This window comes from Pedobacter sp. (assembly GCF_965227205.1).
Classification (GTDB): domain Bacteria; phylum Bacteroidota; class Bacteroidia; order Sphingobacteriales; family Sphingobacteriaceae; genus Pedobacter.
This window is the reverse complement of the sequence record NZ_OZ245727.1, coordinates 2,537,551-2,652,893: the sequence shown is the minus strand read 5'-3', so window position 1 is coordinate 2,652,893 and position 115,343 is coordinate 2,537,551. Positions and strand designations below refer to the sequence as shown.

The window sequence follows — 115,343 nt, the reverse complement described above, 5'->3', positions numbered from 1 at the left end:
ACTGCAAAATAAAATTAAGCCATTTATTTTAAGGCGAACCAAAGAGCAGGTTGCGAAAGAACTTCCCGATAAAACGGAGATAATTTTGTACTGCGAAATGGGTACCGAGCAAAAAGAGGTTTACGAAGCAAATAAAAAAGAAATTCAGGATTATATTTTAGGCAAAAGTGAAGATGAATTGCCAAAAAGTTCAATGCATGTGCTTAGAAGTATTACGCGGTTAAGGCAAATTTGTAATTCGGCGGCTTTACTTGCCGATGGAAAATCTTATTTGCAGGCTTCATCAAAAATCGATGTATTAATTGAGCAAATAGAAAGCAAAGCGCAAAACCATAAAATCCTTATTTTTTCACAATTTGTGGGTATGCTCGATTTGATTAAACGCAGATTGGCAGAGAAGGAAATTAAATATCAATACCTAACCGGACAAACCAAAAACAGGGGAGAAGTGGTAAAAGAATTTCAGTCTAACAATTCCATACCGGTTTTTTTAATAAGTTTAAAAGCAGGCGGAACTGGTTTAAATTTAACAGAAGCTGATTATGTTTACCTTGTAGATCCATGGTGGAATCCTGCGGTAGAAAACCAGGCTATTGATAGGGCTTACAGAATCGGGCAGCACAAAAATGTAATGGCCATTCGCTTAATTTGTCCCGATACAATTGAAGAAAAAATTATGAAACTGCAAGCTGTTAAAAAGGATTTGGTTAAAGATTTAATTCAAACCGATGGTAGTTTCTTTAAAGGCTTAACCAAAAAAGAGTTATTGGGTTTGCTCAGTTAAGCTGTTTCGTTTATTATTCTGTTTGTTTATCATTTGAAAGTGAACGGATAGATGTAATATTGGCTTTCAGTCCCGCTAAACACTGCAATCTTTTACCCCTAAATCCCCTGAAGGGGACTTTGCTTTAAGCCCCTTTAGGGGTTGGGGTAAAAGTATTTCCGTTTATATCGGGTTTAAGAACAAAGGCTTGTGCAGGGAAAACCCCTCAAAATGGTTCCGTATAAAGTTAAATAGCCCCGACATAACGAATTCCGATTTTTCATCGGAAGAAAAGTATTGGCGGGACTGCTGTAAGCGATGTATCACTGGCTTTCCGCTTCAAATAATTAATAAATAATTGATTATGAGAACCACTAAATTTTAGTTTCGAAAGTATAATCCAAAGACTTTGGAACATTTATACTTTCTATAATTTTCCAGGTATTTTTTTCTTCAAGAAATTGAGGTGGTGTAAGTCCTGTTTCTTGTGCAGCTTTAGTATAAAAAGTTTTTCTATCCGGGTGCTGCGGCGCACAAGCATTATAAATTCTGCCAAATGCTTGCTGCTGAATAATTGCCAAAGCAATACCAATAGCATCAGTTTGATGAATTAAATTAACCGGAGCTAAACCATTCGGTACAGCTGTTTTTCCAGCAAAAAACCGTCCCGGGTTTCTATGAGGGCCAATTAATCCTGCAAAGCGAAGTATAGTAAAGTTTGTAGGGTATTTGTCTTTAATTAGTTGCTCAGCTTGCAAAACCACATTGCCCGATTCGGTATCAGGATTGGTTTCGCTAAACTCATTTACGTTTTTGTTTTCGTCTCCATAAACGCTTGTCGAACTAATTAAAACAACATTTTTAGCTTCATTTTCTGCAGCGTTTAATATGGCTTCTATTTTAATCGGGTAGTCGTTTAACTCCAGAGAACTACGCTTCGGAGGAATGCAAATAAACAAAGCATCAGCATCAAAGAAATCTGGTTCAGCATTAATTTGATTGGCTGTAAAATTTACCAAATAAGGGTTAATATTTTCCTTTGATAATAATACTAATTTTTCTTGAGTGGTGGTTGAGCCCTTAACATTGTAGCCAAGTTCCACTAATTTTTTTGCGAATTCCAAACCAAACCAGCCGCAACCTAAAATTGAAATGTTTTGTAATGGATTGGAATTTACCATATTGTTTTAATAGAAGTGATGTTAGGCTTTGTCAATATTATAGCAAGCCCGGCAACGCGGCTCATAACTTTCTTTTTCTCCAAGTAACACAGTCGATTCATCTTCAACGGTTCTGTAGCTATAAAGCGCCGGATTGCCGCAACATACGCAAACCGCATTTACTTTGGTTACATGTTCGGCAATTGCCATTAATGCAGGCATTGGTCCAAAAGGTTTTCCGGTAAAATCCATATCCAAACCCGCAACAATAACTCTAATGCCTCTCATAGCAAGTTTATTGCATACATCAGGAAGTTCATTATCAAAAAACTGTGCTTCATCTATACCAACTACTTGTGTATTGGTGCCTAAAAGTAAAATTGCTGAAGAATTATCAACAGGCGTTGAGTTTATAGAGTTTAAATCGTGAGAAACCACTGCCGAATCGTGATAGCGTGTATCAGTACGGGGTTTAAAAATTTCTACGTTTAATTTTGCAATTTGAGCTCTTTTTAACCTTCTTATCAATTCTTCTGTTTTGCCCGAAAACATTGAACCACAAACAACTTCAATACTGCCCGAAAATTCGCCCCTTCTTCTAAAATTTTGTTCGCTGAATAACATGGTTGAGTTTATGCTCTAGAAATTAATTTTAATGAGGTTCAAAGTTATTAAAATATCTGATTCGATAAGCGGGTAGAATTAATTTTAATAGGGAGGTATCGTCTGAACTTGGATTGTTTTGAAGTTAATTCCAGAAAATAAATATTCCTAAAAAATCTAAATCTTGTTATTATTCGTAAGTGGTACCATAAATGCGAAGGAAATGATTTTAATAACCCTCGTGATTTTTAAACCAGATTTAATTAATACAGATTTATAATAACCCTTTGTGCCCTTTTATGGAGAACCAAGATAAATTAAAAACATTAGATAAATTTCTTTTTAGAGTGAAGCAACTACGCGGTTTTGGCGATATGAATTCTTTTCAGCTCGTAAGTGAATTAAAAGAAATTGATAATGTCCTTCCCGAATCACAAGAAATTATCTCAGAAATAATAGAAGACTTAGCCGCTCCACAAACCTGGGACAATGGTAAAAAAACTTTAGAAGATAACATTGAACATGCTATAAGTATTGCTCATCAGGAATAATTGCAAGTGAATTAAAACAAATTCTTACTTACGATTGTGTTTCATCATGTATGTTGATTTTTACCACATATCGCTTCATTATCATTAATTAAGTGTTATTTTTGAATGTTTAGTTACAAACATAAATCAGCAAAAAAATCGTTTATAGTTTATGATGAATCAACAAGGTATTTTCAGAAAAATAGGTAGCATTTTAGCAGAATTAAATGAGCAGTATGAATTTTTAGCTCAGAATCCGGAGAAACTTAACGACCTGGAAGTTGAACTTTTTTTGGCTAATGCCGATTTCTTAGCAGACCATGTTCGTATTGTTAAAAAACTAAATGCTGACGGAGCTGCTGAAAAACCAGTTGAAACAGATTCAGCACATCTTTTAAATCAGCAAAATACCATAATTTTACCCGACGTAAAGAGCTATAAAGAAGCAGAAGAATGTTTCGATCCGGCAGAACTGCCAGAAGTTATTACTGCTGAAGAAGAGGAAGAACGCGTTGATGTTAAGCCCGAACAGGAAATCATTGATGAGGAAAAAATTCAGGAAGATATTGCTGAAGAGATTTTGAGTAAAGATTTTTTTAAGCCTGATAATGAAGAAAATACTTTTGAATTTGTTTTAGGCAATCATAGTGCTGATGATAAATTTGATTATGAGCAAAAATCAGTTGATGAAATTTTCGATAGGCCATTGAGCAAAGCTGAAGAAGAAATTCTGGCTCAGAAAAAAAGAATTCATGAAAAGGATGAGCAACAGGAAAACGAACCTGTAGCTGCCGATGATGAAGAAGATGGACCAGAACCATTTTTACTGCCTCATGAAGAACCTGTTGAAACAAAGCCATTAGCTGAAACATTATTTTCTCAAATTGAAGAAAAACCCGTAGGAGCTGTAAAACCTGTTGAGTACGATGAACCAATTATTTCTCCTCCGGTAGTTGAAGAAAAACCTGCTTTCATTCCTCAAGCTGTACCTGTTAAACCTACACCACCTGTTGAAGATGTTAAAGCACCAACATTAAATGACTTGCTAGCGAAAACAAATCAGCAACCACAAGAACCCGTTAAAGCACCTGTTGGTGATTTGAAACAGGCAATTAACTTAAATGAGAAACTTTTATTTATAAAAGATTTGTTTGGCGGTTACAATCTAGCTTACTCAGAAGCAATTGATATTGTAAACAAAATGCCAAATTTCGAATCGGCTGATAGCTTTTTACAGAACAATTATGCAGGCAAAAATAATTGGGCTGCAAAACAAGCAACCGTAGATCAGTTTTACGAATTGCTAAATAGAAGGTTCAGCTAGGAACTGGAACAAGGATTAAGGAATAAAGAATAATGTTGAAGGAATATCTCATTTTCTTTGGCAACTAAATCTTTATTCCTTGTTCTTTTATCTTTCATCTTCTTTGGCTACTAAATCTTTGTTCCTTATTCTTTTATCTTTCATCTTCTTTGGCCACTAAATCTTTATTCCTTGCTCTTTTATCTTCTTAAATAAATCCCATTCTGTTCGAATCGAGTTTAAGGAAGATAAAAAGTAAAATTGTAAAACTCCATAAAGAAGAGCCACCGTAACTTATAAATGGTAAAGGAATACCAATTACGGGAATGATTCCAATCGTCATACCGATATTTATAAATACGTGGAAAAATAGGATACAGGCTACGCTATAACCATAAACTCTGGAGAAAGTTGAACGCTGTCGCTCTGCAAGGTTAATCAACCTCAATAAAAGAAAAATAAACAAACCGATAATAACAAAGCATCCTACAAAACCCCATTCTTCGCCAACGGTAGAAAAGATAAAATCTGTACTTTGTGCCGGAACGTATCCATATTTTGTTTGTGTACCTTGTAAAAATCCCCTTCCTGTTGCTTGCCCGGAACCAATGGCAATTTGCGATTGAATTACGTTATAACCCGCACCTTTATTATCCGTTTTTAAGCCAAGCATTAACTCAATACGAGTACGCTGGTGCGGAGCCAACACATTATCAAAGGCAACTTTTACTAAAAATAAATAAGCAATTGCAATAATTGTAACGAAAACAGTCGTGATAATTATGGTCTGTTTTCGCTTATTAGCATAAATAAACAAACCGGCAATGGTAATAATTAGTCCAATAAGCACAGAACTTGGTACAAGGAAATCGGCCACGAATAAAACAATCATGCCAAGAAATATCAGCAGAAAATATCCTGATAAACCTTCACGATATAATGGAAACATAAAAGCTAAAAATACAAGTGCCGAACCTGTATCTGGTTGGAGCATAATTAATGCTAAAGGTGCTAAAACAATAAGTGCCGCAAAAAATATCGATTTAAAATCTCTGAATTTTGGATTGAAAGAACTGACATATCTTGCTAAAAACAACGCTGTTCCAAATTTTGCAAATTCTGAAGGCTGCAACCTAAATGAGCCTAGCGGTATCCAGGCTTGGTTCCCACCAACGTTACGACCAACAAATAGTACGACAACGAGCAATATTAATGTTCCACCGTAGATAAATGGAGAAAATACATTGAAAAGCCTGCCATCGAACAGTAATATCGATAGGCCTAAGATTAGCCCTGTAATGATGTAGATAAGTTGTTTTCCATAACTACTTCCAAAATCAAAAGCTGAAGAATTCTCCGGATGCGGAATTGAAGCGTAAATGTTAATGAAACCAATGGCGCATAAACAGATGTAGATTAGCACCGTAATCCAATCAACATTAAAGAAAAAGCGGTTGCCCTGTTGTTGCATTATTGATTTGTATTTACGTTAGTTTTGGTTGTTAATTTTGCAGAAATTGTATTTTTCAAAGTAGCAGATTTTATTCTAATGCTGTCTTGAATTCTTTTTGTAGAATCTGCTTTTTTTACTGCAGCACTATCTGCCTTAGTTAACTTCGGTTTCTTCGATTTATCGATAATTAAAGGCAAAAGGTTTTGGCTTTTCATCCATTCAACTTGATTTGCCCTTGCACCTGAAACCTGTCTGGTTATGTATTTCTCTACCATATAACTGGCAATAGGAGCAGCGTATGTACTTCCATAACCTGCATTTTCTACAATTACTGCAATTGCAATTTTCGGATTATCACGAGGCGCAAAACCAATAAACACAGAGTGATTTTTACCTCTTGAGTTTTGCACAGTTCCTGTTTTGCCGCACATTAAAATATTTGGAATGCGTGAAAGTACTGCCGTACCCCAGGCTGTGTTCACAGCATCTTGCATTCCATCTATAACTGGTTCAAAATGTTTTGCATCAACACCAACGTAATTCTTTTCTACATATTCTTTTTTAATTTTATCGCCGATAGCTTTAATTAAATGCGGCTTAATATAATAACCACGATTGGCAATAACAGCCATTGCATTGGCAATTTGTAAGGGTGTTGCGGTAATCTCTCCCTGACCAATCGCCTGAGAAATTACGTTGGTGTAGCCCCATCTTTTATTGTAAATTTTATCGTAATGGTCGCTATTGTAAAAATAACCTTTCTTTTCAAAGGGTAAATCAATATCAAGTTTAACTCCAAAGCCAAATTTAGAGATCTTATCTCGCCATTCCTGATAAGTTTGACGTTGGTTTTTCATACCGTTTTTTGTTATCAATTTTTGAAAAACATAACAGAAATAAGTATTGCAAGAACGGGCAATCCCCTTTCTTAAACTTATAGGACCATCAAAATGCTCGCATTTTATTCTTCGGTTTCCGGCTTGATAATAATGTGGGCAAAAAAATGTTGTGTTTGGATCTATAACACCTTCCTGCAAACCAATCAAAGCGTCAATAGGTTTAAATGCAGAACCCGGTGGATAATAACCTTGAATAGCTCTAGGATATGTAGGGCGATATGGATTTCCGATTAAATCCATATAGTGGTTTCCCTGACTTTTACCAACTAAAAGATTTGGATCATAACCAGGACTGCTCACCATGGCCAAAATTTCTCCAGAAGAAGGTTCGATGGCTACAATTGCACCAACTTTATTTTGCATCAGTTCCTCGCCTAATTTCTGAACTTGTATATCAATGCCTGAGATTAGACGCTCGCCTGCAACTGCATTGATATCGTACTTTCCATCAGCATAGCTGCCTTGAGGCGTATTCTTTACATCATAAATCGTATTCACCACACCACGTTCGCCTCTTAAAACTTCTTCATAGGATCTTTCAAGTCCACTTTGTCCTTTATAATCACCGGGTTTATAATAGCCTTCTGATTTATCAATATCTACCTGGTTAACTTCCTTAACATAACCAAACAGTAATCCAGCTAAACTATCCGGATAATGGCGAATTGTTCTATCTTGAGTAGAAAATCCAGGAAAGCGATACATGATTTCCTGTAAACGAGCATAACTTTGAACAGAAATTTGCTTGACAAAAGGCGTCGCCTGATAAGGAGATTTTGCCTTTGCTTTACGCATAAATTTACGTGCATCAACCATCGAAATTTCTAAGGCATTTGCTAAGGATACTGTATCGAAAGGTTTAACCTCATTAGGAATCACCATTAAATCGTAAACCGGTTCGTTTTGAACGATTACTTTTCCGGTTCTGTCTAAAATTGCACCACGGGCAGGGTATTTAAACTTCTTTTTTAATACATTACTTTCTGCAGAAACGAATGCCTTATCGCTAACAATTTGTATATAGAAAAGCTTTGCCAAAAGAATTAAGGCAACAACAATAAACAATCCTTGAATAATATACTTTCTGTTAAATAATTGATCCATTAGCGGGACGTCCTTTTATAGAAGATAAACTCTACCAGTAAAATAATAAGTAGCGTAAATATACAACTTAAGCCGCATCTCATTAATGTATAACTAATTTCGGTAAGCCTAAATGTTTCTAAAAAGAATAAAACCAGATGGTGAGACAGTACACATAGTAATGCATATAATGCAAACCATTGAAAACCCATGTAGCTTAATGAAGGTTCAGGATCGTCTATGGCATCGCGATTTAAGCTTATCGATATAAAAGATATTCTTACAAAACTCATTACTATGCAGGCGGTTGCATGCACGCCCATTGTATCATAAAATGCATCTAAGGTTAAACCAGTTGCAAAGGCTAAAGCATACAATAAGATATTCGGAATGCCGAAGGGCAGGAGCAGAATAAATAAAACGTATATAAACGGTGTTGACAAATCATAAAAGCCCATGTTTTTGAGCAGAAATATCTGAACAAACAAAAGGATGAACCATCTGATTATGTTTACTATAATTAATCTACTGTTCATTTCGGAATAACAGGGTTTTCTAAGATTTCTTGTTCTTTTGCTAATTTATCTTTTATAACGTAAACATACTGTAACGTACCAAAATCGTTAAATAAATTTAGCTCACCCGAAAGAAAATTATCATTTGTTGCAACACCAGTTTTAATTAATCTGCCTACCGGAATACCAGAAGGGAATTTTCCAAAGCCAGAAGTAACCACTGTATCTCCAACATTCATTTTAATGTGATTAGGCACTTCTTTAATAAAAGCTTTTCTAATGTCGAAGTTGTTTTCTCCCCAAACCAGCGAGCCTAACGCATTCGTTTTTTTAAGCGTTACACTAATTTTTGTGTCTTTATGTAATAACGATTGGATGGTTGCAAGATGCAAAGAAACATCTCTGATAAAACCTACAACACCTTTTTGCGGAGAAATAACAGCCATGCCAGTTTCAATTCCATCAACTGAGCCTTTGTTAATGGTCATTACGTTATTTCTTAAGGTAATAGAGTTTTTAACAACTTTTGCTGCAAGGTAAGTGTACTGCTGTTTGGTTAGTGTATCGTCTACCTTGACATCTTTAGCAGAATCAACAGTAGTTATAGCCAATAACTGCGTTTTAAGCTTTGCATTTTCGGCAGCCAAACTATCATTAACCATCCCAAGGTTTAAATATCTTTTCAGAACATTTAAATTCTCGTAAGCATTGCCAACAACTTCGTTCGAAGAATTTAAGGTTACGCTACGCGGATAAGAATTGTTTCTTATGGTAAGATAAATCCCTACAATAAAGAAAATTATAAACAGGAAGAATGCGTTATATCTGCTTATGAAAATCCAAAGGTTACGCATTTAGGTTCTAAGTTATAGGTAATACGTTGTAAGTCAAAAACGTAAAACGTAAAACTTACAACGTAAAACTTGATTACTGCATTAAGAATTTATAATTACCAATGTTTTTAAGGGCAATACCAGTTCCTCTAACTACCGCACGAAGTGGATCTTCTGCAACGTGAACAGGTAATTTAGTTTTAGCGGCAACACGTTTGTCTAAGCCTCTTAATAATGCACCACCACCAGTTAAATAAATACCGGTTTGGTAAATATCTGCTGATAATTCAGGAGGAGTAATCTCTAACGCTTTTAAAATTGCTTCCTCAATTTTTGAAATCGATTTATCTAAACAGTGTGCAATCTCAGTATAAGAAACCGTAATTTGCTTAGGTACACCAGTCATTAAATCACGACCTTGAACTGCAAAATCAGCAGGCGCATCCTGTAACTCAGGTAAGGCTGCACCAACTTCAATTTTTATTTTCTCAGCAGTACGGTCGCCAATCATAATATTGTGTTGACGGCGAATGTAATTCACAATGTCCGAATCGAAATTGTCTCCCGCAACGCGGATAGATTGATCGCAAACAATACCAGATAGAGCTATAACTGCAATTTCAGTAGTACCACCACCGATATCGATAATCATGTTTCCCATCGGTTCTTCTACATCAATTCCAATACCAACTGCAGCAGCCATCGGCTCGTGAATTAAGTAAACTTCTTTAGCGCCGGCAATTTCAGCAGAGTCACGCACAGCACGTTTTTCTACCTCAGTAATACCTGATGGAATACAAATTACCATACGTAATGATGGAAACATCCAGCCTTTACCACCGTTCAACATTCTAATCATGCCTTTAATCATTGCTTCAGCAGCGTTGAAATCAGCAATTACACCATCTTTTAATGGGCGAACGGTTTTAATATTATCGTGGGTTTTACCCTCCATTTGCATCGCCTGACGGCCGATAGCAATAACTTTATTTGTAGTACGATCGAAAGCTACAATAGATGGCTCATCTACCACAACTTTGTCGTTATGTATAATTAGGGTATTCGCAGTGCCTAAATCAATGGCAACTTCTTGCGTAAACCAGTTAAATAATCCCATGTAAAAGGTGTCTTTATTTTAATTTTGTTAAATCTATACTATTCCTAATGTAAAAATAGCTTTTTTATTGTTTTAAGTTTTATTTTCATCCCTCATTTAATTGATTTGTTGCAATTAAAATATTTTGAAAATCAAAACCTGTAATCCTTAGGTAAATCAGTTCCGCTTTTCGTTTCTCCAGATGAAAAATCGGGATCCACTTCAATCGGCTTTATTTTACTCGGGTTTGGTGCTGCAAAAAATCCTCCCCCCTTTATAAAACTATCGTCATTGCGAGGTACGAAACAATCCTACTACTAAAGATTTCTAGCGCTTTAAGATTGCTTCGTACCTCGCAATGACGAGCATGAGTGTAATCCTAAGCAACTGACCTAAACTCTAACTAGTGTCCTTGGACAAGCTCAGGATGACAGATCTGCTAAACTTTAAACCTTTCAGCTTTTAACTTTAATCTTTCCGCTTAATGTTTAAAATGTCTTACACCAGTAGTTACCATTGCAATACTTTTTTCATTTGCTTTTGCAACCGAATCTGCATCTTTAATCGAACCACCTGGTTGTAAAATAGCTGCAATTCCAGCATCGGCAGCAATTTCAACACAATCAGGGAAAGGGAAAAATGCATCTGATGCCATCGAAGCGCCTTTAATGCTAAATCCAAAAGAAGCAGCTTTTTCAATTGCCTGTCTTAAAGCATCAACGCGGCTAGTTTGACCAACACCACTAGATATTAATACATCATCCTTAACCAAAACTATGGTGTTTGATTTAGTATGTTTCACAATTTTATTAGCGAAATATAAATCCTTTAATTCTTGTGCAGTTGGCGCTTTTTCAGTTACCGTTGTCATCAGCTCCGGACCTTCGATAATCAAATCTTTATCTTGTTCAATTACACCGTTTAATAAAGTTTTGAATTGTTTTTTGCTCAATTCTACTTCATTACGCTGTAAAATAACACGGTTTTTCTTTTTACTGAATAACTCAATCGCTTCAGCCTGATAAGAAGGTGCAATTAAAACTTCGAAAAATAAGTTGTTAATTTCTTCAGCAGTTGCTAAATCAACTTCGCGGTTAGTAATTAATACGCCGCCAAAAGCAGAAACCGGATCGCAAGCTAATGCATCAATCCAGGCTTGTTTCACAGTTGAACGAGAAGCGATACCGCAAGCATTTGTGTGTTTTAAAATTGCAAAAGTTGGCTCCTCAAATTCATCAATTAAAGCAACGGCCGCATCAACATCAACTAGATTATTATATGAAAGTTCTTTGCCGTTTAATTTGGTAAACATTGCATCCAAATCGCCATAAAATACGCCACCTTGATGAGGGTTTTCGCCATAACGCAAAGTTTTAGCTTCAGTTACACTTTGTTTGAAAACGTCAAGCGGTTCTTCCAGATTAAAATAGTTGAAAATTGCTGTATCGTAATGAGAAGAAGTATGGAAAGCTGTTTTAGCAAACGATTTACGTTGAGCTAAAGTGGTCTTGCCATTTTGAGCTTCTAATTGAGCTTGTAAAGTTGGGTAATCGTTTTTCGATGCTATAATTACCACATCGTTAAAGTTTTTAGCTGCTGCACGAATTAAAGAAATTCCACCGATATCAATCTTTTCGATAATTTCTTCTGGCGTACCACCACCTTTAACAGTTTCTTCAAACGGATATAAATCAACAATAACCAAGTCTATTTCCGGAATTTCATATTCAGCAATTTGTTGTTTATCGCCATCTAAACCTCTACGATTTAAAATACCACCAAATACTTTCGGGTGTAAAGTTTTAACTCTACCACCCAAAATAGATGGGTAACCCGTTAAATCTTCAACCGCTGTAACTGGCAGGTTTAAATCTTTAATAAATTGTTCTGTGCCTCCAGTAGAAAATAATTGAACACCTTGCTTGGCAAGCAACTCAACTAATGGCGCTAAACCATCTTTATAATATACTGAAATTAAAGCGTTTTTGATTTTAATGGGTTGACTCATTTTACTGTAGATTTTGAGCCGCAAAGGTACTAATTCAGAATGTTTTTTTTGTATGGTATCTATAAAAAATAGATTATCATATCTGGAGGTTGGCTTGTAATGTGCTTCTTAATTTCCAAGTTGCTAAGTTTAATCGTATTAATAACTTAATTGTACAAGCAAGCTCAAATAATCAACTCAAATTTTTATCGCCAATTTGTGGGAAAGTATAAAGCGTCGATTCGTGATCTGGAAGCATTTTTTTTCTATCGGCTGGTGTTTCACGGGGGCAGAGACAAATATCATCAATGGATATCTCAAAGCAGAGCGAATTCAGCTGTACAATATATTATTGATAATGGTATTGAGAAAAGCCTTATAACTGCGAAGGGATATGGCGAAACCAAGCATGTAAATAAATGTAGCAATGGTGTAATATGCAGCGAAGCAGATCATCAATTAAATAGAAGAACAGAGTTTACGATTACAAAGCAGTAATTATTTCCAACAAACAGCTAATTCCAAATTAGCTGTTTCTGTTTTAGTTAAAAATAACTTACCTATATCAAAAAATAGAGAATTATTTAGCGTTTTTTTTGTTCCTCTTAAGAAGACAAAAATTTACTTTTTGATTTTTTTAACAATACTCTCTATAATTCTTGGGTAGTGTAAATGTTCGAGTTGTTGCCCTTTAAACTTAACCATTTCCAGATTGTCGTTTTTATCAATTTTATATCTTGCCTGATAAATGTATTCACCTTCATCGTAATTTTCGTTTACATAATGAATGGTTATGCCTCCTTCTGGTTCACCTGCGGCTATAACGGCATTATGCACATTATCGCCATACATGCCTTTGCCTCCAAATTTTGGTAGGATGGCGGGGTGTATATTTACGATTCTACCAGGGTATGCCGCAACTAGATTTTTAGGTACAAGCCAAAGAAAACCTGCAAGAACAATAAGATCTATATCTAGATTTTTTAAGAGATCTATTATTTCATCGGTTTTGTAAAATTCGTTTTTATCAAAAATATGGCTTGGAATTTCGAAATTATCAGCTCGCTGTAAAACATAAGCATCTGCATTATTAGTTAATACTAATGAAATTTCTGTATCGGTGCTTCTCTTAAAATGCTCCATTAGTTTTTGGGCGTTTGAGCCCGAACCTGAAGCAAATATGGCTATTCGTTTTTTCACTAAAAATTCGTTTTCATCAAAAATAACATTTTTGGGCAGGTTTAATAGAAACAATTTTAATTATCTACTCGTATAAATCTGATGTAGAAATAAATGCTTATTTTTGCGCAAGCAAATAGGGTATAAAAAAATATAATAAAAAAGTTAAAAGTGTTTTGTTATTTAAAAACATAAATCCTATATTTGCAACCCGAATTATAGGAAACGATTAAGAAAAAAATAAAGGCTAAATTACAATGGCAAATCATAAATCTTCATTAAAAAGAATTAGAGCAAACGCTACAAAACGTTTACGTAACAGATATCAGGCAAAAACTACACGTACTTTTATTAAAAGATTACGTGCAGCTGAAGATAAAAAATCTGCATCAGATTTATTGCCGAAAGTAATTTCTATGTTAGATCGTTTAGCTAAGAAAAACGTTATTCATAAAAACAAAGCAGCTAACAATAAATCAAAATTAACGAAATTCGTTAACGGTTTAAAATAAGCTAATTTTTTACGATATTAGTAAAAGGCATCCCAACCAAAAGTTGGGATGCCTTTTTTTGTGAAAAATTATGGATAACTACGATCAGAAATTAGGTATTAAACTTTGGGCTGAAGAAGATAGACCTAGAGAAAAATTACTCGTGAATGGCAGGAGGTATTTAACAGATGCAGAACTTATCGCGATATTAATTGGATCAGGTAATAAAAATGAAACCGCTGTAGATTTAAGTAAGCGGATACTAAACTCCTTTCAGAATAATCTAACCAAATTAGGGAAAGCTTCAATATCCGAACTCTCAAAATTCAAAGGTATTGGAGAAGCTAAAGCAATTTCTATTGTTGCTGCACTCGAATTGGGTTTGCGCAGAAAAGAAACTCCAGTAGATGATGTTATACAAGTCTCAACATCAACAGATGTTTACAAATATCTTCTTCAAACTTTTGCTCATTTAAATCACGAAGAATTCTGGATTTTACTGCTTAACCGCTCTAATAAAATTATTGGTAAGCACTTAATAAGTAAAGGCGGACAAGCGGGAACGGTTGCCGATCCGAAAATTATTTTCAAAGTTGCTTTAGAGCATAATGCAGCTTACATTGTGTTGGCACACAACCATCCATCCGGTAATTTAAAACCGAGCGATAGTGACAATAAGTTAACATCTAATATGGTTGCTTCAGGTAGTTTGCTTAGTCTACCCATTATCGATCATCTAATTTTTACTGATAATGGTTATTATAGTTATAGGGATGAAGGCATTATTTAAGGATAAAACAATTGTTACTTAACATAAAATCAATATTACAAATGAACAATTTTGTAATTTGGCCAAATGAAAAACTTAGTAACATCTCTAATTTGCCTTTTTATATTTAGCAGCACTTTTGCTCAAAAAGGGAGTTTGCCTATAAACGTAATTACTTATAATATAAGGTATAATAATCCAGGCGATGGTGTAAATGCCTGGCCAAACCGTAAGGATAATGTTAAAGCGTTAGTTAAATTTCATGATGCAGATATTTTGTGTGTGCAGGAAGCACTGGCTGATCAGTTTGATGATTTACTAGAAAATTCAAATTTCGATTTTGTTGGTGTTGGCAGAGATGATGGAAATCGTAAAGGTGAATTTTCGGCTGTGTTTTTTGATAAAACAAGGTTCACAAAAAAAGATGGAGGTACTTTTTGGTTGTCAGAGACACCTGGCGTGCCTTCAAAGGGATGGGATGCAGTTTTACCGAGGGTTTGCAGTTGGGTAAAATTATACGATAAAATAAACAAAAAGGAATTTATTGTTTTCAATACGCATTACGACCATGTTGGTGTTAAGGCCAGAATTGAATCTGCGAAACTGATAAAACAAAAGATACAGGAAATTGCTCCAAAGTTGCCTGTAATTTATACCGGTGATTTAAATGTTACGCCAGAAACCGAAGCGATTTCAACTATAAAGTCTTTCCTTCAAGATGCTAAAGAAATTACTGTTGAACCTCCTTATGGACCGAATGGAACTTTTAATGCTTTCGATTTTAACAGTGAATTGAAAAATAGAATCGATTATGTCTTTGTAAATAAAGGATTCAAAGTTCAAAAATTTGCAGTTTTGAGTGATAGCAAAGATAAAAGATATCCTTCAGATCATTTACCTGTTTTTGTTCGTCTTTGGTTTTAAAGGGCGCATTCTAATTTTTTCCCGCAGATTGCGCTGATACTCGCGGATATTGGTTATGGTAGTCATTTCGACCGTAGTGGAGAAATCTTTCGATAGGGTTTTCATCGTTCAAAGATCTCTCTCCCGAAGGATCTGGAGTACACTCCATTCGAGATGACGGTAGGGATATGTAGGAAATATTCTTACTATAATTATAATGAAAATTTAAGTCGTATTTATTACATTAAGATTTCCAGATAAGCTTTCTGCTTTAACCTTTAAATAATATCTTTGCGTTTTATAAAATTTGATTATCAATCAGGATAAGTCTTGAGACTTGATACTCGCTACTTGATACTAAAAGATGAAAATATCATACAACTGGTTAAAGCAATTCATTCAGATAGATAAAACACCACAAGAACTTTCGCTCATTCTAACAAATGTTGGTTTAGAAGTAGAAAGTGTAGATAAAGTACAACCTGTTGTTGGTGGTTTAGAAGGCTTGGTAATTGGCGAAGTTTTAACCTGTGTACAACATCCAAATGCCGATCGTTTGCGTGTTACAACCGTAAATGTTGGCGGAAAAGAAAATCTTCAAATTGTTTGTGGTGCTCCAAATGTTGGTGCAGGCCAAAAAGTTGTTGTTGCAACGGTTGGAACAACTGTTTATCCTTTAGAAGGAGAGCCTTTTAAAATTAAAGAATCTAAAATCAGGGGAGAAGTTTCTCAGGGTATGATTTGCGCTGAAGATGAAATCGGTTTAGGGAAATCTCACGATGGAATTATGATTCTGCCTTTTGAAACTCAGATTGGGATTTTAGCAAAGGAACATTTTCAAATGGATGATGATTTCGTTTTTGAAATCGGATTAACTCCAAACCGTGCTGATGCAGCTTCGCATTTAGGTGTTGCAAGAGATTTGGCCGCTTATTTCAGAAGTGAATTTGAGATGCCGGATTTATCTGCTTTCAAAACAGAAAACGAAAATTTGGTTATTCCTGTTGAGGTTGAAGATTTAGAGGCTTGTCCGCGGTACAGCAGTGTAACCATCTCAGGCGTAACTGTAAAAGATTCTCAGGATTGGTTAAAAGATAAATTAAAAGTTATTGGGTTAAGACCGATTAACAACATTGTAGACATTACTAATTATGTTTTACATGGCTTGGGCCAACCGCTACATGCTTTTGATGCTGATAAAATTACTGGCGGAAAAGTAATTGTTAAAAAAGTTGCAGAAGGAACATCTTTCTTAACGCTTGATGATGTTGAGCGTAAATTAAGTGCAGATGATTTAATGATTTGCAATGCTGATGAGCCAATGTGCATTGCTGGTGTGTTTGGTGGTAAAACATCTGGTGTAGATACTGAAACTCAAAATATCTTCTTAGAAAGTGCTTATTTTAACTCAGTTTCTGTTCGTAAAACGGCTAAGAGACATGGATTAAAAACTGATGCATCTTTCCGTTTTGAGCGTGGTACAGATCCTGAAATGACGGTAACCGCATTAAAATATGCTGCACTTTTAATTAAAGAATTAGCAGGTGGCACAATTTCTTCATCAGTTTCTGATATTTATCCAACTCACATTAAGCCTTTCGAGTTTGAAGTTAGCTTCTCGAATATTAATAAATTAATAGGAGCAAATATTCCTTCGGCTGAAATTAAACATATTATTACAGCGCTTGGTATTTCTGCAACCAACACATCTGATGATACTTTGGCTCTTCGCGTTCCATCATTTAAAGTTGATGTGACTCGTGAGTGCGATATTACCGAAGAAGTTTTAAGGATTTATGGCTATAACAATGTCGAAATCCCTTCAAAAATTAATGCTTCGCTTTCTTACACTTCAAAACCGGATAAAGAAAATACACAAAATGTAATCGCCGATATGCTTACGGCAAATGGTTACGCTGAAATCTGGTGTAATTCGTTAACAAAATCGGCTTATTCTAAAAATACTGATGAGGCTGTTTTTATATTAAATCCTCTAAGTAGCGATTTAAATGTGATGCGCCAAAGTTTGCTTATGCCTGCTTTGGAAAGTGTTGCTTATAATCAAAACCGTAAAAATGCTGATGTTAAATTTTATGAATATGGTAAAACCTATCATTTAATCAACGAGCAATATGTTGAGCGTCCACGATTATTGTTGTTAATTTCTGGTGCAACTGAAAGTGAGCAGTGGAATCAAAAAACTAAATCATCAAGCTTTTATAATTTAAAGGCAGCAGTTGATGCCGTTATTTCTAGGTTAGGAATTACAACTTACCAATCGGATGTTTTGGCAGATGATAACTTTGCTTATGGAATAAAATATTTCAGGGGTGATAAAACGATTGTAAGTTTTGGCGCTGCTACAAAGGCAGATAGAAAAGTTGTTGATGTAAATGCAGAGGTTTTCTATGCAGATTTTGACTGGGCGCTTCTATTAGATATTGTTCGCAAGAATAAAATTGTAAACAAAGAAGTTTCAAAATATCCTCAAGTAAGAAGAGATTTATCTTTATTAATTGATAAAAACATAAGCTTTGAGGTTTTAAAAGGGATTGCATTTAAAACAGATAAAAAACTAATTAAAGAAGTTGGTGTATTTGATGTTTATGAGGGTGATAAATTACCTGAAGGAAAAAAATCTTATGCTTTAAATTTTATTTTACAGGATGAGGAACAAACCCTTACAGATAAGCAGATTGAGCATACAATGCAGAAGTTAATTGCTAATTTAACCACTCAAGCGGGAGCAGAAATTAGGAAATAAAATATAATTTCGTATTTTTAAAAATAAATTCATGACTTCTGTTGCAGAACAATTAGGTACGGTAATACAAAAAACAGCACGAATAATCGAGTTGTGTAATGCCTTACAGGAAGAAAATGATTTATTAAAGCTTGAGAATCAATCGTTAAAAGTTGCACTCGATACATCTAAAGGAAAACATGTAGACCTTGAAGAAAAATTAAGGGTTACAAAACTTGCTAAAAGTATCGAGGGTACAAGTGAGAAGTCGCTTGACATTAAGCAAAAAATTAACGATTTTGTGCGGGAGATAGATAAAAGTATTGCATTGCTTAAAAAATAGGTAAGGCAAAATAATCGAAACTAAGCTAAACAATGGGAGAAATCTCTATTAAAATAACCATTTCCGACCGTATATATCCCTTAAAGGTTAATATGGAAGAGGAAGAGATTGTGAGACGGGCAGCAAAAATGATTAATGAGCGCATAAAAGACTATCAGGAAAATTATGCGGTTAGAGATAAGCAGGATTTACTTTCTATGGCAGTATTGCATTATGCAACGGCTGTATTAAGAACAGAAAACAAGGTGCAAAACCAAGATACTGCTGTTGCCGATAAAGTTGAAGAATTGGATGTTTTATTAAACGATTTCTTTTCAAAATAAGGTACGTTCTTTAAATGTTTCGTTTACGCTGAACTAGTTTCAGAGTTATACGAAAACTATATATTAGCACAAAAATATAGCCGTGGCTAGTTTTTGAGTTTCAAATTTTATAAAACTTAACACTTCAATATCTATAGGGTTAAGAGGGCGGATTTCATTTGCTTATTAGTATCTGAAAATGGCTTAAACCCTAATTATGCTTAGTTGAGGTTTGAAAAAGATGAGACTTTAAAAATTAGTTGCGGTTTTTTTTTACATAAAATACAAAATGGAAATATTAGGATACGTGTTTGCCTTAATTGCCGGTATAGCTATCGGGGTTGTGGTTGGTAGATTCCTGTTACGCAACTTGCTTAAACAACAAGAAGTTGCTGCACAGAATAAAGTGAAGAAAATTTTAAAAGATGCAGAGAATAATGCTGAAATTTTAAAAAAGAATAAACTTTTAGAAGCAAAAGAGAAATTTTTGCAATTAAAAGCTGAACATGAGCAAGAAGTTAATGCTAAAAATAACAACATTAACCAACGAGAAAATACCATCAAGCAAAAAGAGCAATCGGTAAATCAGCGTTTAGAAAATTACAATAAAAAAGAACAGGATTTAGATAAACAAAAAGTTCATTTAGAGAAACAAACTGAAGTTGCCGTCAAAAAGCAAGAAGAAGTAGAGGTTCTTAAAAATCAGCATTTAAAGCAATTAGAAACTATTGCTGGTCTTTCTGCTGATGAAGCTAAAGAACAATTAGTAGAAAACTTAAAGCAGGAAGCTCGTACACAGGCGATGATGCAGGTTAAGGATATTGTTGATGAAGCAAAATTAACAGCAAGTAAAGAGGCTAAAAAAGTAGTTATTCAAACCATTCAACGTACAGCTACAGAAGCTGCTATTGAAAACTCTGTATCTATTTTTCACATCGAAAGTGATGAGATTAAAGGTAGGGTAATTGGTAGAGAGGGTAGAAATATTCGTGCTCTTGAAGCTGCTACAGGTATAGAAATCATTGTTGATGATACTCCAGAAGCGATTATTTTATCAGGTTTCGACCCGGTAAGAAGAGAAATTGCTCGTTTAGCACTTCACCGTTTAGTAACTGATGGTCGTATTCATCCAGCTCGTATTGAAGAGATTGTTGCTAAAACGAAAAAGCAAATTGAAGATGAGATTGTAGAAATTGGTGAACGTACAGTTATCGATTTAGGTATTCATGGTTTACACCCGGAGCTTATCCGCATGGTTGGACGTATGCGTTACCGTTCATCTTACGGTCAAAACCTTTTACATCACTCTCGTGAGGTTGCCAATTTCTGTGCTACAATGGCGGCAGAACTAGGCTTAAACGCGAAGATGGCTAAACGTGCTGGTTTACTACACGATATAGGTAAAGTGCCTGATGATAATCCTGAATTGCCACACGCAATTTTAGGTATGCAATTGGCAGAGAAATATAAAGAGCATCCGGAAATTTGTAATGCTATTGGAGCTCACCACGATGAAATAGAAATGACATCGATGATTTCTCCAATTATACAAGCTTGTGATGCAATTTCAGGCGCTCGTCCGGGTGCACGTAGAGAAGTTGTAGAAAGTTATATTAAACGTTTAAAAGATTTGGAAGAATTAGCACTTTCTTATCCTGGCGTTGAGAAAACTTTTGCTATACAAGCTGGTAGAGAATTGCGTGTTATTGTTGAAAGCGAAAGAATTACTGATGCTCAGGCAGAATTGCTTGCCGCAGATATTTCAACCCGTATTCAAACTGAAATGACTTATCCGGGACAGATTAAAGTTACGGTTATTAGAGAAACCCGTTCGGTAGCATTTGCGAAGTAGGGATTTAATAAATTTTAAGATTTTAAAGCGATGAGTTTTCATCGCTTTTTTTATTTGCCACTGAAACACCAAACACACGGGAATTGATTGAAATTATCAACAATCTCGTCATTGCGAGGTACGAAGCAATCTATAATTAACCTATCTGAATGATTTAGGTTAAAATGCAGGAAAAAAAAAGTATGATTGCCACGGAACAACGGAAGCTAATAGATAGGTTTGGATTGATTTTTTGGCTGTGTTTATAAAGATTTTTATTTGCCACGGAAACACAGAATACACGGAATTTATTTTTTTGAGTGATTTTTTGTCTCGCGGATTAAGATGATATACGCAGATTTGTATTGTATAAATGCTGATAATAATCGCTTCTTAAATATTTTATTTATTTTTACATGATGAGCAAGCAAACCAAAACAATTGAGCAAAAACGTCCTGTTGATGTTTATTTTGATAAGTATCAGGAAAGTCATAACAACCACACTAATGAAATAATACATTGGATTTGTGTGCCACTTATTATTTTCAGTTTGTTAGGGTTAGTTTGGTCTATTCCATTTCCTCAAATCGGTTTTTTAGGCAAGTACAATATGTATTTGAATTGGGCCTCATTCTTAATTGCCTTTTCTATTTATTACTATTACCGTCTTTCGCCAGTTCTTTCTTACTTCATGCTTTTAATTATTGCTGCGATGAGTTATGGGATTGTAGCATTGGAGCAATGGGAAAAAGTTGGCGGACTAGCATTATGGGTAGTTTGCTTAATTATTTTTGTTATTGCGTGGATTGGTCAATTCATCGGACATAAAATTGAAGGTAAAAAACCGTCCTTTTTAGATGATGTTAAATTCCTGTTAATAGGTCCGATTTGGTTATTGCACTTCATATGCAAGAAAATTGGTTTAAGGTATTAATCTTCTGAGCGATCACATTAAATTAACATTTAGCTAAACAAAGCTTAATTAACATCTAACATATAGCTAACATTGTGGTAATAGCTTTGCCTAAAATTAAACGTAGGCAAATTGAACTCAATCACAATTTTTAGAAAATCGGCATTAACGGTGCTGATTTTATTCTTCGGCATAGTTTCTTATGCTCAAACCGGAAAAATCGCAGGTACCGTATCGGATAAAAAAACAGGAGAAACCATTATTGGTGCTACTGTTAGAATTAAAGGAACAAACAAAGGTGTTTCGACTGATGTAGACGGAAAATATGTTCTACCAATCGGCGATGGAAAACATACTTTAGAGTTTTCTTTTATCGGGTATCAAACAAAAGAAGTTTCAGATGTTGAAGTTAAAAGTGCTACAACTACATCTTTAAATGTTATCCTTAGTGAATCTAGTGGTCAAAACTTAGGAGAGGTTGTTGTTAAAGCAAGTTTTAGACAAGAATCTGTTAACTCTTTATATGCAAAACAAAAAAACAGCGCAGTAATTTCTGATGGTGTTTCCAGCGACCAGATTAAAAAATCACCAGATAGAAATACATCTGATGTTTTAAAAAGAGTAAGTGGTGCAACTGTTCAGGATAATAAATTTGTTGTAATCAGAGGATTGAGTGACCGTTACAACAATGCTACATTAGATGGTTCATCTTTACCAAGTACTGAGCCAAACCGTAAAGCTTTCTCATTTGATATTGTACCTTCCAATCTGGTTGATAATTTAGTTATCAGCAAAACGGCTACGCCAGATTTGCCAGCCGATTTTACAGGTGGAGCAATACAAATTAATACAAAAGATATTCCTGACAGAAACTTTATCAGCTTCGGTGTAGGTACAGGTTACAATACAGAATCTACATTTAAAGATTTTAAAAGCGGTGTAAGAACGGCTACAGATTATTTAGGATTTGACAATGGCGATAAAGCTTTACCAGCTAATTTTCCATCTCGTACCAGAATTAGCAGTGGTTTAACTTCGGCGCAACAAATCTCCGCGATGAGATCGCTTTCTCAAGATTGGAAAATTTATAACAATACAGCTTTACCAACTCAAAATTATCAATTCACTTTAGGTAGAGTTAAAGAATTTAAAGAGAGTACTAATAAATTTGGGGCTTTATTCTCGTTAACTTATAGAAATGCACAAACTATAAATAATGATGTAATTCGTGATTATGTAAACTACGATTATCATGATAATATTTACAGATTTTCTACAAGTTTAGGCGCTCTTGCCAACTTTGCTTATACATACGGAAAAAGTAAAATTACTTTTAAGAATATCTATAACAGAGCTTACGACGATTCTTATTTAACGAGAGATGGTTTTAATAGCGATAGAGGTCGTGATATTAAATTCTTTGCTTTTGATTTAATGCAAAAACAATTGTTCAAATCTACAATTGAAGGTAACCATGCTTTAGGTGAAAATAATTCGAAAATTAACTGGTCATTAAGCTATGCTAATATTTTAAACGATCAGCCAGACCAGAAGAAAATTTCTTACCAAAGAAATCCATCTGATGCAGGTACAGCAAATTATGTTTATACCGCAAGTACAGGAACATTAAGTAAAGAAAATTCTAGATTGTTTTCGAAATTAAACGAAGATAATTTTAGTGGTGGCTTAAACTATACGCTTCCATTAAAAATGTTTGGTCAACTGGCTACATTTAAAACCGGTTTAAGTTCAATTTATCGTGATAGAACATTTGATGCAAGATTTGTTGGTTTTAGAGCCAATACTGGTGCACCAAATGCAGATTTAATCAGTCAACGTCCTTTAAGCACATTATATGGTGCTGATGCAATAAACGGTGGAGCATATTCATTAGACGATATTTCTGCTGATGCTGATAGTTACAATGCACATTCACTAACTAATGCTGGTTATTTAATGCTTGATAATAAATTTGGTGAAAAATCGAGATTAGTTTGGGGCGTTAGGGTAGAGCAATTCAATGTTGTTTTGGATGCGAAAGTTCCAACGCCACAAACATCAGTTAATGATAACTACGTTGATGTATTGCCATCAGTAAACTATACTTATAGCTTAACTCCAAAAGTAAATTTAAGAGCATCTTATTACCGTACTTTGGCAAGACCAGAATTTAGAGAATTATCATCAGCAGCTATTTATGACTATGAATTACTTGCTTTACAACAAGGTAATCCGAACTTAAAAGAAGCTAAAATTGATAATGCCGATCTTCGCTTTGAATTCTTTCCTGAGGCCGGACAAATCCTTTCTGTATCAGGTTTCTACAAAAAATTCCACAATGCAATCGAGTCATACAATCAGGATGCAGGTTCTACAAGAATTATTACTTACATCAATTCTGATAAGGTAGATGTTTACGGTGTTGAATTTGAGTTCCGTAAAAATTTAGATTTCATTGCTAAAACTGATTTCTTGAAGAAAACTACTTTCTATACTAACTTATCCCTAATTAAGTCAAAAGTACAAACCGCTAATACTGGTATCAATTTAAAAGAAACTAATAGACCAATGGTTGGTCAGGCTCCATATATTGTTAATGCAGGTTTACAACATAATTTCTTGGGAGACAGATTAAGTTTTAACGCGTTATACAACAGAGTTGGTCGGAGATTAGTAGTTGCCGGTGGTGTTTTATTCCCTGAGATTTGGGAAGTGCCAAGAGATGTAGTTGATTTACAATTAGCATTGAAAGTGATTAAAAACAAAGGTGAAATTAAGTTCAATGCTGGTGATATTTTAGGAAATCGAATTACCCAATATTATGATATCGATGTAAATAAAAAATACAACCGAACTTCAGATGAAACAATTACCAGCTATAAACCTGGAAGCAATTATTCATTATCATTCTCATATACCTTTTAAGGCTAACATTAACTTAAGCCTAAGTTAATGATATGTTAAATCAGGCTTAATATACAAATTACATTCATATCATATTTTTGGAAAAAGTAAAATTAATTAAAATGAAAAAACAATTATTACTATGCGCATTGAGCGTATTGGTTTTCTTAGCAGGTTGCTCTAAAAGTGGTGATGATGGCGAGATTAACCCACCAACTGATGCAAATACAGTTGAAATTTCAGGTGATGTAACGACATCTACTACTTGGTCTGCAAGTAAAATCTATTTATTAAAAGGTAATGTTTTTGTAACTAATAATGCTACTTTAACAATTGAGCCAGGAACAATTATCAAAGGTGATAAAGCTACAAAAGGTGCGCTTGTAATTACAAGAGGAGCTAAAATTAATGCAGCTGGTACAGTTGATAAACCAATTGTATTTACATCTAGCGTTGCTGCTGGTGCCCGTAAAGAAGGCGATTGGGGTGGTTTAATTGTATTAGGTAAAGCACAAAATAACGTAGGTAATTCAGTTGCAATTGAAGGTATTTCTGATGCTACAGATAAAGGTAAACACGGTGGTACTGATAACGCAGATAATTCTGGAGTTTTAAAATACATCCGTATTGAATATGCAGGTATTGCATTAAGTCCAGATAACGAAATTAATGGTTTAACTTTTGGTTCAGTTGGTTCTGGAACAGTTGTAGATTACGTTGAAGTTTATCGTTCAGGTGATGATGCTTTCGAATGGTTTGGTGGTTCAGTTAACTGTTCTCACTTAATTGCAATTGATAGTTGGGATGATGATTTTGATACTGATAACGGTTACTCAGGTAAAGTTCAGTTTGGTTTAGCGCAACGTTTATCAGTAACTGCAGACGTTTCAGGTTCAAATGGTTTTGAATCAGATAATAACGCAGCAGGTGATAACGCAACTCCTCAAACTTCAGCAGTATTTTCAAACATGACTATCTTAGGTCCGGTTGGTTCTGGTAGCACGAGTATCAATGCTAACTTCCAACATGGTGCGCAAATTCGTCGTAACTCGGCAATCAGCATCTTCAACTCAGTATTTGTTGGTTACACTGAAGGTATTTTCTATGATGATGCATTACCAGCAGGAGGAGCATTAAATTCTTCATCTAACTTATCAGCAGGAAGATCTGTTTTTGCAAATAACTTAGTATATAACTCTAACAGCAAAAGCAATCAAATTAAAGCATCTAATGCTACTGCCTTAGGTGTTGTTACGCCATTACTAACTGCTACAAATACATTTGATGCAGCAGCTTTAGCAGCAAGTATCTTTGTAGACCCATACAAGTACTCTGCAGATTTAGTAGCAGCAGCAAGAGTTGGTGTACCTAACTTTACTGTAGTTGCAAATTCAGCAGCGGCAGCAGGTGCATTATTCACAAACTCTAAATTAACAGCAGGTTTTACAAGTGTTGCTTACAAAGGTGCTTTCGGTGCTGAGAACTGGGCAGCTGGTTGGGCTCATTTCGACCCACAAAACTTACCATACACAACTCCTGGAGCTGTTAAGTAATAAAATATTTTATATTCAAAAAAGGCTTCAGAATTTCTGAAGCCTTTTTTTTATGATACAGTTTCCTGATTTTCTTCTGCTTTAACTTTACTTTTTGTTGGTTTTTTAACAGGTGTTTTGTCCTGTTTTACAACAGCTAATGGTTCATCTTCTTTAATAAAAGGTGCCATCGTTTTATCCGCTGAATTGGTAATGCTTATCTTTTTTGATAGTTGTTTTGCAAGTTTTTCTATTGCTTTTTGTGCTTTCTGCTCTTTTCCATACGCCTTCGCAATTTCGCTGAATGCTAAAGTTAATTTAGATGCTATTTCTTTTCTTAGTGTCTTGCTTGTAACTTGATTTTTCTTGGGTGTTTTTTTCTTTTTCATCTAACAATAATGGATTTTGCTCAAAGATATGTTATGTTAAAATTAAATCCATATTATGATTATGTTAACTGATTGATTGTGAGTTAACACCAAAAGGCAATTCGTTATCTTTAAGTTATAGATAATTAAGCGAATAAAACTATGGAAATTAATTTGCCAGTAATAATTGGAGTGGCCATTGTGGTTGCCATTCTTATCATATATCTGATTAAGAGAAACCGGAAAGATGAAAAGAAATTTGAGCAGGATGTAATTAAATCAGAACTGCCGCCTGAAAAAGATGATAAAGAAAACCTTTAAAATTTTGCGCCTTCAGCAACATCACCTCCCAAATCTAATGTATTTTGAAAAGCTTCTAGATAACTTAATAAATGTCTTTCTGTAGTAGCGTATGAATTGAAAGTTGATGAAGGATTATTTGCATCGGCATCACTTTTATTTTTGAAATATAAATTTACCTGAAACGTGAATAAATTCTCATCATGGATAGGAGAAAGAATCCTGGCTTTAACCTGATGATTATGAATTTCGACAAAAAATTCTTTTAAAACAGAGTAGATAATTGCGGCCATGTTATAATGATAAGTTTCAAAATTTGAATTGAAATTAAATGTAAGTAAAAACTTAAGTCATTTTCCGTGCTTAGCAATAAGATAACCTGAATTTAATTTTATGTTAACTTTATTTTAACATTATTTCTTGATTGGCTCGTAAGCATAAACGATTTCGTATTTCTTATCTTTTAAACTACTTGCTAACTCACCAATTTTTAGATTTTGAATTTGAGGGGTAGGCTCGCAATAAGAGTATTTTTTTCCATTATATAATATTGTTGATTTTCCTACCGGTTGATCAAATTGAACAGCAATAGTTAAATGCGACGGATATAACACCGCAAGCATGGGTAAATTGTAAATTTCTTTAACCAGGTAAAAGAATAGTGCAGCCCTGTCATCGCAATCACTTGCATTATTAAGAAGTGTTTGTTCAGGTGAGAAACGTTTCTCTTTTCCAAAATTGTCCGAATCATCTTCATAAAGGAAAGCGTAACGTGTAAACCTCATTAGGTAATCAACACCTTTTTTTTGATTCATCTTTTTCAGGTTTTCTTTTAAAACTGGAATTAAAGAACTGTAAGTTTCTCTGCTTAATGGTATGTTAAAATAAGTCTCAAAATCTACTATCGGATAATTTTTAAAAATAGCTTCTACGTCTTCATTTATTTTTAGCTTAAAATGATTTACCTTTTGGTTGTAGCTAAACTGAATATCTTTTTCTGTATAACTGTCGGGTTTAAAATCTGGCATTCTCGTTACCTTATAAGAAAATGAATGTTCGGCTTCGGGAACAGAAATTTCTACCTCTTTATATGCTCCAGCTTGTTTGAAAAGCTTTCCATAATCGTGGTAATTTAAGCACATGTACTTCTTGCCGTCGATTTCAAAAAATGGAATGTCGCTTATATCTTCATCATTTTTAACGTAGAAAATAATTTGTCCGTTGCCGACAGCAATTTTGGCATCGTAACCGCATTTTGCCAGTAAAAACCATTTGTATAAAGTATAGCGGCTATAATTTTCTCCTTTCGAACTGATTTGCTGTGCAGTTTTTCGAATTAGCTGATAAAAAATCCAATCGTTTAAATTGTTTCTTTTTTTATAATCCGTTAATGATAAAATAACAGACTGATAGTTGCTTTTGTCTGCATGGCTATAAAAATCTTTTGCCGATTGAGAAGATGCTATCTCAGCAGTTTTAATTGCAAAGCTCGTGTCTAAGCTGAAATTAAAAGTGCCATCGTAAAACTCAAAAGAATGAGATTGAGCCTTAACACTTTGAAGCGAAAAGATTAAGCTAATCAGTGTGCAAAAAATAAACGAGAAATGGCTGGCTCTGTTAATCAATCTATTAAATTTGGTAATATTAAATTTAATATTAATTAACTTAAAATCAACAATTATTTAATGTTAACAATTTAGGTTTGGTTAACTTCTGATTAATTTAAAATCGGATTGAAACTTAAAGTTTGTAGTAACTTAATCGGTATTATAATAATTTATTGATTTTAACTTAACATTAAAACTTCACCTTTGCCCATGTAAATATTTGGTTAGTATTTATAAAGTTTAGGTTAGTTGATAATAAAAAACCCGGATGGATGTCCGGGTTTTTTTATTAAAGATTTTTACCAAGTTTCTCCAGAATTTCAGCCGGGATATTGTGTGTATCTACTACCAAAAATCCATCTAAACAATCGGAAAACTTAGGATCGATATTGAATGAAATAATCTTTGCATTCAGATTCATGTATTGTCTTAACAAAACAGGAACTTTAATGTGAGAGTTTTCAATATCACCAATTATACTATCTAAATCCTTAAACGAATCGCTACTGTCTACCAGTGTATCAGTAGAAATTGGTAATAAATCTGCCTTAAATTTATTTCGTGGTTTAACGTATTTAGCCATCTCATAATCGAAATGGTTTTTTGTGATGTAATCTACAATTAACGCTTTACTAAATTTAGAAAAACTATTGCTGATACTTACCGGACCAAACATATAACGGTATTGCGGATTATCAATAAGGTATTTTAAAATTCCTTTCCATAGCAGGAATAATGGAAGTGGTTTACCCTGGTATTCTTTTCTAATCCAAGAGCGACCAAGTTCTATTCCTTGTCTTAAAATAGGGTAAAACTGATCTTTCATTTTAAAAAGCTCAGATAAATAGAACCCACGGCGACCCATGCTTTCTAAAATTTCGTCACCTTTTCCAATTCTGTAAGCACCTACAATATTTTCTAAATCCTTATCCCAAATAAATAAATGGTTATAGTATATGTCGTAGTTGTCTAAATCGATCTTTTTGTTTGTACCTTCACCAACTTCTCGAAAAGTAATTTCCCTTAATCTGCCAATTTCTCTTAAAACATTTGGGATTTTAAGTGTTGGTACAATATATACTTCGTAGTTTTTTTCAGTCCAAACTCTAAAATCTTCAAGTGTTGCAACTTCTTCTTTAATTAAAACCCTCGATGTTTCTTCAATAACTTCGGCAGCTTTCTTTTTTATCTTAAATAGGTTTAACGGATTGAAAAGTTTCTTTTCAGTATCTAAACCAACACCTAATGCATAAGTACGAGCACGCAAAAAGTCCATTAACTTATTGCTTTTGTTCATATTCGAAATTTCATCGAGACCAATTGCCTTACCAATACGCACTCTTATGGTTCTGCCATGCTTATTTAAGAACTCAGATGGTAATTTTGCAGTACGAAGCGTTGGGTGTATAAAACTTAGAATGTTAAATAAAACACCATTATTGCCATGAAAGTAAATTGGAACCACCGGAACTTTTGCTTTCGCAATTAATTTTCCAACTACCGGATGCCACATTCTATCTGTTACCTGTTGGGCATCAAGTTTAAAAGTTGATACTTCTCCCGCAGGAAAAATTCCGATTGGTGTACCATTTCTCAATAAATCGAAAGTTGTTTTTAAACCGCTGATGCTTGAAGAGTGCTGAACATTTTCGAAAGGATTTACAGCAACAAAAAACTCATCTAAATTCGGAATCTTCTTTAAAATGAAGTTAACCATAACTTTCGCATCCGGACGAACGGTGCATAAAAGTTTTACTAATGCCAATCCTTCAACGCCACCATACGGATGGTTTGCAATTGCTATAAACGGTCCTGTTTTGGGAATACTGTTTAATTCGTCTTCATCAAAATCGATCGAAACGCCAATTGTTTCTAATATTTTATCTACAAACTCTAAACCTTTAAAATGCTGATTTTGAGAGAACACATCATTAATGTCGTTCAGTTTCATAATTTCCATCAGCAATCCGGCTAAACCCGGTACACCCAATTTATCAATCTTCGTCGCCTTTGCAAATTCTGAGGTCGTAATAATCTTCATAAAAAATAATTAGCTTGTTGATATGCGAAACATCAAGTGTTTTGCAATCCCAAAAATAAGATTTATATTTATAATACACATGTCATATCGTATAATGAGAATTTGGCTAAACAAAAATTTTGGTCTCAGCAAAGGCGAATTCAATGGATTACTGCTTTTAATCGTCATTATCATCTTTTTAAAATCTTTGCCTTTTGTATATAATTATTATAAACCTCTTGAGGAAGATGACTCAAGTTTAATTGCATCAATTCAATCACTGGAGGTAACTGATCAACAAAGAAATTATACCAGAAATTATATAGAAAACTCAGATGTTAAAGTTTCACATCGGTTATTCAAATTCGACCCGAATAAAATTGATGTTGAAGATTGGCAAACTTTGGGCTTATCGGCAAAGCAAGCTCAATCTATTGTAAATTATAGAAACAAAGGTGGAAAATTTTTCAAAGCTGAAGATTTGCAAAGGATGTACACTATTTCTCCAGAGATGTATAAAAAGCTTTTGCCTTATGTAGAAATTGAAAATCCAACAGATTTTAAAAAGGATTTTCAATATGAGAAAAAAGAATATGTGAAAAAAGCACCTGTGGTTATAGAACTAAATCAGGCAGATTCTGCCGCTTTAGATCAGGTAAAAGGTATAGGGCCTGCATTTGCTTTAAGGATTTTAAAATATCGCGAACGTTTAGGTGGTTTTTATAAAAAGGAACAGTTATTGGAAGTTTATGGCTTAGATTCAGCTAAATATGCAGAAGTAAAAGACCAGATTACTATTAATCCAAAAGCTTTAAGAACTATAAACATTAATACTGCCGATTTCAATCAACTAAAAACTTCGCCATATTTATCATATAAACAAATTAATGCTATCATTCAATACCGCAAACAGCATGGCAATTATAATAGTATCGATGATTTAAAGAAAATTCTGATTCTTAATCCACAGGTTATAGATAAGATAATGCCTTATTTAAGCTTTTAGAAATTGTTTTCCTCTTGATGAAGTTTAGAGTATATTTTATTAAAAAAAATAATAAAATATTAATCAGTGTTAATCAAGGTTTAAAATTAACACAAATGGTAATTGAACTAAATACCATTTCATTCTACACTTGCGCAAATATTTAATGGTAAATAACTAGAAAATAATTGTTTATCATTGCCGCATCTAACCACAAAAACACATAATTAATGAGCGTAAGCTATAATTTTTCAGAAACTGAAACGCAGGTAAATGTTAAGGCAATGGTTCGGGATTTTGCCGAAAAACACATTTGTCCGAACATAATGGAATGGGATGAGGCACAAATTTTTCCGGTAGAATTGTTTAAGCAATTAGGAGAAATGGGTTTAATGGGGGTTCTGGTGCCAGAAGAATACGGTGGCTCAGGTTTGGGCTACCAAGAATATGTTGATGTTATTGTTGAGGTAGCGAGGGTTTGCGGTTCAATCGGATTATCATTAGCTGCGCATAACTCACTTTGTACAGGCCATATTTTGGCATTTGGTAATGATGAGCAAAAGCAAAGATGGTTGCCAAAATTAGCTACAGCAGAATGGATTGGTGCCTGGGGTTTAACTGAAGCAAATACAGGTTCGGATGCTCTAAGAATGATGACAACTGCCGTTGAAGACGGTGATGATTATATAATTGACGGCTCAAAAAACTGGATAACACACGGTAAAAGTGGAGATATTGCAGTAGTTATGGTTCGTACTGGAGAGCAGGGAAGTTCAAAAGGGATTTCTGCTTTAGTTGTAGAGCGTGGAACACCTGGATTTTCAGCTGGTAAGAAGGAAAATAAATTAGGGATGCGTGCTTCAGAAACTACTGAAATGATTTTTGATAATTGCCGTGTACCTAAAGCCAATTTATTAGGGAATGTTGGAGAAGGATTTAAGCAAGCAATGAAAGTTTTAGATGGTGGCAGAATATCGATTGCTGCATTAGGATTAGGAATTGCTAAAGGTGCTTTCGATGCTGCGGTTAATTATTCAAAACAGCGTCAGCAATTTGGACAGCCAATTTCGAGCTTCCAGGCAATTAGTTTTAAGCTTGCTGATATGGCTACAGAAATTGAAGCGGCAGAATTATTAATTCGCCAGGCGGCAGATTTAAAAAACAGGCATTTACCAATGACAAAGGAATCGGCAATGGCTAAATACTTTTCATCAGAGGTGGCTGTAAAAGTTGCTACTGAAGCTGTGCAAATTTTTGGTGGGTATGGTTATACCAAAGACTTTCCAGTAGAAAAATTTTATCGTGATAGTAAATTGTGTACAATAGGAGAGGGAACCTCAGAAATTCAAAAAATTGTAATTGCAAGAGAAATATTAAGCTAAAGCTTAAATAAAATACTAACAACCAAATATATTATGAGTAAATCCGGACGGTGAATAACCTCCGGATTTTTTTTTGTAATTTTTAAAACCTTCTTTTAGTTGGTATTTGTTTTCATTAACCAATTAACCAATTAACCAATTAACCAATTAACCAATTACTGCGGCAAATCTTTAACTGAAATAATACTATCCACAACATAAACCGTAAAAACCTCTCCATGGTAAAGTGTTTTTGTATTCTTTATAATGTAGTTCGTAAAATTTTCCACTGTTTGCCATCATTTTTTCTGCAATTGCCTTGTTGCCAATTGAGAATTCGAATTCATTGTTTTGCAAAGTTCCGGTTTGCCTAGACTTGATACCACTTTGAATCAATTTGCCTTCGTAAGTTTTAAATAAGTAGCCTTTCTTTACAACGTAGTTTAATTCTCCGGCTTTAACCCCTTCACCAAAAACGAAAAAATACCTGTAATAGCAAACTGCAGCTAAAATTAGAATAACTATGATTGAGATAGAGATGATAACCTTTTTACCTGTTGTCATTTTTTAGATTTTTATGAAGCTAAAATTAATAAACTTATTTGAAATTGTGCGTTTTGCTTTTTTTGTATTATTTGTTGTCTTTTTTAGAGTTTCTATGATTTTAACTTGATGATATTGTGTTTTTGAGTTTATTTTTATTTAACTGATTATTTTTTTTAATGTTTTATGTTTTTTTATGGGTTTTTATTGATGAATGTATGTTTTTTTGAGTTTATTTTTTGTTTATTGTTAGTTTTTTAATGTGTTTTTGAAATTTATTGTAGTTTGATTAAAAATTAATTTGTTAAATTTTAATATTTATTCTTTTATTACTTATTTTTTTTGTTTTTTTAGGAAATCAAAACCTAAAACAAACTAATTTTAACCAGATATCACATTTTGTATGAGAATTTTTTAATTCTTGTCCATTTATTGTGGTATTTTTTTATTTATTGAGTTTTTTAATCGTATCCGAAGGGATTAATGTGATGTTTTTTAAGCTTTTTAGCTTATTGATCGATTATGTTAGGGTTGATGTTGTTAATAGAATACAATTTTCTCTAAATAATTAATCAATAACCTAAAATTACAAGTATGAAAGAAAAACTACTCGTTTTATTCCTTCTCGCCTTCATGAGCTTTTCGGTTCAGGCGCAACAAAAGAAGATTACCGGTAAGGTAACTTCCACTTCAGATGGCCTTCCTCTTCCAGGTGTTTCAGTAAGTGTTCCTGGCGTTAGGATAGCCGCCCAAACCGGTGCTGATGGTGTTTATTCAATCTCAGTTCCAAATAATACCACTTCATTAATTTTTCGCTTTGTTGGTTACGAACCTAAAACCGTTAGCATAAAATCAGGCGTGGTAAATGCAGCATTAACTGAAGACAATACAACATTAAATGATGTTGTAGTTACAGGTTATGGTACAATGAAAAAAAGAGATTTAGTTGGTTCGGTAACTTCGATAAGAGGAGATCAGGTGGCAAACAAACCTATACAAAGTTTTGACCAGGCTTTAGGTGGAAAAGCAGCCGGTGTGCAGGTTTCAATTCCGAATGGTGTGTTAAATAATCCTCCAGTATTACGTATTCGTGGTACAAACTCTATTTCATTAAGTTCTTATCCGCTAATTGTTATTGATGGAGTAGCAACTTTTACAGGTGATGCAAGTGGTACTAACGCTGCGGGTAATGCCTTGGCGAGTATTAATCCAAATGATATCGAATCGATGGATGTTTTGAAAGATGCATCTGCAACAGCAATCTATGGTAGTCGTGCTGCAAACGGTGTTTTGGTTATTACAACCAAAAAAGGTAAACCTGGTAAAGCTGTAGTAACTTATGATGGTTGGGCAGGTGTTGCAAATGTGCAGCGTTTGCCAGATATGATGGATGCTTTCCAGTATACAGATATCAAAAACGAAGGTTTAAGAAATGCAGGAACCTATAATGTAAATACAAATGCTTATGCTTTAACCAACGGTCCGGACGGGCAGCCGATTAATACAAATTGGTATGATTACGCTTATCGTCAAGGTGTATCATATAGTAATTCATTAAGTGTTTCTGGTGGTTCAGAATCTACTAATTATTATATGTCGTTGAACTATACCAATCAACAAGGTATCATTGTAAAAAATGATTACAAAAGATTAGGGGCAATTTTTAATGTTGATCATAAAATCAGTAAAGCATTAAGCATTGGAGCTAAACTTCAGTATTCTAATGAAGATAACTTAGCTGTAATTAGTTCAGGTTCATTATCTGGTCAGGCATTCTCTACTGCAGGTTTAGGTCGTGTTGCTTTGGTAAATGCACCTAACGTTTCACCTTATTCAAATTCTGGTGGTTATAACTTAACAGGAAATAACCTTGGTTTGATGAATAACAAGGTTTCTCAGGTTGGTTTCTATAACCCGGTTGTGCAAATCGATTTAGACCGTTCTTATAACTACTTAAATAGAATTCAATCTAATGCTTATGCACAATACAAGCCAGTTTCATGGATAAGTTTGAGAAGTGTTTTTGGTATCGATTATCTTTACTCAAACAACGATTCTTTTGCCAACCCGTTTAATGGTGATGGTTATAATGCAAACCCTGCAAATGCTGGTTCTGCAACTTTAAGTTACAGCCAAAATAAACGTTGGGTTTGGACTACCACGGCTCAGGCTGATAAAACGTTTAACGATGTTCATTCATTCTCTTTACTATTAGGAACAGAACAGCAAAAAACTACTGCTCGCTCATTTGGTGCTACAAGAACAGGTTTGTCTGATCAGGCTTTTAACGATTATACCGCTGGTTATGCTCAGTTTACAAACTCTGGTGGTTACGGAGAAAACTATCTGGTATCATTTTTTGCTCGCTTAAGTTATGATTTCAAGAAAAAATATATTTTAAACGCAACAATTCGTCAGGATGAGTATTCTGCATTTGGTCCTGATAAAAAAGCAGGTACATTCTACAGTGTAGGTGCAGCTTACGAGATTGCTCAGGAAGATTTCTGGAAAAACGGAGCGATAGGTAAAATATTCAGCAGTTTCCGTTTAAGAGGTAGTTATGGTGAAGTAGGTAATTTCAATGGTTTAGATAATTACGCTCCTAATTCATATTACAGTGCAGGTTTATTTGGCGGTGCACCAACATTAAACTTTAGTCAGGCCGGTAACTTAATGATCGGTTGGGAAACCAGTAAAAAATTAGACGTTGGTATCAACTTTGGAATTCTAAGAGACAGAATTACTTTCGAAACCGCATACTATAATAATGATATAGATGGTTTAATTTATAACGTACCTCAGGCACCGTCGGCTGGTTTGCCAAATTCACCGCAAACAAACATTGGCTCGATGTATAATAAAGGCTTCGAATTTACAGTGAATGCACAAGCAATCAACACAAAAGATTTTAGCTGGTCTCCATCGTTTAACATCACTTACAATAAAAATTTAATAACTTCATTAACTCCAACAATTGATCAGTTTACATCAGCAACATCAGGTTTAGAAACGGCTAGTATTTCGAAAGTTGGAACTTCTCTGGGGATGATTTATGTGGCTAGAACAGCAGGTGTAGATCCGGCAACTGGTCGTAGAATTTTTGTTGCTGCAAATGGCAGAAGAATGTTGTATGATCATAGTTCTCCAGTTGCAAGCAGATGGAGATACGAAGATGGAACAATTGCTCCAGGTATCACTTCTCAAGATCAAACCATTTATGGTAATTCTCAGCCTAAATTCTTTGGTGGTTTTACCAATAATTTCAGATATAAAAACATCGATTTAGGATTGACGATGACTTATCAGGCAGGTTTCTACATCTATAATGGTACACAGGCATCCATTATGGATCAGCGTTTTTGGAATAGCTCTGTAGATATATTAAACAGGTGGACAACTCCAGGACAAATCACTTCAGTTCCAAGAGTTGTTGCTGGTGATAACATGTCTAATGGTTCAGCTGTTCCGCTTGATATTAATGTTTATAAGGGTGATTTTGTGAAATTAAGAGATATTTCTCTTGGTTATACACTGCCAAATAGTTTGCTTACTAAATTGAAAATAACAAGTGCAAGAATTTATGTTAGCGGTCAAAATTTACTTATTCTAACTAAATATAATGGTACAGATCCAGAGGTTTCATCAAATGGCGGAGCTAATGCTTCTCAAGGGATTGAGCGTAACTCTGTAGCAAATGGTAGAGTATTTACAGCAGGATTAAACTTTAAATTTTAAGAATAATTAACATGAAAAAAACAATTATATATACACTTGCATTAGCTGCTGTTATGGCAACTTCTTGCAGAAAGGAGGCAGATTTAAATCCAGTATCATTAAATGCTGTTGATTTTGCTACTTCTTTCAGTACTCCGGATCGTATTAAGGCCCAGGTTTTGGGTATTTATTCTGGATTAAAAGCTGGTGATTTTTATGGTGGCCGATACATTGTTTACAATGAAGTAAGAGCTGATAATTTTATTAACCTTACTACAAATTCTGTAACTGCATATCAGGTTTGGAATTTTACAACATCAAACAATGCTCAAGAGGTAACTGGTTTCTGGGGAGCTGCATATTCAGTAATAAACCGTTGTAATTTATTTATTGATGGTATGACGGCGGGTGGTTCGGCTACTGTTGGAACAGCTTTAGCTGCCAATTACATTGCTGAGGCTAAAATGGTTAGAGCAATAGCCTATTACAGTTTGTTGCAATTATACGCTCGTCCTTATTGGGATGGTAATGGCAGCAAGCCGGGTTTACCGCTTCGTTTAAAAGGAAATTCTGGTGCAGGCGATTTTGATTTAGCTAGAAGTACTGTTGCGCAGGTTTATGCGCAGATTATAACTGATTTGAATGATGCTGAAACAGGATTACCTTTGAGTTATACCACTGCTTATGATAATACAGTTCGTGGACATAGAAATACTGCTATCGCATTTAAAACCCGAGTTTATTTGACGATGCAGCGTTATGCAGATGTAATTACTGAAGCAAATAAGATTGTTAGTGCTACAGCTCCATTCACAGCTACTACAGGTGTAGCAAATGCGCTTCAGGCAAATGTTGCAAATGTTTACAAAACACCATACACCACAACCGAATCTATTTTATCATCACCAATGGTGGTTGGAGCTGATATTGTTGGCGGGCAAACAGCTTTAGGTTCATATTTTCACTCTGTGAGAGAATATAAATTAAATGATGCCGGAATTGTGGCGGATGCTGGCTGGAAAACTACTGATGCTAGAAGGACTTTAGTTACTTCGGCTACGGTTGCCAACGTTCCAAGTCAGTTAATGAGTAAATTTACAAGCTCTCCTTACAGCGATTATGTGCCTGTTATCCGTTATGCAGAAGTATTACTAAGTTTAGGAGAGGCCTTGGCTAGAAGTACAAATAGTGTTGATGCAAGAGCAATTAGCTTACTAAATGCAGTTAGACAAAGGTCTGATGCAACGACAACCTTTAGTGCTGCCAACTTTGCAACACCACAAGCTTTATATGATGCTTTCTTAAAAGAACGTAATATTGAGTTTTTAGGTGAAGGCTTAAGAAGTCCGGATTTATTGAGATTAGGTTTGGATTTGCCTGCTAAAGGAACTGTTTCTTCTGTACCATCAACAGATAGAAGATATATCTTCCCGATTTCTCAATCAGAGTTATTATACAATAGATTAATGACAGACAATTAATAAGTTTTAAATCAATTTGTTGCTGCGGCTTAAGGTAAAAATCTTAAGCCGCTTTTTTGTTTTATCGCTTTGCTAAAAAAGTTTTTCGTTTTCAGATAAAATCCTTATGTTTGCAATCCCAAATGAGAGGAGGTATTTCAGCGTTATGATCATTATCAACATTAAAGACGGCGAATCATTAGATAAAGCCCTTAAACGTTTCAAGAAGAAATTCGAAAAAACTGGAGTTTTAAGAGAACTACGTAGCCGTCAGGCATACGAGAAAAAATCTGTAGCTCGTCGTACTGAAATTAAACATGCTGTTTATATTCAAAACATGAATCAAGATACAACTATCTAGTTGTTAAAGATATAAGTTAAATTATGCCTTCAGAATATTTTCTGAAGGCATTTTTTTTGTAAAAAAAGTCTTAATAATTTCTTAATATTAAAACTATTAGTAACTTCAATCAAGTACAAAAAAATATCTACTGTATGTTGCTGAAGAGTTTTCTAATATATCTACAACACGAAAAACGTTATTCTCAACATACGCTAACTTCATATAAAACAGATTTAGAAGGTTTTGAGCACTATATCAAAACAACTTATGAAATAGACGTTGTAGAAGTTAAACCAACCCACATAAGAAGTTTCATGGTAGCTCTGATGGAAGATAAATCTTCAGAAAGCACAATAAACCGAAAAATATCTACACTACGCAGTTTTTATAAATTTTTGCTTCGCGAAGAAAAGATTATAAAAAACCCGATGCAAATTGTAAAAGCACCAAAAATTCCGAAGCGTTTACCTGTTTTTATTGAAACAGAAAAGATCAATCAACTTTTAGATACTGATGGGATTTTTGATGATGGTTTTAATTCAACAAGAGATCATTTAGTGATAGAGCTGCTCTTTGGTGCCGGAATACGATTGTCGGAACTTATTCACTTAAAAGAAACAGATGTAGATTTTTATGCCGGAACGCTTAAAGTATTAGGTAAAAGAAACAAAGAACGGATCATACCAATAAATAAACAGCTTATAAATCAATTAAATAGCTATTTGCAGTTAAAAAAGTTGCAAAAGTTTAATAACAATTTGTTTAACTTAATCGTTACCAACACAGGTGCTGCGGCATATCCTAAATTAATATACCGCATAGTAAGTTCTTATTTAAAGCTGGTATCAACAAGTGATAAAAAAAGTCCTCATGTATTGCGCCACAGTTATGCAACAAGCTTACTTAATGCTGGCGCAGATTTAAATGCAATTAAAGAGCTTTTAGGGCACGCAAGCTTAGCGGCCACACAGGTTTACACACACAATTCAATCGAAAGATTAAAAACAATTTATAAACAAGCCCATCCAAAGGCGTAAAAAAAGGAGGAAAAATGAAAATCGGAGTTCAATCAATCCACTTCAATGCAGACAGTAAGTTGTTAGATTTTATACAGAAAAAGGCAAATAAGCTGGATCAGTTTTTCGATCAGATTATTAGTGGTGAAGTGTATTTAAAATTAGAGAACGTAGAAGACGAAGCCAATAAGATAAGCGAAATAAAGCTGATTGTGCCGGGTGGAACTTTATTCGCTAAAGAACAATGTAAATCATTTGAAGAAGCCACAGATTTGGCAATTGAATCATTAAGAAAGCAAATAACTAAGCATAAAGAGAAAACAAGGAAAAAAAATAGTGAACTTAAAAATGTTTTAATAGAAGGCGAAATATCTGATTATTAAGCATCTATTTTTCTTAAAAATACAATATGAAATAGCGGGCCTTTAAACCCGCTATTTTTTTTTAAAATTTATTTTGAAGTGAAATATAAGTGTGTATATTTGCATTCCATTTCGGAGAGGGGGTTACCCCAAAAAGAAATGATTAGTTCTTTAAAAAGATAAACTTTTAAAAAATACAGTAGTGATATAAAAAACGAAGATTTTTTGTATCATTGCACAAAATTAAAAGCCTCCTTAGCTCAGCTGGTAGAGCAACTGACTTGTAATCAGTAGGTCATTGGTTCGATTCCGATAGGAGGCTCTTTTTATTTTAAGTATAACATTTAAAATAAAGTTGGGGAGATTCCAGAGCGGCCAAATGGGACAGACTGTAACTCTGTTATCGCAAGATTTCGAAGGTTCGAATCCTTCTCTCCCCACAATAGATTTTAGATTTAAAGATTTTAGATTGACGGTGTTAAATCGTAATTCGTAAATCATCCATCGGAAATCGAAAGCGGAAGTAGCTCAGTTGGTAGAGCGATAGCCTTCCAAGCTATAGGTCGCGAGTTCGAACCTCGTCTTCCGCTCTTGGAAAGTTCAATAGTGAAATTTGCTCACTGGTTCATTTTGTAACCAAATGAACAGATGAATTGCTGAACTAATGAGCTGAATAAAAAAGCCGAAGTAGCTCAGCGGTAGAGCACTTCCTTGGTAAGGAAGAGGTCGTGGGTTCAAGTCCCATCTTTGGCTCTAATAAATTAGCTTTGTTAAATCTGTTAAATAACGCAGAAGAGGCAAGGTTTTTTGTGTTGCATTGCAAAAACAATAAATAAAATTAATAAAAAGTTAACCTACTAATTAGTTATAAATAAAATGGCAAAAGAAAAATTTGACCGCAGTAAACCGCACTTAAACATCGGTACAATCGGTCACGTCGATCACGGTAAAACAACTTTAACAGCAGCTATTACAAAATGTTTAGCTGATGCAGGTTTATCTGAGGCACGTTCATTCGAATCTATTGACTCTGCTCCAGAGGAAAAAGAAAGAGGTATTACAATCAATACAGCTCACGTTGAGTATTCAACAGCTAACCGTCACTACGCACACGTTGACTGTCCAGGTCACGCGGATTACGTAAAGAACATGGTAACTGGTGCTGCTCAAATGGACGGTGCAATTATCGTTGTTGCTGCTACTGATGGTCCAATGCCACAAACTCGTGAGCACATCTTATTGGCTCGCCAGGTAGGTGTTCCTTCATTAGTTGTATTCATGAATAAAGTGGATATGGTTGATGATCCTGAATTATTAGAATTAGTTGAAATGGAAGTTCGTGAATTATTATCATTCTATGAATTCCCAGGTGATGATATTCCTGTAATCCAAGGTTCTGCTTTAGGTGGATTAAACGGTGATGCTAAATGGGTTGGTAAAATCATGGAATTAATGGAAGCTGTGGATAACTACATTCCAATCCCTCCACGTTTAACTGAACTTCCTTTCTTAATGCCTGTTGAAGATGTATTCTCAATCACTGGTCGTGGTACTGTTGCTACAGGTCGTATTGAGCGTGGTGTAATCAACTCAGGTGATCCAGTTGAAATCTTAGGTATGGGTGCTGAGAACTTAAAATCTACAGTAACTGGTGTTGAAATGTTCCGTAAAATTTTAGATTACGGTGAAGCTGGTGATAACGTAGGTTTATTATTACGTGGTATTGAGAAAACTGATATCCGTCGTGGTATGGTAATCTGTAAACCAGGTTCAGTAACTCCTCACACAGATTTCAAAGCTGAGATCTATGTATTATCAAAAGCAGAAGGTGGTCGTCACACTCCATTCTTCAACAAATATCGTCCTCAATTCTATTTCCGTACTACAGATGTAACTGGTGAAATTTCATTAGCTGAAGGTACTGAAATGGTAATGCCAGGTGATAACGTTACAATCACAGTTAAATTAATTAACGCGATTGCAATGGAAAAAGGTCTACGTTTCGCTATCCGTGAAGGTGGTAGAACAGTAGGTGCTGGTCAGGTAACTGAAATCTTAGCTTAATTTTAAGCTATAACAATATAAAAAGAGCTAGTTTCGGCTAGCTCTTTTTTATAACCACGGGAATAGTTCAACGGTAGAATAGAGGTCTCCAAAACCTTTGATCAGGGTTCGAATCCTTGTTCCCGTGCCAAAATATAATGATTGAATTAGTGAATTTTTAATGACTGAATGTTTTTAGCATTCTTTCAATCACTAACTCAATCATTTAATCATTATAATAAATATGGCTAAAGTAGTTCAATTTATAAAAGAATCGTACGATGAAATGACCCAAAAGGTAACTTGGCCTACTTGGGGAGAGCTTCAAAACTCTGCGGTTCTTGTTTTAGTAGCCTCTTTAATTATTGCATTAATTATTTTTGCAATGGATAAAGGTTCTGTTTTTGTGTTAGATACTTTTTACAAATCACTTTCTAATTAATATACTATAATGAGCGAATTAAAGTGGTATGTTGTAAGAGCAGTAAGCGGTAAAGAGAAAAAGGTAAAACAGTATATTGATGCTGAGATTAGCCGTTTAGGATTTTCTCATTTGGTTCCACAGGTTTTAATACCGATGGAAAAATATTACCAAATGAAAGATGGTAAGAAAATTGCCAAAGAGCGTAACTTTTATCCTGGTTATGTTTTAATAGAGGCAACTTTAGATGGAGAGTTAGAGCATATCATAAAAGGAATTAATAGTGTTATTGGTTTCTTAGGCGATAAAGCAGGTAATCCAATCCCAATGCGCCAGGCAGAAGTTAACCGTATTTTAGGTGTGGTTGATGAAATGAGTGAGCAAGGCGAAACAATGAATGTTCCTTATTATGTTGGTGAAAACATCAAAGTTATGGATGGTCCATTCAATGGTTTCTCTGGGGTTATTGAAGAAGTTAATGAAGAGAAGAAAAAATTAAAAGTTATGGTTAAGATTTTTGGTCGTAAAACACCGCTTGAACTTAACTACATGCAAGTAGAAAAAGAGTAACCGGATTTACGATTGTATATTTACGAATTACGATTTTAAAATATTTAGAAGCTTTCCTCAAAAGGGAAAGCTTTTTTGTATCGTTACGTTTATAATATAAAATATTTTTTCTAATATATTGTAGGACTGCAAGATTATTCATATCTTTGCAGTCCTTTAAGCTTTATAGGAGCTATGAGGAATTAAATGTTACATGCTTCCAATATTTAACATTGAGTTTTAAATAAACAAAAAACACAAAATGGCAAAAGAAGTCAGTGCAATGATCAAATTACAGATCAAAGGCGGAGCGGCAAATCCATCGCCACCAGTAGGACCTGCATTAGGTGCTAAAGGGGTTAACATTATGGAGTTTTGCAAACAGTACAACGCTCGTACCCAAGATAAAGCAGGTAAAGTATTGCCAGTTGTAATTACTGTTTATGCTGATAAGTCATTCGATTTCATCATCAAAACCCCTCCGGTAGCTATCCAATTAAAAGATGCTACTAAATTACAGAGTGGTTCTGCTGAGCCTAACCGTAAAAAAGTTGGGTCGGTGACCTGGGACCAGATTAAAGTTATTGCTGAAGATAAAATGCCTGATTTAAATGCATTTACAATCGAATCTGCAATGAGTATGGTTGCTGGAACAGCACGCAGTATGGGAATCACCGTTTCTGGTGACGCACCCTGGAACAATTAATTAAAAAAAGTTTACAACAGTGGCGAAATTAACTAAAAATCAAAAAAAGGCACATGCTAAAATAGAAGCTGGTAAAGCTTATACTTTGAAGGATGCTGCTGCTTTGGTAAAAGAAATCACTACAACTAAATTTGACGCATCAGTAGATATTGATGTTTCTTTAGGTGTAGATCCGCGTAAAGCCAATCAAATGGTACGTGGTATTGCTACTTTACCACACGGAACAGGTAAAACTGTACGTGTTTTAGCTTTGGTAACTCCTGATAAGGAAGAAGAAGCAAAAGCGGCTGGCGCAGACTTCGTTGGTTTAGACGAGTATGTTGCTAAAATTGAAGGTGGTTGGACCGATGTAGACATTATTATCACAACACCAGCTTGTATGGCTAAGGTAGGTAAGTTAGGACGTGTTTTAGGGCCGCGTAACTTAATGCCAAATCCAAAATCAGGTACAGTAACTAACGAAGTTGGTAAAGCTGTAACTGAGGTTAAAGCGGGTAAGATTGATTTTAAAGTAGACAAAACGGGTATCATACACGCCTCAATAGGAAAAGTATCATTCCCAGCAGATAAAATTTATGAAAACGCAATGGAGATTATTTCTGTTATTTCTAAATTAAAACCATCTGCTGCAAAGGGAACTTATTTTAAAAGCATTCACGTGTCTTCTACAATGAGTCCTGGGATTGCAATTGAAACTAAATCAGTAGCGGGGATTTAATCATGAACAGAGAAGAAAAAAACGAAGTAGTTTTAGAACTACAAGGACAAATGCAAGAGTTTGGCAATTTCTATATTGCTGATACTTCTAGCCTTTCTGTTGAGCAGATTAATAACATTCGTCGCAAATGTTTTGAAGGCGATATCGTAATGAAGGTTGCTAAAAACTCTTTAATCCGCAAAGCGATTGAAGGTTTAGATGGCGATGCTTCTGAGATATACGAAGCCCTTAAAGGTTCATCATCATTATTATTCTCAAAAACAGCTAACGCTCCGGCTAAGTTGATTAAAACTTTGAGAAAAACTTCTGATAAACCAGTACTTAAAGCGGCGTACATAGATTCATCAGTTTATGTTGGCGATGACCAATTGAATAACTTAGTAAGCTTAAAATCAAGAGAAGAGCTTATTGGCGATATCATTGGATTATTACAATCACCAGCGAAAAATGTTGTATCTGCGCTTAAATCAAGTGGAGGCAAAATTGCAGGAATTGTTAAAACTCTTCAAGAAAGAGAAGGTTAACGAACACCTTAAGTTCGCAAATTAAATAAAATTATTTTACGTAAATTTTTAAAATCTTAATAAAATGGCAGATTTAAAATCGTTTGCTGAGCAATTAGTAAACTTAACAGTTAAAGAAGTTAACGAATTAGCTCAAATCTTAAAAGACGAGTATGGTATTGAGCCTGCAGCTGCTGCTGTAGTTGCTGGTCCTGCTGCTGGTGGTGATGCACCTGCTGCTGCTGCAGAAAAAACATCATTTGATGTTATCTTAAAAGAAGCTGGTGGTCAGAAATTAGCAGTTGTAAAACTTGTTAAAGACTTAACTGGTTTAGGTTTGAAAGAAGCTAAAGACTTAGTTGATGGTGCACCAAAAGAATTAAAAGCTGGTGTTGCTAAAGACGAAGCAGAAGCTCTTAAAAAACAATTAGAAGAGGCTGGAGCAGTAGTTGAAATTAAGTAATCACTTAATTTAGCTAAGCTAAAAATGTATTAGACACCGACTGAAAATGTCGGTGTCTTTACCTGTTTATAATCATCTCATTTTGCTTGGTTGATGAGAATGCTTGAACCAAAACCAAACAAATAGTTTATTCTTAAACTAAAATCTTTTAGTCCATTGGCAAAGACAGTCGAACAAAGAGTAAATTTTGCAACTAGTAAGCACATTATAGACTATCCGGATTTTCTGGATGTGCAATTGCAATCATTCAGAGAATTTTTCCAGATAGATACAACATCAGACGATCGCTCTAGCGAAGGTTTGTTTAAAGTGTTTGCTGAAAACTTTCCAATAACAGATTCAAGAAATATCTTCGTATTAGAGTTTCTTGATTATTTTGTTGATCCGCCACGTTATGATATACATGAGTGTATTGAGCGTGGATTAACCTACAATGTTCCATTAAAAGCAAAGCTTAAGCTTTCTTGTAACGATGTTGAACATGAAGATTTTGAAACCATTATTCAGGATGTGTATTTAGGTACAATCCCGTATATGACACCAAAAGGTACATTTGTTATCAACGGTGCAGAACGTGTTATCGTTTCGCAATTACACCGTTCTCCAGGTGTTTTCTTCGGCCAAAGCCGTCACACTAACGGAACCAAATTGTATTCTGCTCGTGTTATTCCTTTCAAAGGTTCATGGATTGAGTTTGCTACAGACGTTAATAACGTAATGTATGCTTACATCGATCGTAAGAAAAAATTCCCGGTTACCACTTTATTACGTGCTATCGGTTACGATTCTGATAAAGACATTCTTGAATTATTTGATCTTGCTGACGAAGTAAAAGTTAGTAAATCAGGTTTAAAGAAATATATCGGACGTAAACTTGCTGCAAGAGTTTTAAAGAAATGGGTTGAAGATTTTGTAGATGAAGATACAGGTGAGGTAGTTTCTATCGACCGTAATGAAGTGATTCTTGAAAGAGAAACCGTTTTAGAAGACGAACACATTGATATGGTTATCGAAGCCGGTGTTAAAACTATCATTCTTTCTAAAGAAGATGGTGCTAGCCAGGCCGATTATACCATTATTTATAATACTTTACAAAAAGATACATCAAACTCAGAAAAAGAGGCTGTTGAAAACATCTATCGTGCTTTGCGTAACGCAGAACCACCTGATGAAGAAACTGCTCGTGGTATCATTGATCGTTTATTCTTCTCAGATAAACGTTACGATTTAGGTGATGTTGGTCGTTACCGCATCAACCGTAAGTTGAAAATGAATACTCCTGATGATGTAAAAGTTTTAACTAAAGCAGATATTATTGCGATTGTTAAATACTTGATCAAATTAATTAACTCTAAAGAAGAGGTGGATGATATTGACCACTTATCAAACCGTCGTGTGCGTACGGTAGGTGAGCAATTATATGCGCAATTCGGTGTAGGTTTAGCTCGTATGGCTAGAACAATCCGTGAGCGTATGAACATTCGTGATAACGAGGTATTTACGCCTACTGATTTGATTAACGCTCGTACGTTATCATCAGTAATTAACTCTTTCTTTGGTACAAATCAGCTGTCTCAGTTTATGGATCAAACAAATCCATTGGCAGAGATTACGCATAAACGTCGTTTATCAGCTTTAGGCCCAGGTGGTTTATCTCGTGAGAGAGCTGGTTTCGAGGTACGTGACGTTCACTATACTCACTACGGTCGTTTATGTACAATTGAAACACCAGAGGGACCAAACATTGGTTTAATTTCATCACTTTGTGTGCATGCAAAAATCAATAATTTAGGTTTCATTGAAACACCATACAAACGTGTTGAAGATGGTAAAGTAGTTGTTGATTCAGACGTTATTTATTTATCTGCTGAGGATGAAGATGGTAAAACCATTGCTCAGGCTAATGCAGAATATGATGATAAGGGTAACTTCATTACACCACGTGTTAAAGCACGTTATGAAGGTGACTTCCCGATTATTGAGCCTGAGAAATTAGACTTGATGGATGTTGCGCCTAACCAGATTACTTCAATTGCTGCTTCGTTAATTCCGTTCTTAGAACATGATGATGCAAACAGGGCTTTGATGGGATCGAACATGCAACGTCAGGCCGTGCCATTGTTACGTCCTGAAGCGCCAATTGTTGGTACAGGTTTAGAAGGTCGCGTTGCTCGTGACTCAAGAACACTTATCAACGCTGAAGGTAGTGGTGTTGTAGAATATGTTGACGCTAATGAAATCACAATTAAATACGAACGTAACGAAGATGATCGTTTAGTTTCATTTGAAGGTGATAGCAAAACTTACCGTTTAACTAAATTCAAAAAAACCAACCAGAATACTTGTATCAACTTAAAACCTATTGTTAAAAAAGGTCAGAAAGTTACTAAAGGTCAGGTACTATGCGAAGGTTATGCAACTCAAGATGGTGAATTAGCATTAGGTAGAAACTTGAAAGTGGCTTTCATGCCTTGGCAAGGTTTCAACTTTGAGGATGCGATTGTTATCAACGAGCGTATTGTTCGTGATGACGTTTTCACTTCATTGCATATTGAAGAATTTGAGTTAGAAGTACGTGATACAAAACGTGGTGAAGAGGAGTTAACTCCAGATATTCCTAACGTTTCTGAAGAAGCTACTAAAGATTTAGATGAAAACGGTATTATCCGTATTGGTGCTGATGTAAAAGAAGGTGATATTTTAATTGGTAAGATTACGCCTAAAGGTGAGTCTGATCCTTCACCAGAAGAGAAATTATTACGTGCAATTTTTGGTGATAAAGCTGGTGATGTTAAAGATGCGTCTTTAAAAACTCCTCCTTCAATCCAAGGTGTAGTAATTGATACTAAATTATTCAGCCGTGCTAAGAAAACTACAAAAGCTGAGGAAAAATCGGCAATTGAGAAGTTAGACAAAGGATATAACAACATTACTGAGAAATTAAAAGCAGAATTAGTTGATAAATTATTCACAATTGTAAATGGCAAAACATCTCAAGGTGTATTTAATATTTACAAAGAATTATTAGTAGCTAAAGGTGCTAAGTTTACTCAGAAAATTTTAGCAGAGCTTGATTACAATCACATCAATCCAAACAAATGGACTACTGATGATGATAAAAACGAGTTAATTAAAATGTTGCTTCACAACTACGGTATCCGTGTTAACGAAGAACTTGGAGCTTACAAACGTGATAAATTCGCGATTAGTGTAGGTGATGAACTTCCATCGGGTATTGTACAAATGGCAAAAGTTTATGTTGCTAAAAAACGTAAATTAAAAGTAGGTGATAAAATGGCGGGTCGCCACGGTAATAAAGGTATTGTTGCACGTATTGTACGTGATGAAGATATGCCTTTCTTATCAGATGGAACTCCGGTTGATATCGTGTTGAACCCACTAGGTGTACCTTCACGTATGAACCTTGGTCAGATCTACGAAACTATTTTGGCGTGGGCTGGACAGGAATTAGGCGTTAAATTTGCAACTCCAATTTTCGATGGTGCAACACATACTGAAGTAGAAGAGTGGATTGCTAAAGCTGGTGTTCCTGCTTCGGGTAAAACTTACTTATACAATGGTTTAACAGGTGAGCGTTTCGATCAGACTACAACGGTAGGTATTATCTACATGTTGAAATTAGGTCACATGGTTGATGATAAAATGCACGCCCGTTCAATCGGACCATACTCATTAATTACACAACAACCATTGGGTGGTAAAGCTCAATTCGGTGGTCAGCGTTTTGGTGAGATGGAGGTTTGGGCATTAGAAGCATTCGGTGCTGCTAATATTCTTCAGGAGATCTTAACCGTTAAATCGGATGATGTAATCGGAAGAGCTAAAACTTACGAAGCCATTGTTAAAGGTGAAAACCTACCAACTCCAGGTGTACCAGAATCGTTTAACGTATTGGTACATGAGTTACGCGGTTTAGGTTTAGATATTACGTTAGACTAAAAGTTATAGGTGATACGTGGTAAGTTATAAGTTAACTTATCACGTAAAACTTAAAACTTAAAACTTAAGAAAGAGATATGTCTTACAAAAAGGATAATAAATTAAAAAGCAATTTCACATCAATCACGATTAGCTTATCGTCTCCAGAAATTATTTTGGAACGCTCTAGCGGTGAGGTGTTGAAACCGGAAACCATTAACTATCGTACTTACAAACCAGAACGTGATGGTTTGTTTTGCGAGCGTATTTTTGGTCCGGTAAAAGATTACGAATGTCATTGCGGTAAATATAAACGTATTCGTTATAAAGGAATCGTTTGTGATCGTTGTGGTGTTGAGGTAACTGAGAAAAAAGTACGTCGTGAGCGTATGGGACACATCGCTTTGGTGGTTCCTGTTGCGCACATCTGGTATTTCCGTTCTCTACCTAACAAAATCGGTTATTTATTAGGTTTACCTACTAAAAAATTAGATTTAATTATTTATTACGAGCGTTACGTAGTTATTCAATCAGGCTTAATGGCTGAAGAAGGTATCAACTATATGGACTTCTTAACGGAAGAAGAATATTTAGATATCTTAGATAAATTACCTAAAGAGAACCAATATCTTGATGATAAAGATCCTAATAAATTCATCGCCAAAATGGGTGCTGAAGCATTAGAAGATTTATTAAAACGTATTGATTTAGATACTTTATCTTATGATTTACGTCACCAGGCTGCTAACGAAACTTCTCAACAACGTAAAAATGAGGCTTTAAAACGTCTTCAGGTTGTTGAAGCTTTCCGTGGTGCTAATACACGTATTGAGAATCGCCCAGAGTGGATGATTGTTAAAATCGTTCCGGTTATTCCACCAGAATTACGTCCTTTAGTTCCATTAGAAGGTGGTCGTTTCGCTACTTCAGATTTAAATGATTTATACCGTCGTGTAATTATCCGTAACAACCGTTTAAAACGTTTAATCGAGATTAAAGCACCAGAGGTAATTTTACGTAACGAAAAACGTATGTTACAGGAAGCTGTAGATTCGTTATTCGATAACTCACGTAAAGTTAACGCGGTAAAAACTGAAGGTAACCGTGCTTTGAAATCTCTTTCAGATATCTTGAAAGGTAAACAAGGTCGTTTCCGTCAGAACTTATTAGGTAAACGTGTGGATTATTCAGCTCGTTCTGTAATTGTTGTAGGCCCAAGCCTTAAATTACACGAATGTGGATTACCAAAAGATATGGCTGCTGAACTTTACAAACCATTCATTATTCGTAAGATGATTGAAAGAGGTGTTGTAAAAACAGTAAAATCAGCTAAGAAAATTGTTGATAGAAAAGATCCATTAGTTTGGGATATCTTAGAAAATGTATTGAAAGGACACCCGGTATTATTAAACCGTGCACCTACATTACACCGTTTAGGTATTCAGGCTTTCCAACCTAAATTGGTTGAAGGTAAAGCTATCCAATTACACCCATTAGTTTGTACTGCATTCAACGCCGATTTTGATGGTGACCAGATGGCTGTCCACTTACCATTAGGTAATGCAGCAATTTTGGAAGCCCAAGTATTAATGTTGGCAGCACACAACATCTTAAACCCTGCAAATGGTACGCCAATTACGGTTCCATCTCAGGATATGGTTTTGGGTCTTTATTATATTACTAAAGGCCGTAGAACTGATGAAACTAGAGTTGTAAAAGGACAAGATTCAAATTTCTATTCTCCAGAAGAAGTTATCATTGCTTATAACGAAAAAGAATTAGACTTACATGCTTTCATTAAAGTGAGAGTTAATGTTAAGCAAAATGATGGTTCTATCGTTAATAAGTTAACTGAAACTACTGTTGGTAGAGTATTATTTAATCAATTAGTTCCAGCAGAGGTTGGTTATATCAACGAATTATTAACTAAAAAATCGTTAAGAGATATTATCGGTGAAGTAGTTAAAATGACTGGTATGGCTCGCTCATCACAATTCTTAGATGATATCAAAGAATTAGGATTTAGAATGGCTTTCCAAGGAGGTTTATCGTTCAACTTACAAGACGTAAACATTCCGGTAGAAAAACATACTTTATTAGAGCAAGCAGCTAACGAAGTTGAAGAAGTAAGAAACAACTATAACATGGGTTTCATTACAAACAACGAACGTTACAACCAAATTATCGATATCTGGACTCGTATCAATAACAGATTAACTACATTCGTAATGAACCAGTTATCTAGCGATAACCAAGGTTTCAACTCAGTGTATATGATGCTTGATTCGGGTGCTCGTGGATCTAAAGAGCAGATTCGTCAGCTTTGCGGAATGCGTGGTTTGATGGCGAAACCTCAAAAATCTGGTTCAGGTGGTGATATTATTGAAAACCCAATCTTATCAAACTTTAAAGAAGGTTTATCGGTATTAGAGTACTTTATCTCTACTCACGGTGCTCGTAAAGGTTTGGCGGATACGGCGTTAAAAACAGCTGATGCTGGTTACTTAACCCGACGTTTACATGATGTTGCACAAGATATGATTGTTAATGATGTTGATTGTGGTACTTTAAGAGGTATGTACACAACTGCATTGAAAGATCAGGAAGATATTGTTGAGCCATTATACGAAAGAATTTTAGGTCGTACTTCATTACATGATGTTTATAATCCTTTGGATAACACATTATTAGTAGGTGCGGGCGAAGATATTAACGAAGATGTAGCAAAAGCTATCGAAGAATCTCCGTTGGAAGGTATCGAAATTCGTTCAGTATTAACTTGCGAAGCTAAACGTGGTGTTTGTGCATTATGTTACGGACGTAACTTAGCTTCTGGTAAACGTGTTCAAAGAGGTGAGGCTGTAGGTGTAATTGCTGCACAGTCAATCGGTGAGCCGGGTACACAGTTAACACTTCGTACTTTCCACGTGGGTGGTACTGCATCAAACATTGCTGCAGAATCAAACATTGTTGCTAAGTTTGATGGTGTAATCGAATTTGAAAACATCCGTACGGTTGATACTCAAACAGAAGATGGTAAAGTACAAGTTGTATTAGGCCGTTCTGGTGAGTTTAGAATTGTTGAACCAGGAAGTGGAAGAGTTATTGTAACAAATAATATTCCTTACGGTGCATTCTTATTTGTTAAAGAAGGCGATAAATTATCTAAAGGTGATAAAATTTGTTCATGGGATCCGTACAACGCGGTTATCATCTCTGAATTTGCCGGTAAAGCACAATTCGATGCAATTATCGAAGGTGTTACTTTCCGTGAAGAATCAGACGAACAAACTGGTCACCGTGAAAAAGTAATTATCGATACACGTGATAAAACTAAAAACCCTTCTGTTCAGATTGTTGACAAGAAAGGTGAATTTATCAAAGGTTATAACATTCCGGTAGGTGCTCACGTTTCGGTTGATGAAGGTGAAGCTATTCAAACTGGTCAGATTATCGCTAAAATTCCACGTGCAACTGGTAAAACCCGAGATATTACGGGTGGTTTACCTCGTGTAACTGAGTTATTCGAGGCTCGTAACCCATCTAATCCGGCAGTTGTAACTGAAATTGATGGTGTTGTAACTTTAGGCGGTGTTAAACGTGGTAATCGTGAGATTACAATCGAATCTAAAGATGGTGAAGTTAAAAAATACCTTGTTCCATTGTCTAAACACATCCTTGTACAGGATAATGACTTTGTGAAAGCTGGTATGCCTTTATCAGATGGTTCAATTTCTCCTGCGGATATCTTATCAATTAAAGGACCAGCAGCGGTTCAAGAATACTTAGTAAATGGTATTCAAGAGGTTTACCGTTTGCAAGGTGTGAAAATTAACGATAAGCATTTCGAGGTAATTGTTCACCAAATGATGCAGAAAGTTCACATTGAAGATCCGGGAGATACTATTTTCTTAGAAAACAATGCTGTTGATCGTTGGGATTTTGCTGACGAGAACGATGCAATGTATGACAAGAAAGTTGTTGAAGATGCAGGTGATTCAAATGATTTCAAACCAGGTCAAATCGTATCATTACGTAGATTAAGAGATGAAAATTCTCAATTGAAACGTAAAGATTTGAAACAGATTACGGTTAGAGATGCAAGACCAGCAACTGCAAGTTCTATCTTACAAGGTATTACTCGTGCATCATTAGGTACTAAATCGTTCATTTCTGCGGCTTCGTTCCAGGAAACAACGAAAGTATTAAATGAGGCTGCAATTGCAGGTAAACGCGATAACATGTTAGGCTTGAAAGAAAACGTAATCGTTGGTCACTTAATTCCTTCAGGAACTGGTGTTCGTGGTTACGAGCGTATCATCGTGGGTTCTCAAGAAGAATACGATAAATTATTAGCTTCGAAACAAGAAGAAGTAGAAGCATAAAATATCATATCATTTTAAAAAGGGTTGTTTCGCATAGAAGCAACCCTTTTTTTGTTGGCAATAATTTTAATGCTAGCGATTAAACCTTACCTTTAACAATTATTTTACCGAATATTATTATCAAGTTATGGACGAGCAACAAAACGAAAACCAGTTAAATATAGAATTGTCAGAAGAAATTGCCGAAGGTATTTTTTCTAATCTTGCAATCATCACGCACTCCAATACAGAATTTGTTCTTGATTTTATCCGTGTTATGCCGGGAATACCGAAGGCAAAAGTTAAATCTAGAATCATCTTAACACCAGAACACGCAAAACGTTTATTAACTGCTTTGGAGGATAATATCCAAAAATTTGAGGCAGCAAACGGACGTATCAAAACACAAGAAGAGCCACCATTTCCAATGGGTTTTGGCGGACCTACGGCACAGGCTTAATTTTATTTGTTAATTCTTAAACAAATTATTTACTACTATGTTAGCATAGTATGCATTTGTGCTATAACCATTTATAAGTATGAAAAAATTTTTATTTAGCGTATTACTATCTGCTCCGCTGTGGGTATTTGGGCAAGGTTTCCAGGTGAATTTGCAAGGGCAAAAACAAATAGGTATGGCAGGAGCTGGTTCTGCTTTAGCTTTAGATGAGGCATCCATATTTTTTAATCCAGGTGCAGTGAGTTTTTTAGAGAAAAACTCTATTTCGGCCGGGGTTAATCCCTTACTTTTCAAATCAGTTTTCCAGCAAAGCGGCTCAAATATTTCTGAAAATGTAAAAAATAAAATTGCACCACCATTTGAAGCCTATGCTGTTTGGGGACCAAAATCTAATAAATGGAAATTAGGATTAGGTGTTTATACTCCATTTGGCGGTATGGTAGATTGGGGCAATGACTGGTCAGGAAAATACACCTTAACCTCACTTAATTTAAAAGCAATTTATTTTCAACCAACTTTAAGTGTTAAAATAACCGATAGGATAGGTGTTGGAGCAGGTTTTGTGTATAATCATGGTGAAGTAAACCTTCAACGTGCTTTACCTGTAAATTATCCTGATGGAAGATCTGGTCATGCAACATTAGAAGGAACGGGTAGTGGTTTTGGATGGAATGCAGGTATTTACATTAATACATTAAGTAACATCACTTTTGCTGTGGTACATAGATCAAAAGTGATTACCAAGCTAAACGATGGTACTGCTACTTTCGATGTTCCTGCATCATTAAGATCTTCTTTTCCTGATGGAAATACATTTAATGCAGAATTGCCTTTACCATCAACCACAACATTGGGCATAGGTATTCCACTTTCGAAAAGCACAACTTTAGCATTCGATGCAAGCTGGGTTCAGTGGAGAGTTTATAAAGAACTTGCTTTTGACTATGCTATTAATACCACTGCTTTAACTGATACCAGATCAGCACGTAATTATCGTGATGGTTCTTCGTTTAAGTTAGGAGTAAATCATCAGGCGAGCAATAAACTTGCTTTGAGAGCTGGTGTAGGATATGCTATTTCTCCGGTTCAGGATGGTTTTGTTACGCCAGAAGCACCTGATGCAAACCGTTATATTTTAAGTGCTGGTGCGGGATATTCTTTTACCTCAAAGTTTGAAGTAAATGCATCATTCTTTTTCGAAGATGTTGAATCGCGTAAGCAAAAAAATATTGAAACAGGTTTAGATGGAACATTTAAAACCTTAGTTTACGCACCAGGTATTTCATTAACTTATAAATGGTAGGAGATTTTTACATGAAAAAATATATATTCAATAGTTTAGCAATTGCTGCAATGTTATTTGCAGTTTCATGCAAGCCAGAAATAGAGGCTACTGCTGGAACTTCTGCGGGTCAGGCAAATTTTAGTAAATACATTGCTGTTGGAAATTCACTTACTGCTGGCTTTGCTGATGGCGGTCTGTATCTTGAAGGACAAAAAGTTGCTTATCCGAATTTAATTGCTGCAAAAATGGCTACAGTTGGCGGTGGCGCTTTCACTTCACCATTTTTTACTGATGCTCAGGCAAATGGTTCAGGATATTTGTCTCTAACGGCATTAGTTAATGGTACACCAACCTTAACTCCGGTAACAACTAATTTAGCACTCAGAGATGCAACGGGTAAACTCACAAAATATACGGGAGAAGTTCAAAATTTGGGTATTCCGGGTATGCGTGTAGATTTAGCTTTCGCTGCGCCGTTTGGAGCTGCAAATCCATACCTAGAGCGTTTATTAACGGATACTCAGGTTGGATCTGTTAGTTATTTCCAGTTTATTCAAGCTCGTAATCATACATTTTTTTCACTTTGGTTAGGTAACAATGATGCGTTGGGTTATGCAACTAATGGTGGCGTAACTACTGATGCTACAAACGTTTTAACAGATAAATCTACCTTTGCGCTTTTGTATTCAAATTTAGTTAATTCGTTAACTGCAAGTGGACAGAAAGGTGTGGTTGCAACCATTCCTGATGTAACATCTATACCATATTTTAACACGGTAACTGTAGCTGCTTTATTAAATGCTGCGAAAGCTATCAATCCGGCTGCTGCTGCAATTTATATTCAAACTGGAGCTGGAACTGTTAGAACAGCGACTGTAGAAGATTTAATTAGATTACCTTTCCAATCGGCTGGTTTATTTGGTGTTGCTAATTCAGCTGGTCTGCCTTACGGTTTACATCCTTTAAATCCAATTGCGAACAACTGGGTTTTAGATAAGGATGAGGTAGCGAGAGTGAAAGATTATGTTTTGAGTTACAACAGTACAATTAAATCTTTGGCAGATAGTAAGAGTTTAGCAATTGCTGATACTTATAGCTATTTGAATCAGGTAAAAACTGGAATCGTGCTTCAAGGTGTAAGCATCAATTCTTCTTTTATAACTGGTGGTGCTTTCTCTTTAGATGGAGTACACCTAACGCCGAGAGGAAATGCGGTAATTGCAAATGTTTTTATTGATGCAATTAATGGGAAATACGGGTCAAACATTCCAGTTATTGATATAACACAATATGGAGGTGTTAAATTTCCTAATTAGGATAATAGAAATAACAGAGAAGGTTCCGATAATTTCGGAACCTTCTCTGTTTAAATATTTTGATTAATTAAGTTAATTATTGCTTCGGTTTGATTTGGCTCGAACCAATTTATTTCTTCATCCCTCCTAAACCAGGTTAATTGTCTTTTAGCAAAACGACGGGTGTTTTGTTTGATTGATGAAATTGCTTCTTCAAGAGATATTTTTTTATCCAGATAATCGAATATTTCGCTATAGCCAACTGTGTTTAACGCATTGAAGCTTCGATATTCAAGTAAAGATTCTACTTCTTTTAAAAGTCCTGCACCAACCATTTTATCAACTCTTTCGTTAATTCGATTGTATAAGATGCTTCTATCTGTGTTTAAACCAATTTTTACAATATTAAACGGTCTTTCTTTTTTTGTAGCTGATAACATAGAAGACAGTTTTTTTCCGGTTGATAAAAACACCTCCAAACCTCTTATCATTCTTTGCGGATTATTCTGATCTACTTTTTCAAAATATTCCGGATCGAGTTCCTTTAATTGTTTTTGAATAGATTCCAATCCTTCGGTTTCAAATTGATGATTAAGTTTTGAACGGATTTGCAAGTCAATCTCCGGCATTTCATCTAAACCATTGATAACTGCGTTAATATACAAACCAGAACCACCAACCATTATGGCTATATCATGCTTTATAAAAATATCATCAATAACTTTTAAGGCATCCAGCTCAAAATCTCCTGTACTAAATAACTCTTTTACAGAATGAGAGTTTATAAAATGATGTTTTGCTGCGTTTTGTTCGATGGCATCAGGCTTGGCCGTACCGATTTCCATTTCACGAAAAAATTGCCTTGAATCAGCAGAAACAATCTCCGATTTAAAATGCTGCGCAACTTGTATAGCTAAAGCTGTTTTCCCAATTGCTGTTGGTCCAACAATTACAACCAAAGTTTTTGATTTTGAGCTTTTTGCCATTTTGTTTGTATAAAAAAACTGTCGGATGTTTTGTCCGACAGTTAAATATTTAAATCGATATTATGCTATAATTAATAATCGTCTTTTTGGTTATCCTCTTCATAACCTTCGTTATCAGAAAATTCATCGCCGAATTCATCCTCTTCGCTTTCATCTTCTTCATCTCTTTCTTCTTCATTGATTCCCATTTCGCCCATTGCTTCCAATTCATCGGTATCTTCAGGTACAAAATTCATTTCATTTAAGAAATCAAACTCACTTGCCGAAGCAACCGCAGTTCCGGCATCAACAACCTGACCACTTTTTTGTTCCATAATTTTTGGAGCTTCACCAGAACTTTTAGCTAAAAAAGGATATTCAATATGTGGATCTGCATCTAAAATAATTTTAATTAATTCTACATGAAAATCATAAGGACGATCGAAATTGTAAGTGTAATAGAACTTTTGGTGAGGATCTTCAATAAAACCGCTTAATTTTGAGTTTTCCATTAAAACAACGCGATCTTTTTTTCTTTCGTTAGGTAAATAAGCAATTTCATCACCTTTTAACCAATTATCGGTACTTACATAAAATGATGATGGTTTTTCTGCATTATAACCCGTCGATTTATGTATTGCTTTGTGCAAATCTTCAAACGTCTGATTAGATTTGATGTCGATTTCTCTTACAACCTCATCAAAATCTTCGAAGGTAATTTTAAATTTATAAATAGCCATTATTGTTTTTTGGAACCGTAAAAATAAAGTTAATTTGCTTTATCACAAAGAAACAAACGCAACAAAAAGGTTGTTTGTGCTATTGTTTAGGCGATTAAATTATTTATTAACAGGATTTAATCCCATTTGTTTTGCCAAATTTATCATAAAATTGTAGGCTTCATTATAATCATTTGCAATTTCTCCCTCAAGAATTGCTTCCCGTATCGCATTTTTAATTATTCCAACTTCTTTACCTGCGTCTAAAGCAAAAGTTTCCATAATATCGTTGCCAGTAACAGGTGGTTGCCAATTTCTAATTTGGTCGCGTTCTTCAACATCTTTAAGCTTTTGCTTAACCAGTTCAAAATTGTTTCGGTATTTGGTTTTTTTATACTCGTTTTTAGTAGTTACATCGGCATTGCAAAGTAGCATTAAGCTTTCTATTTCTTCTCCAGCATCAAAAAGTAACCTTCTTACTGCAGAATCTGTAACGGTATCTTGAGCTAAGACTATCGGGCGAAGGTGTAACTGAACCAGCTTTTGAACAAATTTCATCTTCTCGTTAAGCGGTAACTTTAACTGACTGAAAATTTTAGGCACCATACGTGCGCCTTTATCTTCATGTCCGTGGAAAGTCCATCCATGTCCTTCTTCAAATCTTTTTGTTGCAGGTTTTGCAATGTCGTGTAATATTGCCGCCCAACGTAACCACAAATCGTCTGTAGTTTCGCAGATGTTATCTAAAACTTCTAATGTATGGTAAAAATTGTCTTTATGGCCTTTTCCTTTTACGATTTCTACACCGTAAAGCTGAGCCATTTGAGGGAAAATCAAATGAAGCAACCCTGTATCGAACAAAAGTTTAAAACCTATAGAAGGTTTTGCTGATAAAATGATTTTATTCATTTCATCGGTAATGCGTTCTTTTGAAACAATGCTGATTCGGTTTTTTTGTGATTTTATAGCTTCTATTGCTCTAGCATCAATAGTGAAATTAAGCTGTGAAGCAAAGCGGATTGCCCTCATCATCCTTAATGGATCATCAGAAAATGTAATTTCAGGATCAAGTGGGGTGCGAATAATTTTGTGCTCCATATCCTGAATGCCTTGAAATGGATCGAGTAACTCTCCAAAATTTTCGGTATTTAGGTTTATTGCCAATGCATTTATAGTAAAATCTCGACGAAGCTGATCGTCTTTTAAAGTTCCATCTTCAACAATCGGTTTTCTGGAATCAGCACGATAAGATTCTTTTCTGGCGCCAACAAATTCAATTTCTAAGTCGTTGTGCTTAATATTAGCGGTGCCGAAGCTTTTAAATACTGCTACTTTAGTATTTAATTTTCTGCCAACAGCTTCAGCATATTCAATACCGCTACCAACAACAACTACATCAATATCTTTTGATGGGCGATTTAGAAATAAATCGCGAACAAAACCGCCTATTACATAAGCTTCGGTATTGTTTATATCGGCAATTGATGATAAAGTTTTAAATATTGGATTTGAAAGGTATACCCCTAAATCCCCTAAATGGGACTTTTTACTATCATTATTTAAATCTGACTGCATAAAGAGGTACTTTTTGTGTCGCGAAATTAATAAAAACTATTGATGCTTCTTTGAACTTATGCTGAATAATGCCCCTTTAGGGGTTGGGGTTTACTTACGAATAAATTCGAATTGCCCGCCTGCAGATAGTTTCATTATAGTTGATGGCTTTTTAACCGTACGATTTTCCTGTTCAAAATCCACAACATAATCTACTGAATCAATAATTTGGCTATTAATATCATCAAAATACTTTGGAGAAGGATTGCCACTGAAATTTGCTGATGTAGAAACTATTGGCTTTCTAAATCTTTGAATTAACGGTGTACAGAAATCGTGTTTTGCAACTCTAATTCCAACACTACCATCTGCATTAATTACATTTGGAGCCAGATTTTTTGCGCCAGAAAAAACTATGGTTAAAGGGTTTTCAGCATATTCTATCAAATCGTAAGCAACGTCAGCAACCTCATTTACATAGCTTTGAATTTTGTTCTCTGTATCTAAAAGAATAATCAGACTTTTTTCTGCCGGTCTGTTTTTAATAGCCAAAAGCTTATCTACAGCTTTAGGGTTTGTAGCATCGCAACCAAGTCCCCAAATTGTATCGGTTGGATATAGAATTACTCCGCCCACTTTTAAAACTTCTAAAGCTTTATTGATTTCATCTTTAAGCATAGGCAAAGATAATATGTTAAATTTTTGATTCGCATACTATTTTAACATTTTAGCCAAAACAAAGGGATTTTCTGAACGTTCTACAATAACAATAATAATGTAAAAATTAGGCGATTAAGCAATCTATTTTACTTATTTATTCGTATTTTTAATTAGGTTATAAAGTTAGAAACACACAAATAAAACATATGAGAACTATTCAAAAATTATTTATGCTATTCGCGATTGTAATAGCATTTAGCAGTTGCTCTTCCCTACGTACTGCATCCGATTACGATAAAACTGCAAATTTTGGGAATTACAAAACTTACAACTTTTACGATAGAGGACTTACCAGATTAAAAATGAATAATCTGGATAAGAGAAGAATGATGGCAGCTATTGATGCAGATTTAACTGCAAAAGGTTTTACAAAATCGGCTAAACCAGATCTTTTAGTGAATTTAGTTGTAGTTGCAAGAGAACGTACCGAAGTTTACAATTATAGCCCAGGTTTTTATGGTCCAGGTTGGGGCTGGGGATGGGGTTGGGGCGGCTGGGGAGGCGGTGGCATGACTAACGTTAACCAGTTTATGGAAGGTACGGTAATCATCGACTTTCTAGACCCAAAATCAAAAACTTTAGTATGGCATGGTCGCGGAAGCGGATTTAACCTTGATAACTTAAAAAATAGAGAAGAGCGTTTGAATAAAGGAATTAGTGAAATTTTAATGCAATATCCGCCAGCTGTGGCATCGAAATAATTATTTCAAAATATTAAAGTAGCAATTCATTAATTGCTGCGTTACAAGAGGGCTGTTGAATTTCTGAACGAATTCCAGCCCTTTTGCTTTCATTGTATTTTTTAAAGCTGGTTCATTCAAAACCCTATTAATATTTTCTGATAATTTTTTAGCATCATTTGGGTTGATGTATAAACTATCTGGCCCGCCAGCTTCCTCTAAACATGAGCCTGTTGCTGCTATAACAGGAACTCCAGAATATAATGCTTCGATAATTGGAATGCCAAATCCTTCATAAAATGATGGATAGACAAATATTTCTGCCAGTTGATAAATTCCTGGTAAATCATAAAATGGGATATTCTTTAGGAAGATTATTCTATCTCCCAAACCTAATCTATCCATCTCATTTTTAACCGTTTCGAAATATGGAGTTGGTTTCCCAATAACAACCAATTTGTAGTCGCTATCCACATCTTTTAAAGCCTGAACAATTAATTTTAAGTTCTTCCTTTTTTCAATCGTACCAACATTTAGAATGTATTTATCAGGAAGATTGTAGGTTTTCTTAATATTTGATAAGGATTCTGCTGGCACTAATGATTTGAAAGAATCATCGCAGCTTTGATAAATTACCTCAATCTTATCTGGGTTTATTTTGTAGAACTCTACAATATCACTTTTAGTTTTCTCGCTAATTGCAATAATTTTATCAGCATGATTACAAGCCGACTTGCTTTTCCATTCGTAAAGCTTTCTATCAATAAATTTGTAATATTCGGGAAAGCGGAGGAAAATTAAATCATGTATGGTAACTATTGATTTAATTTCAGTTTTAGATATTCTTAATGGGATTTCATGGCTTAAACCATGAAAAATCTGAATTTTATCTTTCTTTAAATCTTTTAAAATATTAAAACTTCGCCACAAAAATTTCCCATTCTGAGGAAGCTTAAGCTTAATATTTTTGTTTTCGAAAAAGGATTGAATTTGTTTAGCCTGTTTAATCTTAGGCGAGTAAACGTAATATTCGTTTTCAGGAAATTGTAAAGCTAAACTTTCGATTAAAGAGCGACTGTAATTGCCTAAACCAGTTAAATTATTTGCCGCACGTTTGCCATCGAAACCGATTTTAAGCTTAAAGCTTAAAGCCGAAAGACCAAAGCTTGATTGCTCAAGTTCCGGACTTTCGGCTTTTTGTATTTTATTTTCGCTTTCAGCTTTCAACGTTTTGCTTTCGGCTTAAACTGCTACATTATTTTCTCTCAATGCATCATTAAGAGAGGTTTTTTTATCTGTACTTTCTTTACGTTTGCCAATAATTAATGCACATGGAACCTGAAAATCTCCGGCAGGGAATTTTTTAGTATAACTACCAGGAATTACTACTGAACGAGCAGGAACTATACCTTTATATTCAACAGGTGTTGGACCAGTTACGTCAATGATTTTAGTTGATGCTGTTAAAACTACATTTGCACCAAGAACTGCTTCTCTTTCTACCTTAACACCTTCAACAATAATTACTCTTGATCCTAAAAATGCATCATCTTCAATAATTACCGGAGCAGCCTGAACGGGTTCTAAAACACCACCAATACCAACACCACCACTTAAATGAACACGTTTACCAATTTGAGCACATGAGCCTACAGTTGCCCAGGTATCAACCATTGTACCTTCATCAACATAAGCGCCAATGTTTACGTACGACGGCATCATGATTACACCTTTAGCTAAGAATGAACCATAACGAGCACTTGCCATTGGTACAACACGTACACCTGTCGATTTGTAATCGGTTTTTAAATCCATTTTATCATGATAAACAAATGGACCGCTCTTAATTTCTTTCATCTCGCGAATCGGGAAATATAAAATAACAGCTTTTTTTACCCATTCATTAATGCCCCAAGAGTTTAAAACTGGTTCAGCAACACGGATTTCTCCCTTATCAAGACCCATAATTACGGCTTCAATAGCTTCGCAATAATTACTGTATTTTAAAAGGGTTCTATCTTCCCAAGCGGCTTCAATTAATTTCTTTAAATCTGAATACATGATGTTTTTAAATTTTACGCAAAATAAATGAAATTTATCCAAAACTGGCGATTTACTTACATAATTATTGTTGCATTTGTTATATTGATATATTGTTGTGCGCTTCATTTGGCGTATTCTAGAGCAATATTTCTTCACTAGAACAATGCAACAATTCATCAATTTACCGTATTTTTGTACTTTATGGCAGAAGCAGAAAAACTTAGAATCGATAAATATTTGTGGGCAATCAGGCTTTTCAAAACCAGAAGTTTGGCAACTGATGCCTGTAAAGCAGGACGAGTAAAACTTAATGGTCAGAACATCAAGCCATCAGCGATAGTTAAAATAGGTGATGTTTATCAGGTATCTAAAGGAATTGAGAAAAAAGTTATTGAAGTAGTTGAGTTCTCTTACAATCGTACGGATTCTCCAACAGCATTAACAAAATATAAAGATTTAACTCCTGTAGAGGAAACACACGCCTTTAAATCTGCGTTTCATGCACCTAATTTAAAAAGAGACAGAGGAACGGGCAGACCAACTAAAAAAGACAGACGTGAAACAGATGATTTGATAAGCGGACTTTTTGATGATGAAGATTAATTAGTTTGGTTAGTAATTCTGGAGTGTGGGATAGAACCTTGTTCTAAAATTGCAGTTTGAATATTAAAATACCTCATTCTATAACTCATCATCGCAGTTTTTCCTAATCTATCTATTAGCTTATAATTTGCAACTGCACCAACAGCAGCGCCTACAAAAGGTAACATTTGCGCAAGTTTAGCTAAATCTATATAATCGCGATATTGCTGCTGAAACGTTAACCAATCAAGCTCATCTATATTTGTAGGTAATTTATGAGCTGAATTATCCCAATCCTGCATTTTCATAAATACATTTTTACTTTCTTCTTTACTTGAGAACGCCAGCTGAAAAATATGAAGGATAAATAACCGTTCGCGGTAATCTTTAACGTCGTAACCATAAGTTGCTGCAATATCGAAAAGCATTTTCATTTTAATACTCAGTAATAATGGGAAATCTGCAAGGCTCATTAAAAATCCACCTGCTCCGGTAATTCCGCCTTCGGCTGCTCCCGTTTTTTTATAATTATCAATTTTTTGCTTTATTAAGGCTTCTCTATGGAACAAAGTCAGATCAGTTAATGGTTTTGAGGTTGTAAAGGTTGAACCGAAAAGCACCGCTTTAACCATTTGTTTAATCGCAGTTGTTATAGCATTGTGAACTTTATCAGGAATATAGCTGTTGATTTTCTTCTGAACTTTATCTGTTACTTTATTAAATAGCGATGGTTTCTGTAAAGTTTTAAACTTCCAAAATTCCAGTTCACTAGTAATTTTTTGTTCGTAGGTCATGTTCAAAATGTTTACAATAATTATACCTTAAAATTTTTCGAAAATTAATTTGCAATCTAGATTTATAAACTATATATTTAGTTAATCTATTTCAAACCTAACCTTTTAAATATGAAACCATTAAAATTACTTCTCCTTCTGTGTTTTGTAGCGAAATTAGCGGGAGCTCAATCGGTAAAATTTTCAACTGAAAATCCGGTAGCAGGTACGACAGTTAAATTTACCTATGACCCAAAAGGTACGAACCTGCAAAATTTAACAGATATTAAATGTACTGCATTTAGTTTCTTTTCAACTTCGAACCCTAAAAGTGCAAAGGTAGATTTGGTGAAAGAAGGTGATATCTATAAAGGGGAAATTGTAACCGCCGATAGTGTAACATTGGCTGCTTTAGCTTTTTCTGTTGATGGCCAAAAAGATGAATCGCCGAGTGGTTATATTTTAAAGTTTACTAAAGATGGAAAAATACCGGCAGAAGCTTACATCAATGAAGCTTTTTTGTATGGTTTAGCAGGTAAATTTTATTTGGGCCTAACGTTAGATTATGAAAAAAGCGCAGCATCTTATAAACAAGCTTTCGCAATTAAGCCTACGTTAGAAAAAAAACATCTCGTAAATTATCTATCTAATGCTTATAAAGCAAATAAAGAAACCGGTGAGCAATTGGTTGAAGAAAACATCAAAAAGCTTTCAAAAATTAAAGAACCAACAGAAGAAGAGTTGGTAATGAATTTGAACATATACAACATCGTGAAGAAAAAAGCGCAAGCAGATTCTGTTAAGGCTGTTGTTTTGAAGAAATTTCCTAATGGCAATTATGCTTATGGACAAGGTATGAACGCTTTGTATTCAGAAAAAAATGCTGTAGCTCTGGAGCAGAAAGCAAATGAAATGGTTACCAAGTTTAAATTAGATAAAAGCAAAAAAGCTGATGAAGCTAAATTAAATTCTATTTATGCATTAGTGGCAGAAGCATTTGGTAGTGCCAAAAACGATGCAAAATTTGAATTATATGCAAACAAAGTTTATGCAAAAACAACTCGTGCAGGTATATACAATCAATACGCCTGGCCATTGGCAGAGAAAAATGAAAATGTAGCATTTGCTACAAAAATTTCTAAACAATCTCTAGAGTTGATAGAATCAGCAAAAGGTGATGAGAAGCCTGCTTTTTATCAAACTAAAGAAGATTATATTAAGGCGTTAGACCAAAGCTGGGGCATGTATGCAGATACTTATGCACTATTGCTTTATCACGACAAGAAATTTAAAGAGGCTTTAGCTACGCAAGAAAAGGCAATTTCGTTTTATAAAGTAATTCCTCCTGATGTGAGCACACGTTACGTAACCTACTTAATTAAAAATGGCCAGAACGAAAAAGCATTTACCGAAGCCGAAAAGTTAATTAAAGAAGGAAAAGGTTCAGATTCGTTAAAGAACGATTTCAAAGCTTTATACGCAACACTTAAAAAAGAGGGGACATACGAAACATTTATGGCTGGGTTGGAAAAAGAAGCAAATGCAAAAGCCAAAGCCGAATGGACTAAAAAAATGATTAACATACCTGCACCAACATTTTCATTGGCAAATTTAAAAGGCGAAAAAGTTAGTCTTACCGATTTAAAAGGTAAAATTGTTATACTCGATTATTGGGCAACATGGTGTGGTCCATGTGTTGCATCTTTTCCTGGTATGCAAAAAGCTATGGCGAAATATGCCAGCAATCCTAACGTAGTATTTCTATATGTAAATACATGGCAAACAGAAGAAAACAGAGAAAAAGTTGTAACCGATTTTGTTGCCGAAAAGAAATTAAACTTTAATATTTTATACGATACCAAAAATGTTAAAGATCCATCAAAATTTGATATCGTAAGCGCTTATAAAGTAGAAGGTATTCCAACCAAATTTATTATCGATGGCGATGGAAATATACGCTTTAAAGCAGTAGGCTTTTCAGGTTCTGACGATGGTGTGGTAAAAGAAATAGATTCGATGATTGGTTTACTTACCAATAAAGAAGCAAGTAAGTAAACAAATAGGTTAAATTATAATATTTTAAACGCTTGTCACGTTGAGCTTGTCGAAACGCCTTAAATTCTATGGTTTAAGTCCTTCGACAAGCTCAGGATGACAGGTTGCAAAAGCCTCTTTTTATTAATACTCAATTCGCATTGGCGATTTTTCCCAAAGCTTAAAAGCTTCTAATGCTTCATCACGCATTAATTGTACAACAGGCAAACTTCTATTACCCATTTCTTTTTCCAGCTCTTCGTAAATAAATTTATCGCTAAAGCCAATATTTTCTGCATCAACCTTGGTGTTTGCATAATAAATTGTATCAATTTTTGCCCAGTAAATTGCACCTAAACACATTGGGCAAGGCTCGCAACTGGTATAAATTACACAACCGCTTAAGTCAAATGTATTTAGCTTTGTACAAGCCAACCTAATTGCCGAAACTTCTGCATGTGCAGTTGGGTCGTTTGTAGAAGTTACTTTATTGCCTGAGCCGGCAACAATTTCACCATCTTTAACTACAACCGCACCAAACGGACCGCCAATATTTTCGGTAACATTTTTAGCAGAAAGTGTAATTGCTAAGCGCATAAACTCAGCATGTTTTTCTAAATTCTCCATCGTTAATTTTTAAGCAAAAAAAATGCCCCGATTAATTCGGGGCATTTAATATTGTAAATAACTTTATAATTATTTTTTAGAATAATCTGCATTTAAGCCTTTAATAACTTCAGAAGTTACGTCTAAAGTTTCATCTGCAAATAAAATAGCGCTGTTACCTTTAGAGTAAGTTAAAACCATTTTATAGCCTTTTTCTTTAGCGTAAATTTTTAAGTAAGCAGCAACTTTATCATAAAGTTTTTCGTTTTCTACAGCTTGCTCATTTTGCAAAGCACCACCAGCATTTTGTTGGTAAGTTTGTAATTCTTGTTGTTTACGTGCTAAACGCTCCTCAGTAGCTTTACGTTGGTCGGCAGATAAAGTTTGAGCCGATTGTTGGTATTGCGTAACTTCTCTTTGGAAAGCCTGACCTTTAGCTTGCATATCTGCTTGTGCATTTTTGCTTTTACCTTCAAATTTTACTTTAAGGTCTTTAAAATAATCGTATTTTGTTAATAAAGAATCAGAGTTAACATATACAATTTTCTCACTCGGAGATACTGCAGCAGTAGTGCTATCTGTTTTTTTAGTTTCAGTTGTTTTAGCGTCTTTGTTTTGACATGCAGAAAAAGCAGTAATTAATGCTGCTGTAGCAAATAAACCAAAGGTTTTAAAGGTTCTTCTTTCCATTATTGTTTAATAAATTTTAGCAAACTTATATAAATTAGTTTTTATATGCAATTTAAGAGTTACGCACTCGCAAATAAAACGTTAAGTAGTTCAAATTATTTGAAAAGCAGTAACAGTTTTTCATTTTAAAGCCTCATCCCGCTAACCACTACAATCTTTTTGTTGAACTTCTGACCTGCTTTTTTTGTCGTCATTGCGAGGAGGAACGACGTGGCAATCTTTTTTGTTAAGGCAAACAAAAAGTATTTCCGCTGATATCGGGTTTAGCTGGCAAATTTGTGCAAAAATTGGCGGTTGCGAGGTGCAGAACCGGCAAAAGAACCACAGTTTTTGAAGATTAAACCCGATTGAAATGGAAAGCCCCCGATTTTCTCGGGGCTTGTAATAAAAAGCGGGACGAACATTAATCTGATTTACAGGTTTTGCTTTTCAAAATCTTTATTTAAACCTTGCAGAAGGCGTTTTTTTAACGTTTTAAAACTTATCCACATATTAGTTAAAGTGCTGAAATTTCCGTATTTTTGAGGATTATAGTTTTAAATAAAATATGAGCGAAGAACAAGATTTAAAGTCAAATTATTCGGCAGATAATATACAGGTTTTAGAAGGTTTAGAAGCGGTGCGTAAGCGCCCTTCGATGTATATAGGTGATACGGGTGTAAAAGGTTTGCACCACTTGGTTTACGAGGTTGTAGATAACTCTATTGATGAGGCTTTGGCCGGTCATGCGGATACAATCGACGTGAGAATTTTAGAAGGAAATTCAATCAGGGTAGAAGATAACGGTCGTGGTATTCCAACCGGTATCAATACAAAAGAAAATAAATCGGCATTAGAAATTGTAATGACGGTTTTACACGCAGGTGGTAAATTTGATAAAGATACTTATAAGGTTTCTGGAGGTTTACACGGTGTGGGTGTAAGTTGCGTTAACGCATTATCTACCGATTTAAAGGCAGAAGTACACCGTGAAGGTAAAATCTGGATGCAGGAGTACAAAATTGGTGTTCCGCAGTACGATGTTAAAGAAGTTGGAACAACTGATAAAAGAGGTACAATTGTAACTTTTAGTCCTGATGCTACAATTTTTACGCAAACTACAGAATATAAATACGATACTTTAGCTGGTCGTTTACGCGAACTCGCTTTCTTAAATAAAGGGATTACTTTAACGTTAACTGATGAGCGTGAGACTTTAGAAGATGGAACATTCTTCTCAGAAGTTTTCCATTCGGATGGTGGTTTAAAAGAATTTGTTGCCTTTTTAGATGGTACCAGAGCATCGTTTTTACCAGAACCAATTTATATTGATGGTATTAAAAATGGTGTTCCTGTTGAGTTGGCTTTCCAATACAACGATAGTTATTCGGAAAATGTTCACTCGTACGTAAACAACATTAATACCCACGAAGGAGGAACACACATTGCTGGTTTCCGTAGAGGTTTAACGCGTACTTTAAAAAGTTATGCAGATAAATCGGGTTTGCTGAAAAACCTTAAAATGGAAATTACTGGTGATGACTTTAGAGAAGGTCTAACCGCGGTTGTTTCTGTTAAAGTACAAGAACCACAATTTGAAGGTCAAACTAAAACTAAGCTAGGTAATAGTGAGGTTATGGGTGCGGTTGATGTAGCTGTTGGTGAAGCATTAGGCGCTTATTTGGAAGAAAATCCGAAAGAGGCTAAAATGATTGTCAACAAAGTTATTTTGGCTGCGACTGCCCGTGCTGCGGCTCGTAAGGCTCGCGAAATGGTTCAGCGTAAAAGTGTAATGGGTGGTTCTGGTTTGCCAGGTAAACTTGCCGATTGCTCTGATAGTGACCCAGAAAAATGTGAGATTTACTTAGTTGAGGGAGATTCAGCGGGTGGAACTGCTAAACAAGGTCGTGATAGAAATATTCAGGCTATTTTACCTTTAAAGGGTAAGATTTTGAATGTTGAAAAAGCGATGGAGCACAAAATTTACGAGAACGATGAGATAAAAAATATGTTTACAGCAATTGGTGTAAGCATTGGTACACCGGAAGATGATAAGGCTTTGAACATGACGAAACTTCGTTATCACAAAATCGTGATCATGACGGATGCTGATATCGACGGTTCGCACATTACAACCTTGATTTTAACGTTCTTTTATCGTTACATGAGAGCTTTAATCGAAGCTGGTTACGTTTACATTGCTTCACCACCGCTTTATCAGGTTAAAAAAGGTAAAGAATTTGAATATTGCTGGAATGATGTACAACGCGACGCTGCTGTACAACGTTTAAAAGGTGCTGGTAAAGAAGATAGCGTACATATTCAACGTTATAAAGGTTTAGGTGAAATGAACGCAGAGCAATTATGGGATACAACATTGAACCCTGCTACACGTACCTTATTGCAGGCTACAATTGAAAGTGCTGCGGAATGCGACCATACTTTCTCTATGTTAATGGGTGATGAAGTTGCTCCACGTAGAGAGTTTATTGAGCGTAATGCAAAATATGCTAAAATTGATGCTTAACCCCTAAATCCCCTGAAGGGGACTTTAAAAAATAAAAACCCTCTTCGAGTTAAAACTTGAAGAGGGTTTTGTGTTTAGAATCGATAATTATAAAGTCAATTATCAAACTTTGCTTAAACTTTCTTCTATCCAGAACCAAAGTTATCGGCTTAACTAACCATCCCAAATTATGAGATGTAACTAAAAACTATCTTCTTATTATAAGATATAGTACGAGCCTACAGGGGCAAGTTCGGTTTGAGGTTTATCCTCGTAAATTTTATTATCATCCAACATTTGCAATAAATCTCTTTCAATTGTTCTGCAAATTGTTGTTGTAGGTGTATCGGTTGGTTTATTCTCGAATGGATCTTGCAAGTGCACAGCCATTTTCTCTACTAAAAGGAAGAAGGCAGCAATAGCAACAACTAACGGAACTTCCATGTATCCAAAGTATTCTATTAAACCGAAAGGAAGTAATACAATAAATAAATGGATAGACATGCTAATGTACTTGCTATAAGTTACCGGGAAAACCGTGTTTTTAATCCTTTCAGAACCGCCCATGTGATTACACAAAGCCGTTATACTTTTATCAATCTCTATTTGCTGATATTTATTGATCCAACCTTCTTGTAAGGCTTTTTTTAAATCCATACCATGCAATTCTAGCAGCGTAACGGTAACGTTTTTACGTTTCTTAATAAAATCCATTTCTTCCGGAGATAAATACTGCTCAAGTCCTTTACGTGGATTAAATCCTCTTAAAGACTGGCTCAGTGCATAACACCAGGCAATTTGTCTTTTGATAAAGCGCTCTTTGAATTTTTCGATATCTTCCTGACCATAAGGATTTTCTACGAAAGATAATATCTGACGAGAAATCGACCTTGAATCGTTAACAATAGCGCCCCAAAGTATTCTTGCTTCCCACCATCTATCGTAAGCCTGGTTAGATCTAAAAGCAAGTAAAAGTGAAATTACAGTACCTAAAAGGGCGGGTACTGCTACAGGAATTGAGATACGTGTAATATGGAAATTTTGGTAAAGTACAACTATACCCACAGAGTAAGTTATAACGAAAAGTAATTCTTTTTTTACCTTTCCAAATATATAGGTGAGCGGAATATTATTACGTAACAGCATGATATACTGGTTTAAATTCGTGAATGATTAGGCAGTTGCCTCTATTAATTCTTTTTCAGGTATTTTCGATTCGATTAAGTTCTCTGGAACCTGAATATTGTTAATGTCTAACTCTAATAAATTACAACCCGAACGTTCTGTTAAAAACTTAGGGTTAATGCTATATTTATTTATCGGACAAAAATTGTAGTCTTTCGGATAAGCAATAAAATCAACATCAAATGCTTCGATGAAATTTTTAAATGCTGCAACTGTACTGCCGTAAAAATATTCTACGCCGGTTGTAGCAACCTGATTTGGAAACTTTTCGCGGTATTGATTTATTGTTTGATAGAATTCATCGCTTACATTTTCGTAATCGCGGCTGCGGCGACTTAGCATTAACATATCTGTAATTGAATCTGATAGCTTAAATGCATGCAGGAAAATTATATTTAGTTTCTCATTCGGCTGATTTTGAATAAGCGCATCGATAATTTTAGTGCTTTCTAAATTGAAGTCTGTTGGTACTAATACTGTTTTCATGGCTTTTCTTTTTAATTGATAATTATTATATTACAATTTTAAGCCAATGGCATTACAGCCAAATAAGAGTGAGATTAAAACCAGATTAGAATTTTGGTAATCTTAAATCTTTTAGGAATTAATTATAAGGATAGGGGGAAAGTGGGAAATGTTCAACTATCAGTTAGCTAAACATTTATCGGAATCATAACCTTTATTTCAGTTCCAACACCTACCTGAGATTTTATACCGATGCTGCCGCGATGTAAGCGAACGATATTTAATGATAAAGGTAAGCCAACACCATATCCTTTAAATTCATTAGTATTTGATGCACGATAAAATGGCTCAAAAATGTGTTGTATATCTGATTGAGGAATGCCAATACCTCTATCTGTAACGGCAACAGAAACAATATTTTGGTTAGTTTCTATAAGAACGGTTACTACATTATTATTTGAATATTTGCAAGCATTGCTCACAATGTTCGAAATGGCGAGCTTAACTAGATTTTTTATTGCTCTTATAACAAGCTGGTTTTCATCTTCAGGTAGTTTGCTTAAATCTACCTCAATTTTATTTTCTGGGTGAACCAAATTCACTGCTTCAATAACTTCCCAAACTACTTCATCAATTCTAACCTGTTCCCAAGGTTGGTTTTTACCGTTAAAACCAGATTGTGCTAAACCAAGCAAACTGGTAAGTATATGTTCTAGTCTGTCTGCCTCATCTTTAATTTTGGTTAAGGCCTTGTGCTGCTTTTCAGCATCTTGCTTGGTATTTATCGCCAGCTCAAGCTCACCACTAATAATGGTTAAAGGTGTGCGCAATTCATGCGAAGCATTACTGATAAAGTTATTTTGAGTTTCAAATGCCGTTTCTAAGCGGTTAAGCATGTTGTTAAAAGTTTCGGCAAGTTGAGTCATTTCATCTTTGCCTTTTTTAACATCAAGGCGCATATGTAAATTCTCAGCTTTCATGTGCTTAACACTTTTTATAATGTTCCGCAATGGCTGAAGCATATAATTGGAAAATTTCCAACCTACAATAAAAGATAGGAGTACGGATAGGAAAAATCCGATAATCAAGATTTTTTGTAAATCTTTCAGTTCTCTAAAACCTACAGGATCATTTGCTGATACAATTACAATGTATCCGCCAGTGCTGTTTTTGAAAAATTTTCCTGCATAAAAATGATTTTCAGTTCTATATCTGGCGGTTAAGCCGGTATTAATTCTTTTGTAAAAACTTTCAGGTAATTCTCTGTCTAATTTCTGTTCAGTTTTTCCGGCTTCAATTATATATTCTTTTTCTGATGGTAGTCTTTCTAAATATTGGTTACGCATTTTAGCGTAAACACTGTTGTTATCGTCTTTATATAATTTTATTTGGGCTGCAATATTAACCCTTGCTTCTAAACGCTTGTAAAAATCTTCAAAAGCAAATTCGTTAGAGAAGTACCAAACAAAACCACTTAGCAGCGAAATAATTACTGCAGATAATATTGCAAAAAGTAAAGTGATTTTTTTGGCGATAGACATTATTGTTCCTTTAAAACATAACCTAAGCCAACAGCGGTACGAATTAATTTAGGTTCGTAATTTTTATCAATTTTTTTCCGAAGATAATTTACATATACATCAACTACGTTTGTGCCCAGGTTAAAATCGATATCCCAAACACTTTCTAAAATATCAATTCGAGATAATATTTTCGATTTATTTTTAGCCATAAATTCTAACAACCTATATTCAGTGGCGGTAAGCGTAATATCTGTGTTGTTTCTTTGAACAGTTTTTGCACTTACATTTATTTTCAAATCTGCAATCTGTATAATTTGGTCGCTTACTGCTGCCCCACTGTATCTTCTTAACAAAGTTCTGATACGGGCAAAGAGTTCTGCAAATTTAAATGGCTTTATCAGGTAATCATCAGCACCATTATCTAAGCCTGTTACAACATTTTCAGTTGTACCTAAAGCTGTAAGCATAATTACTGGTGTGTTCGGTTTTTGCTCTTTAATGATTTTACATAACTCCAATCCGTTAATTCCGGGTAACATGATATCGAGAATAATTAAGCTAAAATCGTTGCTTAGTGCCATTTGCTTGCCGATTAAGCCATCTGGAGCAATACTAACTTCAAAACCTTCTTCAGTTAAACCTCTAGAAATTACTGAAACCACGTTTGGCTCATCTTCAACAATTAACAAATTCATCTTTTCAGCAATTAATTTAAAGTGTAGGGATTTACAAAATCTCTATTGATTTTGGGAACAAATTTTTATCGTAAAATAGACATTATTGTTTATCAATAAAAAAAAATAAAAAAAAAGCCTTTCGGTTTAATGAAAGGCTCTCTGTTTATATTGTTTAATTTCCCTTTTCTGATTTTTCTTTTAGCGATGCCAAACCACTTTCAAAGTCTTTTCCAATCATTTTATCCATACCACCCATAACTAAACACATCCATTTACCAATAAAGTTATTATCTCCACTCATGGTCCATGTAACTTTGTTTGAGGTGCCTTCCGGAGTAATCTCAAACTTTGTATCCGCTAAGCTTTCAAAAGGTTCTATAAATTTTAATTCGATATCAATCAATTTATTGGGCTCAACCTTTGTGATTTTCATTTGTCCGCTGCCGGTTTCTTTACCTACCCAAGCATAAACATGTCCGGGTTGTTGTGGAGTGCCAGAATAAGTAGTTTTTGCTGTTGGTTCCATTTTAGCCCATGGATTCCACTTGTAGAACTCGTTAAAATCTGCAATGTTTTTGTAGATCACACTGTCTGGTGCATTAATACTTGCACTTCTACTTACCGAGTAAGTTTTAGGAAGGAAAAAACCTCCAACCACTAAGATTATTGCCAGTACGACAATAATCCCTAATAAGATTTTTAAAAATTTCATATTTGATTTGTTTGTTTACTAAATTTATAAAGAAACAATCAAATGACACAAATTTTTTAAACGATATTAATTTTTGGTTTTGGTGAGTTTAGTTTGAAATGCATTAAATCGGCAATCGATTGCGCTTTTTGTTTGATGGTTTCGGCATTTTCGCCTTCAAATAATTCATCAACTGTGTTGTAGAAAAGCGTTTTCCAAATATCAAATTCTCCCTGAAATAAATTAACTTTTTGCTGAAGACTAAAATGTGTGAGCATTGGATTTCCTTTGTAAATAGCTTTCCCAAAAAGAATACTTTCCCAAAAATCGTACATTTTAGGTAAATGGTGCGACCAATCTACTTTTGCAATATCAGTAAAAATTGGTCCGATTTTATCGTTTTGCTCAACTTTTTTATAAAAAGCATCAACCAAAAGCATAATGTCATTTCGGGTTTTAATATCTGTTTTCATGGTGTAAATCTTTTAAGTTTAAATAGCCTAATGAAACAAGTGAAAGAAATTTTATAGATTCTAAAACGATGTAGAAAATATGATGATAGCTTTCTTCGGGAGGATTTCCTGCTAAAACCATTACGGCTCGTTTATCCAATATTGGCAGAAGCCAAAATGTATCTACAGCCAATATGATAACAACTATTGCTAAAATAAAACCTCGGGAATTTTTGAGTTTTAAATTAAATGATGCAATTAAAATTATTGCACACAGAATAATTTCAATTTTATTTAAGGCCTGGAAAATCAGCTGACCAATTCCTAAACCAAGTGGAATTGTAATACCGGGAGCTTGAAATTTTAAAGGTGCTTCTAAAAAACTAATGCCACCGATTAAGCCCGCCCAAAATATAACACAGAATGTTGCTAAATGTCTTTTCATCCTGATGCAAATATGAGGCTAAACTCGCTCTTAAAATATGATATTTATCAGTTAAGATTATTTTTTAAGGATAAGAACCAAGTTTTCGTAATCGATTATAGCTTGGTGCTTCATTAAAATATCGCCGCCAATTATGCATTCAATGGGTGGATGCCCAAATTGTTCGTAAGTATCACTAACGGATTGCAAATCAAACGCCACGGTTTCATACGCAGGAATTTTTAATCGACCGATTTTTAACTCAGCAATTGTAGCCTGTATTGTAGTTGTAGTAGTAAAAAGTGTTGCGGCATTTATTTCATCAGAAACTTTAATGGTTTCTGAAAGATGTTTTTCTATTAGAGATTTATCGAAAACAGTTCTCGATGCGCCGGTATCTAAAACAGCAAAATGTTTTTCTTTAAAAACAACAACTTCCACCAAAAGGTGGAAGCCGTCGTCTTGTAAGTTTATAAGTTTTAGTGGAATTGAAATTGTTTTCATATCGTTTAATAATTGAGGCTGTTATAGAGTAGACGTTACACTTTGCTCTACGTTGCTTCAATTTCTTAACATTAAACCAATTTCATTTCAGCAAGTACACTATTCATATTTCTAACTGCATCGGCACTTTTGTTAAATGCAGCTTGTTCATCATCCGTTAATTTAAAATCGATAATTTTTTCCCAGCCATTGCGACCAATAATAACTGGTACGCCTAAGCAAATATCGCTTTGTCCGTATTCTCCTTCCAACGAAACGCAGCAGGTGAAAAGTTTTTTCTCATCGCGTAAAATTGCTTCTACTAATGCAGCTCCGGCAGCACCTGGCGCATACCATGCAGAAGTACCGATTAAACCAGTTAATGTTGCGCCACCAACCATTGTATCAGCCGCAACTTTATCAAGCGTAGCTTTATCTAATAAATTGCTAACCGGTAAACTTTGGTAAGTAGCCAAACGTGTTAAAGGAATCATTGTTGTATCGCCATGACCACCGATTACAAAACCTTGTAAATCGTTCGGATTGCAATCTAAAGCCTGAGATAGATAGAATTTGAAACGAGAACTATCTAAAGTACCGCCCATACCAATAATACGGGTTTTTGGTAAGCCTAAAGATTTCAATGCTAAATAAGTCATTGTATCCATTGGGTTACTGATTACGATTATAATCGCCTCTGGAGAGAATTTTAATATATTTTCGGCAACACCTTTTACAATACCTGCGTTAATTCCAATAAGCTCTTCGCGGGTCATTCCGGGTTTGCGTGGCAAGCCAGAAGTGATTACAACTACATCAGAACCTGCAGTTTTGCTGTAATCGTTTGTTACGCCAGAAATTTTTGTATCGAAGCCTAAAAGGGTAGCCGTTTGCATCATATCGATAGCTTTACCCTCGGCGAAACCTTCTTTAATATCTAATAATACAAGCTCGTTAGCCAGTTCTTTACGTGCAATGTTATCTGCACAAGTTGCGCCTACAGCGCCTGCTCCTACAACCGTTACTTTCATATATCTATATTTTATGGTTTTGCTGTGTAAATTATCAATCGAAGGTATAAATAAATATAAGGTTAAAAAAAGCTTTTCAAAACTTTATAATTTAATGATGGTTTACTTTAAAAGTTAAAAGTTAAAAGTTAAAAGTTAAAAGTTAAAAGTTAAACAGGAGATGGAAAACAAGCCAATTACAAATATCGATTTGAATGCCTTTGCCGGAAAATGGTATTCTTTATATTCTATCCCAACTTTAATGGATAAGAACTGGAAGCAAACAATAGAAACTTATACTTTAAAAGAAGACGACCACTTTGATGTTTTAACAAGTTACCATAAGGGAGGGAATCCTGAAGAAAAATCGATTACTTCTAAACTATTTTTCTATGATGAAAAAGCAGATGGTGACATGAAAGCACAGTTTTTATGGCCTTTCAAAATTGGTTATTGGATTATCGAACTTGCAGATGATTATAGCTATGTTGTAGTTGGACATCCGGATGAAAAATATCTTTTTATAATGGCCCGAGAACCAAAAATGGAAGCTGATTTATTGGTTGATATTATTGAAAGATGCCGTGAAAAAGGTTATGATGTTAGTGAGTTGGTAAGTCAGGAGCATTTTTAAGTGAGTTTATAAACGATTTCGTCATTGCGAGGCCGATTTTTCATCGGCCGTGGCAATCTTATTTCGTAAGTTGATTTTAGGGTTTTGAGCGTTGATTAGTCTTAGCAAATTCATTCATTCAATCCCTATTTTTTGTTGATAAAATCCTGACAACATCAACATTCAAATTCCTTATTTTTGAAGAACCGTTATTATTCTGAACGGCTAATTCTTTAAAGCAGCATATGTACTTAATTTTTGATACTGAAACCACAGGTTTGCCTCGTAATTACAATGCACCAATTACCGATACCGATAACTGGCCACGTTGTATTCAAATTGCATGGCAACTGCACGATGAGATGGGGAGATTGGTTGAACATCAGGATTATCTGGTAAAACCAGAGGGATTTAATATTCCTTACGATGCAGAAAGAATTCATGGTATTTCTACCGATTTAGCAATAGAACAAGGTATTTCTTTCGATGAAATGCTTGCTAAATTTAATGAGGTTTTAAATAAAGCTAAATTTATTGTCGGTCAGAATGTTGGCTTTGACGTTAACATTATGGGCTGTGAGTTTCATCGTTTTGGTGTCGCAAACCGTATGACCGAAATGCCGGTTTTAGATACTTGTACAGAAGTTACAGCGCAACTTTTGCAATTACCGGGCGGTAGAGGTGGTAAATTTAAATTGCCAACCTTAACAGAATTGCACTCTTATTTATTTGGTGTTCCGTTTAACGAAGCGCACAATGCAACTGCCGACGTAGAAGCTACAACCCGTTGCTTTTTGGAGTTGGTAAAACGCGAAGTTTTTAAAAAAGAAGAACTTTTAGTTGATGCAGAATATTTTCCTCGTTTTAGAGAAATAAATCCGGCAACGATTGAAGGTGTTGGTTTAAAACACATCAATTTAAAAGCTGCTTCTGATGAAATTCGCAAACGCACTCAAAAAGCTGAAGGCGGTGGAATTTCTAAACAAGAACTCGAAGGAAATAAACAAGAACTTGCTGCGGCAACTTTTGTTCACTTACACAACCATACACAATTTTCTGTTTTACAAAGTACAATCAGCATTCCTGATTTAGTAAAAGCTGCCGCTGCACAAAAAATGCCTGCCGTTGCAATGACCGATCATGCAAATATGATGGGTGCTTTTCACTTTGTGAACAACGTTTTAAACCATAATAAAGCTGCTGAAGCTAAAAATGCTGCGGCTATAGAAGCTGGCGAACGACCAACTGAAATGGTTATGACACCAATTGTTGGGGTAGAATTTTTTGTTTGTGATAATCATTTGGACAGAACGGCAAAAGATAATGGTTACCAAATGGTTTTGCTGGCGAAGAATAAAAACGGCTACCACAACCTGGCCAAAATGTCTTCCATCGCTTATACAAAAGGTTTTTACTACGTTCCTCGTATTGATAGAAATGTAATTGAGCAATACAAGGAAGATATTATCGTGCTTTCAGGAAATCTATCGGGAGAAATCTCGAACAAGATTTTGAACATGGGCGAAACCCAGGCCGAAGAAGCTTTAATCTGGTGGAAAGAAAAATTTGGTGATGATTTTTATGTGGAAGTCATGCGCCACAATCAGGAAGATGAAAATCGTGTAAACGAATCTTTGGTTTCATTAGCGAAAAAACACGCCGTTAAATTAATTGCAACAAACAATACGTATTACATCAATAAAAAGGATGCAAATGCGCATGATATTTTACTTTGCGTAAAAGATGGTGAGAAACAGGCTACACCAATTGGTCGTGGTCGCGGTTACCGTTATGGTTTGCCAAATCAAGAATATTATTTTAAATCTGCTGATGAAATGAAATCGCTTTTTGCCGATTTACCTGAGGCGATTTTAAACATACAGGAGGTTGTAGATAAGGTTGAAACCTACAAACTTGCCCGAGAAGTTTTACTTCCAAAATTCGATATTCCGGAGGAGTTTTTAGTTGAAGAAGATGAAACTGATGGTGGAAAACGAGGCGAGAATAAATTTTTACGCCATTTAACTTACGAAGGTGCTAAAAAGCGCTATGGCGAATTAACTCCAGAAGTTACAGAACGTTTAGATTTTGAGTTGGCTACAATTGAGAAAACTGGTTATCCTGGTTACTTTTTGATTGTTCAGGATTTTATTGCCGAAGCCAGAAGGAGAGATGTTTCTGTTGGTCCTGGTCGTGGTTCTGCTGCGGGTTCTGTAGTAGCTTACTGTTTATGGATTACCAACATCGATCCAATTAAATACGATCTCCTTTTTGAGCGTTTCTTAAACCCAGATCGTGTATCCATGCCCGATATTGATATCGATTTTGATGATGAAGGTCGTGGACGTGTTATGGAATACGTAATTAATAAATACGGCTCTAGTCAGGTTGCGCAAATTATTACTTACGGTACCATGGCGGCGAAATCGTCCATTCGTGATACCGCAAGGGTTTTAGATTTACCATTATTTGAAGCCGATAAAATTGCAAAGCTGATTCCAAACATGAAGCTGGCTAAAATCTTCAATCTTGATGAAAAAGCCTTAAAAGAAGCATTACGTCCTGATGAATATGAACGTGTTGTTGAGTTAAAAAACATGGGCGGACTTAAAGATTTAAGTGCCGAAACCATTCAGCAAGCGCAGGTTTTAGAGGGCTCTTTAAGAAATACAGGTATTCATGCCTGCGGCGTAATTATTACACCGAGTGATATTACCAATTTCGTTCCGGTTGCTACGGCAAAGGATTCTGATTTATATGTAACCCAGTTCGATAACTCGGTTGTAGAAAGTGCGGGTCTGTTAAAAATGGACTTTTTGGGCTTAAAAACCCTTACACTGATAAAAGACACTGTTAAGCTCGTTAAGAAAAGACACAATATTGATTTAGATCCGGATAATTTTCCAATTGATGATGTGGCAACTTACGAGCTTTTCCAACGCGGAGAAACCATCGGTATTTTCCAGTACGAGAGTCCGGGTATGCAGAAGTACATGAAGGAATTGAAACCTACAGTTTTTGATGATTTAATTGCCATGAACGCACTATATCGCCCCGGACCAATGGAGTATATTCCGAGCTTTGTTAAGCGTAAAAATGGTGAGGAAGAAATAAAATACGATTTAGATGCTTGTGAGGAATATCTAAAAGAAACCTACGGAATTACAGTTTATCAGGAGCAGGTAATGCTTTTATCGCAAAAGTTAGCTGGTTTTACCAAAGGTGAGGCCGACGTTTTGCGTAAGGCGATGGGTAAGAAACAGAAGGATGTTTTGGATAAAATGAAGCCTAAATTTGTAAAGCAAGCTGCAGAAAAAGGTCACGCTGCGGAAACACTTGAAAAAATATGGAAGGATTGGGAGGCGTTTGCATCGTACGCATTTAACAAATCTCACTCAACTTGTTATGCGTGGATTGCTTATCAAACCGCGTTTTTAAAGGCTCATTATCCGGCAGAATATATGGCAGCTGTACTTTCCAATAACATGAGCGATATTAAACAAGTTGCTTTCTTTATGGAAGAATGTCGCCAAATGGGAGTAGTAGTTCTTGGTCCAGATGTTAATGAATCTGATTTGAAATTCTCTGTAAACACAAATGGAGAGGTTCGTTTTGGTATGTCGGCGGTAAAAGGTGTTGGAGAAAAGGCAGTTGAAAGTATCATCGAAGAGCGACTTGAAAAAGGACCTTATAACAGTATTTATGATTTTGCAAAACGTTCAAATACCCGAACTGTAAATAAAAAAGCTTACGAAAGTTTTGTGTACAGCGGTGCTTTTGATGCTTTCGGACACCACAGGGCGCAATATTTTTACATCGGTCCGAACGATAAAATGAATGGCATCGAGAAAATAATAAAGTATGCTAACGATTTTCAGAATAATGAAAGCACTTCGCAGGCATCTTTATTTGGAGGCTCTAAAGCCGATTTGATATTAGAACCATCATTGCCGGTTTCACCAGAATGGGCTTTAATGGACAGGTTAAAATATGAGAAGGATGCAATTGGTATCTTCCTTTCAGGCCATCCTTTAGATAATTACAAGTTAGAGCTAGATAAGTTTTGTACGCATGGTGTGCGCCAGTTAAGCATTATCAATAAAGTACGCATGGGCGATACAAATGAAGATGTTTTAGCTGAATTTGAAAAATTAAAAAACCGTGAACTCTGTGTTGGTGGTTTGGTTGTTACCGCATCTCAGCGAATAACTAAAACTGGTAAGCCATTTGGTACATTTGTTTTCGAAGATTATGACGATGCAAGTGAAATGGCACTTTTTGGAGAAGATTTCTTGAAATTCAAATCTTTTCTAACCGAAGGTTATTTCCTTCAAATTAGAGGTAGGGTAGGCGAACGTTTTGGAAAAGCAGGTGATTGGGAATTTAAGATTACTTCAATTAATTTGATGTCCGAATTGCGTGATAAATTGGCTAAATCAATCACCATTCAGGTGCCTATCGAAAAGGTAAATGACGAATTAATGCGACAGATTGAAGAGATTCTAGCAGACAATAAGGCAAATTCAGAACAGCAAAACTGTCAGCTAAATTTTGCTATCTACGATAGAGAAAAAGAGTTTATGTTGGATTTACCTTCCAAGAATTTAAAGATAAATCCAAATAATAAGTTCTTAGAACAATTGGTAGGATTGAATGTTGTTAATTACAAGTTAAATTAGTTTTTTGGCTGTTTGGTTGACTGGTTTTTTGGTTTGTAATGGTGTCTAAAAAACTAATCAACTAAAAAACCAACCCACTAACAAACCACAATATTGTCAAATTGGCATTACACTATTGGTGGCATTAGAATTGAATATATATATTTGAATATAAAAAAATAGATTATGGCATTAGAAATCACAGATGCAAACTTCGAGGAGCTTGTATTAAAATCAGATAAACCAGTACTTGTAGATTTTTGGGCAGAATGGTGTGGCCCTTGTCGCATGGTTGGTCCGGTAGTAGAAGAAATCGCTAAAGAATATGATGGCAAAGCTATCGTTGGTAAAGTTAACGTAGATAACAACCCTCAAATTTCTATGCAATTTGGTATCCGTAACATCCCGGCTTTATTATACTTTAAAGATGGTCAGGTTGTTGATAAACAAGTTGGTGCGGTTCCAAAATCGGTATTAGCAGAAAAATTAAACAAGCAACTTGCTTAATTAAATAAAGCACAACGCTTTATAAAAATATATAACCCGAATTCGTTACAGAGTTCGGGTTTTTTATTACAGATATTTTTTGTTCTTTTATCTCAACAAAATCATAACTAATGAAACTATTCAATAGCAAAACATCAACATTTGTAATTGCCGGCTGCCTATTAAATTTTGGAGCTTTAACAACTGCATTTGCACAAAATCCTGTAGAGACCGAAAAGTCAACTGCAGATTTTAAACCTGCCTTTACCGGGCAAACCAGAATTGCTGGTGTTAAAACCAATACAGCACTCGATATCTCTATCATAAACGAAAAACTCGATCGCCCTTGGGCAATTTCAGAATTACCAAAAGGTGGTTTTTTAATTACCCAAAAAGCTGGGAACATGGTAATTTTAACTGCTGATGGTAAGTTAAGTAAAACAATAGAAGGTTTACCAAAAGTGGATGATTCTGGTCAGGGTGGATTATTAGATGTAACCTTAGATCCAGATTTCTCTAAAAACAGAATGATTTACTGGGCATATTCTGAACCACAAGCCAAAGGTGTACTTTTAGCAATTGCAAAAGGCAAATTATCTCAAAATGAAACCTCTATCGAAAATCAAACTATAATTTATCGTGCTACACCAGCTTATAGTGGCAAACTTCAGTATGGTTCTAGAATTGTTTTCGATAAAAATGGTAACTTATTCGTAAGCACCGGAGAACGTTCAGGCGGTGATATCAGAATTCAGGCACAATACCTAAATTCTTCATTAGGTAAAATTTTACATTTAACTAAAGATGGTAAACCTGTTCCAAATGGTCCTTTTGCAGGCAAAGCCGATGCAAAACCAGAAATATATGCTTATGGTCTGCGTAATCCTGATGGTTTGGCTATTAATCCATTAACTGGTGATTTATGGGAAGCAGAATTTGGACCAAGAGGTGGCGATGAAGTAAATTTAATTAAACCGGGCAAAAATTACGGTTGGCCAATTATAACTTATGGTACAGAATACAGCGGTAAAAAAGTAGGTGATGGCATTCAGGAAAAAGAAGGAATGGAACAGCCAGTTTATTATTGGAATCCAAGTATTTCGCCGGGTTGTATCGCATTTTACAACGGCAGTGCAATTCCAGAGTGGAAGGGAAACTTATTTGTTGGAGCTTTAAGCGGCTCACATATTATCAGGTTGGTAATTAAAGACAATAAAATTGTTGGCGAAGAACGCCTGCTTGAAGGAAAAGGCGAACGTTTTAGAGATATGGTTGAAGGTAAAGATGGCGCCATGTATAGCGTTACCGATAACGGAAAACTATATAAGATAGCGAAGAAATAGAAAATATAAGACAATAGTATACAAACTTGATGTCATCCTGAGCTTGTCGAAGGACACGTTATAACTGGCGTTTCGACGACTTGTCCCGATACTTCGGGAAGCTCAACGTGACAACTGCTTTCCGAATTAAGTTTGTTTTTTTGGAAATGAAAGCACAGTACTTCTTGGCAATTTTAGTCCCACTGTTCGTTATAGCTCCGATGAAAAATCGGAGGCTGCCACTGCCATTGGGTTTATAAACCACGGATAGTTGCACAGATGTAGCCACCTAAACCCGACAAAGTGGAAAACACGCATCCCGATTTCAGCAACGAAATTAATGTTTATAATTATTCTTTCAATCTTGTACAGGCTTTTTCGGGAGCGGATTTGAAACGATGACGGGAGCAAATGCTAAATAAATGCTACCGTTTTTGCTTTCCAAAAATAAATTATACGCTAAAACTTAACTGGCTTCATCATTAATAAATCTTTTGTTAGCTTTACTTTATGCAAGAAGTTAACTATGAAAACGAATCGAGCTACGGTAACCTAGAATTATTGGCAACTCAGGTTGTTGAAGGATTTATTACAGGTTTGCATAAAAGTCCGTTTCATGGGTTTTCTGTAGAATTTGCAGAGCATCGTCAGTATAATACTGGCGATAACGTAAAAAATATTGACTGGAAATTATATGCCAAAACCGATAAACTTTACAGCAAAAGGTTTGAAGAGGAAACTAATCTTCGTTGCCAGTTTGTAATCGATGTTTCCTCGTCGATGTACTTTCCTACGCCCAAAAGCAACAAATTAAGTTTTTCTATTCAAGCATCGGCATCATTAATGTATTTACTAAAAAAACAAAGAGATGCTTTTGGCTTAAGCCTTTTTGCTGATGAAATTCTTTTAAATACCCCGGCTAAATCTACAACGGTTCATCAAAAATATTTATTTACAATACTTGATGAATTACTGCAAAAACCGAAAGTAAATGCACAAACAAATTTAAGCGAAGCATTACATCAGGTTGCAGAATTGATACATAAACGTTCGCTTGTAGTAATTTTTAGCGATTTGCTTAACACACAAAACAACCCTGAAAAAACTGATAAATTTTTTGATGCGCTACAGCATTTAAAATTTAATAAACACGAAATTGTTGTTTTTAACGTAGTTGATAAATCGAAGGAAGTTAATTTTGAATTCGAAAATCGCCCGTATCAATTTATTGATATGGAAACCGGCGATACGATTAAAGTTCATGCCAATCAGGTTAAAGAGAATTATACGAATGCAGTTGCAAGTTACCGTCAGCAAATTGCTTTAAAATGTGCGCAGTATAAAATTGATTTAATTGATGCAGATATAAATGAAGGATTTTATCCCATTCTGCAAGCGTACTTAATAAAACGACAAAAGCTGGGTTAGAATTTACAATATCCTGAATTTACTAACAAACAATAAGCGGGTTTTTGAAGTATAGTTATTGATAACAGTTTCAAAACAATATATATTATGTTAGAAAAAGGAACCAAAGCGCCCGATTTTGAATTAAATGCCACGCCCGATCAAAAGATAAAGTTAAAGGATTTTAAAGGTAAAAATGTAATTCTCGCTTTTTATCCTGCAGATTGGAGTCCGGTTTGCAGCGACCAGATGGCATTGTATAATGAAATGCTCAAGTATTTTACAAAGCACGATGCACAGATTTTCGGAATTTCTGTTGATAGCGTTTGGTGTCATTTAGCTTTCGAGCAAGATAGAAAATTACATTTTCCATTATTGGCCGATTTTGAGCCAAAAGGAAAAGTATCTAAAGCTTATGGTGTTTACGATGAAGAAGTTGGTGAAAGCAAAAGAGCTTTGTTTGTAATTGATAAAGAGGGAAAAATTGCCTGGAGTTATTTATCACCAACGGCTGTTAATCCCGGAGCCGATGGTATTTTGGATGCTTTAGAAGAACTTAACAAAAAATAATATGAGCAGCACACTTAAACCTCCGGTTTCAGAACAAGATCATGTTCATGGCGGAAAATCAGCAACAATTGAAATCGTTGAGTTTGGAGATTATCAATGTCCACATTGTGGCCACGCTCATCCGATTATTAAAAAGATTCAAAAAACCTTTGGTGAGCAGATAAAATTTGTATTTAGAAATTTTCCTCTTCAGGAAGCACACGAATATGCTTTTCCGGCAGCTGTTGCAGCAGAAGCTGCGGCTTTACAAGGCAAATTTTGGGAAATGCATGATGGGATTTACGAAAATCAAAACCAAATAGGAGAGGCACTTTTTAATGAACTTGCCGAAAAAATAGGATTGGATATTGAGCAATTTAAGAAAGATTATAGCTCAGGTGAAGTTACTGAGAAGGTAGAATCAGATTTTGAAAGTGGTGTAAGAAGCGGTGTAAACGGAACGCCATCATTTTATGTAAACGGAACTAAGTTTGATGGTGGTGCAGAAGATTTAATGGAAATGCTTAAAGAGAGCGCAGAATAAAAAAAACCTGATGTATTTTGCAATACATCAGGTATCAGATAAGGGTAACCGGAAAACTAAAAAACTAATTATGAGTTTTTAGAATTTAACAAAATAGAAATCGCTTCATGTTTTGTTATTTCAAAGGTGCATTTCAATTATGAAGTTTTAGTGAAGAAATGGTAGAAGGAGTAAAGAATAAGGAACAAAGAGTAAAGATGTTGTTGGCTAAGTAAAATGTGTGAATTATTAATTCTTTGCTATTTTATCTTTGTTCTTTTATCCTTACTCTTTCATCTTTGCTCTTTATCCAAATTCCCTATAAATTCCCTCTTAATTCTTGCTCTCTTTCTAATGATTCGAATAGTGCTTTAAAATTACCTGCTCCGAAACTTTGAGCACCTTTTCTTTGTATAATTTCAAAAAATAAAGTTGGTCTGTCTTCTACAGGTTTTGTAAAAATTTGAAGCAAATAACCTTCTTCATCGCAATCAACCAAAATGCCTAAATCTTCAAGAATTTTAATTTCTTCATCAATTTTACCAACTCGTTCTGGCATCATATCATAATAAGCTTCAGGCGGAGCACTTAAAAATTCAACACCACGAGATTTTAATTCTTTTACAGTGCTTACAATATCTTTTGTAGCAACTGCAATATGTTGTACGCCCTCACCTTCGTAATATTCAAGATATTCTTCTATTTGCGATTTCTTTTTGCCTTCTGCTGGTTCGTTTATGGGGAATTTCGAAAAACCATTACCATTACTCATCACCTTACTCATCAAGGCAGAGTATTCGGTGTTAATTTGTTTATCATCAAAAGATAAAATGTTAACAAAACCCATTACATCCTCATACCACTGTACGGCTTCATTCATTCGGTTCCAACCTACATTTCCAACACAATGGTCGATGTATAATAATCCTGCATCAGCAGGTTTATAATCACTATCCCAAGCACGATAACCCGGCATAAAAACGCCTTTGTAATTTTTCCTTTCGATAAACATATGAACGGTTTCACCATAAGTGTAAATTCCACTCATTTTAACCTCACCGTTTTCATCTGTTAAAGTTTGAGGTTCTAGATAAGGTTTAGCACCGCGTTTTGTGGTTTCTTCGAAGGCGCTGTAAGCATCATCAACCCAAAGCGCCAAAACCTTAACACCATCACCATGTTTTTTAACATGCTCTGATATAAAATGGTCAGACTTCAAAGCTGTAGTTAATATTAATCTGATTTTTCCTTGTTGCAAAACATACGATGCTCTATCTCTTACACCTGTTTCTGGTCCGGCATAAGCTAAAGATTGAAAGCCAAATGCTGTTTTGTAATAGTGGGCAGCTTGTTTAGCGTTGCCAACATAAAATTCTATATAATCAGTTCCGTTAATTGGCAGAAAATCTTGTGCTTTTGATATTTTCTCTGCAAATGTTAGTGTTTCCATTTTACGTTATTTGTAGTGTTGTTGTTGTTGTAAAGTTGAATTGTTTGAATGTTGTAAAGTTGAAATGCTATGCTTCACAATCATGCAAATCCTAAAATCTTGTTAATCCTGTCAATCTTGCTCTTTCCAGCTTTTATAATAGTTTTCATCTTCAATGTCTAATGCTTCTTGCGTTAACATTAAAGGTTTAAATGGGTCAATCATCACGGCTAATTCGTCTGTTTTTTCTTTTCCGATTGATTTTTCTACAGTTCCCGGATGCGGACCATGAGGAATACCTCCTGGATGTAAAGTAATCTGACCCTTAACTACGCTTTTTCGACTCATAAAATCACCATCAACGTAATAAAGAACTTCATCACTATCTACATTACTATGGTTGTATGGTGCAGGAATAGAATCTGGATGGTAGTCGTATTTACGAGGGACAAAAGAGCAAACCACGAAATTATGCCCTTCAAAAGTTTGATGAACAGGTGGCGGTTGATGCAAACGTCCGGTTATCGGTTCAAAATCGTGTATAGAGAATGCGTACGGATAATGATAACCATCCCAACCTACATAATCGAAAGGATGCGTTCCGTAGGTATATGGGTAAATTAAACCTTGTTTTTTTATTAAAACTTTAAAGTCGCCATACTCATCGTGAGTTTGCAAATTTTCTGGTAATCTCAAATCTCTTTCGCAATATGGCGCATGTTCCATCAACTGTCCATATTGGTTTAAATATCTTTTTGGTGGCCTTAACGGACTAAAACTCTCTACAATGAACAAACGATTTTCTGCGGTATCAAATTCCATCTGATAAATTGTACCACGTGGGATAATCAAATAATCGCCATAAGCAAACTTAATTTCTCCAAACCCGGTTTTTAATTTTCCCGAGCCTTCGTGGATAAAAATCATTTCATCAGCCTGACTGTTTTTATAAAAATAATCAGTCATTGATTTTCTCGGTGCTGCCAAAACAATATGTAAGTCGCTGTTAACCAAAACAGGTTTACGGCTTTCTAAAAAATCATCTTCTGGTTTAATTTTAAACCCGATCAAGCTGGTATGTTTTAAATGTTTTTCTCTGGCAATTTTAGGTTCAACGCTGTATGGCTCTCCTAAATGCTTAACGATTGTTGGTGGGTGGCAATGGTAAACCAAAGAGTAAAGGCTCGAAAAACCTTCTGTCGATACCAATTCTTCTGCATATAAATTCCCATCGGGTTTGCGGAAAACCGTGTGCCGTTTTGCAGGAATTTGCCCCAATTTATGATAAACAGGCATATTAATTATGTTTTGGTTAGAAAAAAAAATCTATGAAATAAACAATTAAAACGGCAATGCGTTTTAATCAAAAAGAATAGTAATAGAAATTACAGAGAATATTGAGCCATGATTAATTTAGACAGCATTTTATAGCGACGTGCAGCAATGGCATCGTTTACTAAATTGATATGTAATGCTTTTAAAATCATGGTTTTGATACCGCTAAGGTAATAATTTTATTTTGAAGTTGAAATTTCTTTATCTTTAGGTATAGCTCATCTTTTATGAAATTCTTTGTAATATTCTTAGTTTTTTTCTCAGCATCTTTCGCTGTATCTGCCCAAAAAAAGTGGAAATATAAAATTAAAGTGGTTGATAATCGAGGTAAGCGTCACCGTGGTTTTTTCTATGCCGCTCAAGATAACGGCTTAGTTATAATCAGAAAAAATGGTGATACCAGTTTGTTAAATGCCGAAAATATTAATCAACTATACATTCACAGGCGAGGAATTGTAGCGCCATTTGCAATTGCAGGCGCAGCTATATTCTTAATTTTTGCTATAGATAACCCTAATGTTCTTAAAACTGTAGTGTTAATATCTGTTGGTGCGCCATTGGGCTTATCACTAGGTTTTTTAGCTGGCGATCTTTTAGCAAACAAACGATTTTATAAAAAACTTGAAGCAAAAGATTTTCCTTTAATAAAAGCAGATTTACAAAAATATACCGAAGTCAAATAACGCCATACCATTTTAAATACTACCCTAATTGATTAGCTTTACGCCATATTTTTAACCAAATTATATATATGAAATTAGTATCCTACAAAACCGAAGACCGCGAACATCTTGGCATTTTCAATAACGGACATATCTATAACCTAAACAGTTGCGATAAGCTGATTCCAGATAACATGAAAGATTTTCTGGAAGGTGGCGAGGTGCTAATGGAGAGAGCTAAAAAAGTAGATTCAGAGATAAAAAGCGGTACAATTCAGGCTAAAGAAGAAATTTTTTACGAAATTTTAGCACCCGTTCCGCACCCAACAAGTTGCAGAGATGGATACGCTTTTAGGCAGCACGTAGCTGCAGCTCGTAGAAACAGAAAGGTTGATATGATTCCACAGTTTGATGAATACCCGATTTTCTACTTTACTAATCATAATGCCATCCAAGGTACAGGAGAAATTGAATGTATGCCCGACCATTTCGAAAAGCTCGATTTTGAATTGGAACTTGCAATTGTAATTGGCAAAAAAGGTAGGAATATAAAAGCTTCAGATGCTGATGAATACATTGCAGGTTACATGGTTATGAACGATATGAGTGCCCGAACTTTACAAATGGAAGAAATGCTTCTGAATTTAGGTCCGGCGAAGGGTAAAGATTTTTCGACTGTTATTGGCCCTTGGTTGGTAACGCCCGATGAATTGGAAGAATATAAAGTTGATGCAAAGGATGGACACGTTGGTAATGCTTATAATTTAAAAATGACTTGCAGAGTTAACGGAATAGAAGTTTCTAACGGTAATGCTGCCGATATGGATTGGACATTTGCCGAAATTATAGAACGTTGTTCTTACGGTGTAGATATTCTTCCTGGCGATGTTATCGGCTCTGGTACAGTTGGAACGGGCTGTTTTCTCGAACTAAATGGTACAGGTTTACTTAATGATCCGAATTATAAAACCCAGTGGTTACAAGAAGGTGATGTAGTTGAAATGGAAATTACTGGTTTGGGTGCGCTAACCAATACAATTACCAAGACAAATACAGATTTTTCTATACTGGCTCTAAAAAAGTAAAATAATTTGAAAAGCAGGCTTCGGTTTTCATCGGTTACGAAAGCCCTGCCATTCGCTTTACTTCATTGCATTCGTGCTCGCTACTGTCAGGTTTAGTTTACTTAGGTATACCTTACTATTATAAACCCGACAGTAGCGAAAATACTTTTTCAGTGCAAAAACGTTCAATGTCCTGTCATGCTGAGGAACGAAGCATCTCTAGCCGATTAAATGGATGCTCCTAATTCAGCATTACAGAAGTTAAAAAAGATTGTAGCAAATGGCGGGACTAACTTAAAAAATAGCTTCTGTTATTGATTTTCAAAATAATAATTCTAATAAAAATTTAACCGTGCTGACCCTAAAAACCGAAGATTTATCTGCCGTTCAACTACAAGATTATTTGCAATATGCAATTGCACCGCGACCTATTTGCTTTGCATCTACAATAGATAGCGATGGAAATATTAATTTGAGTCCTTTTAGCTTTTTTAACATGTTCAGTACGAAACCGCCGATTTGCATTTTTTCTCCGGCTAGGAGAGTGCGGGATAATACAACCAAACACACGCTCGAAAATGTTTTGCAAGTAAAGGAATGTGTTATAAATGTTGTGAATTATGGTATGGTACAACAAATGAGTTTAGCGAGTACAGAGTATGCAAAAGGCGTTAACGAGTTTGAAAAGGCTGGTTTTACTATGCTGCAATCTGATTTGGTAAAACCACCTCGTGTAGCCGAAGCACCTGTTCAGTTTGAATGCGTAATTAATCAGGTAATTCCATTGGGCGATAATCATGGAGCAGGGAATTTGATTTTAGCTGAGGTAAAACTTATTCATATTAACGAAGATATTTTGGATGCTTCTGGAAAAATTGACCAGGAAAAAATTGATTTGGTAGCACGTTTAGGCGGCGATTGGTATTGCAGAGTAACTGCCGAAAATTTATTCAAAGTAGCAAAACCTTTAGCTAAATTGGGTATTGGTGTAGATAGTTTGCCGCAATCGGTTCGGTTATCAAAAGTATTAACCGGTAATGATTTGGGTATGCTTGGAAATATAGAGCAATTACCAACAGATGATGAAATAGATTTGGTAAGTCAGTTGCCGGAAGTCAAAGAAGTTTTAGATGCAACAATTGGCGACGCATACACACGCGAACGTGAATTGCATGATTTAGCAAAACTGCATTTACAAAATGGTAATGCCGAACTTGCGCTAAAAATAGTTTTACTTTAAAAAGCTAACCAGAACAGTATGAAAACAATTGTTGCGGTAGATCAATATATTGCAAATTCAGCAGCATTTGCCATTCCGATATTAGAGCATTTGCGTAATCTGGTACACAGAGCAGATGCGAGGATAGAAGAGAAAATGAAATGGAGCATGCCTTTTTTTGAATACAAGGGAACGGTTTGCCACATGGCGGCTTTTAAAAATCATTGTGTTTTTGGTTTTTGGAAAGGTTCTTTAATTGAGGATGAATTTGGGATTTTTAAAGAAAGGAGTGAAGCAATGGGTTTGTTAGGAAAAATAAAATCGTTTAATGATTTGCCTGAAGATGATGTTTTAATGGCCTATATACAACAAGCTGTTCAGCTAAACGAAGATGGAATTAAACTGCCTGCAAAACCAAAAGCTGAACTTAAGGAATTAATTATACCTCAATATTTTATTGATGCATTGGCAGAAGATCCAAAGGCTTTAGCAGTGTTTCAGAATTTCAGTAATTCTAACAAAAAGGATTATGTTTTATGGTTGGAAGAAGCAAAAACAGAAGCTACCAAACTTGAACGCTTAGATACTGCTATAGAATGGATAGCAGATGGTAAACCGAGAATGTGGAAGTATCTTAAAAAATAGAAACTAAATAATACTTACTATTTTCATAAACCGGGTTTTGTAGTGCCCGTTAAGTGGTGTAATGGTTACTCCACGTGCCTTACCTGATGAAGCATGAATGAATTTAATGCCTTCATCGTCTATTGAATATACAATTCCTACGTGTCCAACTCTTCTAACTCGCGAATTACTACCAGTAAAGATAAGTACATCTCCAACCTTGGCATTTTCTAATGTTGTAGTTTTTCCTGTTCCGCTAAATTCTCTGGATGAACGTGGAACTTTAAAACCGAAATTGCTAAAAACATAACTCACAAAGCCAGAACAATCAAAACCAACTTTAGGATTGCTTGTAGCATAGCGGTAAGGAATACCAAGCATACTTTTGGCAAAATCTATAAGGCTTGTTGAATTTGTTTTATTTGAATTTTTTTCGGCTTCCTCTATGTTTTTAGGAAGGTTTTCGCTCAGCTTTTTAACCAGTTCCTGGTATTGGGCAGGCAATTGTGTTTGGGCTTTAACTGCAGTTGCAGACAAAATGAAAAACGAAATTACGACTAATATTTTCTTCATATGTTGGTCGCAAATATATAAAAAATATATTAGGCCGATTAAAATGTTGAAAATGAGGATGAATTTAACAGTCTGAATTGAAAAATTCAGACTGTATAAAAGATTTAATTATATGCTAGGAAACATCGTTTGGGCTCTTTCTCCAATAAATGGGATTGGTTTTTTCTCTCCATTAATTGCGCCAATTAAACCGATAATCCACAGAATTATAAAGCCAACCTGAATGGCTCTTAAAAGGTAATAAATAGAAAAACCTCCGGTTGAGAATAGTACAAGACCAAACAGAATACCTAACCCCCAACTTATAACTGTTGTTACAAGATGAAATAATAGTGTTTGCCTTAACTGATAACGAGCCAAATCTGTCTTGTTATCTTTGTACATCGCAAAATAAGCAATTAACCAGCCTATAAACCAAAAATAGCTTATTATAGAAGCGGTTTTTCCGTTATCTGTTTGTACTGGATTTGTTTGAAAGGGATTATTTGTTTCCATATTTTAAATTATTGATTATCAATACTCTAAATAACAAATAATTTTTAATATTTCAAGTTTTTAAGGCGTTGTTACTGCCACCGGGATTATTTTTCCGTTAAAAAACTTTTGTCCGGTTCTTGCAAAATCTGCCACATATTTTCCCATTTCGAACGCCATAATCGGGCTCTGGTAACCCGGAAAAGCGGCTTCTAACATCTCTGTTTGTGCAGAACCCAAAGCAAGACAATTTACTTTAATGCCTGTTTCTGCAAGTTCAAATGCTAAACATTCTGTTAAGGTGTGTAGTGCAGCTTTACTTGCCGAATAAGCCGATAATCCCGGAAATTTTACGCTGCCCTGAAAACCGCCCATACTACCTATATTAACAATGTGGCTTCCGGCTTGCATTAGTGGAATTGTATTTTGTATCATCCTGAAGTGAGAAATCACATTACTTTGAAGCATTTCGCCTAAATCGGCTTCAGTAGTTCCTAAAAATGGCTTGTTTATTAATGAGCCGGCGTTATTAATCAGAATATCAACTGTTCCTAAACGCTCTTTTAAAAAGGGGATAAGTGCATTGTAATCATCGTTAACAATATCAAATTCTACAGGCAATAAAGTACAATCAGGATTTATGCTTTTAGCAATTTCTAAAAGCTTGCGCAGTTTATCAGCCGTACGGGCAATAGCAACAATTTTATTGCTGTTTTGTAAACTAAGTTCTAATGCGGTTTCGAAACCAATGCCACTACTTGCGCCTGTAATTATAATATTCATCTTATTTCTTAATTGTAATTTGCAAATTTAGTTAATCAGATATAAGCTGCGAAACAGGATTTTTAATTACATGCAATCCATCGTGGATTAATTTAGTGTGGTCGGATTCTTTTCCTGCCTTAATTTCAAGGTAAACTAAAATCTCTTTTTCCAAAAGGTGGTATATTTTTTTGTGAAAAACCAGTTCCAGAATTTCCAGAGCACAAAGCCAATCTTGTCGATGTTCGGTTTTAAGTTTTTCAAAAATCTTCTGCAGATTTTCTAAACCGGTATTTGTTTCTCTTATCGTTCTAACTTCATTATACAAATTATGTAGTTTGATGGTTTTTTCATCATAAATTATTTTATGTGTTTTCTCCAGACTTATCAAGGTAATTTCCTCAAAAGCATCTTTATCTGCAGCACCGTTAAATACCGAAATAATCTTTTCACCAACCGCCATATCGTAACTTCCCCATTCGGGTTTAAATAAAATATTGCCATTACCTTCGGTTACTGTACAATTTTCAAAGGTTATTAAGATAATTTTTTGCTCTGTTTTTAAAATATTTTTAATAATTCCGGTTACAACAATTCCGCTTTCAAAAACTAAGCTCGATTCTTGATTTAATAATATTCCTGCTGATTTTAGTTCTTCTTCACTATAATCTTCAAGTGGTTTCGAATTATTTTTGAGTTTCCCTACAGGTGATGAAAAACCATCGGCATGGTAACTTTTACCATGATTTTCTAACTGTTTTCCATTTACTGCTAAAGCACTTGCACCAGTTGTTTTCATGAAGGTTAATCCATCTACAGAATCTACACCGATATCAGTAAAGACTCCACTAACCTGAATGCCCGAACTGTAAACTGCAGTTGCAATATTTTTGCAAGCAATGGCTTTCATAATGCTTTCTGTACCACCACGGCGAAAAGCCATAGTGTCAGCAAAACTTTCCAAAACATCAATCAGGTTTTGAAATGTTGGCGTTACAAAAAGCTGCGGTTGAGTTTTTGTAATATCATATTGATAGTTTATTGTATCGATATTATACCACAATTTTTTCACATCATTTTGCATACAAGAAGCACTTTCGCCAATTGATGAAAGCAAACCTGCACCGTAAATCTTCGGGTTTTCGAGGGTGCCTATCAAACCATATTCTACTGTCCACCAATGCAAACGACCAAGCAAGGCCATTTCCGAAGGTTCGCCCATATTTTCGCTAATGTATCGAAGTTCTTTTTCTGCTTTGGCGATTTGTATTTCATCTGCATCAACCGCTTCTTTTAAAATCGATAATTTACGGATGGCTTCATAAAGTTCGAAATCTTTGGCAGAGAACATTGCCTTAGCGCCAATAGAACCAAAATAACTTAAATAATTGTTGTAATCCGTATCAGCAATAATCGGCGCATGTCCTGCGCTTTCGTGTATAATATCCGGAGCTGGTGTATATTCGATGTGATTAATCTGGCGAATATCTGCAGCAATAACCAAAACACGATAAGCCTGATATTCCATAAATGCTGCGGGTGGAATAAAGCCATCAACTGTTACAGCGCCCCAACCAATTTTGCCTAAATTATCGTTCATGGTTTGCAAATCGGGAATATATTCTATGCTTAAACCAGCTCTTTGCAAGCCTTTTATGTAAGGGTAATATGCAACGTTTTTAAGGTAACTGTAGTTTTGGCGCATTACGTAACGCCACACAGCTTGGTCAATTGGTGAATATTTTTCGTAATTCTGGGCAACAATAAATTGCTTTAAATGATTGGGCAATTTTGCTACTTGCGCATTATTAAAATCGTTAAAATGGCTCATAGGTATTATGAAAATAAGTTGGTCGGTTGCTAAGTTATGATGTTGGTTTTATGTTATCAAGAAAGTGTAACGCTAAATTTAACACCTTGAAGTAATAATGCTTGTTTAGCAGTTTTTGTTTTAGTTTTTGGAAATGAATGCCTGCAATTCTTGGATTCTGCAGTCGGGCTGTTCGCTAAATCTTTTTCGCAGAAAAGCTCAAAAGGATATCGCTTCCATCCCGTTTATGAACAAAGTTTGTGCAATAAAATAGCCAGCTTAAACTTACGAAGTCTATTTGCTTATTGTTCGGTAGACTTCGTAAGTTTTACCTAATTAACGCACCTGCTAATAGAAATAGCCAATTTAAACTTACGAAGTCTATCTTCTCATTGCTTAGGAGACTTCGTAAGTTTTACTAGACTAAGAAGCAGTTAGCGTACTTGCAAATAGAAATGGCCAACCTAAACTTACGAAGTCTATTTACTAATTGCTCAGGAGACTTCGTAAGTTTTACTTGATCTTTTAGCCACCTAAACCCGACCAGAGTGAGAAAGCCCGCAAGGCGAGGTACGAGACGCGGACTTGAAACGGGGGCGGGGCTGAATTAACCGAAATGCTCCGAAGCTTGATTTTCTAAATTATTTTTTCGATTTTTTTTCTCCAATTTTCTTTACGCTGAAGGTAAAGTAATGCTGGTATAAGTAGCTGAAACCTGCAATTAAAACAGAAACCGCAACTTTTGTGATGGTTGGATATATGCCTAGATATTCGATAAAAAACTTCTGCATAACGTATGTAAGCAAAATGTTTATGAAATTTAAATTTAGGAAACGCAGTAACTGAATGTGAGCTTTTACTTCGCTATGCGTGAAAATTACATATCGGTTTAATAAAAAGCTATAAGGAATAACGACCATAAAATCGGCGATTAAAGCTGCCGTTTCTCTTTTTACGGTAAAGAAGAGAAAGTTTATGTCTTCGGTTAAAAACAGGTAGTGAAAGGCCAACCAATAAACCACAATGCCTAGAAGCCATGTGCTTCCGCCTGTTGCCAAATACCTAAAATTATGCTGAGAAATAAAGCCCTTAAAGGGTGGATAGAAAAAATCGATAATAGCAAGGATGAGTTTTCGCATTAGCTTAGCTTTGTGCTTGCAAAGGTAATTTATTTGAAGATTTTATTATGCTTTCTGTTTAAAAAGTATTGATGTTTATTTAACGGCTATTTTGACTTGTAGCTGGCTGCGCCACAAAATCAATAACGGCACACCAACTGTAAGATGGATGTGGCTGAATACTTATGCCAACTGTATTTAATTTGTATTTCTGATCGAGAAGGTTTTGCCTGTGCCCAAGAGAGGGAACGCCACAATCTAGCAATAAGTGGCAAACAATATCCAAACTATTTGAGTAGCCAAAATCTATATTTTCGCTCATAGCCTTTTTGGGAAAATGTTTTGATACCCGAGTGGCGAATGAATCTCCGTTACTGCTTTCATGTGTATCTATATTATTCCGATTTAAATCTACAGCATGGCCTCTGCTCAAGGAGCTTAATTTTTCATCGGGATAAAACATGGCTAGGTTTTTAATCCCTCGTATATGTTTTAGTAATGAGGTATAATAAGAATTGTTGCGGGAGATTTTTAACTCATTATAGTTTCTGTATTTTTTAACTTTTTCGTTGTAATTGTTAATGTAATCTTCTAGAAAAGTATAGTAGAATTTCTCACCATCAATACGAATAAGATTCATGTAAAGAAGCGTATTTTTTTCTTCGCTGGTTAGGTAATCTGCATTTGCTCCGGTATTTGCTCTTTTGAATTCAGCATCAGTCCACCGTTGTGCAAATACTAAATTTGAACTTATAAATGTTAGTAAAGAAAAAATGAAAAGGCGAAGCATGTGTGGTTTTTCATTGATAACGCCTTGAAGTTTTATTTATTTCTTGTAAGAGGCAAAACAGTTTGATTTTAAATAAAAAAGAGGCTATTTCATAAATACGAAATGTCATCCTGAGCCTGTCGAAGGACTTGTGAAATTGTTTTAAATGCGTTTCGACAAGCTCAACGTGACAAAATACAAAATTATTGATTTATGATAAAACCTCTTTCTAATTTAAGCTTCTATAAAAACATACCGCCCGATGCTTCGATGCGTTGTGCATTTATCCATTTGGCTTCTTCAGTACATAAAAAGGCAACCACACCGCCAATATCATCTGGTAAACCAACTCTGCCTAACGCAGTTTGTGATGCAATCATTTTATTTAATTGTTCGTTATCGCGAACCGCACCGCCACCGAAATCAGTTTCTATGGCTCCAGGAGCAACGATGTTTACGTTTATGCCTCTTGCACCCAATTCTTTAGCCTGATATTTAGTCAGCGTTTCCATTGCGCCTTTCATAGATGCATAAGCTGCATAGCCAGGTAATGCGAAACGAGCCAATCCGGTAGAAACATTTACGATTCCACCACCATCATTTAAAATACCCAAAGCTTTTTGTGTTAAAAAGAATGCTCCTTTAAACTGAATGTTTACTAATGTATCGAATTGTTCTTCGGTAGTTTCTGCAAACGAATTGTAAATCCCAACTCCTGCATTGTTAACCAAATAGTCGAATTTTTCTGCATTAAAAACTGATTTCAAAACCGCTTTCACTTCATCAAAAAAGGCATCGAAAGTTTTGCTGTCGGCAACATTTAATTGTAAAGCAGCTGCATTAACACCAATTTCTTTTAGTTCAGCAACAGTTTTATCGGCATCATCTTTTTTAGATTGATATGTAAGGATAACATTTAAACCTTTTTTTGCTAAATGAATAGCTGCATTTTTACCCAATCCACGGCTACCACCGGTTACAAGTACAATTTTATTTTGTTTTTCCATTTTCTTTTAATTTGATAAACAAAGTTAAATGGAAACTGATTCTAAAAATGGTGATACGTTAAGGAAAAATGGTGAGTAGTTAAGTTTTATATGGTGAAAATTTCCTTTTTTTCAGCAAGTGATTGAAAATATGCTTCGCGATATTGTTTTGGTGTTTGCCCAGAAAAGTGTTTAAAAAACTTAGTAAAGTTCGATGGATCGTAAGTTAAAATTCTGGCGATTTCAGATATCGGCGTACTAACATTTTGCAACATCGATTTTGAAATTTCCATTAAACGTTCTTCAAAGAAAAAGCAAGGAGAATGACCTGTTGCCGCTTTAATGGTATTGCTAAAATGAGTAGGATGGACGTGTAAAATTTCGGCAAAATCCCTTACTTCGAACATTTCTGTTGCTCTGCCAGAAACGATATCAGCTAGATGTTTATCTAATTCTATTAAATAATCGGCTGCAATTTCGTGTTGACGGGCAAAGAATTTTTGAGGGATTTTCATATTAGCTCCTGATTAGCAAATCAAATATAAAATAGAAGGAATTAAAATTACATTCTACTTTACTTTTTTACCTGTACCTAACCAAATTAAACTGTTCAAAATCATTTTGTTTTGAATTTCATTATCAAAAGTAAAAGATAAAGTTTTGTTAGTATCGTCAAATTTATGTTCATAATCCATATCGTTATGCCCCATATTAAAGTAAACCATTTTGTAGTTTTTGTTTGTCCATACAACGGGATAATAACCGCTATGCCAAGTTTCGTTTGCTTTTGGTCCAGTACCTAATGGGAAACTTGTCGAATCAATTGCTAGTAGAATTTTAATATCTGGGTTTTTCTTTAAATCGTTTTGCCAGCGATACCATTCATTTGGTTGAGCTTTAAATGTTTTTGGCAAATTTTTAACCACAGGATGGCTTTTACTTTCTACTTTCAAAATTGCAGAAGTTGGTCGCCATGTATTGCTACTGTAACTCCCAGAGCCTAAAAAGGTATTATGGTACCAATTCCAGTTCATATCGTAGGCTGATTTTTCTAATGCAAAAGCCGAAAAATGAAAACCCATCCAAGCACCACCATTTTCCATATATTTTTGAAAAGCTTCGCGTTGCTCAGGTTTTTCTGGCCGAGTATCTAAAAATAAAACTACCTGATATTTCGATAAAAATTCTGAGTTTAAATTCTCCCAATTTGAGGTTGAATCGTAACTGAAGCTATTTTTTTCGGCTACTTCCGTAAACCATTTATTCGCTTCATTTACAAAACTGATGTGTGCTAAATCGCTTTTACCTGTGTAAAAAGCAATGACTTTAAACTTTGGGTTTTTAGGTTGAGCGAGAGCAACTGTCGTAAAAAACATCAATAGTAAAAGAGAAGAAACTTTTTTGGTCATTTGGTTAGGTTATGATATCTAAATTAGCGAAAAGGTTAGAAGCTTTTACATCACAACTAAATCAAAGCTTGGCATTAGTCTCGAAAACTTAATTTCAATCGATTGATGTTTTTCGCATAAAAAAAGTCGCAGATTAAAAACCTGCGACTAATTATTATAAATCTACCTTAAATGCCTAAGGTGGTAATTAAATCTAAGCCAATAAGTTTTTCCAACTTACCGCTTTATTCACAATTGTTCCTAAATCGGCAATGGCAACACGCTCCTGTTCCATGCTATCGCGATGGCGAATCGTAACGGTGTTATCCTCTAAACTTTGGTGGTCAACTGTAATACAGAAAGGTGTTCCAACTGCATCCTGGCGGCGATAACGTTTACCAATCGCATCTTTCTCTTCATAAATACAGTTGAAATCAAATTTCAAAGTATCCATAATTTCACGAGCTTTTTCTGGCAAACCATCTTTTTTAGTTAAAGGGAAAACTGCAACTTTATAAGGCGCTAAAGCTGGGTGTAAACGCAATAAAGTACGGCTGTCTTGTTTTTCTTCTGTACTTAAATCCTCTTCTTCAAAAGCATTAATCATTGTTAACAAAAACATACGATCTAAACCGATAGACGTTTCGATAACATAAGGAACGTAATTTCCGTAAGGTTTACCATCCTCATTTAAATCGTTATCAAAATACTGCATTTTCTTGCCAGAAAATTCCTGATGCTGTGTTAAATCGAAATCAGTTCTACTGTGAATACCTTCAACTTCTTTAAATCCGAATGGGAATTCAAATTCAATATCAGTTGCCGCATTAGCATAATGTGCTAACTTAACATGGTCGTGGTAACGATATTTTTCAGGCGATGTTCCTAAAGCTTTGTGCCATTTAAGGCGAGCTTCTTTCCAGTATTCAAACCATTTTTTGTCTTCACCCGGGCGAACAAAAAATTGCATTTCCATTTGCTCAAACTCACGCATACGCATAATAAACTGGCGGGCAATTACCTCATTTCTGAAAGCTTTACCAATTTGCGCTATACCGAAAGGAATTTTCATTCTTCCCGATTTTTGAACGTTCAAAAAGTTTACAAAAATACCTTGCGCCGTTTCCGGACGAAGGTAAACTTCATCACTTCCTTCTGCCATTGCACCAAATTGCGTGCTAAACATCAGGTTAAACTGGCGAACATCCGTCCAGTTCGATGTTTTAGAAATTGGGCAAATAACTTTATAATCAACAATTAAATCTTTCAGCTGGGCTAAATTTTCAGATTTAAGCGCCAAATTCATTTCCACTTCAAGCGCTAAACCTTTTTTCACAAATCTCCAGCTTGCTTCATCAACAAAAGGGTATTTAGCGTTATCTAGCGCTTCATTCTCATTTTTAAATCCTTCAATCCAACCTGCTTGATTTTCATCACTCCAAGAAAGAATATTTTGTTGAAACTCCTCGAATTTTGCTTTGTTTTCTGCACTAAAATTGGCTAATTCAGAATATAACTCATCAATTTTATTCTCTAATAATTGGTCGGCACGATAACGCTTATTCGAATCCTTGTTATCAATCATCGGGTCGTTAAAACCATCAACGTGTCCGCTGGCTTTCCAAACTTTCGGGTGCATAAAAATCGCAGAATCAATTCCAACAATGTTTTCATGCATTTGTACCATGGCTTTCCACCAGTACGTTTTAATGTTGTTTTTCAACTCGGCACCCAACTGGCCGTAATCGTAAACGGCACTTAAGCCATCATATATTTCGCTGCTTTGGAATACAAAACCGTATTCTTTAGCATGTGATATTACATTTTTAAATTGTTCGTCGTTATTCTTTTGAGCCATAATGGAGGCAAAGATAATTATTTTGAGCTGAAAGACTAAAGACCAAAGATTAAAGTAAAGCAGGAGCTTAATTGTTTCTTAGATGTCTCAGGTGGTTCAAAATTATTTGGAAAGCAATTGCAATGCTAATCGGTTGTGATAGCCCCGCTTTACGCTTTACTTCGTTACACTTCGTGCTCGCTGCAATCGGGTTTAGGTGGCTAAAATTGTGCAACTATCAAGGGTTTTCTAAAGCCTAAAGCAAAAAACGATGCTACAGGTTATGCAGCATCGTTTACAATTAAAACTGAATGGTTTTGGCTAAATGTTAACGTCCCTTTCTTCCTCAACACTTAATACGCCATTAATTTTTTTTACATCTGCCATTTTCTGGTTTGTCGGAACAACCATAATTACACCAATCGATTCGAGCGTTTCAATACTCTTTATCCCTAATTTTTTAAGGTCATTGGATACGGTGTTCAAACTACCATCTTTAACAGATATTAACCATTTTGATTTCATCTTATTATTTTTTCAATAGGACCAATTGGATCGATAGGGAATCTAGGATTTACCAAGATTGGAGGTCTTTCAATTGGAAATCTATCTATTGGAAATTTAATTAATCTATTTTTTGTAGGCGCCTGTACTAAACCTGCACCAACATCTCTTGCAGGCGAAGATAGCGCTTTTGCTGTTGAAGTTAATTTACGCCACAAATTTATGCCACGTAAACCCGATGCCTGAGCCCAAAGTGCTGCTATTCCGGCAACGTGTGGTGTAGCCATACTGGTTCCGTTCCAGGTTGCATATTTGGTAGGCAATTTTGTAGATGAGTAAACGCCTACACCAGGTGCGGCAATATCAACAGCACCATAAGTAGGGTATAAGCCACCGTTTGAAAAACTTGCAACATTCATATTAACATCTACAGCTCCAACCGCCATTATTGATGGACAATTTGCAGGATGCATCACTTGTCTAACCGTACCAGGTCTTGATGAATCATTTCCGGCGGCTGCAATAATTAAAGTTCCTTGCGCCAAAGCTCTGGCTGCAGCAGTTTCAAACACAGCCGAATAACCTGGCCCGGTTAAAAAACCTCTTAAAGACATGCTTACTACTTCACAACGGTTTGCAATTGCCCAGTTAATACCTGCAAGAATGCCTCCATCGCCACCAGAGCCACCATTGCTTAATACTTTGCCAATATAAATGCTTGCAGCATAGGCAATTCCATATCTTTCAGAAGCTGATGGCGAATTTAATGGTCCGCAAGCAGTTCCTGTACAATGTGTTCCGTGGCCGTGTCCATCTTGCGTAGCTTCGCCAGCAATAAAACTTTGGTGCACAACCGGGCGCCCAGCAAAATCAGGGTGTGTGAAATCGAATCCGGTATCTAAGATTGCAATTTTAATACCTGCACCATTATAAGGATTATACCTTAAGAAAGTTGTAGGTACAACATTAGTTGCTTTTAAACCCCAGGTTGCACCAACCGATTCAACTTCCGATTCCTGCTCTGCATAGCTCGATTCATCAAACTCAGAGCCAACCAAAGCATTTGTTATTTGGTTTATCGCATCTCTGTAACCTTCAACATAGTTTTGAGTGCTTTCATCAAGCATCCCGATGGCATAAACTACAGTTTCTTTTTCTACAATCATTTGGTTATCTCCAAAACTGCTAATGCTGTTTTCAATTTTTGGTTTTTCGTTAACGATTGCAATGCCTAGTTTATCTAAGATAATACCATCGGTTTTGGCAAGGTCTTTATCGGTAAAAAATTCATTTTCAAATTCGAGAGAGCTTTTCAGGTTTAAGCCACTTATCGAGTTAATTTGGTTAATAGAATCTGATGTGTTAGATCCTTCTGGTAACAATACAAGGTATCTGCCTGTGTACTCTACCTTTTCTTCTTTTTTCAAAGTTTTTGACATGATTTTTAGTTTATTGATTTAGTACCTACTCTGTTTAGGATTTTCGGTTTATTCCTTAAAAATTGTTGAGGTTTTATACATCCAAAATTCAATTAACCTGGGTAAAAAATTGGCAGGTAAATCACTAAAAATCAGTAGTGAAAGGAACAAATCCATAAATGGTGAAAACAACTATAGAAATATGGGGAAAACCCCATGTTTTAAGCTTAAAAGTTTTATCACATTTGAGAATAAACATTAACTTTAATAAAAACCAAAAAACTATGGAATCGAACCCAACATTCAGTTACGTTATTGCATTTGTTTCGGGCGCAATTGCACTTTATCTATTTCAAAAACTTTTTAATAATTCTAATAAGGATAGAAGCGTAGGAAAACCTAATACAATGAGCGAAAAAGCCATCCAACTAATGGTTAATAATTACCGTGATATTCAGTTAGCATTGATAAATAAAACGCTGGGTATTAACGATGCACATTCGGTTTGGTTTGATTTTAAAACCCTAAAAAAATTCACATCAGATATTGAAAATGAAACCAAAAAGGTAGACAGAGGAATTGCTGAAGAAAGATTAGGATTACGTTTTTACTATGCTGCTTACCCAAAAGTTGATAATTGGGATATTTTTAGAAACCTTTCAATATCTAAAGAATTAGCTGAGAAACACACGCTGATTATGGTACCAACATTGAAAATTAAAGACAGCCTTGGTAACTATTTAGATTATGATTTCAACCCACTTGATGCAACAACATATACTCGTAATAGAAAAGAGAAAGGTGAGGTTTTAAGAACTATGTCAATAAGTGCAGATAGTGAAACCCAAGCACTAGAGGTAATGGCTCAAAATCATGGTCAAACCATTCCGCCAGCAGTTACTGTGGTAGAAAATTATTAGAAACGAATGGAATTGAGTGATTTCCAGAAATTTTTAAGCGAAAGCTTTCTTTGGGTAGAAGGCTTGGCTGCAATTATCGCTTTGCTAAATTATAAACCTCTAAAAAATCAATATTGGAGGTTTTTTATTTACTACTTAATTCTAATTTTTTTAAGCGAAATTCTTGGTAAATGGGGTGGTTTGTACTTCAGTTTCTCGAAAGCAAAGTATTACAACTACCTTATTATTCCATTTCAATTTATATTCTTCTATTGGCTTTATGCAGTAAAATCTTTTGATAACTATAGATTATTTTATTGGTTTTCGGCCTTATATATTTCATCGTTTCTGGTTAGCGAAATCTTTTTTAGCGAAAAGAAAATTTACTTTTCTTTTAATTATACCCTGGGTTGCTTACTGCTGATGTTTTTGGTGTTGAAAGAGTATTATAATCAGGTAAATTCTGTTGATATACTTAATTTTAGTAGGAATAAAATGTTTTATATAAACTTAGGTGTTACCTTGTTTTATATTGGAACACTGCCGTTTTTCGCATTCTACTCTTTACTTAAAGACTATTCTACAATTTGGGATATCTATTTTGGTTATTTCTTAGTCTCTGGAATAGTGATGTATTTATTATTTTCAATTTCATTTATATGGGGAAAGCAGAATTATTAATTACGGTTATTTTATTTAACCTGTTTTTTGTGAGCTTCACTGTAGCCATAATGATTTACATTCGGAAATATAAATCGAGGAAGAAAGAATATTTGAATGAAATTAAAATTAACAATGAGATTCATCAAAAAGAGTTGTTAGCAACACAGTTAGAAATACAACAGGCTACCATGCAGCAGATTGGTAGAGAATTGCATGATAACATCGGGCAAAAATTAACTTTAGTAAGTTTATATAGCCAACAACTTGTTTACGAGAAAAAGGTTCCTCAAGAAAGCGAAAAAATTGAACAGATTTATCAGATCATAAATTCATCATTGCAGGATTTAAGAAGCCTTTCTAAAAATTTAACCAATGATAATGTGAGTAGAAATGAAATTGTAACTTTAATACAAGATGAAGTAGATAACTTAAATGCATTACAAAAGTGCGACGTGCTTTTTAGTTATAATAGAGCTTATTTCGACCTGGATTTTGTACGAAAGAATGTTTTACTGAGGGTAACGCAAGAATTTCTTCAGAATAGCTTAAAACATGCTAATTGCAGCAAAATTAATATTGATATACATTCTTCTGATGACGTTTTTTTGCAACTTAAAATACAAGATGATGGCTTGGGTTTTGATTATGCAAATATTAAGGCAGATGGAATAGGCCTGAAAAACATGAAGAAAAGAGCCGAAATTATTGGCGGACAATTTAGATTTGAAAGTAAACCAAATTTTGGGACTGCACTTACCGTTATTTTAAATAACCAATCATGAAAAAAACTATTGTTATTGTAGATGACCATGTACTTATAGCAAAAGCATTGCAAGGCATTATTAATAACTTCGAAGATTTTGAAGTTATTTACGTTTGCGAAAACGGAAAAGACCTGATAGATAAGTTTGTAAACGGAAATAAAATTCCGGATATTTTGCTTTTAGATATTAGCATGCCAATAATGGATGGTTTTGAAACTGTAACCTGGGTTAAAATTAACCATCCGGAAATAAAAGTTATGGCACTGAGTATGCAAGGTGAGGATAAGAGTGTTATTAAAATGGTTACCAACGGCGCAACCGGCTATCTTTTAAAAAATGCTCACCCTACGGAGTTAGAAAATGCACTTACAAAGTTGGCCGCTAATGGTTTTTTCTATCCAGAATGGGCATCGAAAATTATATTTTTTAGCTTAAATAAATCAAAAGAGGCCGAAATTAAAATATCTGACCGGGAAAAGGAGTTCTTGAAATATACAGTTACCGAACTTAACTATAAGGAAATTGCCGATAAAATGTTCTGCAGTCCGCGTACAGTAGAGAGCTACCGCGATAACCTTTGCGAAAAACTAGAACTTAAGACAAGAGTAGGTTTGGCGGTTTTTGCAATAAAAAATGGGTATGCGTAGAAGAGGGTTAACTGTAAGGTGGGTTAATTGTTTGAATTGTTAAGTTGGTTAACTGTTTAAATTGTCGAATTGGTTAACTGCTTGGCCCTCGATTAACCAGTTTAAACAATTAACCATATTTGACCAAAATTCCTTCATTTTACTTTCCGCTTTTCCATTTTTTCCTACTTTTGATTCATGAGATTTCATTTTTTACTTTTCTTAACCGTTGTAACAGCTTTTATATCGTGCAAACAAGAAGAAAAAGTTCATCACTACATCAAATTCGATAATACTAATGAGCTTTATCAGTTTTTAAAATGGTCGCCTGAAAATCGTTTCCCATTAATCAGTGCACATCGTGGCGGTCCAATGCCCGGTTTTCCAGAAAATTGTATAGAAACTTTTGAAAACGCTACTACCTATAATCCAATGGTAATCGAATTTGATATCGCTTACAGCAAAGATTCTGTTTTGGTTATTATGCATGATGATAAATTGGATAGAACATCCACTGGAAAAGGAGCAATTGGAAATTACACCTACCAGGAGTTACAAGCTTTTAATTTAAAAGATGATGATGGAAACGAGACCAAATTTAAGATACCAACTTTAGATAGTGTTTTGAACTGGAGTAAAGGAAAAGCTTTGTTAACCATCGATTTGAAGCGTGGTGTTTCTTACGCAAAGGTTATCGAAAAGGTTAAACAATATAAAGTAGAATGTAATTCGATAATTATAACTTATACAGCAAATCAAGCTCAGGAAGTACATCAGTTAGCACCTGATTTAATGATTTCTGCATCGGTACAAAAGAAATCAGAATTGAAAAGACTTAACAGCTTGGGCATACCAAATAATAGAATTGTAGCTTTTGTTGGTGTTAGTGCACCAGATAAGGAGTTGTACAAATATCTTCATGATAACGGAATTACAACAATTTTAGGTACAATGGGTAACATTGATAAAATTTCGATAGCTAACCCGGCGAAAAATGTTTACTACCATTTGGTAAGCAATGGTGCTGATATTTTATCTTCAGATAATATTGCCCAAGCTGCAGAGCAACTGGATAAGTTTCGATACAACAAGAAAATAAGTTCGGCACACGTTAATTAAATTATAATATCTTCATTTTAAGATATGAAGTAATTTACATCGAGAAAAATTGCTTCGTGCCTCGCAATGACGACCGATTTATAAAGAAACACAATGAGTATTTCAGTTAAAAACCTTTCTAAACATTACGGCAAACAAAAAGCGGTAGATTCGATTAGTTTCGATGCAAAACCTGGTCGGATTTTAGGCTTTCTTGGTCCGAACGGGGCAGGTAAATCTACTACTATGCGAATGTTAACCGGATATTTGGAGCCAACATCGGGTGAAGCTAAAATTTCTGAAAATGACATCGTTAGTCAATCAATTATCGCTAAAAAGCATATTGGTTATTTGCCAGAAAACACACCGCTTTACACGGATATGTATGTAAAGGAATTTCTTAATTTTGTTGCTCAAACCTATGGGTTAAAAAATATTTCTGAGCGTGTTGAGGAAGTGATTAAAATGGTTGGTTTAACACCAGAACAGCATAAAAAAATCGGGATGTTATCAAAAGGTTATCGTCAACGTGTTGGCTTAGCTCAGGCGATTATCCATAATCCGGATGTATTGGTTTTAGATGAACCAACATCGGGTTTAGACCCAAATCAATTGGTTGATATCAGAGCATTGATTAAAGCACTAGGCAAAAACAAAACGGTTATTATTTCAACTCATATTATGCAAGAGGTTGAAGCCATTTGCGATGACATTATCATAATTAACAAAGGTAAAATCGTTGCAAACGATACGCTTGAAGGAATTAAAAAGGCAAATAATCAAAGCTCATTAGAAGATATTTTTAGAAAACTTACTGCTTAATTTATGTCGAAATCCAGTTTTTTGTTATTTGCTTTGTTATTTTTTTCAGGTGTAACCTTAAAGGCTCAAAATACAACTAACTTAAGTGTTGGTGCAGAAATTGGTCTTCCATCCGGTAATTTTTCTGGTATTTCTGCAATTGGAACAGGAGCATCTATAAAATTAGATTTACCGGTTTCCAATCAATTTGCGTTAAGCTTAAATGCTGGTTTTATGAACTTTTTTGGCAGACGAAATCAAGTTCTTATCGTTAAAGATTTAACATATATTCCATTAAAAGCAGGTTTAAAATATTATTTAAGCGAAGGCTTCTACGCTGAAGCGCAATTGGGAGCTGGATTACCGGTAAACCAGGGACAAAAAACATTATTTGTTTGGTCGCCAGGTGTAGGAAACATTTTTAAACTGCGTGGTAAAGGTTTACTAGATGTTGGTCTTCGTTACGAAGGTTGGACAGGTAGAAACGATGAATTACAATTTCTAAATAGATCAAACTCTAAAGGTTTTGCAGGCTTAAGAGTAGCTTATGCATTTGAATTGTAATTAAGCCTGCGTTATTTTTCGGATAAATCAACTAAATCTTATTTAGTTCTTTAATTTTTTCTTAATTTTCTTAACCGAAAAACTATTTATGAAAAAATTAATTTTAACGCTATCAATTGCTGCCATTTCTTTTGGCGCCTTTTCACAAACAAATCAAATAAAAGTTGGCATAAAAGCCGGACTTACTTTGCCAACCATTTCGGCAAATGGTGGTGCAAATGCTTTCGATGGCCCTGAACCACCAGATTACAAAATGAATCCTTCGTTTTACATTGGTGGAATTGTCGATTTTCCTGTTTCAAGCTTTTTCTCTATTCAACCAGGTGTTACACTATTAAATAAAGGTGCAAAATATGGTAATCGATATAACTTAGGAGGTGAAATATATCACTACGATGGTAAAGTAAACTTAATGTATCTAGAAATACCTGTAAATGGAATATTTGCCATTGAAGTTGGAAAAGGAAAGGTATTGTTAGGAGGAGGACCATATTATGGTATGGCCATCAGTGGAAGGAATAAATTCGAATCGACTATTACAGTAAATGGTAGTACAACAACTACTTCTGGAGATAGGAAATTAGAATTTGGGAGTGACAAGGATTTTCAGAAGGATGATTATGGGGTGAATCTTTTAGGTGGTTTCGAACTAGATAACGGATTGAATATTCATGTGGGTTACGGTATAGGTTTTAGAACGATAACTGGTGGGAATAGAAATTTCTATCAGGAAAAAAATAATGTATTATCAGTAGGTTTTGGTTTTTCTTTGTAGTTAATTCTAAGCCATGTTCCAATATTTCTTTTTCATAATTCTTTATCCAGCTTTGCTGATTTTAAGTATTCTGGTCGGTACCAGATACGCTTCTTATCGGTTAAATCTAAATAAATCCTGGAAGAATATCGGACTGGAATCAAGCTTGATGAGCATTTATGCTTTGCTACTTTCATTTGCACTAGCAGGCTCAAGTAACAATGCAGCCGAACGAAATGAAGAAATTTACGATGTAGCAGATCGACTATCTTTAGTGGTAAAAAAATCGAAATATTTTGAGCCAGAATTACAAACTGCCGTACATAAATATTTAATGGATTTTTTTGAAATTCATGAGCATAACCTTAATGCTAATGCGCCCGAAACGGGTGTAATTGTTAACAAGATTATTGCGAATGATCAAAAACTAGATGAATTTTTGATAGAATATTTGAATAAATATCCTGCATCAAAAAATGAAATTAACGAGGTAACAACCAATACAAGCGGCTTGCGCTCAGCTTACATTCGCTTAACTCAAAACTACGGTAAAACCACACCATCATTAATAATTGCAATTTTAATTCTATATTCTTTTATGATGGGATTTTTAATTGGATTTATGAAGAAATTCCATTCAAACGAAACTTTTATTGTTTCTACCATTTTTGTAATTATCAGCGCAGTTATGATTGGTGCAATTTGGGATCAGGACCATCCGGGTATAGGTTTTATCAGACCAAACTATGAAAGTATTAATGATGTAAGCAATTTATTTAAGGCTTATTTAACACGCCATCATCTATAATTTGCTTTAATATTTTATTAACTTCGGCATTTAAATTTAGTTATGTACGCAGTTTTTAAACGCGAATTATATAGTTTTCTTAGCTCGATGGTTGCCTTTATAACTATTGGGATTTTTTTGCTGGTTTCCGGCCTTTTATTATGGTTTTTTCCTGATACATCGATACTTGATTATGGTTATGCTGAACTCGGCGGTTTCTTTAGCCTGGTTCCATATCTTTTTATGTTTTTAATTCCGGCGATAACCATGCGCTCATTTGCTGAAGAAAAAAAAGAAGGAACCTACGAGTTATTGATTACCAAGCCAATTACGCTTTGGCAAATTATTTTTGCCAAATATTTATCGTGTTTAGTTTTGGTTTTATTCTCATTAATACCAACAACTATTTATTATTTTTCCATCTCAAAATTAGGTTTGCCTGAAGGAAATGTCGATTCCGGAGCAGTAATCGGTTCTTACGTTGGGTTGTTTTTGCTCGGAACCGCATTCACATCAATAGGCGTTTTTGCTTCATCAATTACAAAAAACCAAATTATAGCATTTGCAATTTCTGCAACAATTTGTGCATTTGCATTTTTAGGTTTCGATTATACCAGTCAACTTTTTGCATTAAGTTCGTTCGAAACCACAATATCAGCATTCGGAATAAATGAGCATTACCAATCTATTAGTCGTGGCGTTTTAGATACCAGAGATTTGATTTACTTTCTGAGCTTTTCTTCAGTTTTTTTATTGTTTACAAAATTAGCAGCAGGAGGGAAGAAATAATGAAGAACAAGAAAAATTGGGTAAGCATAATTGTAGTTTTAGTAATTCTTATTGCCGTTAATGTTATTGGTAAATATGTTTTTCATCGGTTTGATTTTACTGCCGATAAAAGATTTACGTTAAACGATAAAACAAAAAAGGTTCTAAAAAATACACAAAAACCGGTTTTAGTTACTGTTTTTTTGAATGGAGAGCTACCTTCTGCATTTAAAAGATTGCAAACATCTGTAAAAGATTTGCTGAGCGATTATAAAGCTTATTCAAATGCCGAATTAAAGGTCGTTTTTGTAGATCCTTTGGAAGGTTTAAACGCTGCAGATCAAGATACGGTTATAAATAATCTGTATCAACATGGTATAGAAGCTACAAATTTAAGTGTTAAAACTGAGAGTGGTTTAACTCAAAAACTGGTTTATCCAATGGCGATGATTGAAAGCGATGGTAAAGAATTACCCGTTAAACTTTTCCAAAATCTTGATGCAAGCGGTAATTATGAAGATAATATTAACCGTTCAATAGAGAACCTGGAATATGTTTTTACATCAGGTATTAAAAAAGTAGTAACAGGAAATAATCCTCGCATCGGTTTTACAGAGGCAAATGGAGAACCATCTGATTTAGAGCTTTACGATGCAATACACACACTTTCCAGTAGCTACGAAGTTGGTAGAGTAAATTTAAATACCATTGATAAGGCTGGTTTGGATAAGCTAAAAATGATGATAATTGTGAAGCCGCAACAAGCATTTACCGAAACTGAAAAGTATAAAATTAATTACTTCGTGATGAACGGCGGAAGAGTACTTTGGAGTATCGACCAGGTTTCTGCTGAGTTAGATAGCTTACGTGGTAAAGGAGCGCAAATGGTGCTTAACAAAAACCTAAATCTTGATGACATGCTGTTTATGTATGGCGCAAGGATTAATTATAATGTTATTGCTGATAAAAATTCTGCCGAAATTCCTGTATCAACCGGTGTTGTTGGTGGGCAATCGCAAATTCAATTAGTGCCCTGGATTTATTACCCAATTTTATTACCAGATACTGCTGCAAGCTTAGTGAAAAATTTAGATGGTATAAAAACTGAATTTCCAAGTACAGTAGATACTATTGGCGTTAAAGATGTAAAGAAGACTTATATTTTAACTACATCAGCGTTTAATAAAGTTTTCAATGTTCCGAAGTTATTCTCTTTGCAAATGGTTGCAGAACAACCTGATCCGAAAACTTTCCAAAATCCACTACAAAGTGCGGGCGTTTTATTAGAGGGTGAATTTCCATCAGTTTTTGCCGGGAGGCCATTGCCTGCTCAAATTGGAAGTCCTTATACAAATGCTGCGGTAAGTAAAAATTCAAAAATGGTTGTAATTGGTGATGGAGATATTTTCAAAAATCAGGTTATTGCAAAAGATAACTCGCCGTTGCCATTAGGCTTTGATAGATATACACAACGTACTTACGGAAATAAAGCACTACTTTTAAATATTGCAGATTATTTTACCGATGATGATAATCTAATTGAGTTAAGAAATAAAGAAGTTAAAACTCGATTGCTCGATAAAGCAAAAATTAAGCTAGAAAAAACCAAATGGCAGGTAATAAATGTTGTTTTTCCTTTATTATTGTTAATATTCTTTGCAACTTTTCAACATTATTACCGCAAGTACAAGTACGCTAAATAATTTTTATATTTTTGAAGAAGACTAATTGATATCATGAGATTTATTGTATCCACATCAACTTTATTAAAACACCTACAAACTGTAAATGGTGCATCTAGCAGCAGTACGGTTTTACCTATATTAGAAAATTTTCTTTTCGAAATTAAAGAAGGCAATTTAACAATCTCTGCAACTGATTTACAAACCAGCATGACTACTGCTTTGGCTGTAGAATCGAAAGAGGAGGGTAAAGTAGCTGTTCCATCTAAAATTTTATTAGATACCCTTAAAACTTTACCAGACCAGCCAATTTCTTTTAATATTGATGATGCAACTTTCGCAATTGAAATTAGTGCAGGTGATGGAAAATATAAACTTAGCGGAGAAAACGGTGATGATTTCCCGAAAATTCCGGTAGTTGAAAATGCATCATCAGTTAATTTACCTGCTTCAGTTTTAACAGAAGCAATTACAAAAACAATTTTTGCGGTTAGTAACGATGAATTACGCCCGGCAATGACTGGTGTATTTTGCCAACTATCTCCACAGCATATTACATTTGTAGCAACTGATGCACATAAATTGGTGCGTTACCGCCGTATGGATAGCAAAGCTGATAAAGCAACTTCATTTATTCTTCCTAAAAAGGCATTAACACTTTTAAAAGCTGCGTTACCTTCAAACG

107 protein-coding genes and 5 tRNA genes (2 of these 112 only partly in view) are annotated in these 115,343 nt (G+C 35.0%); 66 read left to right on the top strand and 46 right to left on the bottom strand.

The annotated features are described in order from the left end of the window. Positions 1-784: the end of a DEAD/DEAH box helicase gene (locus tag ACO05K_RS11225; RefSeq protein ID WP_421944521.1), read on the top strand. 2,603 nt of this gene lie to the left of the window's left edge; only the last 784 of its 3,387 coding nucleotides appear in the window; its start codon lies off the left edge, out of view; the stop codon is at positions 782-784. A gap of 353 nt (positions 785-1,137) precedes the next feature. Here the strand turns inward: ACO05K_RS11225 and ACO05K_RS11220 are convergent, their stop codons facing one another. Continuing rightward, the gene (locus tag ACO05K_RS11220; protein WP_421944520.1) at positions 1,138-1,944 is read right to left on the bottom strand and encodes an SDR family oxidoreductase; all 807 of its coding nucleotides are present in this window, start codon (positions 1,942-1,944) and stop codon (positions 1,138-1,140) included. Positions 1,945-1,965: 21 nt separating this feature from the next. Then, positions 1,966-2,547 carry a thymidine kinase gene (locus ACO05K_RS11215; protein WP_421944519.1) on the bottom strand — a complete coding sequence of 194 codons (582 nt, stop codon included), beginning with the start codon at positions 2,545-2,547 and terminating at the stop codon, positions 1,966-1,968. Positions 2,548-2,825: 278 nt separating this feature from the next. On the opposite strand from ACO05K_RS11215, the gene ACO05K_RS11210 reads away from it, so the two are divergent. Continuing rightward, entirely contained in the window at positions 2,826-3,077 is a 252-nt protein-coding gene (locus ACO05K_RS11210; RefSeq protein WP_421944518.1) for a hypothetical protein, read from the top strand. 151 nt (positions 3,078-3,228) lie between these two features. Continuing rightward, positions 3,229-4,380, top strand: a complete 1,152-nt coding sequence (locus ACO05K_RS11205; protein ID WP_421944517.1) for a hypothetical protein — start codon at positions 3,229-3,231, stop codon at positions 4,378-4,380. Positions 4,381-4,567: 187 nt separating this feature from the next. On the opposite strand, the gene rodA is transcribed toward ACO05K_RS11205, so the two are convergent. From rodA to purH, 6 genes are all read right to left on the bottom strand, one after another. Next, positions 4,568-5,830, bottom strand: a complete 1,263-nt coding sequence (gene rodA, locus ACO05K_RS11200; RefSeq protein ID WP_421944516.1) for a rod shape-determining protein RodA — start codon at positions 5,828-5,830, stop codon at positions 4,568-4,570. Then, positions 5,830-7,815 (bottom strand): penicillin-binding protein 2, encoded by a 1,986-nt coding sequence (mrdA, locus tag ACO05K_RS11195; RefSeq protein WP_421944515.1) that lies wholly within the window; start codon positions 7,813-7,815, stop codon positions 5,830-5,832. The genes rodA and mrdA overlap by 1 nt, the downstream gene beginning before the upstream one ends. Then, positions 7,815-8,330 carry a rod shape-determining protein MreD gene (locus ACO05K_RS11190; protein ID WP_421944514.1) on the bottom strand — a complete coding sequence of 172 codons (516 nt, stop codon included), beginning with the start codon at positions 8,328-8,330 and terminating at the stop codon, positions 7,815-7,817. Before ACO05K_RS11190 ends, mrdA begins: the two co-directional genes overlap by 1 nt. Further along, complete coding sequence (gene mreC, locus ACO05K_RS11185; RefSeq protein ID WP_421944513.1) at positions 8,327-9,163, bottom strand: rod shape-determining protein MreC; 837 nt, start codon at positions 9,161-9,163, stop codon at positions 8,327-8,329. Before mreC ends, ACO05K_RS11190 begins: the two co-directional genes overlap by 4 nt. 73 nt (positions 9,164-9,236) lie before the next feature. Continuing rightward, the gene (locus ACO05K_RS11180) at positions 9,237-10,259 is read right to left on the bottom strand and encodes a rod shape-determining protein (protein ID WP_421944512.1); all 1,023 of its coding nucleotides are present in this window, start codon (positions 10,257-10,259) and stop codon (positions 9,237-9,239) included. A gap of 460 nt (positions 10,260-10,719) precedes the next feature. Further along, positions 10,720-12,246 carry a bifunctional phosphoribosylaminoimidazolecarboxamide formyltransferase/IMP cyclohydrolase gene (gene purH / locus ACO05K_RS11175; protein WP_421944511.1) on the bottom strand — a complete coding sequence of 509 codons (1,527 nt, stop codon included), beginning with the start codon at positions 12,244-12,246 and terminating at the stop codon, positions 10,720-10,722. Positions 12,247-12,444: 198 nt separating this feature from the next. Between purH and ACO05K_RS11170 the strand changes: the two genes are divergently transcribed. Next, the gene (locus ACO05K_RS11170) at positions 12,445-12,723 is read left to right on the top strand and encodes an OmpA family protein (RefSeq protein ID WP_421944510.1); all 279 of its coding nucleotides are present in this window, start codon (positions 12,445-12,447) and stop codon (positions 12,721-12,723) included. A gap of 123 nt (positions 12,724-12,846) precedes the next feature. Here the strand turns inward: ACO05K_RS11170 and ACO05K_RS11165 are convergent, their stop codons facing one another. Further along, entirely contained in the window at positions 12,847-13,425 is a 579-nt protein-coding gene (locus ACO05K_RS11165; RefSeq protein WP_421944509.1) for a phosphoribosylglycinamide formyltransferase, read from the bottom strand. A 236-nt stretch (positions 13,426-13,661) separates the two neighbouring features. Between ACO05K_RS11165 and rpsT the strand changes: the two genes are divergently transcribed. The 10 genes from rpsT to ACO05K_RS11115 all read left to right on the top strand — a co-directional run bounded on the left by rpsT (position 13,662) and on the right by ACO05K_RS11115 (position 26,157). Continuing rightward, complete coding sequence (gene rpsT / locus ACO05K_RS11160) at positions 13,662-13,916, top strand: 30S ribosomal protein S20 (protein WP_187593711.1); 255 nt, start codon at positions 13,662-13,664, stop codon at positions 13,914-13,916. Positions 13,917-13,986: 70 nt separating this feature from the next. After that, complete coding sequence (gene radC, locus ACO05K_RS11155) at positions 13,987-14,685, top strand: RadC family protein (protein ID WP_421944508.1); 699 nt, start codon at positions 13,987-13,989, stop codon at positions 14,683-14,685. 66 nt (positions 14,686-14,751) lie between these two features. Continuing rightward, on the top strand, positions 14,752-15,588 hold the full coding sequence (locus ACO05K_RS11150) for an endonuclease/exonuclease/phosphatase family protein (RefSeq protein ID WP_421944507.1): 837 nt from the start codon (positions 14,752-14,754) through the stop codon (positions 15,586-15,588). A 343-nt stretch (positions 15,589-15,931) separates the two neighbouring features. Beyond that, a complete protein-coding gene (gene pheT / locus ACO05K_RS11145) occupies positions 15,932-18,331 on the top strand; it encodes a phenylalanine--tRNA ligase subunit beta (RefSeq protein WP_421944506.1) in 2,400 nt (799 codons plus the stop codon). A gap of 31 nt (positions 18,332-18,362) precedes the next feature. Next, on the top strand, positions 18,363-18,653 hold the full coding sequence (locus ACO05K_RS11140; protein WP_421944505.1) for a hypothetical protein: 291 nt from the start codon (positions 18,363-18,365) through the stop codon (positions 18,651-18,653). 32 nt (positions 18,654-18,685) lie between these two features. Then, complete coding sequence (locus ACO05K_RS11135; protein WP_231462488.1) at positions 18,686-18,976, top strand: cell division protein ZapA; 291 nt, start codon at positions 18,686-18,688, stop codon at positions 18,974-18,976. Positions 18,977-19,244: 268 nt separating this feature from the next. Next, complete coding sequence (gene rny / locus ACO05K_RS11130; RefSeq protein WP_421944504.1) at positions 19,245-20,807, top strand: ribonuclease Y; 1,563 nt, start codon at positions 19,245-19,247, stop codon at positions 20,805-20,807. 398 nt (positions 20,808-21,205) lie between these two features. Further along, positions 21,206-21,721: a DUF962 domain-containing protein gene (locus tag ACO05K_RS11125; protein WP_421946294.1), complete on the top strand. Its 516-nt coding sequence runs from the start codon at positions 21,206-21,208 to the stop codon at positions 21,719-21,721. A gap of 111 nt (positions 21,722-21,832) precedes the next feature. Beyond that, on the top strand, positions 21,833-24,625 hold the full coding sequence (locus tag ACO05K_RS11120) for a TonB-dependent receptor domain-containing protein (protein ID WP_421944503.1): 2,793 nt from the start codon (positions 21,833-21,835) through the stop codon (positions 24,623-24,625). 101 nt (positions 24,626-24,726) lie between these two features. Then, the gene (locus tag ACO05K_RS11115; protein ID WP_421944502.1) at positions 24,727-26,157 is read left to right on the top strand and encodes a hypothetical protein; all 1,431 of its coding nucleotides are present in this window, start codon (positions 24,727-24,729) and stop codon (positions 26,155-26,157) included. 50 nt (positions 26,158-26,207) lie between these two features. On the opposite strand, the gene ACO05K_RS11110 is transcribed toward ACO05K_RS11115, so the two are convergent. Beyond that, entirely contained in the window at positions 26,208-26,525 is a 318-nt protein-coding gene (locus ACO05K_RS11110) for a hypothetical protein (protein WP_421944501.1), read from the bottom strand. A gap of 141 nt (positions 26,526-26,666) precedes the next feature. Between ACO05K_RS11110 and ACO05K_RS11105 the strand changes: the two genes are divergently transcribed. Next, a complete protein-coding gene (locus tag ACO05K_RS11105) occupies positions 26,667-26,825 on the top strand; it encodes a hypothetical protein (RefSeq protein WP_421944500.1) in 159 nt (52 codons plus the stop codon). Here ACO05K_RS11105 and ACO05K_RS11100 read toward each other — a convergent pair. The 3 genes from ACO05K_RS11100 to ACO05K_RS11090 form a co-directional block, all read right to left on the bottom strand. After that, positions 26,822-27,097, bottom strand: a complete 276-nt coding sequence (locus tag ACO05K_RS11100; protein ID WP_421944499.1) for a hypothetical protein — start codon at positions 27,095-27,097, stop codon at positions 26,822-26,824. The genes ACO05K_RS11105 and ACO05K_RS11100 overlap by 4 nt on opposite strands. A gap of 120 nt (positions 27,098-27,217) precedes the next feature. Continuing rightward, on the bottom strand, positions 27,218-28,429 hold the full coding sequence (locus ACO05K_RS11095; protein WP_421944498.1) for a hypothetical protein: 1,212 nt from the start codon (positions 28,427-28,429) through the stop codon (positions 27,218-27,220). Positions 28,430-28,700: 271 nt separating this feature from the next. Further along, positions 28,701-30,452: a lysophospholipid acyltransferase family protein gene (locus tag ACO05K_RS11090; RefSeq protein WP_421944497.1), complete on the bottom strand. Its 1,752-nt coding sequence runs from the start codon at positions 30,450-30,452 to the stop codon at positions 28,701-28,703. 79 nt (positions 30,453-30,531) lie between these two features. Between ACO05K_RS11090 and ACO05K_RS11085 the strand changes: the two genes are divergently transcribed. Both ACO05K_RS11085 and ACO05K_RS11080 read left to right on the top strand, forming a co-directional pair. Beyond that, positions 30,532-31,437, top strand: a complete 906-nt coding sequence (locus tag ACO05K_RS11085; protein ID WP_421944496.1) for a ComEA family DNA-binding protein — start codon at positions 30,532-30,534, stop codon at positions 31,435-31,437. 209 nt (positions 31,438-31,646) lie between these two features. Continuing rightward, the gene (locus tag ACO05K_RS11080) at positions 31,647-32,798 is read left to right on the top strand and encodes an acyl-CoA dehydrogenase family protein (protein ID WP_421944495.1); all 1,152 of its coding nucleotides are present in this window, start codon (positions 31,647-31,649) and stop codon (positions 32,796-32,798) included. A 186-nt stretch (positions 32,799-32,984) separates the two neighbouring features. Here ACO05K_RS11080 and ACO05K_RS11075 read toward each other — a convergent pair whose 3' ends face one another. Next, complete coding sequence (locus ACO05K_RS11075) at positions 32,985-33,341, bottom strand: hypothetical protein (protein WP_421944494.1); 357 nt, start codon at positions 33,339-33,341, stop codon at positions 32,985-32,987. 573 nt (positions 33,342-33,914) lie between these two features. Here ACO05K_RS11075 and ACO05K_RS11070 point away from each other — a divergent pair. The 22 genes from ACO05K_RS11070 (at position 33,915) to ACO05K_RS10965 (ending at position 56,982) form a co-directional block, all read left to right on the top strand. After that, complete coding sequence (locus ACO05K_RS11070) at positions 33,915-37,055, top strand: SusC/RagA family TonB-linked outer membrane protein (protein ID WP_421944493.1); 3,141 nt, start codon at positions 33,915-33,917, stop codon at positions 37,053-37,055. 11 nt (positions 37,056-37,066) lie between these two features. Then, positions 37,067-38,515, top strand: a complete 1,449-nt coding sequence (locus ACO05K_RS11065) for a RagB/SusD family nutrient uptake outer membrane protein (RefSeq protein WP_421944492.1) — start codon at positions 37,067-37,069, stop codon at positions 38,513-38,515. A gap of 145 nt (positions 38,516-38,660) precedes the next feature. Next, on the top strand, positions 38,661-38,855 hold the full coding sequence (rpsU, locus tag ACO05K_RS11060) for a 30S ribosomal protein S21 (RefSeq protein ID WP_231462547.1): 195 nt from the start codon (positions 38,661-38,663) through the stop codon (positions 38,853-38,855). 134 nt (positions 38,856-38,989) lie between these two features. Next, the gene (locus ACO05K_RS11055; RefSeq protein WP_421944491.1) at positions 38,990-39,874 is read left to right on the top strand and encodes a tyrosine-type recombinase/integrase; all 885 of its coding nucleotides are present in this window, start codon (positions 38,990-38,992) and stop codon (positions 39,872-39,874) included. Positions 39,875-39,888: 14 nt separating this feature from the next. Continuing rightward, positions 39,889-40,236 (top strand): ribosome hibernation-promoting factor, HPF/YfiA family, encoded by a 348-nt coding sequence (gene hpf, locus ACO05K_RS11050; protein ID WP_231462551.1) that lies wholly within the window; start codon positions 39,889-39,891, stop codon positions 40,234-40,236. 228 nt (positions 40,237-40,464) lie between these two features. Then, positions 40,465-40,537: transfer RNA gene (locus ACO05K_RS11045), tRNA-Thr, on the top strand. 35 nt (positions 40,538-40,572) lie between these two features. After that, positions 40,573-40,655: transfer RNA gene (locus ACO05K_RS11040), tRNA-Tyr, on the top strand. Positions 40,656-40,732: 77 nt separating this feature from the next. Beyond that, positions 40,733-40,805: transfer RNA gene (locus ACO05K_RS11035), tRNA-Gly, on the top strand. Between the two features lie 91 nt (positions 40,806-40,896). Further along, positions 40,897-40,968 (top strand) — tRNA-Thr (locus ACO05K_RS11030). Positions 40,969-41,091: 123 nt separating this feature from the next. Next, complete coding sequence (gene tuf / locus ACO05K_RS11025) at positions 41,092-42,279, top strand: elongation factor Tu (protein ID WP_231462553.1); 1,188 nt, start codon at positions 41,092-41,094, stop codon at positions 42,277-42,279. Positions 42,280-42,335: 56 nt separating this feature from the next. Beyond that, positions 42,336-42,409, top strand: a tRNA-Trp gene (locus tag ACO05K_RS11020). 93 nt (positions 42,410-42,502) lie between these two features. After that, positions 42,503-42,700 carry a preprotein translocase subunit SecE gene (gene secE / locus ACO05K_RS11015; RefSeq protein ID WP_056092816.1) on the top strand — a complete coding sequence of 66 codons (198 nt, stop codon included), beginning with the start codon at positions 42,503-42,505 and terminating at the stop codon, positions 42,698-42,700. Between the two features lie 9 nt (positions 42,701-42,709). Then, a complete protein-coding gene (nusG, locus tag ACO05K_RS11010; RefSeq protein WP_231462584.1) occupies positions 42,710-43,249 on the top strand; it encodes a transcription termination/antitermination protein NusG in 540 nt (179 codons plus the stop codon). 241 nt (positions 43,250-43,490) lie between these two features. After that, positions 43,491-43,934, top strand: coding sequence for a 50S ribosomal protein L11 (rplK, locus tag ACO05K_RS11005; RefSeq protein WP_010601094.1), 444 nt, complete (start codon positions 43,491-43,493; stop codon positions 43,932-43,934). 19 nt (positions 43,935-43,953) lie between these two features. Further along, positions 43,954-44,652: a 50S ribosomal protein L1 gene (gene rplA, locus ACO05K_RS11000; protein ID WP_121951270.1), complete on the top strand. Its 699-nt coding sequence runs from the start codon at positions 43,954-43,956 to the stop codon at positions 44,650-44,652. A gap of 2 nt (positions 44,653-44,654) precedes the next feature. Then, complete coding sequence (gene rplJ, locus ACO05K_RS10995) at positions 44,655-45,176, top strand: 50S ribosomal protein L10 (RefSeq protein ID WP_231462586.1); 522 nt, start codon at positions 44,655-44,657, stop codon at positions 45,174-45,176. Positions 45,177-45,240: 64 nt separating this feature from the next. Beyond that, entirely contained in the window at positions 45,241-45,618 is a 378-nt protein-coding gene (gene rplL, locus ACO05K_RS10990; RefSeq protein WP_231462588.1) for a 50S ribosomal protein L7/L12, read from the top strand. A 156-nt stretch (positions 45,619-45,774) separates the two neighbouring features. Beyond that, complete coding sequence (gene rpoB / locus ACO05K_RS10985) at positions 45,775-49,578, top strand: DNA-directed RNA polymerase subunit beta (protein WP_421944490.1); 3,804 nt, start codon at positions 45,775-45,777, stop codon at positions 49,576-49,578. Between the two features lie 77 nt (positions 49,579-49,655). Then, positions 49,656-53,942 carry a DNA-directed RNA polymerase subunit beta' gene (gene rpoC, locus ACO05K_RS10980; protein WP_421944489.1) on the top strand — a complete coding sequence of 1,429 codons (4,287 nt, stop codon included), beginning with the start codon at positions 49,656-49,658 and terminating at the stop codon, positions 53,940-53,942. 127 nt (positions 53,943-54,069) lie between these two features. Further along, positions 54,070-54,381 carry a DUF3467 domain-containing protein gene (locus tag ACO05K_RS10975; RefSeq protein ID WP_421944488.1) on the top strand — a complete coding sequence of 104 codons (312 nt, stop codon included), beginning with the start codon at positions 54,070-54,072 and terminating at the stop codon, positions 54,379-54,381. Between the two features lie 79 nt (positions 54,382-54,460). Beyond that, positions 54,461-55,684, top strand: coding sequence for an OmpP1/FadL family transporter (locus ACO05K_RS10970; RefSeq protein ID WP_421944487.1), 1,224 nt, complete (start codon positions 54,461-54,463; stop codon positions 55,682-55,684). An 11-nt stretch (positions 55,685-55,695) separates the two neighbouring features. After that, entirely contained in the window at positions 55,696-56,982 is a 1,287-nt protein-coding gene (locus ACO05K_RS10965) for an SGNH/GDSL hydrolase family protein (RefSeq protein ID WP_421944486.1), read from the top strand. A 50-nt stretch (positions 56,983-57,032) separates the two neighbouring features. Here ACO05K_RS10965 and miaA read toward each other — a convergent pair whose 3' ends face one another. The 4 genes from miaA to ACO05K_RS10945 all read right to left on the bottom strand — a co-directional run bounded on the left by miaA (position 57,033) and on the right by ACO05K_RS10945 (position 60,877). Next, entirely contained in the window at positions 57,033-57,947 is a 915-nt protein-coding gene (gene miaA / locus ACO05K_RS10960; RefSeq protein WP_421944485.1) for a tRNA (adenosine(37)-N6)-dimethylallyltransferase MiaA, read from the bottom strand. Between the two features lie 71 nt (positions 57,948-58,018). Then, positions 58,019-58,666 (bottom strand): IS1096 element passenger TnpR family protein, encoded by a 648-nt coding sequence (locus tag ACO05K_RS10955; protein ID WP_421944484.1) that lies wholly within the window; start codon positions 58,664-58,666, stop codon positions 58,019-58,021. A gap of 99 nt (positions 58,667-58,765) precedes the next feature. After that, positions 58,766-60,220 (bottom strand): CCA tRNA nucleotidyltransferase, encoded by a 1,455-nt coding sequence (locus ACO05K_RS10950; protein ID WP_421944483.1) that lies wholly within the window; start codon positions 60,218-60,220, stop codon positions 58,766-58,768. Positions 60,221-60,310: 90 nt separating this feature from the next. Further along, positions 60,311-60,877, bottom strand: a complete 567-nt coding sequence (locus ACO05K_RS10945; protein WP_421944482.1) for an L-threonylcarbamoyladenylate synthase — start codon at positions 60,875-60,877, stop codon at positions 60,311-60,313. Between the two features lie 188 nt (positions 60,878-61,065). On the opposite strand from ACO05K_RS10945, the gene ACO05K_RS10940 reads away from it, so the two are divergent. Then, positions 61,066-61,620 carry a DUF4136 domain-containing protein gene (locus tag ACO05K_RS10940; protein ID WP_421944481.1) on the top strand — a complete coding sequence of 185 codons (555 nt, stop codon included), beginning with the start codon at positions 61,066-61,068 and terminating at the stop codon, positions 61,618-61,620. Here the strand turns inward: ACO05K_RS10940 and ACO05K_RS10935 are convergent, their stop codons facing one another. Next, entirely contained in the window at positions 61,621-62,826 is a 1,206-nt protein-coding gene (locus ACO05K_RS10935; RefSeq protein WP_421944480.1) for a glycosyltransferase family 4 protein, read from the bottom strand. A 15-nt stretch (positions 62,827-62,841) separates the two neighbouring features. Beyond that, positions 62,842-63,660 (bottom strand): 2,3,4,5-tetrahydropyridine-2,6-dicarboxylate N-succinyltransferase, encoded by an 819-nt coding sequence (locus ACO05K_RS10930; RefSeq protein ID WP_421946293.1) that lies wholly within the window; start codon positions 63,658-63,660, stop codon positions 62,842-62,844. Between the two features lie 183 nt (positions 63,661-63,843). Between ACO05K_RS10930 and ACO05K_RS10925 the strand changes: the two genes are divergently transcribed. Further along, on the top strand, positions 63,844-64,245 hold the full coding sequence (locus tag ACO05K_RS10925) for an RNA-binding S4 domain-containing protein (RefSeq protein WP_421944479.1): 402 nt from the start codon (positions 63,844-63,846) through the stop codon (positions 64,243-64,245). On the opposite strand, the gene ACO05K_RS10920 is transcribed toward ACO05K_RS10925, so the two are convergent. Beyond that, positions 64,242-65,018: an EcsC family protein gene (locus tag ACO05K_RS10920; protein WP_421944478.1), complete on the bottom strand. Its 777-nt coding sequence runs from the start codon at positions 65,016-65,018 to the stop codon at positions 64,242-64,244. The two genes, ACO05K_RS10925 and ACO05K_RS10920, sit on opposite strands and share 4 nt — an antisense overlap. Before the next feature lie 111 nt (positions 65,019-65,129). On the opposite strand from ACO05K_RS10920, the gene ACO05K_RS10915 reads away from it, so the two are divergent. Beyond that, the gene (locus ACO05K_RS10915) at positions 65,130-67,052 is read left to right on the top strand and encodes a redoxin domain-containing protein (protein WP_421944477.1); all 1,923 of its coding nucleotides are present in this window, start codon (positions 65,130-65,132) and stop codon (positions 67,050-67,052) included. A gap of 123 nt (positions 67,053-67,175) precedes the next feature. Here the strand turns inward: ACO05K_RS10915 and ACO05K_RS10910 are convergent, their stop codons facing one another. After that, a complete protein-coding gene (locus ACO05K_RS10910; RefSeq protein ID WP_421944476.1) occupies positions 67,176-67,658 on the bottom strand; it encodes a nucleoside deaminase in 483 nt (160 codons plus the stop codon). A 69-nt stretch (positions 67,659-67,727) separates the two neighbouring features. Beyond that, positions 67,728-68,327, bottom strand: a complete 600-nt coding sequence (locus ACO05K_RS10905) for an OmpH family outer membrane protein (protein WP_421944475.1) — start codon at positions 68,325-68,327, stop codon at positions 67,728-67,730. A 547-nt stretch (positions 68,328-68,874) separates the two neighbouring features. On the opposite strand from ACO05K_RS10905, the gene gyrB reads away from it, so the two are divergent. Then, positions 68,875-70,833, top strand: coding sequence for a DNA topoisomerase (ATP-hydrolyzing) subunit B (gene gyrB, locus ACO05K_RS10900; RefSeq protein ID WP_421944474.1), 1,959 nt, complete (start codon positions 68,875-68,877; stop codon positions 70,831-70,833). Between the two features lie 198 nt (positions 70,834-71,031). On the opposite strand, the gene ACO05K_RS10895 is transcribed toward gyrB, so the two are convergent. From ACO05K_RS10895 to mdh, 9 genes are all read right to left on the bottom strand, one after another. Further along, complete coding sequence (locus ACO05K_RS10895; RefSeq protein WP_421944473.1) at positions 71,032-71,958, bottom strand: bestrophin family protein; 927 nt, start codon at positions 71,956-71,958, stop codon at positions 71,032-71,034. 27 nt (positions 71,959-71,985) lie between these two features. Continuing rightward, entirely contained in the window at positions 71,986-72,483 is a 498-nt protein-coding gene (locus ACO05K_RS10890) for a hypothetical protein (RefSeq protein WP_421944472.1), read from the bottom strand. Positions 72,484-72,650: 167 nt separating this feature from the next. Beyond that, positions 72,651-74,003, bottom strand: coding sequence for an ATP-binding protein (locus tag ACO05K_RS10885; RefSeq protein WP_421944471.1), 1,353 nt, complete (start codon positions 74,001-74,003; stop codon positions 72,651-72,653). Continuing rightward, positions 74,003-74,680 carry a response regulator transcription factor gene (locus ACO05K_RS10880; protein WP_421944470.1) on the bottom strand — a complete coding sequence of 226 codons (678 nt, stop codon included), beginning with the start codon at positions 74,678-74,680 and terminating at the stop codon, positions 74,003-74,005. Before ACO05K_RS10880 ends, ACO05K_RS10885 begins: the two co-directional genes overlap by 1 nt. Positions 74,681-74,834: 154 nt before the next feature. Beyond that, entirely contained in the window at positions 74,835-75,374 is a 540-nt protein-coding gene (locus tag ACO05K_RS10875) for an SRPBCC family protein (RefSeq protein ID WP_421944469.1), read from the bottom strand. A 56-nt stretch (positions 75,375-75,430) separates the two neighbouring features. Beyond that, positions 75,431-75,826 (bottom strand): group III truncated hemoglobin, encoded by a 396-nt coding sequence (locus ACO05K_RS10870; RefSeq protein WP_421944468.1) that lies wholly within the window; start codon positions 75,824-75,826, stop codon positions 75,431-75,433. After that, positions 75,810-76,250, bottom strand: a complete 441-nt coding sequence (locus tag ACO05K_RS10865; RefSeq protein WP_421944467.1) for a hypothetical protein — start codon at positions 76,248-76,250, stop codon at positions 75,810-75,812. Before ACO05K_RS10865 ends, ACO05K_RS10870 begins: the two co-directional genes overlap by 17 nt. A 57-nt stretch (positions 76,251-76,307) precedes the next feature. Continuing rightward, the gene (locus ACO05K_RS10860; protein WP_421944466.1) at positions 76,308-76,733 is read right to left on the bottom strand and encodes an aspartyl protease family protein; all 426 of its coding nucleotides are present in this window, start codon (positions 76,731-76,733) and stop codon (positions 76,308-76,310) included. A 71-nt stretch (positions 76,734-76,804) separates the two neighbouring features. Next, positions 76,805-77,743, bottom strand: coding sequence for a malate dehydrogenase (gene mdh / locus ACO05K_RS10855; RefSeq protein WP_421944465.1), 939 nt, complete (start codon positions 77,741-77,743; stop codon positions 76,805-76,807). A 160-nt stretch (positions 77,744-77,903) separates the two neighbouring features. Between mdh and ACO05K_RS10850 the strand changes: the two genes are divergently transcribed. The 7 genes from ACO05K_RS10850 (at position 77,904) to ACO05K_RS10820 (ending at position 87,301) form a co-directional block, all read left to right on the top strand. Beyond that, positions 77,904-78,356: a lipocalin family protein gene (locus tag ACO05K_RS10850; protein ID WP_421944464.1), complete on the top strand. Its 453-nt coding sequence runs from the start codon at positions 77,904-77,906 to the stop codon at positions 78,354-78,356. 224 nt (positions 78,357-78,580) lie between these two features. Further along, positions 78,581-83,014 carry a DNA polymerase III subunit alpha gene (gene dnaE, locus ACO05K_RS10845; RefSeq protein ID WP_421944463.1) on the top strand — a complete coding sequence of 1,478 codons (4,434 nt, stop codon included), beginning with the start codon at positions 78,581-78,583 and terminating at the stop codon, positions 83,012-83,014. A 165-nt stretch (positions 83,015-83,179) separates the two neighbouring features. Beyond that, entirely contained in the window at positions 83,180-83,500 is a 321-nt protein-coding gene (trxA, locus tag ACO05K_RS10840) for a thioredoxin (RefSeq protein ID WP_109923776.1), read from the top strand. Positions 83,501-83,610: 110 nt separating this feature from the next. Continuing rightward, positions 83,611-84,822, top strand: a complete 1,212-nt coding sequence (locus tag ACO05K_RS10835; RefSeq protein WP_421944462.1) for a PQQ-dependent sugar dehydrogenase — start codon at positions 83,611-83,613, stop codon at positions 84,820-84,822. 489 nt (positions 84,823-85,311) lie between these two features. Then, on the top strand, positions 85,312-86,229 hold the full coding sequence (locus ACO05K_RS10830) for a DUF58 domain-containing protein (protein ID WP_421944461.1): 918 nt from the start codon (positions 85,312-85,314) through the stop codon (positions 86,227-86,229). 87 nt (positions 86,230-86,316) lie between these two features. After that, on the top strand, positions 86,317-86,778 hold the full coding sequence (locus ACO05K_RS10825; RefSeq protein WP_421944460.1) for a redoxin domain-containing protein: 462 nt from the start codon (positions 86,317-86,319) through the stop codon (positions 86,776-86,778). A 1-nt stretch (position 86,779) separates the two neighbouring features. Further along, the gene (locus ACO05K_RS10820) at positions 86,780-87,301 is read left to right on the top strand and encodes a DsbA family protein (RefSeq protein ID WP_421944459.1); all 522 of its coding nucleotides are present in this window, start codon (positions 86,780-86,782) and stop codon (positions 87,299-87,301) included. A gap of 298 nt (positions 87,302-87,599) precedes the next feature. Here ACO05K_RS10820 and hppD read toward each other — a convergent pair whose 3' ends face one another. Next, complete coding sequence (hppD, locus tag ACO05K_RS10815; RefSeq protein WP_421944458.1) at positions 87,600-88,730, bottom strand: 4-hydroxyphenylpyruvate dioxygenase; 1,131 nt, start codon at positions 88,728-88,730, stop codon at positions 87,600-87,602. 111 nt (positions 88,731-88,841) lie between these two features. Next, positions 88,842-90,005 (bottom strand): homogentisate 1,2-dioxygenase, encoded by a 1,164-nt coding sequence (locus ACO05K_RS10810; RefSeq protein WP_421944457.1) that lies wholly within the window; start codon positions 90,003-90,005, stop codon positions 88,842-88,844. 266 nt (positions 90,006-90,271) lie between these two features. Between ACO05K_RS10810 and ACO05K_RS10805 the strand changes: the two genes are divergently transcribed. The 4 genes from ACO05K_RS10805 to ACO05K_RS10790 all read left to right on the top strand — a co-directional run bounded on the left by ACO05K_RS10805 (position 90,272) and on the right by ACO05K_RS10790 (position 93,634). Next, the gene (locus tag ACO05K_RS10805) at positions 90,272-90,727 is read left to right on the top strand and encodes a hypothetical protein (protein WP_421944456.1); all 456 of its coding nucleotides are present in this window, start codon (positions 90,272-90,274) and stop codon (positions 90,725-90,727) included. Positions 90,728-90,795: 68 nt separating this feature from the next. Then, positions 90,796-91,791: a fumarylacetoacetate hydrolase family protein gene (locus ACO05K_RS10800; protein WP_421944455.1), complete on the top strand. Its 996-nt coding sequence runs from the start codon at positions 90,796-90,798 to the stop codon at positions 91,789-91,791. A gap of 331 nt (positions 91,792-92,122) precedes the next feature. Then, positions 92,123-93,010, top strand: coding sequence for a flavin reductase family protein (locus tag ACO05K_RS10795; RefSeq protein ID WP_421944454.1), 888 nt, complete (start codon positions 92,123-92,125; stop codon positions 93,008-93,010). An 18-nt stretch (positions 93,011-93,028) separates the two neighbouring features. After that, on the top strand, positions 93,029-93,634 hold the full coding sequence (locus tag ACO05K_RS10790; protein ID WP_421944453.1) for a YdeI/OmpD-associated family protein: 606 nt from the start codon (positions 93,029-93,031) through the stop codon (positions 93,632-93,634). 3 nt (positions 93,635-93,637) lie between these two features. Here ACO05K_RS10790 and ACO05K_RS10785 read toward each other — a convergent pair whose 3' ends face one another. The 12 genes from ACO05K_RS10785 to ACO05K_RS10730 all read right to left on the bottom strand — a co-directional run bounded on the left by ACO05K_RS10785 (position 93,638) and on the right by ACO05K_RS10730 (position 105,273). After that, complete coding sequence (locus tag ACO05K_RS10785; RefSeq protein WP_421944452.1) at positions 93,638-94,186, bottom strand: C40 family peptidase; 549 nt, start codon at positions 94,184-94,186, stop codon at positions 93,638-93,640. 108 nt (positions 94,187-94,294) lie between these two features. Next, positions 94,295-94,681, bottom strand: a complete 387-nt coding sequence (locus tag ACO05K_RS10780; RefSeq protein ID WP_421944451.1) for a DUF4870 domain-containing protein — start codon at positions 94,679-94,681, stop codon at positions 94,295-94,297. 60 nt (positions 94,682-94,741) lie between these two features. After that, positions 94,742-95,443, bottom strand: a complete 702-nt coding sequence (locus ACO05K_RS10775) for an SDR family oxidoreductase (protein ID WP_421944450.1) — start codon at positions 95,441-95,443, stop codon at positions 94,742-94,744. A gap of 31 nt (positions 95,444-95,474) precedes the next feature. Continuing rightward, a complete protein-coding gene (locus tag ACO05K_RS10770) occupies positions 95,475-97,253 on the bottom strand; it encodes an aromatic amino acid hydroxylase (RefSeq protein ID WP_421944449.1) in 1,779 nt (592 codons plus the stop codon). A gap of 620 nt (positions 97,254-97,873) precedes the next feature. After that, the gene (locus ACO05K_RS10765) at positions 97,874-98,371 is read right to left on the bottom strand and encodes a GtrA family protein (RefSeq protein WP_421944448.1); all 498 of its coding nucleotides are present in this window, start codon (positions 98,369-98,371) and stop codon (positions 97,874-97,876) included. A gap of 79 nt (positions 98,372-98,450) precedes the next feature. Further along, positions 98,451-99,140 carry a CAP domain-containing protein gene (locus ACO05K_RS10760; protein ID WP_421944447.1) on the bottom strand — a complete coding sequence of 230 codons (690 nt, stop codon included), beginning with the start codon at positions 99,138-99,140 and terminating at the stop codon, positions 98,451-98,453. 221 nt (positions 99,141-99,361) lie between these two features. Then, on the bottom strand, positions 99,362-100,126 hold the full coding sequence (locus tag ACO05K_RS10755; protein ID WP_421944446.1) for an SDR family NAD(P)-dependent oxidoreductase: 765 nt from the start codon (positions 100,124-100,126) through the stop codon (positions 99,362-99,364). Between the two features lie 86 nt (positions 100,127-100,212). Beyond that, the gene (locus ACO05K_RS10750; RefSeq protein ID WP_421944445.1) at positions 100,213-100,620 is read right to left on the bottom strand and encodes a helix-turn-helix domain-containing protein; all 408 of its coding nucleotides are present in this window, start codon (positions 100,618-100,620) and stop codon (positions 100,213-100,215) included. A gap of 54 nt (positions 100,621-100,674) precedes the next feature. After that, positions 100,675-101,514: a ThuA domain-containing protein gene (locus tag ACO05K_RS10745; protein ID WP_421944444.1), complete on the bottom strand. Its 840-nt coding sequence runs from the start codon at positions 101,512-101,514 to the stop codon at positions 100,675-100,677. 193 nt (positions 101,515-101,707) lie between these two features. Then, on the bottom strand, positions 101,708-103,351 hold the full coding sequence (locus ACO05K_RS10740; protein WP_421944443.1) for a glycine--tRNA ligase: 1,644 nt from the start codon (positions 103,349-103,351) through the stop codon (positions 101,708-101,710). Between the two features lie 300 nt (positions 103,352-103,651). Further along, the gene (locus ACO05K_RS10735) at positions 103,652-103,855 is read right to left on the bottom strand and encodes a hypothetical protein (RefSeq protein ID WP_421944442.1); all 204 of its coding nucleotides are present in this window, start codon (positions 103,853-103,855) and stop codon (positions 103,652-103,654) included. Then, entirely contained in the window at positions 103,852-105,273 is a 1,422-nt protein-coding gene (locus tag ACO05K_RS10730) for a S8 family peptidase (RefSeq protein WP_421944441.1), read from the bottom strand. The genes ACO05K_RS10735 and ACO05K_RS10730 overlap by 4 nt, the downstream gene beginning before the upstream one ends. A 263-nt stretch (positions 105,274-105,536) precedes the next feature. On the opposite strand from ACO05K_RS10730, the gene ACO05K_RS10725 reads away from it, so the two are divergent. The 12 genes from ACO05K_RS10725 to dnaN all read left to right on the top strand — a co-directional run. Next, positions 105,537-106,172 carry a hypothetical protein gene (locus tag ACO05K_RS10725; RefSeq protein ID WP_421944440.1) on the top strand — a complete coding sequence of 212 codons (636 nt, stop codon included), beginning with the start codon at positions 105,537-105,539 and terminating at the stop codon, positions 106,170-106,172. A 6-nt stretch (positions 106,173-106,178) separates the two neighbouring features. Beyond that, the gene (locus ACO05K_RS10720; protein ID WP_421944439.1) at positions 106,179-106,832 is read left to right on the top strand and encodes a hypothetical protein; all 654 of its coding nucleotides are present in this window, start codon (positions 106,179-106,181) and stop codon (positions 106,830-106,832) included. Further along, on the top strand, positions 106,811-107,596 hold the full coding sequence (locus ACO05K_RS10715; RefSeq protein ID WP_421944438.1) for a sensor histidine kinase: 786 nt from the start codon (positions 106,811-106,813) through the stop codon (positions 107,594-107,596). The genes ACO05K_RS10720 and ACO05K_RS10715 overlap by 22 nt, the downstream gene beginning before the upstream one ends. Beyond that, positions 107,593-108,225 carry a response regulator transcription factor gene (locus ACO05K_RS10710; RefSeq protein ID WP_421944437.1) on the top strand — a complete coding sequence of 211 codons (633 nt, stop codon included), beginning with the start codon at positions 107,593-107,595 and terminating at the stop codon, positions 108,223-108,225. The genes ACO05K_RS10715 and ACO05K_RS10710 overlap by 4 nt, the downstream gene beginning before the upstream one ends. 177 nt (positions 108,226-108,402) lie before the next feature. Further along, positions 108,403-109,323, top strand: coding sequence for a glycerophosphodiester phosphodiesterase family protein (locus tag ACO05K_RS10705; protein ID WP_421944436.1), 921 nt, complete (start codon positions 108,403-108,405; stop codon positions 109,321-109,323). Between the two features lie 93 nt (positions 109,324-109,416). Continuing rightward, positions 109,417-110,124, top strand: a complete 708-nt coding sequence (locus tag ACO05K_RS10700) for an ATP-binding cassette domain-containing protein (protein WP_421944435.1) — start codon at positions 109,417-109,419, stop codon at positions 110,122-110,124. A gap of 3 nt (positions 110,125-110,127) precedes the next feature. Then, positions 110,128-110,667 (top strand): hypothetical protein, encoded by a 540-nt coding sequence (locus tag ACO05K_RS10695; protein ID WP_421944434.1) that lies wholly within the window; start codon positions 110,128-110,130, stop codon positions 110,665-110,667. An 88-nt stretch (positions 110,668-110,755) separates the two neighbouring features. Next, positions 110,756-111,442, top strand: a complete 687-nt coding sequence (locus tag ACO05K_RS10690) for an outer membrane beta-barrel protein (protein ID WP_421944433.1) — start codon at positions 110,756-110,758, stop codon at positions 111,440-111,442. Positions 111,443-111,455: 13 nt separating this feature from the next. Continuing rightward, positions 111,456-112,229 (top strand): hypothetical protein, encoded by a 774-nt coding sequence (locus ACO05K_RS10685; RefSeq protein WP_421944432.1) that lies wholly within the window; start codon positions 111,456-111,458, stop codon positions 112,227-112,229. 42 nt (positions 112,230-112,271) lie between these two features. Continuing rightward, positions 112,272-112,997 (top strand): gliding motility-associated ABC transporter permease subunit GldF, encoded by a 726-nt coding sequence (gldF, locus tag ACO05K_RS10680; RefSeq protein WP_421944431.1) that lies wholly within the window; start codon positions 112,272-112,274, stop codon positions 112,995-112,997. After that, on the top strand, positions 112,997-114,679 hold the full coding sequence (gene gldG, locus ACO05K_RS10675; RefSeq protein ID WP_421944430.1) for a gliding motility-associated ABC transporter substrate-binding protein GldG: 1,683 nt from the start codon (positions 112,997-112,999) through the stop codon (positions 114,677-114,679). The genes gldF and gldG overlap by 1 nt, the downstream gene beginning before the upstream one ends. 33 nt (positions 114,680-114,712) lie before the next feature. Continuing rightward, positions 114,713-115,343, top strand: partial view of a DNA polymerase III subunit beta gene (dnaN, locus tag ACO05K_RS10670; protein WP_316736433.1) — the 5' portion only. 494 nt of this gene lie beyond the right edge of the window; the window shows 631 of its 1,125 coding nt (coding positions 1-631); its start codon is at positions 114,713-114,715; its stop codon lies off the right edge, out of view.

Coding starts and splice junctions, on each gene's coding strand:
- ACO05K_RS11220 (WP_421944520.1), bottom strand. CDS start 1,944: ATGGTAAATTCCAATCCATTACAAAACATTTCAATTTTAGGTTGCGGC.
- ACO05K_RS11215 (WP_421944519.1), bottom strand. CDS start 2,547: ATGTTATTCAGCGAACAAAATTTTAGAAGAAGGGGCGAATTTTCGGGC.
- ACO05K_RS11210 (WP_421944518.1), top strand. CDS start 2,826: ATGGAGAACCAAGATAAATTAAAAACATTAGATAAATTTCTTTTTAGA.
- ACO05K_RS11205 (WP_421944517.1), top strand. CDS start 3,229: ATGATGAATCAACAAGGTATTTTCAGAAAAATAGGTAGCATTTTAGCA.
- rodA (WP_421944516.1), bottom strand. CDS start 5,830: ATGCAACAACAGGGCAACCGCTTTTTCTTTAATGTTGATTGGATTACG.
- mrdA (WP_421944515.1), bottom strand. CDS start 7,815: ATGGATCAATTATTTAACAGAAAGTATATTATTCAAGGATTGTTTATT.
- ACO05K_RS11190 (WP_421944514.1), bottom strand. CDS start 8,330: ATGAACAGTAGATTAATTATAGTAAACATAATCAGATGGTTCATCCTT.
- mreC (WP_421944513.1), bottom strand. CDS start 9,163: ATGCGTAACCTTTGGATTTTCATAAGCAGATATAACGCATTCTTCCTG.
- ACO05K_RS11180 (WP_421944512.1), bottom strand. CDS start 10,259: ATGGGATTATTTAACTGGTTTACGCAAGAAGTTGCCATTGATTTAGGC.
- purH (WP_421944511.1), bottom strand. CDS start 12,246: ATGAGTCAACCCATTAAAATCAAAAACGCTTTAATTTCAGTATATTAT.
- rpsT (WP_187593711.1), top strand. CDS start 13,662: ATGGCAAATCATAAATCTTCATTAAAAAGAATTAGAGCAAACGCTACA.
- radC (WP_421944508.1), top strand. CDS start 13,987: ATGGATAACTACGATCAGAAATTAGGTATTAAACTTTGGGCTGAAGAA.
- ACO05K_RS11150 (WP_421944507.1), top strand. CDS start 14,752: ATGAAAAACTTAGTAACATCTCTAATTTGCCTTTTTATATTTAGCAGC.
- pheT (WP_421944506.1), top strand. CDS start 15,932: ATGAAAATATCATACAACTGGTTAAAGCAATTCATTCAGATAGATAAA.
- ACO05K_RS11140 (WP_421944505.1), top strand. CDS start 18,363: ATGACTTCTGTTGCAGAACAATTAGGTACGGTAATACAAAAAACAGCA.
- ACO05K_RS11135 (WP_231462488.1), top strand. CDS start 18,686: ATGGGAGAAATCTCTATTAAAATAACCATTTCCGACCGTATATATCCC.
- rny (WP_421944504.1), top strand. CDS start 19,245: ATGGAAATATTAGGATACGTGTTTGCCTTAATTGCCGGTATAGCTATC.
- ACO05K_RS11125 (WP_421946294.1), top strand. CDS start 21,206: ATGAGCAAGCAAACCAAAACAATTGAGCAAAAACGTCCTGTTGATGTT.
- ACO05K_RS11115 (WP_421944502.1), top strand. CDS start 24,727: ATGAAAAAACAATTATTACTATGCGCATTGAGCGTATTGGTTTTCTTA.
- ACO05K_RS11110 (WP_421944501.1), bottom strand. CDS start 26,525: ATGAAAAAGAAAAAAACACCCAAGAAAAATCAAGTTACAAGCAAGACA.
- ACO05K_RS11105 (WP_421944500.1), top strand. CDS start 26,667: ATGGAAATTAATTTGCCAGTAATAATTGGAGTGGCCATTGTGGTTGCC.
- ACO05K_RS11100 (WP_421944499.1), bottom strand. CDS start 27,097: ATGGCCGCAATTATCTACTCTGTTTTAAAAGAATTTTTTGTCGAAATT.
- ACO05K_RS11090 (WP_421944497.1), bottom strand. CDS start 30,452: ATGAAGATTATTACGACCTCAGAATTTGCAAAGGCGACGAAGATTGAT.
- ACO05K_RS11085 (WP_421944496.1), top strand. CDS start 30,532: ATGTCATATCGTATAATGAGAATTTGGCTAAACAAAAATTTTGGTCTC.
- ACO05K_RS11080 (WP_421944495.1), top strand. CDS start 31,647: ATGAGCGTAAGCTATAATTTTTCAGAAACTGAAACGCAGGTAAATGTT.
- ACO05K_RS11075 (WP_421944494.1), bottom strand. CDS start 33,341: ATGACAACAGGTAAAAAGGTTATCATCTCTATCTCAATCATAGTTATT.
- ACO05K_RS11070 (WP_421944493.1), top strand. CDS start 33,915: ATGAAAGAAAAACTACTCGTTTTATTCCTTCTCGCCTTCATGAGCTTT.
- ACO05K_RS11065 (WP_421944492.1), top strand. CDS start 37,067: ATGAAAAAAACAATTATATATACACTTGCATTAGCTGCTGTTATGGCA.
- rpsU (WP_231462547.1), top strand. CDS start 38,661: ATGATCATTATCAACATTAAAGACGGCGAATCATTAGATAAAGCCCTT.
- ACO05K_RS11055 (WP_421944491.1), top strand. CDS start 38,990: ATGTTGCTGAAGAGTTTTCTAATATATCTACAACACGAAAAACGTTAT.
- hpf (WP_231462551.1), top strand. CDS start 39,889: ATGAAAATCGGAGTTCAATCAATCCACTTCAATGCAGACAGTAAGTTG.
- tuf (WP_231462553.1), top strand. CDS start 41,092: ATGGCAAAAGAAAAATTTGACCGCAGTAAACCGCACTTAAACATCGGT.
- secE (WP_056092816.1), top strand. CDS start 42,503: ATGGCTAAAGTAGTTCAATTTATAAAAGAATCGTACGATGAAATGACC.
- nusG (WP_231462584.1), top strand. CDS start 42,710: ATGAGCGAATTAAAGTGGTATGTTGTAAGAGCAGTAAGCGGTAAAGAG.
- rplK (WP_010601094.1), top strand. CDS start 43,491: ATGGCAAAAGAAGTCAGTGCAATGATCAAATTACAGATCAAAGGCGGA.
- rplJ (WP_231462586.1), top strand. CDS start 44,655: ATGAACAGAGAAGAAAAAAACGAAGTAGTTTTAGAACTACAAGGACAA.
- rplL (WP_231462588.1), top strand. CDS start 45,241: ATGGCAGATTTAAAATCGTTTGCTGAGCAATTAGTAAACTTAACAGTT.
- rpoC (WP_421944489.1), top strand. CDS start 49,656: ATGTCTTACAAAAAGGATAATAAATTAAAAAGCAATTTCACATCAATC.
- ACO05K_RS10975 (WP_421944488.1), top strand. CDS start 54,070: ATGGACGAGCAACAAAACGAAAACCAGTTAAATATAGAATTGTCAGAA.
- ACO05K_RS10970 (WP_421944487.1), top strand. CDS start 54,461: ATGAAAAAATTTTTATTTAGCGTATTACTATCTGCTCCGCTGTGGGTA.
- ACO05K_RS10965 (WP_421944486.1), top strand. CDS start 55,696: ATGAAAAAATATATATTCAATAGTTTAGCAATTGCTGCAATGTTATTT.
- miaA (WP_421944485.1), bottom strand. CDS start 57,947: ATGGCAAAAAGCTCAAAATCAAAAACTTTGGTTGTAATTGTTGGACCA.
- ACO05K_RS10955 (WP_421944484.1), bottom strand. CDS start 58,666: ATGGCTATTTATAAATTTAAAATTACCTTCGAAGATTTTGATGAGGTT.
- ACO05K_RS10950 (WP_421944483.1), bottom strand. CDS start 60,220: ATGCAGTCAGATTTAAATAATGATAGTAAAAAGTCCCATTTAGGGGAT.
- ACO05K_RS10945 (WP_421944482.1), bottom strand. CDS start 60,877: ATGCTTAAAGATGAAATCAATAAAGCTTTAGAAGTTTTAAAAGTGGGC.
- ACO05K_RS10940 (WP_421944481.1), top strand. CDS start 61,066: ATGAGAACTATTCAAAAATTATTTATGCTATTCGCGATTGTAATAGCA.
- ACO05K_RS10930 (WP_421946293.1), bottom strand. CDS start 63,660: ATGTATTCAGATTTAAAGAAATTAATTGAAGCCGCTTGGGAAGATAGA.
- ACO05K_RS10925 (WP_421944479.1), top strand. CDS start 63,844: ATGGCAGAAGCAGAAAAACTTAGAATCGATAAATATTTGTGGGCAATC.
- ACO05K_RS10920 (WP_421944478.1), bottom strand. CDS start 65,018: ATGACCTACGAACAAAAAATTACTAGTGAACTGGAATTTTGGAAGTTT.
- ACO05K_RS10915 (WP_421944477.1), top strand. CDS start 65,130: ATGAAACCATTAAAATTACTTCTCCTTCTGTGTTTTGTAGCGAAATTA.
- ACO05K_RS10910 (WP_421944476.1), bottom strand. CDS start 67,658: ATGGAGAATTTAGAAAAACATGCTGAGTTTATGCGCTTAGCAATTACA.
- ACO05K_RS10905 (WP_421944475.1), bottom strand. CDS start 68,327: ATGGAAAGAAGAACCTTTAAAACCTTTGGTTTATTTGCTACAGCAGCA.
- gyrB (WP_421944474.1), top strand. CDS start 68,875: ATGAGCGAAGAACAAGATTTAAAGTCAAATTATTCGGCAGATAATATA.
- ACO05K_RS10895 (WP_421944473.1), bottom strand. CDS start 71,958: ATGCTGTTACGTAATAATATTCCGCTCACCTATATATTTGGAAAGGTA.
- ACO05K_RS10890 (WP_421944472.1), bottom strand. CDS start 72,483: ATGAAAACAGTATTAGTACCAACAGACTTCAATTTAGAAAGCACTAAA.
- ACO05K_RS10885 (WP_421944471.1), bottom strand. CDS start 74,003: ATGTCTATCGCCAAAAAAATCACTTTACTTTTTGCAATATTATCTGCA.
- ACO05K_RS10880 (WP_421944470.1), bottom strand. CDS start 74,680: ATGAATTTGTTAATTGTTGAAGATGAGCCAAACGTGGTTTCAGTAATT.
- ACO05K_RS10875 (WP_421944469.1), bottom strand. CDS start 75,374: ATGAAATTTTTAAAAATCTTATTAGGGATTATTGTCGTACTGGCAATA.
- ACO05K_RS10870 (WP_421944468.1), bottom strand. CDS start 75,826: ATGAAAACAGATATTAAAACCCGAAATGACATTATGCTTTTGGTTGAT.
- ACO05K_RS10865 (WP_421944467.1), bottom strand. CDS start 76,250: ATGAAAAGACATTTAGCAACATTCTGTGTTATATTTTGGGCGGGCTTA.
- ACO05K_RS10860 (WP_421944466.1), bottom strand. CDS start 76,733: ATGAAAACAATTTCAATTCCACTAAAACTTATAAACTTACAAGACGAC.
- mdh (WP_421944465.1), bottom strand. CDS start 77,743: ATGAAAGTAACGGTTGTAGGAGCAGGCGCTGTAGGCGCAACTTGTGCA.
- ACO05K_RS10850 (WP_421944464.1), top strand. CDS start 77,904: ATGGAAAACAAGCCAATTACAAATATCGATTTGAATGCCTTTGCCGGA.
- dnaE (WP_421944463.1), top strand. CDS start 78,581: ATGTACTTAATTTTTGATACTGAAACCACAGGTTTGCCTCGTAATTAC.
- trxA (WP_109923776.1), top strand. CDS start 83,180: ATGGCATTAGAAATCACAGATGCAAACTTCGAGGAGCTTGTATTAAAA.
- ACO05K_RS10835 (WP_421944462.1), top strand. CDS start 83,611: ATGAAACTATTCAATAGCAAAACATCAACATTTGTAATTGCCGGCTGC.
- ACO05K_RS10830 (WP_421944461.1), top strand. CDS start 85,312: ATGCAAGAAGTTAACTATGAAAACGAATCGAGCTACGGTAACCTAGAA.
- ACO05K_RS10825 (WP_421944460.1), top strand. CDS start 86,317: ATGTTAGAAAAAGGAACCAAAGCGCCCGATTTTGAATTAAATGCCACG.
- ACO05K_RS10820 (WP_421944459.1), top strand. CDS start 86,780: ATGAGCAGCACACTTAAACCTCCGGTTTCAGAACAAGATCATGTTCAT.
- hppD (WP_421944458.1), bottom strand. CDS start 88,730: ATGGAAACACTAACATTTGCAGAGAAAATATCAAAAGCACAAGATTTT.
- ACO05K_RS10810 (WP_421944457.1), bottom strand. CDS start 90,005: ATGCCTGTTTATCATAAATTGGGGCAAATTCCTGCAAAACGGCACACG.
- ACO05K_RS10805 (WP_421944456.1), top strand. CDS start 90,272: ATGAAATTCTTTGTAATATTCTTAGTTTTTTTCTCAGCATCTTTCGCT.
- ACO05K_RS10800 (WP_421944455.1), top strand. CDS start 90,796: ATGAAATTAGTATCCTACAAAACCGAAGACCGCGAACATCTTGGCATT.
- ACO05K_RS10790 (WP_421944453.1), top strand. CDS start 93,029: ATGAAAACAATTGTTGCGGTAGATCAATATATTGCAAATTCAGCAGCA.
- ACO05K_RS10785 (WP_421944452.1), bottom strand. CDS start 94,186: ATGAAGAAAATATTAGTCGTAATTTCGTTTTTCATTTTGTCTGCAACT.
- ACO05K_RS10780 (WP_421944451.1), bottom strand. CDS start 94,681: ATGGAAACAAATAATCCCTTTCAAACAAATCCAGTACAAACAGATAAC.
- ACO05K_RS10775 (WP_421944450.1), bottom strand. CDS start 95,443: ATGAATATTATAATTACAGGCGCAAGTAGTGGCATTGGTTTCGAAACC.
- ACO05K_RS10770 (WP_421944449.1), bottom strand. CDS start 97,253: ATGAGCCATTTTAACGATTTTAATAATGCGCAAGTAGCAAAATTGCCC.
- ACO05K_RS10765 (WP_421944448.1), bottom strand. CDS start 98,371: ATGCGAAAACTCATCCTTGCTATTATCGATTTTTTCTATCCACCCTTT.
- ACO05K_RS10760 (WP_421944447.1), bottom strand. CDS start 99,140: ATGCTTCGCCTTTTCATTTTTTCTTTACTAACATTTATAAGTTCAAAT.
- ACO05K_RS10755 (WP_421944446.1), bottom strand. CDS start 100,126: ATGGAAAAACAAAATAAAATTGTACTTGTAACCGGTGGTAGCCGTGGA.
- ACO05K_RS10750 (WP_421944445.1), bottom strand. CDS start 100,620: ATGAAAATCCCTCAAAAATTCTTTGCCCGTCAACACGAAATTGCAGCC.
- ACO05K_RS10745 (WP_421944444.1), bottom strand. CDS start 101,514: ATGACCAAAAAAGTTTCTTCTCTTTTACTATTGATGTTTTTTACGACA.
- ACO05K_RS10740 (WP_421944443.1), bottom strand. CDS start 103,351: ATGGCTCAAAAGAATAACGACGAACAATTTAAAAATGTAATATCACAT.
- ACO05K_RS10735 (WP_421944442.1), bottom strand. CDS start 103,855: ATGAAATCAAAATGGTTAATATCTGTTAAAGATGGTAGTTTGAACACC.
- ACO05K_RS10730 (WP_421944441.1), bottom strand. CDS start 105,273: ATGTCAAAAACTTTGAAAAAAGAAGAAAAGGTAGAGTACACAGGCAGA.
- ACO05K_RS10725 (WP_421944440.1), top strand. CDS start 105,537: ATGGAATCGAACCCAACATTCAGTTACGTTATTGCATTTGTTTCGGGC.
- ACO05K_RS10720 (WP_421944439.1), top strand. CDS start 106,179: ATGGAATTGAGTGATTTCCAGAAATTTTTAAGCGAAAGCTTTCTTTGG.
- ACO05K_RS10715 (WP_421944438.1), top strand. CDS start 106,811: ATGGGGAAAGCAGAATTATTAATTACGGTTATTTTATTTAACCTGTTT.
- ACO05K_RS10710 (WP_421944437.1), top strand. CDS start 107,593: ATGAAAAAAACTATTGTTATTGTAGATGACCATGTACTTATAGCAAAA.
- ACO05K_RS10705 (WP_421944436.1), top strand. CDS start 108,403: ATGAGATTTCATTTTTTACTTTTCTTAACCGTTGTAACAGCTTTTATA.
- ACO05K_RS10700 (WP_421944435.1), top strand. CDS start 109,417: ATGAGTATTTCAGTTAAAAACCTTTCTAAACATTACGGCAAACAAAAA.
- ACO05K_RS10695 (WP_421944434.1), top strand. CDS start 110,128: ATGTCGAAATCCAGTTTTTTGTTATTTGCTTTGTTATTTTTTTCAGGT.
- ACO05K_RS10690 (WP_421944433.1), top strand. CDS start 110,756: ATGAAAAAATTAATTTTAACGCTATCAATTGCTGCCATTTCTTTTGGC.
- ACO05K_RS10685 (WP_421944432.1), top strand. CDS start 111,456: ATGTTCCAATATTTCTTTTTCATAATTCTTTATCCAGCTTTGCTGATT.
- gldF (WP_421944431.1), top strand. CDS start 112,272: ATGTACGCAGTTTTTAAACGCGAATTATATAGTTTTCTTAGCTCGATG.
- gldG (WP_421944430.1), top strand. CDS start 112,997: ATGAAGAACAAGAAAAATTGGGTAAGCATAATTGTAGTTTTAGTAATT.